Origin of the sequence: Leisingera sp. McT4-56, from assembly GCF_020514995.1 — a bacterium.
Classification (GTDB): domain Bacteria; phylum Pseudomonadota; class Alphaproteobacteria; order Rhodobacterales; family Rhodobacteraceae; genus Leisingera; species Leisingera aquaemixtae_A.
Genome location: NZ_JAJALF010000007.1, coordinates 1 through 112,412 on the forward strand (window position 1 = coordinate 1; position 112,412 = coordinate 112,412).

Here is a 112,412-nt window from a genome sequence, read left to right on the forward strand (position 1 = left end):
GGTGGCGGGATGCGCCCAAAGAGTACGGCCCGCACAAGACCCTGTACAATCGCTGGAAGCGGTGGAGCGATAAAGGGGTCTTTGCGCGGATCATGGCAGCCAGCGCGCTGACCACGGACCGAAGCATGTACCCGAAAGACCTCAACCGAAAGCCGCAGCAAAAAGCAGGAAGGGCTAGAATAGAACCGGCGGAACCGCTTTGGCGGATCAATTTGCCTGCCTAAAACCGCTTGACTGGGACGGCCTCGTTACCGAAGTCCTGACCCTAGGGAAGCGCGATCTGTCCGCTTGGTCGCTAACAGTGTCAATGAGATTGAGAAGGTTGACCTAAGAGGTGCGGGTTTCTTTCCATATGTTTACGCATCAGCGCGTTTCGATCATGTGTTCTCCAAACTCGACGAGATGAATTGCCGGTAGTGCCACCGAGCCTTATAGGCGCGGGCGCGTGGGAAGCGGCTAACTAGAGTCTGAAAAGGGAGCGCTCGCCGACGCATCGCAAGCGCAATGAGGAGCGAGTTTTTCCCACACCTAGTCACCTATTTAATAAGGCACTTGTTCGGTAAAGGCCAAATCCTGCTCCCGCAACCAACGTTTCCGGCCAAGCCCTCGCCACCAGCGGGGGCTTTTTCGATTCAGGCTGGCCGTGGGAGAACGGATACGGCGAAAGCCTCAACGCCCGGTTCCGCCCCTCTCGGATGAACTGCTCAACGGTGAAATCTTCTACAGCCTGCGCGAGGCTCAGATCCTGATCGAACAATGGATGAAGCACTGCAACACAAAGAGATAACGCAGCGCCTTGCGCTATCGCCCGCCAGCTCCGGAAACAGTCGTCCTGATGGACCAGAGGCCGGTCATACTCTGCCAATCAAACCGGACCACTCAGGTGGGGCTGATCACATGGTTTATTGAGAAACAAAGTGGAGTAATGTCCTCAATCATGCTACACTCTTTATAGTGTGATTTTATGAGTGAGGGGACCCATGACAATTGATCGTGAAGGCAGAGCCTCAGAAGTCGAAGAGAGCCTCGATGATGCGGAACGCAGAGAAGTGCTTGCTTCTCTTGCCAAGTACACTGCGACCGTAGCCGGGGCATCCACTGTTGTTCTGTCGGCATCTGCATCGGTTTCTCAAGCCAGTGTGAGCGGCTCAGGCGGCAGGCCAAGACCGCCACGGCCGCCACGGCCGCCAAGACCTCCGAGGCCCCAGAGGCCGCCGAGACCGCCGAGGCCCAGGAGACCATAGAGGTGGCTAAGGTGATGATTGGCAAAGCCCGCCACGCGCAGAGGGCTTAGCAATTTTTTTTCAGAGCATGTGACGCAGTTGATCGATACCCGCGACGTCAAGAGTGTGCAAAATCTTGACCGAGACCTGAAGATGCTGCGAAGTCCGGCGCGCTTGGTTGAGAGCGCCGGATTGGGGTGCAGGTTCGTATTATTCGCACCTGCGTCCGGGGCAATTGTCCTTACAGACCGGTTGGGGATCGAGCTCCTATCCGGGTTGGTGGCTTGCGAGGATGCGAAGACAATAGCATCCCGGCTTTCAAACATGTCTGCGGCGTCAGAGCCATTCGGTAGCCAGGAGGCATCTGAAATCGCATCAGCAATCTTGGCCAGCTGGAGAGATGCCGGGCTGTTTGCGAAAGAACAATTGCCCTTTCCTGACGCCGTGACCGACCATGGCGGCGAGGCGCTCAATAAACGGGGGTATGTCTCGGAATTCGGACGGCTCTTGGTTGAGAGCGACGATCTGAAGCTGGCCGAGCAACTGGATGAAATACTTGGGCAGTACGCATGTGAAGATACCAGTGCCGGGCAGGAATGGGCTAAGGCCGGGCAGGAATGGGTTAAGGCACGGTGCGTGTATTGCGAAGACGGCGGACGCGGTGTTTTTCTGGGAGGCAGGCCACTCTGGGGACGTTCAACGCGGGATGAGGCACGGTATTTTCTGATCCGGGAAGCTGCTGAGACGTTATGCGGAGACGGTCAAGTGGGCGCTGTCCTGCATGGGGCGGCGGTGCTCGGCAGCTCCGGTGCATTGCTCATTGTTGGGGACAGCGGCCGCGGCAAGTCGACACTCGCACAAGGGCTGGTCGAAGCCGGGTGCGGTTTCCTTGCCGACGATCACTTGCCTTTGCATTTGGATGGCCGCCACTTGCTTGCCTTTCCTGCCGGCAGTGCCGTCAAGCATGGCGCGCGCGAGTTGAGCGAGGTCAGAAAGCTGGCCGTCCGCCACGGCAAGCTCGCGAGTTCTCGAAACAGAGTGAACTATCTTACTCTTCCCCCCGCTGCAGCTGTTGGAACACGCGTTCCCATAAAATCGATTGTGCTGCCCGAGTTCAGAGCGGGAAGCGATCTCGCAGTCGAAAAGATAGACCCGGAACAGGCCTTCACTGACTGCGTTGTCACTGGCGCCAGGCCATCGCGGAGAAACACGCAAATCACCCCCTTGGCCGTAATGTGTGATACCTTTCCCGCATACCGGCTCATCTTTGGAGAGTCTCAGCAGTCCGTTTCGGCCTGCTTGGACTTGCTGAGCTCTTGCAACTCTTAGAAGAATGCCCATCGGCGCCGATGCGCGCGCTGCTTGGGCTTGTGGCAACGGCAATCTCTGCAGAGCCCCCGCGTGGGTTGGCGGAAATGCTTGCGGAAACCAGTCCGGAAAACCTCGCTCGGGTGGCCCAGCTGAACCAGGTCCACACTATGATCGCTCCGGTGCTGAAGGCGCACCCGGAAGCTGCCGGCGCCTTGCCGCGGGACCTGTTAATTTTCTTTGAGACGATGCATCGGGCGAATAACGCGCGTCTGGCATCTGGCATCGCCCAATTGACTGAAATTGGCCTTGCGTTAAGAGAAATTGAGGTTCCTGCTGTCGTCCTTAAGGGCGGGGCTGACATGCTGGATGCATTGCACGAAGATCAGTCAATCCGCTTTGTAGGTGATCTGGATATTCTTGTGCCCATCAGCCGCGCCTTGGAGGTCGAAAGGTGCCTTTACGACATTGGGGCGACGGCACCTTTTGAGCGTCTGGGTACGAAACCGGAGCTTAACTGGAGAGGGCGGCGGATCCCGGAGCATCACCTGCCAAAACTCACCCGTTCGGACTGGCACTTTCCGGTCGAGCTGCACACAAGAACCGGTCCCGGCCTGACAGATCGTATGCTGGCCGCCGAGAGCGTGATTTCCCGGCGAGTTCCTGCCAGGGTTCCCGGGCTCTCTTATCCAAACTGGGAGGATCGTGCCTGCCACCTTGTGGTCCATGCAGGCCGTCACTCAGGGCAGGTCTCTTTGCGTGCATGGGTTGATTGGGTGGCTATGCGGAAGCACTGCGCCTTGTCTGAGGTGCGGTCGCGTTTAGAGGCCCATGACCTTCATGAAGCCTATGCCGAGTTTGAACATCTGGCTGACTTCTTGGAGAATGCTTTGGTGATCTCAAATAACTCCTCTGAGAAATATTCCTTCGTAAGCTCTGCGTTGAAAGTCCTGTGCGCAGAAAGCAAACCAAGGTATTTCGATTTGCTGCGGCAAGTTTTCCGCCGTGCAAGAATGCTTGCCGAGTCGAAAGATTACCGCAGATACGTTGCAAGAAATGTGCTCGATCGAAGGTGGTGGGCTCGCGTTTGGTCTTCGCATATTGGGTCAAGATGGCGTTCCCACTAACCGCGCCGGGTTGATGCGCGGCCGGGATCAGAGTTTGATTTTGTTCCAATGGCGTTTGAAAGCGCCCAATTGGCGCCCTAGGTGCCACATCCCTGGCGCTCTGTGCTCCGGTGCCTAGGCCGGATGGAGGAAGATTCTTCCGCAGGCCTCATAACCCGATTTGAAGCAGCCTCCAGCGGCGATCGAGATCACGCTTTTCCTCACCGCTGCGGGGGTTGACGAAAAAGAGACGGCTGCGAAGTTCCTGCGGCATGGCAATCGCGGGGAGATCATACTTGGAACCGCTGATCGTTTGGTGTGATGACGGAACACTGTTTGTGGCGTTGGTGTAGACGGTCGCCTGGGCCATCATGTCAGGCCGCAGCACGTAATCGATAAGCCGGTTCGCAGCGGCGGTATCTCCGGCATCGCTGGGGATGACAAACAGGTCGGCCCAAAGATTGGCGCCTTCTTTGGGGATGACGTAGTGGTACCTGTCGCTATCCTCTTCCAACAGCGGCGCCAGCCCGTCAGTGCTCCAGGTAATTGCAAGGCAGATTTCTTCGTCCAGCAGCGCATCATACTGATCAGAATCGAATGAGCGGACATAGGGTGCGATCGAAGACAGGACGCCGAACGCGGCCTCCAGATCCTGCGCTGAGTGTGATTGCGGGTCCAGCCCAAGGTAGGCAAGCGCTGCCGCCACAACTTCCTCTACCGAATTTACAATCGTGATGCCGCAATCTGCGAGCTCGCGGGCATTGGCGGGATCAAACACCAGCGCCCAGCTGTCAAGCAGTGCATCCGGCAGGCGTTCCAGAACCGCGCTCCGGTCGAACACGATCCCCGTCGTGCCCCAGAGGTAAGGCACGGCGTACCCCTTGGCTTGCGGAGCGGATGCCAGAAACATCTCCATAAGCTCACCGTCAATAGCGGCGGCGTTCGGAATACTGGCCAGGCTGATTTCCTGGAGCGCTCCGGCCTCAACCAAACGGCCGATAGTTTCCGAGGCTGCCACCGCCAGGTCGTAACCGGTGCCGCGGGCAATCAGGCGCGCCTCTGCCTCGTCGGCTTCGCCATAAGTGTCCAGAATGATCCTGGTGCCTGTGGCTTCCTGAAAACTCTCGACGGTCTCAGGGGCGATGTAGCCGCTCCAGTTGTAAAGCCAGACGTCCTCTGGGTCTGCTGCGGCCGGGGCTGTCATTGCGGCGGCGGCCAAAGCCGCGGCAAAGCGAGTCATCAGGCGCATTTTGTGTCCTCTTGATTGGCGGTTCCAGCTGCTTCCGGCCAAAGCCGGGTCAGAGCCGCGGCGAGCGCCGCTTTGTTGACAGGTTTTGCAAGGTAGTCGTTCATGCCCGCGGACAGGCCCTCGGAGCGTTGTTCGCTCATCGCGTTGGCGGACAGGCCAATGACCGGAACCGGCGGCAGGCTTTGCGCCTTCTCCCACTCCCTGATTGCCCGGGTGGCTCCCAAGCCGTCCAATTCAGGCATCCGGACATCCATGAGCACCACATCAGGTGCCCAGTTTTGCGTCAGCTCCACCGCTTCAAATCCGTTGCCTGCGGTGATGACGGTGCACCCCAGCTTTTCCAGCATTTTGCCCGCGACCATCTGGTTCACCCTGTTGTCGTCAACGACCAGCACTTTCTTGTTGAACGAAGCGCTGACAGGAGCCTGCGCTGGAGCCTCCGCGGGAGGCGGGACATCCTCCACTGGAAATTGCAAAGTGAATTCAGCGCCTTCGCCCTCCGCGCTATGCAACGAGATCGTGCCGCCGATCGCCTTGGCGAGGTTCTTCACGATGGCAAGGCCGAGCCCGGTTCCGCCAAACCGCGTGGTGGTGGTGGCATCGGCCTGTGCGAATTGCTCGAATATCCGCTCCTGCGCTTCTGCAGGTATCCCGATTCCACTGTCCTTCACGGCAATCTGGATCAGCCGCGTCCCGTCCGGGCCGGGCGCCAATTCCTGCAGCTTCACATCGACGGACCCGTTCTCGGTGAATTTCAACGCGTTGCTGATCAGGTTGACAACGATCTGACGGATCGCAGTGCTGTATCCCAGCACATGCCAGCTGCCTACCTGCGGGTCCGCAGTCAGTTTCAGGGCGATCCTGGCGCTTTGGGCGCGCGCGGAAAACAGGTCTATGACCTCCAGGCATGTCGCGCGGACGTTGAACGCCTCAGCCTCCATTTCCAGCTTGCCTGCTTCAGCTTTGGACAAGTCCAGCACATCATTGATAATGCTCAGCAGGGAATTTCCGCTCACGATCATCATGCGGATCATGTGCCGCTGCTTTTCATCAAGCTGGGTATCGTTCAGCAGTTCCGCCAGGCCCAGAACACCGTTCAGCGGGGTCCGGATTTCGTGGCTCATCGTCGCCAGGAAAACCGACTTGGCCTCTGATGCGGCCTCGGCTTTGCGTCGGCTTGCTTCAATCTCTGCCTGTGCACTGATGATGAACCGTTCCATCGGCAGATGCACAAACCGGGCGGCGACGTAAACGCCAATAGCGCCGATGGCGACAGCCACCAGCGCATAGATCAGCTGGACTTTTGCTGCGATCCGGGCGGTCTGGGCCTCCGCCTCCTTGACCTTCATGAAGACTGGCAGCAACCGCCTGGACAAGTCCGAGGCCAATGCGGCGGCCTTAGTATCGGAGGCAGCTTCCCGGTCTCCCCCCGGATCAGTGAGAACCCCGGAAAGAAACAGGATGTCTTGCAGTTCGGACACGGGATTGAGCGTTGGCTGGGACAGGATTTCCTGCGCTTGCGGCGAAAACGCTGCGAGCGCATCGGCACCGGAAAGCTCTGCCAGCGAGTCGGCTGCAGGCCTGGCGCTGCGGCGGATGCGCCCCCGCGCAATCAGCGCTCTCTGGCTGCCCGGGTCGTCTTTCAATTCATCAAAGGCCAGCGACAGTTCAGCAAGCGAAACCAGAAGCTGGTCCAGCACCCTGGTGTTTTCCACCCGCCGGGCCACGCTTCTCTGCCCGGACAGGGTGACGCAAAATGCGGCCACTGCGGCGGCCAGCAGGATCGCCAAGGCGATACCGCTGCGCAGCCGGAGGTATCGCCGGGTAATGCGCTGCTGTGTCATTTACACTCCGGTGCGTTAGGGGGCATGGCAGGGAAAGGCAGCCGTATTCCGCAAAGTAGAACCGGGTTTCCATTCTGAAAAGCAAGCGTTGAAAATCAATTAAAATGAAATTGATGGTTTGCCTGTCCCCGCTGCGGCCGTTTGCAGGCCCCTGTCAGAAAGTCGCGATTTGGATTGCAGCAAGCGATCCGAAGCTGAAACAAACAAATTGAAGCGTTGAGCAGATTCCGCTTTCCTGCAAAGCACTGATCCAAAAATCAGGGGATCAAACCCGGATTCTGGTAGCGAAGGTTTTTTGTGCACCGGTATCCTTGCTTCAGGAGGAGCCAAAATGAAGAATTTTCTGCACTCTCTCTCAGCCGGCCTGACAGCGCTATGCATCGCATTTGGCCCTGCGTCCGCCGAGGAATGGCGTTTCAATAACTTTTTGCCGGAAGCCCGGCCGGAAACTGCGGAGCTGGAGCAGTTCGTAGCCGATGTAAACGGTGCACTGGGCGGGAACCCCGAATTTGTTCTCTACAGCGGCGGATCGCTAGGCCTGCCGAACACCGACACGCTCCGATTCCTGCCCAAGGGGGCTGTTGAAATGAGCCTGATGTGGGCCAACTACCTGGGGCGTGATGCTCCGGCGCTGAGTTCTGTTGTGGTTCAGGGGACCATCGGGTCGATCGAAGAGTTTGAGAAAGCGATCCCAGAAGTCCGGAAAATCTATGAAGAGGAGTTCGCGGACTGGGGGGTTGCATCCGTCGGCTATGTCGCAATTCCTATGCTGTCGGTTTCCGTGTTCTGCCGCGACGAACCGGTGAACTCGATCGAAGCGCTCAAATCGAAGAAGCTGCGCGTCTGGGCGCGAGATCAGGTTGAAACTTTCACCCGCCTGGGTGTGGCCGCGCAAATCATTCCGCAGGAAGAAATGTATGTGGCGCTCAAGACAGGTGTGGTCGACTGCGCGCTTTATCCGGCGCTTTATGCCCATACCGTTTCGCTGCAGGAGGTCGCAAAATATGCGTCCTTCCTCTATCCGATGGCCTCCGGCCCCTATGTGATCGGCGTGGCCGCTGACCGATGGGCTGAGACCGGCAGCGACGTCAAAGACGCCGTCGCAAAGGCAGCTGAGGACCTTTGGAACCGCACCAACCAGTACGAGGACGACTTTGAGCGTGAGCTGAAAGCGCGGGAAGATCTGGTGGCTGCGGGTGTGACCTGGGGCGAGGACTTTCCGCAGGAGGACCGCGAACTGTTCGTCTCCTCTGTGACCGAGACCTGGGAAATGCTGGCAGAAGAGGCGGGAGGCAATGCTCCGTCCTACCGCGAGCGGGTTCTGAAAGCGATTGGCCGCTGAGCGGCATCATGGCCTGGCTGTTGAAAAAGCGAATTGCGCGGGGGCTGGAAATCCTGGCCCTTGCCTGTGCCGCTGCCGCAGCGCTGGGCATGACCGCGATTGTGGGCATCATCGTCACCAGCGTTTTGATGCGCAAGTTCGCGAATGCGCCGCTGCATTTCACCGAGGAGGTGGTTGGCCTGCTGCTGAGCGTGTCACTGTTTCTGGGGCTTCCAATGGTTACCCTGAAGGCAAACCATGTCCGTGTCGCTCTGCTGGCCGACTTCCTGAAAGGGAGATGGCACACGGCGATGCAGTTTGCCGCCTTGCTGGTGGGGGCCGCCTTTTTCACATGGCTGATCATTGAAACCGTGCCCTGGTTCGAGTTTGCGTTCAAACGCAACCTCCGAACGGAGACAGCACGTATCCTCCTCTATCCCTGGATGGCGCTCATGCCGCTGTCTCTGGCGCTGACCGGGCTGATCTATCTTGCCCGCCTGACCGGCATTTTCGCCCGGGCTGACGAATCCGATATCGAGACGCCGGAAACACTCAATGGCGGGAAATCCTGATGTCGTTCTGGCTTACTCTGATCGGCGGGTTGGCGGCCACTGCCGGAACAGGCGTGGCCCTTGGGGCGGCGCTGGGCCTGACTGGGCTAATCATCCTGCAATTCTTCTCAAACGGTGCCACCTCGCTTGCCATTGATGCAATCTGGAGTGTTTTCAACTCCTTCACCCTGAGCGCTGTTCCCATGTTCATCCTTCTGGGCGAGGTGCTGCTGCGCAGCGGCATCAGCGAAAAAGCTTATGCTGCTTTTTCACCGCTCTTCCGCAGAATTCCCGGGGGCCTGCTGCACACCAATATCGCCGTTTGCACATTGTTCGGCGCGGTTAGCGGTTCCAGCCTGTCCACTGCGGCCGCGGTGGGATCGGTGGCGTACCCGGAAATGACAAGGCGCGGCTATGACAAGGATACGGTTGTGGGCAGTCTTGCCGGCGGCGGCACGCTGGGCCTGCTGATCCCGCCGAGCCTTTCCTTCCTGATTTACGGCGCTTTGACAGAAACCTCGATTGGGCGCCTGTTTGCGGCGGGCATCATTCCGGGGTTGCTGGTTGGGAGCCTGTTCATGCTCTATCTGCTGGTCAAATGCACCCTCAGCCCGGGTATCGCGCCCCGTGATACGGCGAAGCCGTCTGGGGCGCAAACGCTTGCGGGTTTCAAGCAGATCTGGCCGTTGCTGGCGCTGATCCTTGCGGTCATTGGCAGCATCGTCGCCGGCCTGGCAACCCCAACCGAAGCGGCGGGCGTCGGCGTAGTGCTGGCAGTGCTGGTTTCCTGGGTTTGGGGAGACCTTACCTGGGCACGGCTGATTGACGCGATCTACCGCTCAGCTCTGCTGTTTTCTGCAGTTGGCTTTCTGGTCCTGGGGGCAACAATCCTGGCGCAATCGGTCAGTATCCTTGGGGTGCCGCAAAAGATCCTGGCGGGTGTCGCGCAAAGCGGGCTGGGCACATACAGCGTGCTGCTGATTGTCGTGCTGATCTATCTCATTCTGGGATGTTTTTTCGACGGCTTGTCGCTGATGATCATGACGCTGCCGGTGGTGTTTCCGCTGCTGACCGGGCTGGGCTTCGACCCGGTCTGGATTGGCGTGGTGATCACCATCGTCATCGAAATCGGGCAAGTCACACCGCCGGTTGGGCTCAACCTGTCGGTGCTGACTGCACTGACCGGAAACGAGGTCAGCCTGGGCCGTGTCGCCATTGCGACCGTCCCCTATTGGGTTATTCACCTATTCACAATCCTGATCCTGACCCTGTTCCCCGTACTTGCCCTGTACCTGCCGGATCTGCTTTTCTGAAAGGAACACTGAATGGCACTGAAAGTCCGGCCAAAAGCGTTCGGCCCGGTTTATGCCCTGTTCGATGGCTCGGACGGCATTCGCTATTCCCTGGCCAGTCTGGAACACACGTCGCAGCACCCGCCGTCAGATACCCCGGTTGACACTCTTCTTGCTTCTCTGGCGGCATGTATCATCAAGTCGGTGCAATGGTCCGCAGGGCAGCAAAAGGCGCCTCTCAATCCATTCTCTGTCAAGGTTTCCGCGGTAAAAGCGCCAGAACTGCCAGGGCGGATCGAGAGTATGGAAATTGCCGTTTTGGGGCAGCCCGTTGATGACCCCGTGCTGGTTCCCGCGATTGTGGCACAGGCAAAATCAGCGTGCACAATCAGCAACAGTTTGAATTGCAAAGTGAGTGTCGTCATCTGCGAACCGGATTAAATCTGGGCGGGCTGGCCTGTTGGAAACGCCTCCGAGGAGGGGGCGCAGTTTCTGCAGCCGTGTTTGCTGCCAAGGTTTTTGCGAATTATTAATGCAATCTGAGATTGTTATTTAATAATTTTAACCTGTGAATGGTTTTAAAATTTTAGTCGGGAATTGCATTCTTCGACTCCCGGTCAGGACAATTCTAGTGGAGGCGCGAATGGGAGCGGACACGCCGGGCGGCAGCAGCCTAGCAAAAGAACGCGCAGCTTTGGCGAAAATGTCCCACCTGCACTGGGTACATTGGCTGATTGTTCTGCTTTCGCTGCTTCTGACGGTGACGGCCTGGCACGTCACCCGGACAGAGATCCAGACCCGGACCCAGGAACGTTTTCAGCGCGCAGCGGCCCAACTGACCAGCCTAGTCAGGGAAGGGATGGAGAAATATGAGGATGCGCTGCGAAGCGGTGTCGCCCTGATCCATGCATCAGGCGAAGAAGTCTCGCTGGCGCAATGGGCGCGGTTTTCGAGCAGCCTGGAGATCGAGCGGCGCCATCCGGGCATCAACGGCATCGGTGTTATCTACCCTGTCGCGCAAAGCGGCCTGGATGATTTTGTCGCCCGCCAGCAGGCGGAACGGCCGGGCTTCAATGTCCACCCGCAGCACTCAGCCAGCCTGCGCCTGCCAATCACTTTTATCGAGCCGGCGGATATGAATGCAGCTGCAATCGGCTTGGATATCGCCCATGAAACAAACCGGCTGACCGCAGCTCTGAAGGCGCGGGATACCGGAACGGCGCAGATTACCGGGCCGATCATCTTGGTGCAGGACGAAAACAGATCGCCTGGCTTTCTGTTTTACATGCCCTATTACAGCTCCGAAAACCTGGCCAGCGTGGCGCAGCGGCAGCGGCATTTCAGTGGACTGGTCTATGCTCCGTTTGTGTTCAGCAAGCTGATTGATGGCGTGCTGGAAAAGGAGCACCGGATGGTCCGGTTTTCCGTGCGCGATGGCCAGGAAGCCCTGTATGACGAAGCCGATGGCAACGGTCTGCGCGAAGAGTCAGAGTTCCGCCAGCAGGTCAGCCTTGGCATGTATGGGCGGCGCTGGGAGTTTGAGATCTGGGAAAGCCCGGAATTCAGGGTGCTGAATGGCAGCAGCGAGCCGCTGCTGATCCTGATTGGCGGCCTGACCATCGATTCATTGCTTTTCGGGCTGTTTGTTATGCTGACCCGGTCGAACCGGCGAGCGATTGCTTTTGCCAGCCGGATGTCTGCCGAAGCCAACCGCAAGGCGGAGGCCCTGCAGAAATCAAACGAGGATCTGGAACGCTTTGCCTATGTAGCCTCCCATGATCTCAAGACACCGCTGCGCGGTATCGCTTTTCTGGCCGGTTACCTGCGCGAGGATCTGGAGCCGGTTCTGCAGGCCGCGGGCGGCGCGGCGGAGGTTGAGAACCATTTGGACCGGTTGGAGCGGCAGGTTCAGCGGATGGAGGCGCTGATCTCCGGGATCCTCTCGTATTCGGCCCTGCAGCTGGAGGACCGGCCGGTCAAGCCCGTCGACACCCGTGAACTGGTCATCAAGCTGGTGCAGCAACTGGGATTGCGCGGCGATCAGACCCGGGTGACTGGCAGTTTCCCAAAAATTGAAACCGATGAAACCGGTCTGGAGCAAGTGCTTTCCAACCTGCTTTTCAATGCGGTGAAGTATCATCATCAGCCCGAGATCGCATTGATCACGGTTTCAGCCCAGGTCCAGGACGGCTGGCTGACGATCGATGTGTCGGACAATGGCCCGGGCATTGCGCCCAGGTACCACAGGAAAATCTTTGAGATGTTCCAGACACTGCAAGCCAAGGATGAAAGCGGCAGCACCGGTATCGGATTGGCGATTGTTCAAAAAACGGTCGAACGCTATGGCGGCGTTGTTCGGCTGGCCTCTGAGGAGGGGCTGGGCGCAACCTTCACGATTGTCTGGCCGCTCCGCCACCAGAACCAAGCCGACATCCAAAAGGCTGCTTAGATGACGGTACAAGAGATTTTGCAAATCTTGCATGTCGAGGACCACGACCTGGACGCAGAGGCCGTGCTTCGGACATTCCGCAAGCTTGGCGTGGACATCCCGGTGGCGCGTGCGCCGGACGGCGCCGAAGCACTTGAAATGCTGCGCGGGATGGATTCCGATGCAATCCGCAGAACCGTCATGCTGCTTGATCTTAACCTGCCGAGGATGAGCGGGTTAGAACTGCTTGAACAGATGCGTGGCGACGGTGAACTGGGTGCAATGCGCGTGTTCACCTTCACGACTTCGGAAAGCAAGGAAGACCGGGCAGCGGCGCAGAGCTTCGGGATTGAAGGGTACATTGTGAAACCCGCAATCAGCAGGGAGCTTCCGGCTGCCCTGACCCCTTTCCGCGACTTCCTGCGCTCTGCCTGATCGCCGCTGAACGGACCGTGGCCTGGGTGCAGGCCCCGGCCAAGAGGAGAGCAGTATGCCTGAAGACCGCCAGCCCGACCTGCAAATCCTGCTTGTCGAAGACGACAGTTTCGACGCGCGGCATTTCAAACGCCTGCTGTCCAGGTCCGGTGTGCCTGCACGCTGCGAAGTCTATGCAACCCCTCATGATGCGCTGGCACATCTGGCCGCCGCCCCTCCGCCTCGGGTCGACATCCTGTTCCTTGACATGAATTTGCCAGGAATGAGCGGGATCGAATTTCTGGAAGCCTGTGTGGCACAGTTTGGAGTGCCCTTATCCTGCCGAGTCATTCCAATGCTGTCGGTTCCGCTGATGGCATCAGACGAAGCGCGGCTCAAGACGCTGCTTGGAGATTTCCAGACGCTGGCTAAGCCGTTTGACCAGCAGGAGCTGCTTCAAATCCTGCGATGATGGCTTTGGGCCGATTTCCGTCCTCGTGGCGCTATCGCTCAGCGAAGAGGGGGCTGCGCGCCGCCTGAACCGGGTTTCCGATCAAATTCCAGGACGAGCTTGCCCGGAATTCCGGCATCACCCCGGCTGCGCGCGAAATCCTTGTCGCAGCGGTTCTACAGGGCCAATCTGGCGGCTGGTTGCGGCCGCCGCTAGTGCACTGGAGCGGATCGCGGAATTTAGCGACGCAGATGAGGCCGGCACCCATACTTCGGAATCCTCCGCAAGAGTTGCCGCACGTTCATCAGGGTTGCCGGCTGGTGCCGCAAGCTGACGCTATCATGTTGGCTGTCACCTTGTTTCGGACAACCAAACCTCTAGCAAGGGCACAAGCTGCAACCCCGGCGATCACTTCTTGGCGATCCAGCCGCCTGCAAGATGACTGGGACGCAACTTTGTATCAGCATGGGAGGGCCTGATGCGTCTTTCGATTAGAAAGGAAACAGCATGGCCGACCAAAACGTCAATGTCCTGCTCGTCGAGGACAACCCGCTCCACATGAAGCTTGTCGAACGGCTGATCGCAAGCGAGCCTCAATTGCAGTGTACTGTCGATCTTGCCGCCAATCTTGCCGATGGCCTTGCCCGTCTGGCTGCCGGCGGCATCGACCTGGTGCTGCTGGATCTGGTTCTGCCCGACAGCCAGGAGCTTGAAACACTGTTCCGGGTCCGCGCAGCAGCCCCGGATACGCCGGTGGTTATCCTCACCGCCATGGACGACCTGAAACTCGCCGCAAATGCGGTGGAGGCCGGTGCCAGCGATTTCCTGGTCAAATCCAACCTTAACGCAGTCGCGCTGGGCCGCGCGATCCGCTATTCGCTGGCCCGCGCCCGGGCGCGCACGGCGGAGTGGGACTCTCCTATGTTCCGTCTTGCCCAGCAGCAGTTCCTGAAGGCGGCGCAGATCATGGAGCTGGATGACAACATCCGCCAGCGGCTGCTGTTCCCGCAGCGCACCCAAGTGGTGTCCTTCCCATTTTTCCGCGATGACCGCAGCCAGGTGGAAACCGTGTTCGGCTACCGCGTCCAGCATGTGCTGACGATGGGGCCGACCAAGGGCGGGGTGCGCTACCACGAAGATGTGGACCTGGGCGAGGTTGCGGCACTGGCCACCTGGATGACCTGGAAGTGCGCACTGATGAACCTGCCCTACGGCGGTGCCAAGGGCGGCGTGCGGGTCGATCCTACTGGGCTGTCGCGGCATGAGCTGCAGCGGCTGACCCGCCGCTATACCACCGAGATCATTGATATAATCGGTCCTGACAAGGACATACCAGCCCCTGATATGGGCACCAACGAGCAGGTGATGGCATGGATGATGGACACTTACAGCCAGCAGGTGGGCTACTCTGTGCCGACGGTGGTCACCGGTAAGCCGGTTGTGCTGGGCGGGTCGCTCGGCCGCCGCGAGGCCACAGGGCGCGGGTTGGTTTATATGATCGAAGCTGCTGCACGCCATTCCGGGCTCGACCTGAACGGCGCGCCTGCCGTGGTGCAGGGCTTCGGCAATGTCGGCAGCTTTACGGCGAAATTCCTGGAGGAGGCCGGAGCGAAGATCGTCGCTGTCAGCGATGTTTCGACCGGGCTTTACAATCCCAACGGGCTGCCGGTTCAGGCGCTGATGGATTACGTGGCAGAGCACAGGGTGCTCAAGGATTACCCGGAGGCCGATCACCTCAGCAATGCCGAGCTGCTGGAAACCAAATGCGATGTGCTGGCACTGGCGGCATTGCAAAACCAGGTCACTGCCGAGAACGCGGACAGGATCGACTGCAAGATCCTGGCTGAGGGGGCCAATGGACCGACGACGCTGGAGGCCGATGAGATCCTCAACGAGAAAGGCGTCATGATCGTGCCGGACGTGCTGGGCAACGCAGGCGGCGTCACAGTGTCCTACTTCGAGTGGGTGCAGGGCACCCAGAACCTGACCTGGAAACTGGACGAGATTAACGGCCGGCTCCAGGAAATCATGCTCAACGCTTTTGAACGCACGGTGGCGCGTGCTGCGCGCGATGGGCTCGATATGCGCACGGCGGCGCTGGTTGAGGGGGTGCAGCGGGTGACTGATGCCAAGCTATTGCGTGGATTGTTCCCATAGCCGGGCGGCAAGATAGCGGCGTGATCACTCGAACCGGTTGTTGGAGGCTGGCCAGATGAGCGACAAAGCAACCCACTCCGGTCCCGCAGTTGGCGATCGGGTGTCGCTCGCAAGCCGCATTTTCGTCCGCGGCCGGGCCTGGGTAACCGGCACCGTCGGGGTGCTCAGCCTGGCGCTGACACTGGTTGTCTGGCAGGCGCTGCTGAAGGAGGAGCGCGAAACCGCGGCGGCCGAGTTCGACCGTGCCGCCGCGCGACGGGTGGAGGCCGTCAAACGGCAGATGCTGCAAGGGGCATCGGTGATTGATGCGCTGCACGGGCTCTTTGCCAGTTCACGCTCAGTGGAGCGCCGGGAGTTCCAGATATTCGTGCGGCCTTTCCTGAACGATCAGCCCAACATTGAACTCGTGCTGTTTGCGCCCCGGGTTGAGAATAATCTGCTGCCTTTCTGGGAGAACCTAGGCGCCGCACAGCTGAAAACCCCCTATGGCATCTACCAGAGCGCTCCGGACGGGTCGCGCATACCCCCGCAGCCGCGGGATGTGCATTTCCCGGTGTTCTTCGTCGAGTCGCGCCGCAGTGCGGCTCTTGGCACCCTTGGATATGATCTGGCCTCCGACCCGGTGTTCCTAAAGGTGATCGAGCAGGCCCGTGACGGCGGCGGCGCCGTGGCCAGCCCGCATATCACTATGCCGGGCCTGACCGCCGGGCAGTCTCGCATTGCTATTGCCGCCCCGTATTTCACCCGCTCCGGCCCCGCGCTGCGCCGCGAAGAGCTGCAAGGTGTAGTGGCCGTGATTCTGCGGGTGAGCGATGTCCTGAAGGATGCGCTGGACAGTTTTCCCGGAGACGGAGTTGAGGTCTATCTGGCCGACGGTGCAACTGGTGAGAGCTTCCATTTGCCGGACAGACAGGCAGACGGCAATGCAGAGCAAGGGCGCATTGCTGATCCGGCCGCCTTGGCTGCCGCGGCTGGTCTCAGCCATACAGCCGAATTTGAACTGCGTGGGCGGAGCTGGACATTTCTGGCGGTCCCGGGGGAGGGTTTCCGGCCCAAGGCATGGCCGTCCGATGCGAGCATTGCATTGGCAGGCGGCTTGGCGGTGACAGCCATCCTGGTTGCCTTCCTGATATCCCTCAGCCGCCAGATCGCCGAACGCAGCCGCGCCGAGGCCTCGCTGCGGGAAAGCTCGGCGCTGCTGAAATGCAACCAGACAATCACCCGGGCTGCCAATGAAGCGGAGAGCATCAGCGATGCCTTCCGGGTTGCGCTGGATGAGATCTGCACGCACACCGGCTGGCCGGTCGGGCATGTCTACCTTTACGACGAAGAGGCAGGCGACCTGGCGCCGTCGGATATCTGGCATCTGGCGGATCCCGATGCCTTTCAAACTTTCCGCAAGGTGACCTGTGCAACCCGTTTTGCACCCGGCTCCGGCCTGCCTGGGCGGGTGTTCAGCAGCGGTGAAGTGGCCTGGATTCCGGATGTGAACCGCGATCCCAATTTTCCGCGCGCCAAACTGGCCAAGGAAATCGGGGTGAAAACCGGAGCCGGCTTCCCCGTGACGCATGGCGGGCGTGTCGTTGCGGTGCTGGAGTTTTTCTCGAGCCGCGTGGAAGAGAAGAACCCTGCTTTGCAGGATGTAATGGCGCAGGTGGGAACGCAGCTGGGCATTGTGGTTGCCCGGCAGCGTGCCGAAGCCGAGGTGCAAGAAGCGCGCGCCCGGGCCGAATATGCCAGAACGCAGCTGGAGGATGCGATCGAGTCGGTCGAAGAGGGGTTTGTCCTTTACGATGCCGAGGACAGGCTGGTCCTGTTCAACTCGGTTTTCCGGGAGAAATTCTTTCCGCAGGTGGAAAAGCTGGAACCGGGGATGACGTTCGAGGATGTGCTGCACGCGGTATTCAGAGCGGGGCTGGTTTCGACTGGGGATGTCGGTGAGGAGGAATGGATTGAAAACCGTCTGGCCGTCCACCGAAACCCGGGCAAGCCCATTGCCGTGCATCACACCACCGGGCGCTGGCTCTGGATCAGCGAGCATAAGACCCGCGATGGCGGCACCGTCAGCGCCTACACGGATATCACCGAATTGCAAAAGCACCGCAGCCGGCTGGAAGAGCTGGTTGCCGCCCGCACGGCCGAACTAGAACAGCGCACCGGGGAACTGCGGCGCTCTCATGCTGAGCTGGAAACGGCGCGCGATGCGGCTCTGCAGGCAAGCGTCGCCAAGAGCCAGTTCCTGGCAAACATGAGCCATGAAATCCGCACACCTCTCAATGGGGTGATCGGCATGGCAGAGCTGCTTTGCGGCACCGACCTCACGCCGCAGCAGAGCGAGTATGCCCGGATCATCATGCGGTCAGGCGACACCTTGCTGAATCTCATTAATGACATTCTGGATTTCTCCAAGATCGAAGCAGGCCGGCTGGAGCTGGAAGCCACCCCCTTCCGGCTGCGTGATCTCTTGGGCGATACCCTGCAGACGCTGGCCGTGCGGGCGGGTGAAAAAGGGCTGGAACTGGCCCATCACATCCCGCCAGAGGTTCCCGACCGGCTGGTCGGCGATCCGACACGCCTGCGCCAGATTATCGTCAACCTTGTCGGCAACGCCATCAAGTTCACCGAGGCAGGCGAGGTGGTGGTCGATACCCGGCTGGCAGGCCTCAGTGAAACGGGAGTGACGGTGCAAATCGAAGTGCGCGATACCGGTATCGGCATTCCAAAGGAACAGCAGGAAAAAATCTTCGAAGCTTTCGGCCAGGCCGACACCTCGACCACCCGGCAATATGGCGGAACCGGTCTGGGCCTCGCGATCTCGGCCCAGCTGGCCCGCAAGATGGGCGGGGAAATGACGCTGGAGAGCGTGCCGGGCAAGGGCAGCACGTTTTCGTTTGCCATGAAGATGGGTCTGGCCAGCGAGGACGACCTGCCGCGGGCGGCAGTGCCCAAGGAATTGCATGGCATGCCGGTGCTTGTCACCGATGACAACGCGACCAACCGCAAGATACAGGCGGAGGTTCTGGAGAATTGGGGCATGACGCCGGTGCTGGCAGACTGCGGGGCGGATGCGCTCGCACGTCTGGATGCAATGATCTCCCGCGGCACCCAGCCGCGGCTGGCGCTGCTTGACCTGATGATGCCGGAAATGGACGGCATGGCGCTGGCCGCGAAAATCCGCGAACGCCCGGCGCTGGATGCAATGCGCATTCTGATCATGTCTTCCGCTGGCTACTCAGGCGGCGAAGCGCGCCTGCGAGAGTTGAAAATTCACCGGATGCTGGTCAAGCCAGTGAAGCAGTCCGACCTGCTGAACGCCATCCTTGCGGCAATTGGCACCCAGGTGCGCGAAGCTGCACCTCAGGCCGCCGCAACTGAGGCGGGCGTTACACCGTTGAAAATCCTGCTGGCCGAGGATGGCGCGGTCAATCAGAAGGTCGCAATCGATCTTTTAACCCGGCGCGGGCACAGCGTGGACCTGGCCGAAAACGGTCAAGAGGCGGTCGACGCCACGGCGCGCAAGACATACGATTTGGTGCTGATGGATATGCACATGCCGGTAATGGACGGTGTGGCCGCCGCGAAAGCGATCCGTGCCCGTGAGCAGGCAGAGGGCGGCCGCTTGCCGATTATCGCCTGCACCGCCAGCGTGACGCCCGCGGACCGCGAGCGCTGCGCCAATGCCGGGATGGACGATTTTGTTGGCAAACCGTTCCGCGCTGAGGGCCTGCTGGGGGCCGTTGAACAGGCAACCCGCGGCGCGGTTCCCCGGCAGTCCTCGCCAGCAACGGAGCTGCCGGAGGCAGAACCAGCCGGCGCGGTTCCTGATGCCCCCGCTGATGTGCAACCGGTTGACTGGCAGGACGCCCTTGGGAGGCTGGGCGACGAAGGGCTGCTGCGGGAGATGGCGGAACTGTTCCTGTCGCAAGCCCCGCAGCTGGCAGCCGACATTGAAACCGCTCGCCGGAACGGAAATGCCGAAGACCTGCGGCGTGCGGCGCATACGCTCAAAGGGTCAGCAGCCGTTGTGGGTGCTACCCAGGTTGCCGAAGCCGCGCGGCGGCTGGAAAATGTGGGGCGTGACGGGCAGCTTGACGAAGCGCCGCCGGTGCAGCGTGATCTTGAGGCGGAACTGGAACGCTGCCGGGCCGCACTCAGAGACATCCTTGCCAATAATGGGTAGCTCACGGCGCTTCCCGAGGCAGCCATGGAACGAGAGCCGCGCCGGCGCTGCAGATGAGCAGGTTAGCCCTTGCCTGCCAGTTAATGCGCCCCGGCACGGATGATGCCGGCTATCTCCGCGAAGCCGCGGGCTTCGGCATGCTGGAGCGGGGTGACACCATCAAAGTCGGCAATCCCGGCATCGGCTCCGGCCTCGACCAGCGCTTGCACGGTTGCGATATGATCCGGCCCGCCGTCACCCAGCACCACCGCCTCCATCAGCGCGGTCCAGCCCAGGTTGTTGACGTGATCCAGCGGTGCGCCGCCGGCGATCAGGTGCCGGACCACCTCGTGGTGGCCCAGATGAGCGGCGGCGATCAAGGCGGTGCCGTCATAAATGCTGGTGGTCAGGCCAGGATCATTGCCGAGCTCCAGCGCCAGCGAAACCATTTCGGGATCATCCGCAACCGCGGCAATGGTCAGGACGTCATAGACCCGGCCTTCCAGCGCATTCATGTCGGCTCCGGCTTCGGCCAGGGACCGCAGCGCCGCATCGTTGGACGCGAAGGCGGCAACATGCGCCGGAGTCCGTCCGGCCCGGTCGCGGGCATTGGGATCAGCCCCCGCAGCGGCAAGGTCGCGGATGGCAGCGGCGTTGCCTTCGTGCGCTGCCCGGTGCAGGCCTTCGTAGTCTGCGATATCGGCGGGTGAGGGCGGCGTCTGTGCCTCTGCGGCGGTGCCGGCAGCCAGCAGGAGCAGACCCAGGAGTGTGCGCAGCATTGTCTTGAACCTCCTTGATATGCGGCCGCCCCGAACGGGCCGGCCGCAGGCTTTTGCAAATCCTTTACTCGGCGCCGATGGCGTCCAGGCCTGCGCGGACGCAGGTTGCATCGATGTCACCCGAGGGGGCGCCGCCTGCCCCGATGCCGCCAACCAGTGCACCGCCGATGCGGATCGGCAGGCCGCCGGCCTGGATCACCAGCCGACTGTCCATATCGCGCAGCCCGTCATTTTGCGGGTTGCTGCCAATGAAGCCGGCCAGCCCGGCGGTATCGCGGCCCATGCTGGCCGAGGTGAAGGCCTTGCCGGTGCTGCTGCCGACGGTGTGCGGGCCTGCGTTGTCGGCGCGCAGGATCACCTTGGTCACGCCGCTGCGGGCGACGACGGCGACGCTGACATTGTGGCCTTCGGCGGCGCAGGCTTCAACCGCGGCCTGCGCGGCAGTCTGGGCCATGTCCAGCGGCAGGTAGGGGGCGGTGGGCAGCTCCTGCGCGGCAACGGAAACGGGGGCCAGCAGGGCAGCGGCGAGGGTCAGTTTGCGGATCATTGCGGTCTTCCTTCAGTTCTGATGGAAGAACCCTAGCGGCGCGGGCAATGCCCGGGAATTGGTAGAGCTTGCAGCGGTCTCGGTAGTTCTACGGAGTGCCGCGCCCCTCCAGCCAGAGCCGGGTCAGCTCAGCGGCGGAGGTCGTTCCGGCCTTGGTGCCGATGGCGGCGCGGTGGCTGTCGACGGTGCGGGGCGACAAGTCCAGCACCTCTGCAATCTGCCGTGTGGTCAGCCCCTTGGAGATCATCTCGAGAACTTCTGTTTCACGGCCCGTAAGCCGGGCCAGCAGGCGCTGGGCCTCGCTGGCTTCAGAGGCTTGGCGGCGGCTGCGCTCCAGTTCCGCCTGGCCGCGCTGGATAGCGTCGATCAGGTCCTGCTCGTCCACCGGCTTGCAGAGAAAATCAATGGCGCCGCCACGGAAGGCGCGGCGGCAGGCCTCGATATCGCCATGGCCGCTGATGACAACAGCCGGCCAGTCCACGCCGGTCGCGCGCAGCTGCTCCTGCAGCTTGAGCCCGGAAATCACCGGCATCCGGATGTCGAGGATCAGACATCCCGGCGGCAGCGTGCCCAAAGCGCTGAGAAACGCCTCTGGTGCGGCAAAGCTGCGGACCTCGATGCCGACGGTCAGCAGCAGCAGCGACAGCGCTTCGCGCACCGCGTCGTCGTCATCCACCAGGTACACCGGGCAGCTCATTCCGCGGCCTCCGCTGTCAAGGTCTGCGCGTCCGGCAGGCGCAAACGGAAAACGGTCTCAGCCGTATCCAGTGCGAGCGACAGGTCGCCGCCCATGCGTTCGGACAGCCTTTGGCACAACGCAAGCCCGAGGCCGGTGCCGCCCGGCTTGCCGGTCACGAAGGGTTCGAACAGCCGCGGGCGAATGTCTGCGGGCACGCCCGGCCCGCTGTCTGCCACTTCGATCAGAACGTCGCTGCCGCTGCGCTGAGCTGTGAGAGAGACGCGCTTTTCACCGCCCTGCGAGGCGGCCTCGATGGCGTTGCGCACGAGGTTGAACAGGACCTGCTCCAGTTCGACCGGATCGGCGCGGACCATCAGCGAAGGCGGGACCGGGCCGGCTTTCAGCTGGATTCCCGCGCGCTCGGCCTCCGGGCGCAGCAGCAATTCGACGCCCTTTACCGCCTCTTGCACCTGGACCGGTGCGGCGCGGCCTTGGCGCGGCCGGGTCCAATTGCGCAGCCGGCCGAGAATGGCCGAAGCGCGCTTTGCCTGTCCTGCGATGCCATCGAACACCTGGGCAAGCTGATCGGGGTCGCCGCGCGCTGCCAAATGCCGCCCGGCCTGGGCCTGGCTGAGGATTGCTGTGAGCGGCTGGGTCAGTTCATGCGCCATGCCGCTGGCCATCTCGCCCAGGGTGTTGACCCGCGAGGCATGGGCGAGGCGGGCGTCCTGGGCGCTCAGCCGGGCCTGGGTTTCTGCCTGCCGCGCCCGAAACAGCTGGCGAAGGCCGAGAACGGAGAGCAGGTACAGGACGGTGGCGAGCACTGCTGCGGCCAGCAGGCGGCCCGGTGGCAGCAGGTCGGTCAGACTGGGCGATATTCCAGCCGCAAAGACCAGCGGCTGCGAGGCACTGCCGAGGATTTTTTCGAATTGCACGCCTGCGGCTGTGCCGCCGCCCATCAAGGCGGTTCCATCGGGCAAGTGCAGGTTTCGCGACACCGACGGGCGTGACCAGAAGCTGCTGTCGGAGGCCAGCAGCGCCTGCGCATCGATCTGCAGTGCAAGCCCGAAACGCGCGTTGTCGGTGTTCGGACTCCGCTTCACAAGCAGGTAGCCTCCGGGCGCGCCGGGGGCGGGTGCCAGCATCAGCTGCCCGTTTGTCTCCCGGGCGGACCGCTGGATCAGCGCGATGGTTTCTTCAGGCAGGCCGGTGCGGCCGGTCAGGTAGCTGATGCCGTCCAAGGGCACCAGATCAATAGCGCTGATCCGCGGGTAGAACCGCAAGATGCTGGCGCCGACGTCCAGGAACAGATCCCGCCGCGCGTCCTCTCCGGCGGTGGCCAACGCGGAAAGAGACGTCAGATGCGCATCGTGCTGATCGGCCCGCTGCGAGGCGAGGCGGTGGAGAATATGCGCTTCGGTTTGCAGTTCGGACAGCAGCTTCTGGCGCTCCAGCAGGGCTGAAAGCCCGAACACAACGATCAACAACAGCACCCAGCCGCCCAGCAAGCGCAGGGCGGCGGAGGGCGGAAATGTCGACGGGCGAGGTGCTTTCATGTTCCGGTTCGCGCAGCTTAGCCAGGATAGACCGTATGTGACCGGGTGTTCCGCTGCAAGCGGCGGCGGTTTGCCAGGGCTGAAGGGAAAAAGGCCGGGGCGTCAGGGATGCCTGCCTTGCCGTCGTCTTGACCCAAGGCGGTTGCGGTATCGCATTGCCGGCAGCAGCAGCTGTCCGCCGAAAAAAGAAACCTGATGCGCTGCTCAAAACGCACCAGGTTTACACTGCGCTTGCAGGTGCAAGCGCAGCGGGAGGAGACTTATTTCCTGTTGTGGAAGATGAAGCCGATGAAGTTCAGCAAAAGCTGCGCGGCCAGGATCTGGGTGCTTTCCGCCGGATCATAGGCCGGGGCGACCTCGACCAGGTCGATGCCAACGACATCACCGCGTTTGCTCAGCCCCTGCAGGATTTCCAGCACGTCGTAGTACTGGAAACCTCCGTGGCTCGGGGTGCCGGTGCCAGGCGCGATTGACGGGCAGAAGGCGTCGATGTCGATGGTCACGTAGTAACGCGCGCCTTGGGGGATGCGCTCAAGCACTGCCTCTGTGCCCAGCTTGCGCACCTGGCGCACCGACAGGATATCTGAGCCGCGCTCGCGGGCGTCGATATAGCCTTCCTTGGCGGTCGAGGACACGTTGCGGATGCCCAGCTGGGTCATGCCGCTGACGTAGTCCTTCTCGATCGCGCGGCGCATCGGGTTGCCGTGGCCGTCGGTGACGCCCTTGCGCTCGTCTACGAAGTCCAAATGCGCGTCGATCTGGATCACATGGATCGGGCCGTTCTTGGCGCAGTCCTCGGCATATGCGTTGATACAGGGGATGTTGATCGAATGATCGCCGCCGATGGTGACGGGCAGGGCGCCTGCATCGAGAATCTTCTTCACGCCGTATTCGATATTGGCGTGGCTCTCCTCAGTCTTGGTGTGGATGATGTCGGCATCGCCCAAATCGACGATCCGCACGTCCGCGCCCAGATAGGTGGCGTCATCCTCGTGATCATAGGCGCCGGCATGGCCGAAGCTGAACAGTGTCGAGGCCTCGCGCACCGCCCTTGGGCCGAACCGCGCGCCGGAGCGGAACTGGCAGCCGAAGTCAAACGGGGCGCCCAGGATCGCAACGTCGGCGTCGATACTGTCCCAATCCTCCACATAGGGTTTCTTGCCGAAGGTGGCGATGCCGACAAATGGCAGGTTCAGGCGGCCGGATTCGTAACCGTGTCCAGACATGTTGATTCTCCGTTTTTCTTAACGATAGGCCAGTTCCGGCAGGAACAGGGCGATTTGCGGGAAGGCGACCAGCAGGCCGGTCACGATCAAGAGGATGACGAGAAAGGGCGGCACGCCCCGCACCACCTCGACAAAGGGGCGGCGGAACACCGCGATGGCGGTGAACAGGTTGCAGCCAAACGGCGGGGTTGCGGCACCGATGGCGACCTGCAGGGTGATCAGCACGCCGACAAGAACCGGGTCGAGGCCGGCGGCTTTGATCATCGGCGCAAAGATCGGCACCAGGATCAGGATCACCACAATCGAGTCGACGAACATGCAGCCGAGGAAGAAGGCGAGGTTCACGGCCACCAGCACCATCAGCGGCCCGGCCTCATCCAGTCCCAGCGAGGCGATGATCTGCTGCGGCACCTGGGCAAAGCTCAGCGTCCAGCTGAAGGCCGCGCCCGCCGCAATCAGGATGAACACAACCGAGGTGATCGCGCCGGTTGACAGCGCAATGTCCCAGAGGTCGCGCAAGCGGACCGAGCGGAAGATCAGCACCTCCAGCACCGCCGCGTAAAGCACGCAGATCGCGGCAGCCTCGGTCGGCGAGAACACCCCGCCGTAGATGCCGCCCACGATGATCGCCGGAAAGCCCATCGGCCACAGCGCCCGGCGCATGGCGGTAAAGCGCTGGCCCCAGCCCTCGCGCGGCAGCACGGGAATGTCATGGCGGTAGGCGTAGACCATGCAATAGGCCGAGAACAGCACCACGATCAGCAGTCCCGGCACGATGCCCGCGATGAACAGCTGAGAGATCGAGGTGCCCGAGACCACGCCATAGATGATCATGCCGATCGACGGCGGGATCAGATAGGCTAGGTCAGCGGCATTCACAATCAGTCCGATGGCAAAGCTGTCCTTGTAGCCGGATTTCAGCATCCGGGGCCGCATTGCGCCGCCGATTGCCACCACAGTGGCCTGGGTCGAGCCGCAAACCGCGCCGAACAGCGCGCAGGCCGAGGTGACCGAGATCGCTAGCCCGCCCTTGATATGGCCCATGAAGCTCATCACCACGTCGATCAGCCGGTTGGCGGAATGGCCGCGGGTGATGATATCGGCGGCCAGGATGAACATCGGCACTGCAATCAGCGCTGCGGGCTTCACGCCGCCGATCATCTGCTGGATCAGGATCTGCAGGCTCATGTCCGGGAAGTAGACGAGGAAGCCCAGAACAGCAGCCGAGATCAGCGGCATCTTCATCGGGAACCCTGCAAGCAGCAGCAGGATCATCACGGCAAGCATCAGTTCGGTCATGACTTTTCCCCTTTCCCGGTGTTTGTGGTGCCGGCCTCTTCATAGCGCTGGATGGCCGCGGCGGTTTCCGGGTCTTCGTAGCTGTCCACCTCCAGGTAGGAGACATAGATTTCGGCTTCCGCAAAATTCAGGTTGCGCAGCGCGGTCAGCAGGTACTGCAGCGCGGTCAGCGCCAGCCCGGCCACCACCCAAACGTAGGTGAGGTACAGGGGCAGCTGCAGCGCCGGCGTGATGCGGCCTCGGCTGGCGACCTTCTGCACGTATTCCAACGCGTACCAGGCCAGCAGTCCCATCATCACCGCCGTGGTTGCAGCGATCACCACCATCAGCCCTTTGCGCATCTTCGCTGGCAGCGCGTCATAAATCGCCGACATGCGGATATGGATGCCCTTTCGGGTGGCATAGCCGAGCCCCATGAAGGTGACGATGATGATCAGGAACTCGTTCAGCTCCTCGGAGAAATAGATCGACTGGTTGAACACGTAGCGGCCGAAGACATTGGCGATGGTGTTGCCAGCCATCAGGATGATCCCCCAGCCCAGGATCCAGACTTCGGCACGGCCAATGGCACCGTCAATCTTGCCCAGAAGGCCGAAGGGAGCGGGTTTGGCATGTGGCATGATATCCTCCCTTGGATTGGCCCCGCACAAATCCGCGCGGGGCCGGAAGCGGGATCAGTTGCCCGCCAGCTCAGCCTGCAGCGCGTCCAGCAGCTCTTGGCCGCGGGTGCCTGCGGTCTCGACATAGGCCGCGGCAGTATCGCCCGAGCGGGCACGGAAGGCGTCACGCTCTTCCTCGGTCAGCACCACCAGGCCAATGTCCGGCTTGGCGGCCTTGATCACGTCCAGGCGCTGCTGGTTGAAGTCTGCGACCACGCCGTCGATGTAGCTGGTCATACCCGCCATCGTGTCGCGTACCAGCTGCTGGCGGTCCGGGCTCAGGGTGGCAAACCAGTCGGAGCCTGCGACCACGGTGGTCACCAATTCCTGCTCGCCGGCCCAGATCAGATGGCTGGTGACCTCGTAGAACTTCATCTCCTCGATGGTCGGGATCGGGTTCACCTGGCCGTCCACCGCGCCCAATTGCAGCGCGCCGAACACTTCTCCGAACGGCAGCGGGGTCGGGCTCGCACCCATGTTCTTGTAGGCCTCCAGCAGGATCGGCGACACCATCACACGCATCTTGAAGTTCTCGAAGTCCTCCGGCGTGCGGATCTCGCGGTTGGTGGTCCAGACCTGCGGACCTTCGGAGTACATGGTCATGATCTCCAGGCCGCGCTTCTGGAAGTCCTCATTCAGCGGGCCATAGATGGTCTCAGAACCGCTGAGAACCTTTGACACCGCCTCCGCACCGGACGGCAACAGATAGGGCAGCAGGAACACCTGGCTCTCCGGCACGATGGTGCCCAGGTTGCCGATCGAGACATTGGTCAGCTGGATGATGCCATCCGCTGCCTGTTCAACTGTCTCCGTCGGAGTGCCCAGTGTGCCCATCGGATAGATGGTCACGGTCACATCGCCACCGGTGGCCGTCTCAATGCGCTTTTTGAACTCCTGTGCATAGGCGTCCATGATCGATCCCGGAATCTCCTCGATGGCGAATTTCCAGTCCTCCGCAAAGACGGCGGCGGGCGCCAGGCTCAGCAGCGCGGCGGCGGCGGTGGTTTTCAGGTGCTTCAAGCTAAGGGCCATGCGGGTCTCCTCCCAGTTGGCATGGTTAATGGGGCTGGGAGGCACCACAGCATGAAGCCAAGCGTTGAAAAATATTACATTGATTATCTTTGCATAAGAGAATTTCATGTAATTCCGCACCAACCACATAAGAGCCGTGTCATGAAACTGCTGCGCAACACGCTGTTGGAGACATTTGTCACCGTGGTTGAATGCGGTGGGTTTTCTGATGCGCAATACGCGCTCGGCGTCACTCAATCCGCCATCAGCATCCGTATCCGCGACCTGGAAACCTCGCTTGGTTACCGGATCTGTGAACGCGGGCGCGGCGGCTTCCGTCTGACTGAACGCGGCGAGATCGCCTATCAGAAGGCCCGCGACATTCTGCGAAGCGCCCGGGACTTTGACGCCGAACTGCTGGAGTTGCGGAATACGATAGCCGGGGATCTGCGGATTGGCATCGTGGATGCAATCGACAGTCTCCCTAGCCTGAAACTGGTGAATGCCCTGCAACGGTTCCTGGCCCGCCCGAATGAGGTCAGGATCGAAATCGTGGTTGCTTCCCCCATGGACCTGACACAGCAGCTGATCAGCGGTGAATTGAACGCTGCCGTGGCACCATTCCGCAGCCAGGTGCCCGAGCTGGAATACTCCGAACTGTGCAGTGAGGAGCACAGGCTCTACTGCGCGCAAGGGCACCCGTTGTTCAACGAGCCGGACAGTGAAATCAGCCTCGAAGCTATCGGGCAGTATCAGCTATGCCAGCGGTCCTACGACATGTTGGTGTCGCCTGATCTTGGATCGCCTGAGCCCAAAGCAGTCGTGGCCAACATGGAAGCCATGGCGATGCTCATCGAAACGGGACATTTTCTGGGGCCATTGCCGACGCATTTTGCGCGCAGGCGCGTCGAGGAAGGCAAATTCCGGGAAATCAAGAACAGTCAAATGCGATGGAATTCGGCGTTCTATCTCGCAACCCGCCGTGTTCATGTCCTCCGGCACGCTGTGGAGCTTTTTGCCCAAGATCTGCAGCATGCTTGCGACAGCCAAGACGAACCACAGCCGTGAAGCTCGCATGAGGAAGAAATGCTGAAAAGGAGGCTTCGTTGCGAAGTCTTGATTCATTGCAATTAGAAACCAGGCACATGCTGTCGTCGAAGTGTGGATTTCAGGCCTGAAGCAAGCTGCTGGTTAGCTGCAAGCGAAGCGGGGGTAAGTGAGCTACTGCCCAATGTTTGGACAGGATCTGGCGTAGTTTAAGCTATTTTTTGCTCCTGCTGATTAGTTTGGGGTTCGTTTTTTCAGCCAATAGAACATGGCGGGAGGCTTGCCGCCAAGGGCGGAATGTGGGCGTTTTCGGTTATAGAACTCGATCCATCTGCCGACACCCGACTTGGCTTCCGATCAGGTCTCCCAAGCATGCAAGTAGACGCACTCGTATTTCAGGCTCCGCCACAGACGTTCCACGAAGATGTTGATCCACTGCCCGGCAGGGCATTGCGAAGCAATGTCCCGAAAGGGGAGGAACCGGCCTTTGCCATCCATCGAGATGCGCACACCGGATCGCCGCAGCCTGCCCGTCCAGGCGAAGGACGTGAACTGGCTGCCCTGATCTGCATTCATGATCTCGGGCGGGCCGAACTTGTGGATGGCCTCGTTCAACGCCTCGACACAGAATTCCGCTTCCAGCGTGTTCGAGATTCGCCAGGCCAGCACCTTGGGCGTGTGCCAGTCAATGATCGCCACCAGATACAGGAACCCCTTGCGCATCGGCAGATAGGTGATGTCTGCCGCCCAGACCTAGTTCGGGCGCCCCACCCGCAGACCACGTAGCAAATACGGGTAGGTCTTGTGTTCCTTCGCCGCCTTGCTGGTGTTTGGCTTCTGGTAGATCGGCATGAGCCCCATCACCCTCATCAGCCGCCTGATCCGCTTTTCGTTCACCAAATGACCCTCATTGCGCAGATGCTAAGTCATCTGCCGCACACCGAAGAACGGCGTTTCCAGGAACTGTTCGTCGATCCGACGCATCAAAATCAGGTTCAGAGCTGTCTTGCCTTTGGGTTGAAAATAGAACGACGACCGCGAGATCGACAGCAGCTTGCACTGCTTGCCAATGGGCAGATTGGCTTTGGCAGGCTCGATCATTTTCCGCCTCACCTGCCGATCCACAGTTTGAGCTTTCGTGACAAAAAATCGTTGGAACGGCCAGCTCCCCAATCTTAGCGTGCGGCTCTTTGACCTGTTCTTCGTCAATCTCTTGGGGCTTCCTGCCGCCGCGCTCGAACACGCCAGACGCGCCCTCCAGAAGAGCCCGCTTCCAGCTATGGACCATCGCCGGGTGTACGCCAAACTGGCTTGCCAGCTCTTCGACTGTCCGCTCGCCCTTCAAAGCTTCAAGCGCAACCTTGGCCTTGAATTCAGGCGAATGGTTCTTCTGTTTCGAAATCTCTGATCTCCTCTTCGTCGAAGATCAGCAGACAGCAAATCGTAGCTTACGTCAGTGTCCAAATTTCAGGGGGGTAGCTCAGTATTTCCCTGCCAGGGGTCTCTGAAGCGGATGTAGTAGTAGGGGCTGCGAGGGATCTTGTAGATCGCCAGCCCCTTCCGGAGGTGTTTGATCGTTGTAATTCGATTTTCGGAATCTTTGGCCCAACCGAGCCCATATGAGAAGTGTATACCAACCCAACCCGTTCGAGGAGTAGGCAAAGCGTGATCCGAGACGTTCGGCGTAGTCCTTGGCTTGGCCAATGCCCTCGCGGTGGCTGATGCCCGCCCGCTTGAAGTAGAAAATGCCATCCTTCACGAAGGTGAACGCAGGCGAAATGGTCTCCGACATGGTCTACGGCTCCTTGCACGTGCAAAAAGCTGGAGCAAAACTAATGTGTTATCTGAAGTAATGGTGCCCGGGGGCGGAATCGAACCACCGACACGAGGATTTTCAATCCACTGCTCTACCCCTGAGCTACCCGGGCACGGGAAGGCTGTTTGCCTTGGGTGTGGGCCTTCTATGCTGTGGGCGCGGCGGTGTCCAGAGGGTTTTTGAAAGAAAATAACTAATGTCGGGTTTGGTGAGGTTTCCCGTCCTGAGCGCGGATGCGTTCCGCTTCTTCCAAAGCATTTTCAATGTCTTCCGGCTCCTGGCTCGGCACTGAATATGCACCGTTCAGCCATTTGCCGAGATCGATATCCGCGCAGCGTTTGGAGCAGAACGGCCGGTAGCTCTTTTGCGATTCCGCGCCGCAGATAGGACAGCTCATTTCAGCACCTCCTGCAGCAAGGGCCGGCCGCGTTTGCGTTGCAATTCGTAATGGCCAAGATTGGTCCAGCCGACCAGAACGGTTTCCTCGGAATCCGCCCGGAAGGCAGCCCGCAGGGTGGTTTCAATCCCGCGGCGGTCCTTCTTTGGCATCGGGGCCAGGTCCAGCACGATCTGGCCGCCCAGGCCGCGCACGCGCAACGCGCGGGGGAGGGCTTTGGCAGCCGCCATGTTAGCCTTCACACCCGCCGCGAGCGATGTGTCAGAGCCGGTGTTCACATCCACTGCCACCAGGGCGCGGGTCGGTTCGATAAACAGGAAGCCGCCGCCCGGCAGCGGCTCGCGGATACCCTGTGCAACGTCCAGCGCATCCAGCACGCCCAGGCGTTCAAACCCGCCGGGATCACGCTCCACATCCGCAGGGTCGGCCCAGTCCCGCCAGGCCAGCAGATGCGGGGTGTCGCCTTCGGCCAGAACCTCCGGCTCGGAGCCTTCATCCTGCATCACCTGCGCCGCCAAGGCCGCCATGGCGGCAACGTCTTCGGCGATCTCTTCGCCGTCTGCCCCGGCGCAGGCAGAGCGCAGGATAAGGCCATAGCCTGACTCGCCCATTTCCTCATGGGCAATCTCCAGCAGCCGGTCGCGCTCGTCCTCATCGCGGATACTGCGCGAGATGTTCAGGCCGGGTGCCTCCGGCGTGACAATGGCATAGCGGCTCTTGAACAAAAGCTTCTGGGTCACCGGAATGGCCTTGCCCGGCTCGGCATAGCCGGACACTTGCACCAGGATCATCTGCCCCGGTGCCAGCCCTTTGACCTGGCGCAGGAAGGCTGGGCCGTCCGGGGTTGTCAGGAACATGCCGCCCTGGCCTTTGACCGGCCGGTCGGCGCGGGCGCGGTAGATGGTGCCGGGGGCAGGGGCGTCGCTTTCGACCAGGAAGTCCTCCAGCTTGCCGTCCACCATCAGCGCAGCGGCTTCGCGGTCCTGGATGTGGTCGAGAATGATGGTGCGGCCCTTCATGCGGCGGCCTCCTGATAGAGCGGCAGACCGGCTGCGCGCAACAAGTTTGCGGTCTCGGACAGCGGCAGACCGACGATGCCGGTAAAGGAGCCGCTGATCCAGGGAATGAAAGCGCCTGCGGGTCCCTGGATGGCGTAGGCGCCGGCCTTGCCCTCCCAGTCGCCGGTGGCGAGATAGGCGTTCAGCTCCTCGTCGGAGAGGTTTTTCATCTTCACCTGGCTGACCACGTCTTTCTCCCAGACGCGGTCTCCGCGGCGGACGGCAACGGCGGTGATCACCCGGTGGCGGCGGCCGGAGAGGGCCAGCAGGAACTCTGCCGCCTCGCTTGCATCGCGCGGCTTGCCCAGGATGCGGCGCCCCAGCGCAACGGTTGTGTCAGCGCAGAGAACAACATCGTCCGCCCCCGCAGGGACAGCTTTGGTTTTTTCCCGCGTGACCCGGGCGCAATAGGCCCGCGGCAGTTCGCCTTTCAGCGGCGTTTCGTCAATTTCCGGCGGGCGCACCGCGTCAGGATGCACCCCAAGCTGCGCCAGCAATTGCAGCCGCCGCGGACTGCCAGATCCCAGGATAAATGCCATGCCTTGGCCCTCTTACCGGTTTGCGCCTGTAATACGGCGAAAACTGGCAGCGTGAAAAGAGCGGCCCGCTCTTTCATCTTTCCAGAAATACTCCCGCCGGAGGCAGCGGCCGCCAGGCCGCTTCAAAACAAAAGCCCGGCAAAGTGCCGGGCCTTGATATTTATTCCAGATCAACGGCTTACTTGAAGCGGTAGTTGATCCGTCCCTTGGTCAGGTCATAGGGTGTCATTTCCACCTGGACCTTGTCGCCAGCCAGAACACGGATGCGGTTCTTGCGCATCTTGCCTGCCGTATGTGCGATAATCTCATGGCCGTTCTCAAGCTCGACCCGAAACGTCGCGTTAGGCAGGAGTTCCTTCACGACACCGGGAAATTCGAGCGTATCTTCCTTGGCCATGTTGTCTCCATCATTGGGTTAACCCGCAAACTGCGGGACGTGCGCTTAAATGGGGTCATTTTTCCAATATTTCAAGGGCTCAATCAGCAAAGAGCGGCCTTTGTGACCGATTTTACCCGCGGCATTTGCTCCTCCCAGTGCAGCCGGTTCAGCACCCCGCCGTCGGCCCTCACATGGGCAATCGCTTCCAAGTCGGCCTCGGCATAGGTCCAGCCTGGCTGGTTCAGCGTACCCTCGGCCAGAACACCGGTTCCGGGGAAGCCCTTGTCCGGCGGGCCGAAAATGCCGCCGGTGCCGGTGTTCATGTCCACAGCTTCGGACCATTCATTGGCCCCAACGATAGAAGCCATGGCAGTCACACACTGGTTTTCCAGCGCCCGCGACATGGCGCCGATACGCACCCGCCAATAGCCGGCCAGCGCCTCTGTGCAGGAGGGGACGAGAATCACATCCGCTTCCGCCAGCGCGCGGCCCAGCAATGGGAATTCGCTGTCATAGCAGATCAGCACGCCGATTCTTCCCAAAGAGGTGTCGAAGATCTTGAGAGGCCCGCCGCCCATGATGCCCCAGTCCTCGCGCTCAAACCGGGTCATGATCTGCTTGTCCTGGTGGTTCCGCCTGCCTGCGGGCGTGTAGAGCTTTGCCCGGTTCACCGGCCGGGCCAGCCCGCTGTTGACCGGCGCGGAGGCGCCCAGGATATGAACACTGTATTCAGCGGCCAATTTCAGGTGCAGCGCAGCGGCATCTTCCATTTTCTCGGAGACGGAATGAATGGATTGTTCCAGGTCGCCCGCAACCGCGGCGCCGTCCAGCGTCGACAACTCCATGGCGCCGTATTCCGGAAACACCAGCAGTTCTGCGCCATTGCCGGCGGCTTCCGCCACCCAGGCGGCGAGCTTGTCTTCATACTGCGCCCAGCTGTCGAGCCAGCCGAGCGGGTAGGCGGCGGTAGCGATTTTCATGTTCTGGCTGCCTTTCGAGCGCAAGTTTCAAACAATGGCTAGCGCGGCCTTCGCCCGGGGCCAAGCCCTGCGACGCAATTTCCGGCAGCGTACGCAGGACGGAGGCTGGACGCGCGGCTCCGGCTGCCGCAGGTCAACCGGTGCAAACTCGACAGCAACGGAGGAAAATGCCTAAATCGCCGGAGCGGGCAAAAAGATACAAACAGGAGAACAGGGCGTGTCCACGACATTGAACGACAAGAACATTAGCTCAGTCATTAAAGATATTCCGAAAAAAGGCTTCACCGTGAAATTCTGGCAGGACCACCGCTCTGCGTTTGTTCAGGGCAGCGGTGTGGCCAAATGCTTGAAAGCTCTCAAGGACAGAGGTGTTCCCCCGTCCGGCGACCCGTCCGGTGTGCCGCCGAAAGAGATGGAACACGTCATTGACTGGTTCTACAAGCTGGACAGCGCTTTGGCCAAGGCCAAGAAAAAATGCGGCAAACCGCAGAGCCACACGGAGAAATTCTGCGCTGCCTTCATCAAGGTTGTTCTGAAACGGTTGGAAGAAGCTCAGCGGCTTCTAAAAAATGCGTCCAAAGCTGAAGCGGCACAAGAAAAACAGCGCCAGGACACCGACAAAGAGCTTCAGAAATTCAAGAAGCAGCAGGAAAAACAACAGGAACTGGTGCTGGATGAACTGGCCGATCTGGATAAGCGGGCCAAGAACATGGCCAAGGCCTGCGAAGAGATGACCAAAGACATCAAGCTGGCCACGGCTGATGTGAACAAACTGATCAAAGGTTTGGAGACCCAGCGGAATGGCGACGGGAAGATCGCTCCGGACTTGGGCAAGCGGTTCGAAAACGGGCTGACAGCGATCCAGAAGAAGTACAAGCTTCCTCTGCATGGGCAAAACCTGAAATCCAGCTTGCCCAAGGTGCTGAAAGAATTGACCAGCCTTTTTCAGCAGTATCTCAAACTGGATTATGCAAAGCGGGAACGTATCTCTGCCGGCGCCTCGCTGAAAGAGGCTCAGGACGGGTTAAAGGCCGCCAATGCCAGCTTCAAAATCTATGCCGAGTCCCATAAAAAGCTGGCGCTTGCGTTTAAGGAAACCGCGTAACCACGCGTGCGCGGCAACAGAGGCAAAGCCAAAGAAAGAACAGGCGCCCTGAGTGGCGCCTGATACACTTACAGATCCCGGATCCAGAACTGCAGCGGTTTGCGGGTCTCCTCCGCCTGGTCCACATCCTTCCAGGAGAAATGCGCAATGGCGCCCTCCAGCGGCGCATAACCGCGCTTGCGCCAGAACGGATCCAGCGGCGCGTAATCCGCAGGCCGCAGCGGGTGGTCCGCCGGGCGCTGCACCCCGCAAAACGCGGTCTTGCTGAACCCGTGCTTGCGGGCGTGCGCCTCGCGCGCGTCAAAGAATCCATGGCCGACGCCATGGCCGCGGTACTCCGGCAGAAGCACGGATTCGGCGCAGTAGAAGACATCCTTCAGATCGATGCCGGTGCCTTCGAAGGCCGCCGCGAAATCATCTGCGTGGTCCGCCAGCGGCGCACCGGTGGACGCGCCAACCAGGGTGTCCCCGTCAAAGCCCCCGACCACCACGGCCCGTTCACTGTCGCGGTAGCTTTGCAGGTACTCGCGCTCATACGCCAGATCGCCGTCATAGAGATACGGCCAGGCGCGGAACACCTTGATCCGCAGGCGCGCCACATCGTCCAGCGTGGCCTCCAGCGCCGCGCCGGTCATCGTTTCGACCCGGATCGTCATCCTGCCGAAACCTGGGCGATCCAGTCCGCCAGGTTGTAATAGGTTGTAACGCGGGAGATCTTGCCGTCCTTCAGTTCAAAGAACGATCCGCCCGGCAGGCGGTAGGTCTGGCCGTTGGCCTCCGGCAGGCCCTCGTCGGTCACCAGGTAGGTGCCGTTGACGATGAACTCCGCCGCCGCGCGGGTGCCGTCGTCGTTGGAAAAGACCACCATATCGGTCAGCTCTTCCTTGTAGCAGCGGCTCATATGGGCGCAGAATTCCGCGAATTTCTCCTTGCCGACGCGGATTTTTCCCTCGTTGACGTGGTGGGCGATCTGCTCGTCCAGGCAGTCCAGCATGGTGTCCGTGTCGCCGGCGTTGAAGGCTGCGAAATAGCGCGCGATGGTGTCGGTCATGTTCTCTCCGTCGGTTCACCCCAGCGGTTTTTCAGGTGCTGGATGATTTGATCCCGTGTTTGACGGTAGATATCTAGCTTGGCCTGACGCGTCTCGCCGAGCCCGGTAGGGTCCATAATCGGCCAATATTCGACATCGAGGTGAAAAAAACGGGTGAGCTCCAGCGCCCGGCGCTGGCTGGCGGGCGACAGCGCCACCACCAGGTCAAAAGACGACAGGTCATCGCCCCAGCGCTCCATCTCGTCAAACGAGCGCGACCGGTGCCGCGACAGTTCGACATCGATCTCCTGGCAGACCGCGATGGAGAAGCCGTCGATCTCCATGTCGTTCTTGACACCGGCGGACTGCACGTAGGTGCCGGTGCCGTAAAATTTCTTCATGATGCCCTCCGCCATCGGAGAGCGGACCGAATTGTGGTCGCAACAGAACAGAACGGACTGCGGCAGCTCCTCCACGCGTCAGCCTCCGAAGTGCAGGACGCAGATCAGGGTGAACAGGCGCCGGGCAGTGTCGGTATCAACCTCGGCCTTGCCCTCCAGCCGTTCCTGCAGAACCCGGCTGCCTTCGTTGTGAATGCCGCGCCGCGCCATGTCGATGGTTTCGATCTGGCTCGGCGGCAGGGTTTTTACCGCGGTGAAGTAGCTCTCGCAGATCTGGTAGTAGTCCTTGACCACCTGCCGGAAGGGCGACAGCGACAGGTGGAATTCCGCGGCCTTCTCACCGGATTCGGTGTTGATATCAAAGACCAGCCGCTTGTCGCGGATCGCCAGCCCCAGATGATAGGGGCCGGCCGGAATATCACGGTCTTCCCTCTGCGGCAGCGCAAAGCTGTTGTCCTCGATCAGGTCATAGATCGCCACCTTGCGCTCCTGCTCGATCTCGGGAGTCGGGGGCGGCAGGTTGCGGTCGTCCAGTTCGATATGGCTGATGCGGCTCATGGGTCTTTTGTCTCTGAAATGCGCGGAGGCGTCCGGCCATGAGTATCGCACCGCCGTGCCCGGGGCAATGCAGCAGCGGGCGTCAATATGCTGGCCGTTTGCGGCAGTGCTTGACAGGCCACGCCCCCGCGCCCAGCCTGCCGCCAGCAGGAGGCCGCAAAGATGACAGCGCTTGAACAGTTTTCTATCAAAGGCCGGCGTGCGCTGGTGACAGGCTCCACCGATGGTCTCGGCTTTGCCGCCGCAAGGCTGCTGGCCGAGGCCGGGGCCGAGGTCTGGATCAACGGCCGCAGCACGGACCGGGTAGAGGCCGCGCTTGCCCGGATGCCCGGAGCCGCCCGCCCGCTGGTGCTGGATATCGCCGATGAAAGCGCTGTCACTTTGGCAATGGCAGCGATTGCACATGAAGGCGGCCTGGACATTCTGGTCAACAACGTCGGCCAGCGCGACCGCCGCAACCTGCCGGAGTTCACCCGTGCCGACCTGCAATCGCTATGGGAGGTCGATCTGGTCTCGCCGTTCCGCCTTGCGCAAATGGCCGCCGCACAGATGGCCCCCAAGGGCTGGGGTCGCATCATCAATATCTCCTCGATTGCGGGCCTCATCGCACAACCGGGCGACGCGGCCTATACCACTGCCAAGGCTGGCATCAACGGCATGACAAAGGCGCTGGCAGCTGAACTCGGTCCTCAAGGGATAACTGTAAACGCCGTTGCTCCTGGGTTCTTCAAGACCGCCCCCAACATGGCCGCGGCAGCAGACCCGGCAATTGCAGAGAAGCTCAGAAACGCCACCGCGATAGGCCGGTGGGGGGAGCCGGAAGAGCTGGCGCCCGCCATATTGTTCCTGGCTTCGCCCGCAGCCTCCTACATCACCGGGCAGGTGCTGGCCGTGGACGGCGGCTATACCTCGCATTACTGAGATTTGCGTCATTTTTCCGGGAAAATGACTTGATGCCTCCGGCGGGAAGTGAGCACCGGTCAAGAAACGCTCCAGGGGAGCGTTTCAGGTGCGAACGGGCGGAGCCCCAGGGCCAGATGAAGAAACGGATCATTAACCAAGCTTCGCAACCCTGGTCCAGCGGTACAGGCAGGGACGCCGATGACCGCGCCAGGTGAAGCTCCCCGGCGGGCTCCGGGGCGCGGATCCTTTATCATTTGGCCCCAAATATCCCGGGGTGAATGCGCGGCACGCGCAGAGGGGCAGCGCCCCTCACTCCCTTAGCCGTTCAGAGCGTCCAGACGTGCAGTTACGGACAACCCGTGCGCTTCCAGGCTTTCGCTTTTTGCCAGCACCTCGGCTGCCGGGCCGATGGCGCGCAGCGAGTCCGGGGTCATCTGGCTCAGCGTGGTGCGCTTGAGGAAATCCATCACCGACAGGCCGGAAGAGAACCGGGCAGAGCGTGCCGTCGGCAGCACATGGTTGGGGCCGCCGACGTAGTCGCCGATTGCTTCGGGGGTGTACTGGCCGAGGAAGATGGCGCCGGCATGGAGCGTTTTTTCGCTCAGGGCCGCCGGGTCGGCGACGCACAGCTCCAGGTGTTCCGGCGCGATGCGGTTCGACAGCGCTGCCGCTTCATCCAGGTCCCGCACGGTGATCACAGCACCGAAGTCATTCCAGGACTTACCGGCAATGGCGCGGCGCTCAAGCGTTTCCAGACGCTTTTCCACCGCCTCAGCCACCGCACGGCCAAAGGCTTCGTCATCTGTGATCAGGATCGACTGGGCGCTTTCGTCGTGTTCGGCCTGGCTCATCAGGTCCAGCGCAATCCAGTCCGGATTGTTGTCCTTGTCTGCGATCACTAGGATTTCCGAAGGGCCCGCAATCATGTCGATGCCGACCTTACCGAAAACCCGCCGCTTGGCAGCGGCGACAAAGGCGTTGCCGGGGCCGGTGATCTTGTCCACCGGCGCGATGCTTTCGGTGCCGTAGGCCAGCGCCGCGACCGCCTGCGCACCGCCCACGCGGTAAATCTCGTCTACGCCCGAGACCCTGGCTGCCAGCAGCACCAGCGGGTTGATCTGCCCGTCAGGGGCCGGCACCGTAATGGCCAGCCGCTGCACACCCGCAACCTTGGCGGGGATCGCGTTCATCAGCACCGAGGACGGGTAGGAGGCCAGCCCGCCCGGCACATAAAGACCGGCGGCTGAGACCGCCGACCAGCGCCAGCCCAGCGTTGCGCCGCTCTCATCCGTCCACTGCGCGTCCTCGGGCATCTGGCGCGCATGGTAGGCGCGGATGCGTTCCGCTGCCAGTTCCAGCGCCCTGCGTTCCTCGTCGGAGACGCCCGCGATAGCCGCATCCACTTCCGCCTCGGAAAAGCGCAGCTGCGCCGGTTCCAGTTCCAGCCGGTCGAATTTTGCCGTCAGCTCCACCAGCGCCGCATCGCCGCGGGCGCGGACATCAGCAATGATCCCGGCCACGATGGCGTCCACATCCGGGCTGTCCTCGCGCTTGGCGCCCAGCAGTGCGGTGAAGGACTGTTCAAAACCGGCATCAGCGGTGTTCAAAAACTGCGGCATCGGGATCTCCTTTGGCCCCCGCATATCCGCAAGGGGGCAGAGCCTCAAGATTTATGCACGGGGCCGGTGCAATTGGACGCAAGCAAAAGGTCGGCGCATACAGGTCAAAAGCCGCTGAGACCTTAGCCCAAGGCTTTGCGCATCGGAATACAGGGGGTGCCGCAGCATCCGCCGACCTCGTTCGCCTTCTGCCAGCCGTGCTTTCGGTAGAAGTCCAGCGCGGTGCGGGTAGCGTTAAGCCGGGCCTCAACATGGCCATCGCGCAGCAGTTCCGCCTCCAGATGCGCCAGCAGGGCGCCGCCTGTACCCTGGCCGGCCGCGGCAGGCGCAACATAAAGCAGGGAGATCATACCATCCGGATCCAGCCCGCCCACGGCAGCAGCCTCTCCCCCCCGTTCCGCCAGCCAGTAGCGGCCGGGGCCTCCGATCCATTTGCGGATCTGATCCGGCGTCTTGCCGGCGGTCCATTCGGCGATCCGGGCGGCATCGCCACCGTGGTCGGCCTGGCACAGATCGCGAATTGATGTGATGAGAACCCGGCTCATGGCAAAAACGTCAAAAACCGTGGCGCGGCGGATCTCCAGCGATGCCGCCGGGGCGGCGAAGGCCTGGGAGATGCCGCGCTTGTTCTGCACTGCTCAGGCGCCGTGGTCCGGGGCCTGGCCTGACGGCGCCAGGTAGGGGCGAGTGACATCGCGCAGGGACACTTCCAGCGCCTCCACAGACAGGCGCACGGCACCGTCGCCGGCCAAAGTGAGCAGCACATGGCCCGCGCCGTCTTCGCCTGGTTCAAAGGTGACGGAGAGCAGCGACAGAATCAGATCCTTGTCCTTGCGGTCCACGCCTTGCGAGGAGACGCCCAGCACATTGTCGACCACCAGCAGCGACTGCACCCGCTCGTAGGACCGGCCGCGGCGTTCGGCGGCGTCGCGGTCCTCCCAGCGGAACCGGTTCACCAGCAGCGCAAAGCGGCGTTCAGATGCGCGCCAGCTCATTTCGGTCGCTGGAAACACGGCGTCCTGCAGCAGCGTGGACAGGACTTTGAGGTCCTCCTCCTCCAGCGCGCCAAGGTTCAGCGGCGCTTCGCGGCCGTCCTCAAAGCTCGCGTCGGTCATGACTGTTCCTTGATCCGCTCGATTTTGGCGCCGACACCGGACAGCTTGCGCACCACATGCTCGTAGCCGCGGTCCAGGTGGTAGACCCGGCTGACCCGGGTTTCGCCTTCGGCCGCCATGCCTGCCAGAATCAGCGAGACGGAGGCGCGCAGGTCGGTGGCCATCACCGGGGCGCCCTTCAGCTTCTCGACACCAGTCACCGTGGCATGGCCGCCGTGGACCTCAATCTGCGCGCCCATGCGCACCAGTTCCGGCGCATGCATAAAGCGGTTCTCAAAGATCTTCTCTTCCAGAACAGAGGTCCCTTCGGCCGTGCACATCAGCGCCATCATCTGCGCCTGCAGGTCGGTTGGGAAGCCGGGGAAGGGTTCGGTCACCACATCCACCGCGCGGACCCGGCCGTTCTTGCGGCTGACGGTCAGGCTGTTTTCGTTTTCGGTGATCTCGATGCCAGCCGCTTCCAGCTTGGCGCAGAAGCTCTCCAGAAGGCTGCGGCGGCCGCCCAGCAGTTCCACCTCGCCGCCGCAGATCGCGGGGGCCAGCATGTAGGTGCCCAGCTCGATCCGGTCGGTCACCACTTGATGAGTCGCGCCATGCAGGCGGTCAACGCCATGAATGGTGATCTCTGGCGATCCGTCGCCCTCGATCTGCGCGCCCATCTTGCGCAGGCAGTCGGCCAAGTCGACAATTTCCGGCTCGCGCGCGGCGTTCTTGATGACGGTTGTGCCCTTGGCGAGCGTCGCCGCCATCATGATGTTCTCGGTCGCGCCGACAGAAGCGAAACTCAGCTCCACCACCGCACCTTTCAGGCCGCCCGGCGCCTTGGCGTGCAGATAGCCGTCCTTCAGCTCGATCTCTGCCCCCAGCGCCTCAAGCCCATGAATATGCAGGTCCATCGGCCGGGCGCCGATGGCACAGCCGCCGGGCAGAGACACCACCGCCTGGCCGAGCCGTGCCAGCATCGGGCCCAGCACCAGGTTGGACGCGCGCATCTTGCGGACGATATCATAGTCCGCGACGTGGCTGGTCAGGTCGTGGCTCGACATCGCCAGCACTTGGCCGTCCTGCAGGCTGGACACTTCGGCCCCCAAGGACTGCAGCAGCAGGGTCATGGTCTTGATGTCGCTCAGCCGCGGCGCGTTTGTGAGCGTCAGCGGCTCCTCGCTCAGCAGTGTCGCCGGCATCAGGGTGAGGCAGGCGTTTTTGGCGCCGGCGATCGGGATCTGCCCGTTCAGCGGGCCGTTGCCCGTTACCAGAATCGAATCCATCTGACGTTATTCTCCGCTCTTGCCCGTGTCCTGGTCCTGCTTATCCGCCCGTGCCTTGGCCTGTGCCTTGCGCCGGGCCATGTTTGCCTTGAGCGCCGCCTTCAGCCGGTCTTCGCGCGATGCTGCGGAACCGTCGTTTTTTGGTGATTTCTTCTCTGCCATAAGACTTCTGTAACTTAGTGCGAAAAAACCGTCCAGAATGCTCTTGCGCCCCCCCGCGTTTATGCCTAAAAGCCCCCTCACCGGCGCTGCTGTAGCTCAGAGGTAGAGCACTCCCTTGGTAAGGGAGAGGTCGAGAGTTCAATTCTCTCCAGCAGCACCATTATCCAGAAAATGAAAAATACCGCACCGTTTCAACGGCTTGGTCCTGCGATCTGCGGTTCAAAAAGCGCCGCGCCTGGTGTTCGGCCCATTCCGGGGCCTTTGCAGGCACTTTCTTGCTGCCAGGCCGGGGACAAAGCCGCCGGGCCGGGCAAGAGGTGATCTGCAGCACCCCGTTTCCGCATATCCGAGTGTGATTCGAGCATCGCCGTCAGCGCCGGGGCGTCTCACGTGCCATTGCCGCGGCTGGATCTCGGCAGGTCAGCTGCAGGCGAATCGGCCTGCAGGCTTCAGCTGCGATTCAATCGGCCATCAGATACAGGGTAATCAGGCCGCTAGAACCACTGCCCTGGCTCCATTAGCCCCAAGTCGAGGAGCTGGCGCGAATGCCATTCGAACGGTGCTGAGTTGTGCCAGCGGAAGGTGTCTATATCAAATGTGGAACCGGGATTGCGCTTGAGCGCCTTGGCGGTGCGGAAAGAGCAGACTGCGGCGGTCAGGTTGTGATGCCAGGGGCAGGCATAAGTATTGTATTCCTGATCATTGAAAGTGTGATCCGGCTGCAGTTCCAGCCCCGGCTTGGCGCGGAACAGCGAAATCCGGTCGATCTTGCGGCTGCCTGCGGGAATGTGTTCCTCGAACCGCCAACGCACGCCGCCGAAGAAGTCCAGCTGCCGCTCCCTCGGGTGTCCCGTTGCCGGGTCCTGGCGCGACTGGGCATAATACCCGGATTTGTCGAGATAGGCATCTTCGAGGGACACAGCTTCGGGACAAGCCGTCAGATCGCCTGCGTAAAGGTCAATCACATAGGTGAGCATGGCATCGCGGCGCTCTTCGGTGTGAAAGGCCAGCATCTCGCCGACCCCGCGGGCTTCGCAGAATGGGTAGAACAGGTATTCCGCGTTGTAGCAGTAGTAGAGCCAGCAGCCCGGCTGCGCTGCCGCGGCCACGGCATTGACGGCGCCGGTCACTGCGCCTTGGGGGCCGCAATCGAAAGGCACCCGGTTGACCTTGGCGCGCACATCCTGCGGCAGATCGAACGCATCCGGCATCAGGGCGACGACTGTGTTGAAGCCGCTTTGCAGGTGGTGGCGCAGGGTGGTGGCGATTTCCACTTCGTCTTCGATGAAAACCAGTGCCACCGGCCCTTTGGCCAGCAGCGGTTTCCCGTCCTTCAGAAAATTCTGAAGCGAAGAATACATCATGCCTGCCTGCCTCCGCCTTTCTGGCCTTTGCAGTCAAAATCGGGTAAATCCGGCCTCATTGCAAGCAGCGGCAATTGCCTGTATTGCAGGCCGCTGTTTACCCACCCTGGCTGGAAGGCTGACCCGTATGAGCGCCCCGAAGAAGCTGTTTATCAAGACCTATGGCTGTCAGATGAATGTCTATGACAGCGAACGCATGGCAGAGGCGCTGGGCGGGGAGGGCTATGTCGAGACGAAGTCGCCTGATGATGCTGACATGATCCTGCTCAACACCTGCCACATCCGGGAGAAGGCGGCTGAAAAGGTCTATTCCGAACTGGGCCGCTTCAAGGGGTTGAAGGCAGAGAAGCCGGACCTCAAGATCGGTGTTGCAGGCTGCGTGGCCCAGGCCGAAGGCGAGGAAATCATGCGCCGGCAGCCGCTGGTTGACCTGGTGGTTGGACCGCAGAGCTACCACCGGCTGCCGGAGATGGAAGCCAAGGCGCGCGAAGGGGAGAAGGTGCTGGACACCGATTTCCCGGAAGAAGACAAATTCGAAAAACTGAAAAACCGCCCCAAGGCCAAGCGCGGCCCCACCGCTTTCCTGACGGTCCAGGAAGGGTGCGACAAGTTCTGCGCCTTCTGCGTTGTGCCGTATACCCGCGGAGCGGAGGTGTCGCGCCCGGCGGGCCGCATCCTGCGCGAGGCGCAGGAACTGGTCGAGCGCGGCGTGCGCGAGATCACCCTCCTGGGCCAGAACGTGAATGCCTACCATGGCGCAGGCCCCAACGGCGACCTGACCCTGGCGCAGCTGATCTGGGAGCTGGACAAGATCGACGGACTGGCGCGTATCCGCTTCACCACTTCGCATCCCAATGACATGCAGGACGACCTGATCGAGGCGCACGGCACCTGTGCCAAGCTGATGCCCTATCTGCACCTGCCGGTGCAGGCGGGCTCCGACAAGATCCTCAAGAGGATGAACCGCTCGCATACCGCTGAAAGCTATCTGCGCCTGATCGAGCGCATCCGCGCCGCGCGTCCGGACATCCTGATCTCCGGCGACTTCATTGTCGGTTTCCCGGAAGAGACCGAAGAAGATTTCCAGGCCACGATGGATCTGGTGGAAGAGGTGAAATACGGCACCGCCTATTCCTTTAAATACTCCACTCGTCCCGGCACCCCGGCGGCTGAGCGTCCCCAGGTGGATCCGGCGGCAGCCGATGACCGGCTCCAGCGCCTGCAGGCTCTGCTGACCCGCCAGCAGCGCGAGGTGCAGGACAGCATGGTCGGCCGCGAGGTTGGCGTGCTGTTCGAAAAGACAGGTCGCCTGCCGGGCCAGATGGTCGGCAAGTCTGATTACCTGCACGCAGTGCATGTCGCCGACTGCAACCGCCAGGCGGGCGATCTGGCGCGGGTGCGTATCGTCTCTTCCGGTGCCAACTCCCTAGCGGGCGAGCTGATCGCTTAAGGGGAGGGGGCGCTGCCTCCTCGGTGGCCTGCATCCGGGCCGCCCCTCCGTCGGAGTGCAGGTGAGTCGCTATTGCATCAGTTTTCAGGACAATTTGCCTTAAATGCTGTGAGTGTTTGAGTGAGGCGGTTAATCTCTGCGGAAAATCAATATTTTTGGCGGGTGCACTTTATCTCTTGCAGGTAACTTGGCTTTTATTGCCTGAACGGTTGCCGCTTGCGGGCGGCGTACACCCCGGGGGAACTTAGGTGAAGGATTTCTGGTCGTGCCGATACTCAATTTGAACAAGGCGATTGCGCTGGCTGCCGCTGCCACGGCCGCGCTCGGCATCGCCGCAGCGCCAGCAAGCGCGCAAAGCCAGCAGCGGACCATCAAAGGCGAACGCTATGTGCCCACCATCTGGGTTGACCCTGATGGCTGCGAGCATTGGGTGATGGATGATGGCGCCGAAGGCTACATGACCCCGCATGTCAAGCCGGACGGCAAGCCGGTCTGCCGCCGCGGCAATATCTGCGGAGTAATGCCGACCGACCAGTTCTTTGCCACCGACAAGCATTACATCAACGCAGCCGGCAAACATCGCCTGCGCCAGTTTTTCCAGCAGGCGCAGGGCAACGGCGCGCGCTCTTTCATCGTTGCCGGCCACACCGACAGCAGGGCTTCGGATGAATACAACATCCGGCTGTCCGAGCGCCGGGCAAAGGCCGTGGCCACGGTTGGCCGTTCGGCCGGGGCGAATATCGCTGGCGTCCGCGCCTATGGTGAGCGCGACCCGCGGGTGCCCAACACCAGCGCCGCGAACATGGCGCAGAACCGCCGCGTCGAAATCTACTGCCTGCGCTGAGGGGGAAACATGACACGTTTTTTGCACGCCGTTGCCGGCCTGGCCGCCGCCGCCGCCGTTTCCGCTTGTTCGCCGACTGTCGACAAAACCAGAGACCAGCATATCGCGGACGGGAAGTCGCTCGATCTGTCGAACCTGACGGCAGGCATCTGGATTGACCCGAATGGCTGCGAGCATTGGATTATCGACGACGGCCTGGAGGGTTATGCAGACCTGCGCCGCACGCCGGACGGCAAGCCGGTATGCAACAGCGACCTGCCTCCCACGCTGGCAACCGGCCCGTTCAAGGATGGTTCGACCTTCGGGGATCCGCTCTGATAACTGCGCTCAGCTTGGATTGCAGCCGCCCTCCGGGGCGGCTGTTTTGTTTCAACAAAGTGATTTTATGCAGCGACTGCTTGCGCAAACGGAACCGCGAAGGCAGACTGAAAGGGCAACGCCAGATTGAGGAGATCAGCTTGGCCATCAGCGCCCTGAATGACCCGCAGACCCAGACCGCAACCCACGAAGTGCTGCTGGAATTTCCTGACAACCGATTGCTGATCGACCTTTGCGGCGAATACGACCGTAACCTTGCTGACATCGAACAGAAACTGGGCGTGCAGATCGTCCGCCGCGGCAATCAGCTGTCCGTGATGGGCGAGGATTCGGCGCGCGAACAGGCGGCGGGCGTGCTGGCCGCGCTGTATGACCGGCTGGAAACCGGACGCAGTGTCGAAAGCGGCGACATCGACCGCGAGCTGCGGATGGGGCCGGACACCGATGACGCCGAACCCGACGGTCAGCTGCAAATGTTCCGCGGCGGCCGGGTGGAGATCAAGACCCGCAAGAAGCTGGTGGAACCGCGCACGGAGGCGCAAAAGGCCTATGTGCAGTCCCTGTTCGAGCACGAACTGGCTTTCGGCATAGGCCCGGCAGGCACCGGCAAGACCTATCTTGCCGTCGCCGTGGGGGTTTCCATGTTCATCACCGGCCATGTCGACCGCATCATCCTGTCCCGCCCGGCGGTGGAGGCCGGGGAAAAGCTTGGCTACTTGCCCGGCGACATGAAGGACAAAGTCGACCCCTACATGCAGCCGCTTTATGACGCGTTGAACGACTTCCTGCCTGGCAAGCAGCTGGCCAAGCTGATCGAAGACAAGCGGATTGAGATCGCACCGCTGGCCTTCATGCGCGGCCGCACGCTTTCCAACGCCTTCGTGGTGCTGGACGAGGCGCAGAATGCCACCACCATGCAGATGAAGATGTTTCTGACCCGCCTGGGCGAGGGGTCGCGCATGGTGATCACCGGCGACCGGTCGCAGGTGGACCTGCCGCGCGGGGTGCAATCGGGCTTGGCAGATGCCGAACGGCTGCTGAAAACCATCCCCAAGATCAGCTTCAACTACTTCACTGCCCGCGATGTGGTGCGCCACCCGCTTGTGGCGGCGATCATCGAGGCTTATGACGCGGACACGCCACCCGCCTGACGGAAGGAACCGCCGGGCTTCATCTTTGTGAAAATACTCCGGGGGTGCGGGGGCAGGCCCCCGCATGTGCAGCCGTACCATGACGCTCGACATCACCATCGAAGACAGCCGCTGGCAGGATGCGGGGCTTGAGGCTCTGGCCGAAGAGGCCGCTGCAATTGTTCTTGGGCACTTTGGCCTGGACACCGAGATGTGCGAAATTTCGCTCTTGGCCTGTGATGATCCGCGCATTGCGGATCTCAATGCCGAATTCCGCGAAAAGCCGGTCCCCACCAATGTTCTCAGCTGGCCGGCAGAAGAGCTGGCTGCCGATGAGGATGGCGGCACGCCGCTGCCGCCAGAGGCTGATTTTACTGGGGAAATTCCGCTTGGCGATATCGCCGTCTCCTTCGATACCTGCGCGCGGGAAGCCGCAGAGGCGGGAAAATCCCTAGCCGATCATACCCGCCATCTGGTCATTCACGGAATGTTGCATCTTCTGGGCTATGATCACATTCGTGACGGCGATGCCGCATTGATGGAAGGGATTGAGGTCCTGCTACTTGGCAAACTGGGTATCGCGAACCCATATATAAGTGAGGATGCCCCGTGACCGGGGTTTTTGGAATGGAAAGATGGGCGACATAGAAGGCAGTTCTAACGCGGCGCAAGGCGCGCTGCAGGACATAAACGGCACGGCTGCGGATGCGCCGGCCTCTGAAAGCACCGGATTGTGGACGCGGCTGCGCAGCGTGTTCAGCCCCGATCCGCAGGAGGAACAGGACGCCGGCAGCGAACAGCCTGTACCGGGTTCAGGTCCGCGGGGCATGATCAACCTGCGCCGGATGCGGGTTGAGGATGTTGCCATCCCCTCTGCCGAAATAGCCGCTGTGCCTGTGACTGTCGCCAAGGACGATCTGGTCGGCATCTTCCGGCAAAGCGGCTTTACCCGTATCCCCGTTTACGAGGGCACGCTGGACACGCCGCTGGGCTTTGTCCACCTCAAGGATTTTTCGCTGACACACGGCTTCAATGGCGGCACTTCTGAATTCGACCTGTCCAAGATGCTGCGCCCGCTGCTGTTCGTGCCGCCGTCGATGCCGATCGGCGTGCTGCTGACCAAGATGCAGGCTGAACGCCGCCACATGGCGCTGGTGATCGACGAATACGGCGGAGTCGACGGCCTCGTTACCATCGAGGACCTGATCGAACAGGTGGTGGGCGAGATCGAGGATGAGCACGACGCAGACGAACTGCAGACTTGGTTCGAGGAAAAACCCGGCTGCTATATTGCGCTGGCCCGCACCTCGCTGCCGGAGTTCGAGGCGGAGACCGGCCATTCGCTGACCAGCCACGATGACGTGGATGAAGAGGAGATCGACACGCTTGGCGGGCTGGTCTTTATGCTGTCCGGCCGCGTGCCTGCACGCGGCGAGGTGATCGAACACCCCGAAGGTGCCGAGTTCGAAGTCATGGATGCCGATCCGCGCCGGATCAAGCGTCTGCGGGTACGGCTGCCGGACGCCGCTGCATGATGTCAATTGGCCTGAGGCAGGCCGCGCGACAGCTTCGGCTGGCACCCGCAGGACTGGCCATAGGCAGCGGAGCGCTGTTGTCGCTTTCGCTGGCGCCGTGGCACATGCTGTTCGGACTGCCGGTTGCGCTGGCGGCTGCCGGATGGCTGGTGCTGCAGGCGGCATCCGCCCGTGCTGCCGCGCTTGCGGGCTGGCTGTTCGGGCTGGGCTATTTCTCCTTTGGCCTGTCCTGGATCATTGAGCCGTTTCAGGTCGACCCCGACCGCCACGCCTGGATGGCGCCATTTGCACTGGTGTTCCTGGCCGCGGGTCTTGCCTTGTTCTGGGGGGGCGCTTTCGGCTTCTCCGCCCGTTTCAGCCGGGGAGGGATGCGGATCCTGGTGCTGGCGGCGTTGTGGTCGCTGGCGGAATTCGCCCGCGCTTATTTGCTCACCGGCTTTCCTTGGGCCGCCTTCGGCCAGTTCTGGATCGACACGCCTGCCGCAAATCTGCTGCCTTGGGCCGGCCCGCAGGGGCTCGCGCTGCTGACGCTTGCAGCGTTCCTGCCTCTTGCCTTGCTGCGCACAAACCTAGCCGCCGCATTGGTGCCGCTTGGTCTGACCGCAGCCGCAATCCTGGCCATCCCCGCGCCGTCTGCACCAGAGCTGACGGGCAAGACCGTGCGCATTGTCCAGCCCAACGCGCCGCAAAACCAGAAATGGCATCCGGATCTGCGGTGGGAGTTTGTCCGCCGTGCGCTTGCCTTCTCCGCCGAAGACCCGCGGCCGGACCTGATCGTCTGGCCGGAAACCGCTGTGCCGCAGCTGATGAACTTTGCCGGTGACACGCTGCAGGCCATATCCGAAGGGGCAGGCCGCGTGCCGGTTCTGCTTGGTATTCAGCGCGAGGAGGGAGGCGCCTACTACAATTCCGCGGTGCTTCTGGACGCGGACGGCCTGCCCACTGCCACCTATGACAAGGCGCATTTGGTGCCTTTCGGGGAGTATGTGCCGTTTGGGGATTTTTTGGCCCGCTTCGGCATCTATGGCTTCGCCTCTCAGGCGGGGGCAGGGTACGCCGCCGGCCCAGGTGCCCAGGTTATGGATCTGCCGGTTGGCAGCGCCTTGCCGCTGATCTGTTATGAGGCCGTTTTCCCGCAGGATGTGAACGCTGCCGCCAGCCGCCCGGATATGCTGGTACAGATCACCAACGACGCCTGGTTCGGCACCCGTTCCGGCCCCTATCAGCATCTGGTGCAGGCCCGGATGCGGGCGCTGGAGCAAGGGCTGCCAATGATCCGTGCAGCCAATACCGGCGTCTCCGCGATGATCGGCCCGGACGGGCAATTGCTCGACAGCCTGCCGCTGGGGGAGGCTGGCTTTATCGATGCAGCCTTGCCGGCACCGTTCGCGCCGACCCTCTACAGCCGGACCGGAGACTGGCCGGTTCTGTTGCTGTGTTTCTGCGTCGCAGGTGCGGCAATGTTTCTGCCCCGCGCTCTTGCGCCGCGGTCATAGCTGCTTAACTGTACCTGAATATACGTTGACCCGCGCGGATGAGCCGCGTACTGCGGCTTGATACCTGCCACAACGGCTTCCTGACGTGGCAAGGATAAACCAATGGAGCACTTTTCATGACCCGTATGAACTACACCTTCACTTCGGAATCGGTTTCTGAGGGCCACCCGGATAAGGTCTGCGACCGCATTTCCGACGCGGTTCTGGACGCTTTCCTGGCGGAGGAACCCGAAGCACGTGTGGCAGCCGAGACTTTTGCCACCACGAACCGTGTTGTCATCGGGGGTGAAGTCGGCCTGTCCGATCAGGACAAGCTGCACGATTACATGGGGAAGATCGACGAGATCGCCCGTGCCTGCATCAAGGACATCGGCTATGAGCAGGACAAGTTCCACCACGAAACCGTGGAAGTGACCAACCTGCTGCACGAGCAGTCCGCCCATATCGCTCAGGGCGTCAATGCCTCGGCTGACAAGGACGAAGGCGCCGGCGACCAAGGCATCATGTTCGGTTTTGCCACCAATGAGACCGACGCGCTAATGCCGGCACCGATCCAATTCAGCCATGCGATCCTGCGCCGTCTTGCCGAGGTCCGCAAAAACGGGACTGAGCCGGCGCTGGGCCCGGACGCAAAATCCCAGTTGTCGGTGGTCTATGAGAATGGCAAGCCTGTCGGCGTCAGCTCGCTGGTGCTGTCGACCCAGCATCTGGATGAAAGCCTGACCTCTAGCGACATTCGCGCCATTGTCGAACCCTACATCCGCGAGACTCTCCCCGAAGGCTGGCTGACCGAGGCCACCCAGTGGCATGTCAACCCGACCGGTAAATTCGTGATTGGCGGTCCGGATGGCGACGCGGGCCTTACTGGCCGCAAGATCATCGTCGACACCTATGGCGGCGCAGCGCCGCACGGCGGCGGCGCGTTTTCCGGCAAGGATCCGACCAAGGTGGACCGGTCGGCCGCCTATGCGGCACGGTATCTGGCCAAGAACGTGGTGGCCGCGGGCATGGCAGAGAAATGCACCATCCAGCTGTCTTATGCCATCGGTGTCTCCAAACCGCTGTCGATTTATGCGGAAACCCACGGCACCGGCGAGGTCGATCCTGCGGCGATCGAGCGCGCAATTGATCAGGTCATGGACCTGACGCCGCGCGGCATCCGCTCGCATCTGGGCCTGAACAAACCGATCTACCAGCGCACCGCAGCCTATGGCCACTTCGGCCGCGAGCCGGAGGCTGACGGCGGTTTCAGCTGGGAGCGCACGGATTTGGCCGAGGCGCTGAAGAAAGCTGTCTGAGACCAGAGCCATTTGATCAGGGAGCGGGCTGCAAAGCCCGCTCTTTTCCGTTTGCGGAGCGCTTCCCGCATGTTTCTGCGCATTCGGAGAATGCACCTTTTCCGTTGGGGCTGGAGTGACGCTGCAGCCTGCGCCATAGTGCAGGCAGGGTTTACTCAGTTGCCGGGACCGTGATGCTGCGCGTATTTTCTGTACTATTTGGCCTGCTTCTGGCGTCCGGCGCCATGGCCAAGGACCCCTTGCCGCAGAAATTCAACCTGCAAGGCCAGACGCTGGTTTATGACACGGAGACGGATGTTGAAGGTGAGCCTGCGGAGATTACCGATGAGGACGCCGCAAGGCTGCGGGACATTCTGAAGAAAAGCCCGGAGATCACGGAACTGCAGCTCAACAGCGTGGGCGGCAGTGTCTATGCCGGGCAGGAAATTGCCGGACTGGTGCTGGAATACGGACTCGACACTCTGGTCGATGGCACCTGTATCAGCGCCTGCGTGGATGTGTTCCTGGCGGGCGGGCGCAGGCGGATGACAATCGGTTCCAGCATTGGGTTTCACCAGCGCAACTGGCCTTCCAAGGCGGTGCACCAGTACTACCGCAGCGAGCGCAAGAGCCGCCGCTGGGCGACACCGTTCGAGTTTGGCTCCTGGATTTACGTGGACACCCAGCGGGAGGTTTACGACCACCTCAGCTATATGGTGGCGCGCGGGGTCGATCCGGGCTTTGCCATCGAGACGCTGCGAACCGATCCCGGAGGGGAATGGTTTCCCGGCCGTCTGCGCCTGATTGCGGCGGGTGTCCTGCGGGAGATCAGGCCGGGGCAAAAGCCCTAACCGGATACCGCCGGGTTGACCCGGCGGCCTGCATGCGGCAGAGGAGCGGCCAGCCTTTCAAAAGACGCCTGAACAGGAGCCCAGACGCATGTCCGGCGACCAAAAGCCCCGTGACGCACAGTCCAAGGATGCCCAGCCCGCAGCAACCAATGCTGCTGAAAAACACGCCAGCGGCGCGCCCTGGCGCAACTTCTATGGCCGCTTCAAGGGCAAGACGCTGAAGGACAGCCAGAAGCGATACCTGGACGAGGATCTGGCAAGCCTCAGCCCCGGCGCTGTTGGCTGGGACGAGAACCCGGATCGCACACCGCTCGACCTCGACGGGTTGTTCGGCGGCAAGGATGTCTGGCTGGAAGTTGGCTTCGGCGGCGGCGAGCACCTGGTGCACCAGGCCGTCAGCAACCCGGGAATTGGCATCATCGGCGCCGAACCCTTCATCAACGGCGTGGCGATGCTCTTGGGCAAGATCCGCAACGCGGACGCGGATAACATCGCCGTCCATCCGGGTGATGCGCGCGACCTTATGGACGTGCTGCCTGAGGCGTCCATTTCACGTGCCTTCCTGCTCTATCCCGACCCCTGGCCCAAGGCCCGCCACCACCGCCGCCGCTTTGTGACGCAAGAGCATCTGGAGCCGCTGGCCCGCTGCCTGAAGCCGGGCGCGATCTTCCGCGTGGCGACCGATATCCCCGACTATGTGCGCCAGACCCTTGAGGAAGTGCCGAAAGCGGGTTTCGAATGGCTGGCAGAAGGCCCCGAAGACTGGCGCCAGCCCTGGGAGGACTGGATTTCCACCCGCTACGAGCAAAAGGCCCTGCGCGAGGGGCGCACCCCGCATTACCTGACCTTCCGCCGCCTGGGATAAGGCCGATAGCGCTGGACCGGCCAGAACCAATCCGTTACCGATAGCGCAAACGAACAGACGAACGACCGACAGACGAAGGAAGCCCCATGTCCGGACACGGCACGCCCATCCCGATGACCTCCCACCGTGCTGACCCGCTCAAGGGCGTGGCAGAGGTGCCCGGCGACAAGTCGATCTCGCACCGCTCGCTGATCCTGGGCGCGCTGTCGGTTGGGGAGACGAAGATCTCCGGCCTGCTGGAGGGCGAGGATGTGCTGGACACCGCCAAGGCGATGCAGGCATTCGGCGCCGAGGTGGTGAACCATGGCGGCGGCAACTGGTCGGTATTCGGCGTTGGTGTCGGCGGCTTTGCAGAGCCTGACAATGTGATCGACTGCGGCAACTCCGGCACCGGGGTGCGGCTGATCATGGGGGTGATGGCCACCTCTCCGATCACCGCGACCTTCACCGGCGATGCCTCTCTGAACAAGCGCCCGATGGCGCGCGTGACCGATCCGCTGGCGCTGTTCGGCACCCAGTCGGTCGGCCGTTCCGGCGGCCGCCTGCCGATGACCATCGTCGGCGCCGCGGACCCGGTGCCGGTCCGCTATGAGGTGCCGGTGCCGTCGGCGCAGGTGAAATCCGCGGTGCTGTTTGCCGGCCTTAATGCCCCGGGCAAGACTGTGGTGATCGAGAAGGAAGCCACCCGCGACCACACCGAGCGGATGCTGGCAGGCTTTGGCGCAGAGATCACCACCGAACAAACCGAGGAGGGCCGCGTTATCACCCTGACGGGCCGCCCGGAGCTGAAACCGCAGGTAATCGCCGTGCCGCGCGATCCGTCCTCCGCCGCCTTCCCGGTCTGTGCGGCGCTGATCACCCCCGGCTCCGACGTGCTGGTGCCCAACATCGGCCTGAACCCGACCCGCGCGGGCCTCTACTACACCCTGCAGGACATGGGCGCCGATCTGACGTTCGAGAACATGCGCGAGGAGGGCGGCGAGCCGGTTGCCGATCTGCGCGCCAAGTTTTCGCCCAATATGAAAGGCATCGAAGTGCCGCCGGAGCGCGCGGCCTCGATGATTGACGAATACCCGGTGCTGTCGGTGGTAGCTTCTTTTGCCGAAGGCAAGACCATGATGGCGGGCGTCAAGGAACTGCGCGTCAAGGAAAGCGACCGCATTGATGCGATGGCCAAGGGCCTGCGCGCCAATGGTGTCACTGTCGACGAGGGCGAGGACTGGTGGGAAGTCACCGGTCTCGGCATTGATGGCGTGCCGGGCGGCGGCACCTGCGAAAGCTTCCTCGACCACCGGATTGCCATGTCCTTCATGGTCATGGGCATGGGCGCGCAGAACCCGGTTTCTGTCGACGACGGCAGCCCGATCGCGACTTCGTTCCCGATCTTCGAAAGCCTGATGGGGGACCTCGGCGCCAAGCTGGAGCGCACATGAGCGAGAGCTTCACCATCGCTGTCGACGGCCCCGCTGCCGCGGGCAAGGGCACATTGTCCAAGGCGCTCGCGGCTCACTATGGCTTCGGCCATCTGGATACCGGCCTCTTGTACCGTGCTGTCGGGGCGAAAATGCTGGACGGCGCGGCGCCGGTTGAGGCTGCGCAAAACCTGACGCCTGAAGATCTGGCACGCGAAGACCTGCGCGGGCCGGAAGTGGCACAGGCCGCCTCCAAGGTGGCAGTGATTGCCGAAGTACGCGCGGCGCTGGTGGATTTCCAGCGTGCCTTTGCCCGCCGTGCAGGCGGCGCGGTCCTGGACGGACGCGATATCGGCACCGTGATCTGCCCCTACGCGCAGGTGAAATTCTTTGTCACCGCCAGCGCCGAAGTGCGCGCCCGCCGCCGTTTCCTGGAACTGGCCGCTGCGGGCAAGGTGACGACCCTCGAGGAAGTGCTGGGCGACGTCAAGGCCCGGGACGACCGCGACATGAACCGGGCCGAGGCCCCGCTGCGCCCGGCGGCCGATGCCATTCTGATCGACACCAGCGATCTGAGCATCGAGGAAGCCCTGGCCAAGGCGATGGCCGTGATTGAGGCGCGCCGCGAGGCAGGCGAGAAGCTGCCCTGAGCACCACATGATCAGCAAAACCCGCAGCTGACGCATCAACTGCGGGCCAAAGGCTGGCAAAACGGGACGAGCGTCTGCCTGCCCTCTGTTCGCCGGGATCAGAGCGCGCCAACGGCGGTGTGCTTGATCTCGGCCCACTGGCTATCGGCGGTCTTGGCGGTTCCGGCCACGTCTTCCAGGAACGCAGAACGGGTGGCAGCGTTCAAAAACAGGAACAGCTTGCCGTCATGCACCAGGTACTGGTCCGGGTCGCCGTCAAATTTCTTGCCCACCGACACCCCGTAAGAGCAGAAGCCGCCGTGCTGGGGCAGGTACTTCGACGGATTGGCCTCGAACGCCGTCTTGTTTTCCTCAGACGCGAAATAATAGGAGGCGCCGTCGACGGTTGCGGAATGGGTGGCGACGCCCTCAACCGGGTTGCGGCTGTCCAGCAGTGCCACCAGATCGACGCCATGGGCTGCCAGCGGCGCGCCGCCAGCCGAAATGCCATTGGAGACATTGACCTCATCGGCGGCAAAGGCCGGGGCAGCCAGCGCAGCAGAAAGCGAAATCAGGGCGGTTGTCAAAAGTGTCTTCATGATTTTCCTCATTAGGTTCAGGTGTGCAATCAGGCTCTGCAGCCCGGTGCGCTGAGGCTAGATCCGATGGGTTGGACGATTAATCTCCAGTCGTTCGGTTGGTTGTGCAGATCGTTCCATTTTGCTCCCGGTTTCCCACTTCTGCGGTTCACTCATCTGTGCATGGAGACTTGCGCGGGAGCGGATTAGCCTGAGGGAGCATGTCAGAGGGGAGGTGCTTTCATGGCCTGGCTGCGGATTATTATGACTGCCTGTGTTCTTGCCGCGCCGGCCTGGGCGCAGGACGCGCCCGAGGCTGCAGAACCGCCGATGACCTATGAGCGGCTGGGCCGGATCCTCTTTGCCCTGGACGGCAACACGCAGCCGGTCGGCCGCGGTTTCCAGCTGAGTATTTCCGGCGTGCCGATGCTGGTGGTCACCGACCCGGCTGCGGACCGGATGCGGGCGATGGTGCCGCTGCGCCCGTCCGAGGGGCTGACGGCGGAAGAGCTGATGCGGATGATGCAGGCGAATTTCGACACCGCGCTGGATGCGCGCTACGCGGTGGCTAAGGGGCAGCTGTGGGCGGTGTTCATCCACCCGCTGTCGCCGCTGAAGAAGGACCAGCTGATTTCCTCGCTGGGGCAGACGGTCAATATCGCCCGCACCTACGGCACGCTTTACACAGGCGGCGCCTTGCAATTCGGCGGCGGCGACAGCCCTGGCATTCAGCGTCAGCTGATTGAGGAGTTGCTGGAAAAGGGAGAGGAAATCTAACGGCAGCTGGCTCAGGCGCGGTACGAGTTTCAGCCTGAAGAAGCGAAACAAGGATGAATTTCGTCACCTGCCGACGCGATTACTATGCGCCAAGTCGCAGTTCGCAGCCTAATGTTGCTGCAAACGGCTTGGAGAGCGCCCATGACCACATTTCTGGACCGCCTGACCGCGCTGCGCCGGGATTTTCACCGGCATCCGGAGCTTGGCTTTCAGGAGGAACGGACTAAGGCCAAAGTGGCGGAGCATCTGCGCGGCTTGGGGCTGGAGGTGCATGAAGGCGTCGGCGTCATAGGGCTGCTGCGCGCCGGCAGCGGAAATCGTGCCATCGGCTTGCGGGCGGACATGGATGCCCTTCCAATCACCGAAACCTCCACCCACGGCTATGTCTCGGAAACGCCGGGCAAGATGCACGCCTGCGGCCATGACGGTCATATGGCCATGCTCTTGGGCGCTGCTGAACGGCTGGTGCAGGAGCAGGGGTTTGACGGCACCGTCATGTTCATCTTCCAGCCGAACGAGGAGCATGGGCTGGGAGCCCAGGCAATGATTGCCGAGGGGGTGCTGGAGCGGTTCCCGATCGAAGAGGTCTATGCCATCCACAACCTGCCCGGTGCACCGGTGGGGCAGGTCTCGACCCGGCCGGGACAGATCTGCAGCAGCGAGAGCCTGTTTGAAATTTCGATCCGGGGGCAGGGCGGTCATGCCTCGATGCCGCAGGCGGGGGTGGATGCCATCACCGTTGGGGCGGAGCTGGTGCTGGCGCTGCAGACCATCGTGTCACGCAAGCTGGCTCCGGGCTCCGGCGCGGTGGTCTCGGTCACCGAATTCCTGACCGACGGCCAGCGCAATGTGCTGCCGGGCCACGCGGTGCTGAAAGGCGACGTGCGCGCCCGGGTGCCTGAAGACCGCGAGGCGGTAGAGCGCTTCATGCGCCAGATCGCTGCCGGTGTTGCCGCGGCACATTCGGTCGAGGCCAAGGTGAGCTTCAACACCGAGTTCGTCGAGACGATCAACGCCGGTGGCCCGGTTGAGGCCGCCTGCCGCGCGGGCGAGGCTGCAGGCCGCGAAGTGGTCCGCAACCGCCCGCCAATGAGCTTCTCCGAGGATTTTGCCCATTTCGCCGCTGCCGTTCCGGGCTGTTTCCTGCTGTTGGGCAATGGCGAAGACGGGCCAAACGGCCAGCCGCTGCATTCGGCGGATTATGACTTCAACGACGCTCTGCTGCCGATTGGCGCGGAGTTCTGGGTGCAGCTGGTGCGTGACCGGCTGCCCGTGGGAAAGGACTGACCATGCTTGAGAAATTTAACGCTGCCATCCGCCATACTGCAGGAAACCCGAAAGCCGGAGAGGCGGCCTATTCGGTCCTGTCCGAACAGGATTTTGCGAATGCGCAGACGGAAATCACCGCCTGGGACGGCTATAAGGCGACGCCGCTGGTGTCTCTGGCGGGTCTGGCCGGCCAGATCGGCGTCGGGCGGATCGACTACAAGCACGAAGGCCCGCGGTTCGGCCTGGGCAGCTTCAAGGCGCTGGGCGGGTCTTATGCGGCGCTGCGGGTGCTGCAGCGCGAGTTGACCAAACAGCTGGGCCGGGACGTCAGCCTGGAGGAAATCCGCAACGGTGCCCACAAGGACGCCTGCGCCGGGATCACCCTGGTTTCCGCTACCGACGGCAACCATGGCCGCTCTCTGGCCTGGGGCTGCCAGCGGTTCGGCGCGCCTTGCCGCATCTACATCCACGCCGAGGTCAGCGAGGGCCGCGCCGTGGCGATGCGCGAACTGGGCGCCGAAGTGATCCGCATTACAGGCGACTATGACGAATCCGTCCTTCTGGCCAAGAAAGAGGCGGAGGAAAACGGCTGGTTCGTGGTCTCGGACACCTCCTGGGAAGGCTACACCGAGCCGCCGCGCGACGTGATGGCGGGCTACAGCGTGATGACCCGAGAGGCCTGCGAGGCGCTGGAGCAGGCGCCGACCCATGTGTTCCTGCAGGGCGGCGTCGGCGGGCTGGCGGCCTCGGTCGCGGCGGCGCTGCGGCAGTACTACGGCGAGGCTTCGCCGCGGGTAGTGATTGTCGAGCCGGAACTGGCAGCCTGCCTGTTCGACAGCGCCAAGGCCGGCAAGGCGACCAATTTCGCCATTCAGGAAGAAACCATCATGGCAGGCCTCTCCTGCGGCGAACCGTCGGAAATGGCCTGGGAAATCCTGGCGGAGGAAGCCTCAGACTTTGTGACCATCCCCGACAGAATCGTGGCCCCTGCGGTGCGCTTGCTGGCCAATGGTGAAACCGGTGATCCGGTGGTGGAGGCAGGCGAAAGCGCAGTGGCGGGCCTGTCTGCCCTGATCGCCGCCTGCCAGTCGCCGGAGATGAAGGCCACCCTTGGGTTGGATGAAACCTCCCGCGTGCTGCTGATCGGCTCCGAAGGTGTCACCGACCCGGCGATCTTTGCCGCGATCATGGAAGGCAAGGACCATGTCTGAAGCCCCCGCGCGCGGCTTCCCCGAAGCGGAATTCGCGGCCCGCACCGAGAAGGCTCAGGCGCTGATGGCAGCGCAGGGGCTTGACGGTCTGCTGCTGCTGACAGAGCCGGAGGTGCGCTATTTCAGCGGGTTCCACACGCTGTTCTGGCAAAGCCCGACCCGGCCCTGGTTCCTGTTCGTGCCGCCGGCGGGCAAGCCCATCGCCATCATACCGGAGATTGGCGCCGACCTGATGCGCCGGACCTGGATTGAGGACATCCGCACCTGGAGCGCGCCGGCGCCGCAGGACGACGGCATCAGCCTGCTGACAGAACTGCTGTCGCCGATTGCCGGGCGCGGCGGCTCCATCGGATTGATGAAGGGGCACGAAACCTCGCTCAGAATGCCGCTGGGCGACTACGAACGCCTGATGGCGGGATTGCCGGGGCTGAAGGTGGCGGATGCCACGCCGCTGGTGCGCGGCCTGCGGATGGTGAAATCTGCCGCGGAGATCGAAAAGCTGCGCCACATCTGCGGTATCGGCTCCCGCACTTTTGCCCAGGTGCCGCAGATCGCACATGCAGGCCAGCCGTTCGAGGATCTGTTCCGCGCCTTCCGGCGCGAGGCGCTGGCGCAGGGCGCCGACGATGTGCCCTATCTGGTCGGCGGTGCTGATCATGGCGGCTACAGCGACGTGATTTCGCCGCCGACGGCTCGGCCGCTGCAGGCGGGCGATATCATGATGCTGGACACCGGCGCCACCTGGGACGGATATTTCTGCGACTTCGACCGGAACTTTGCCATTGGCCGCGCCGACGATCTGTCGCGCCGCGCCTATGATGTGCTGTGGCGTGCCACAGAGGAGGGGATCGCTGCAGCCAAACCCGGCGCCACCTGCCGGGATCTGTTCCAGGCGATGCAGTCCGTGATTGCCGAAATGGACGATCAGGGCGGTGACGTGGGGCGGCTCGGCCATGGGCTGGGGATGCAGCTGACCGAATGGCCCTCGCACGCCGCCTTTGACGGGACGGTGATCGAAGAGAACATGGTGCTGACGCTGGAACCCTCGCTCGGCTATGGCGATGGCCGTATCATGGTGCATGAAGAAAACATCGTGGTGCGTGCGGATGGTGCTGAACTGCTGACCGTCCGTGCCGCGCCGGAACTGCCGGTGATCTGAAGGAGGCCCCGGGCCATGAAGCTCCCCTATGACACGGACGCAGGTATCGGCACCCGCGCCACCCTGGGTGTGATCGTGCTGGAGACCGACGAAACGCTGGAGCCGGAATTCTCCCGGATGATGGCGCAGGAGGGCGTGGCGCTCTATCACAGCCGCATCCCGATGGTGCCGGAGGTGCGCCCGGAGACGCTGGCGCAGATGCAGGCGGACCTGCCTGCCTCGGCCCGGCTGTTTCCCTCCACGCCGGACTTCGGCGTGATCGGCTATGGCTGCACCTCGGCCTCGACCGTGATCGGCTCCGCCAAGGTGGCTGAGGCCGTGCAGACCGTTCTGCCGAACGCCAAGGTGACCGACCCGCTGGCCGCCATCATCGCGGCAGGCAAGGCGCTGGGCGCTGCCAGGTTTGGATTCGTGACGCCATACCTGCCGGAGGTTTCGGCGCAGATGCGCGCCAAGCTGGAAGCGGCAGGTTTTGAGATTGCAGGCTTCGGATCGTTTGAGCAGATGGACGACCGTGTCGTGGCCCGGATAACCGAGGCGGCCATTACGGAAGCAGCTAGGCAGGTCGCCAGTCAGGGAGACTGCGATGCGATCGTGATCTCCTGCACCAACCTGCGCTGCCTGCGGATCATTCCGGAGATCGAGACGCAAACCGGGGTGCCGGTCATCTCCAGTAACCAGGCGCTGGGCTGGCACATGCTGCGGCTGGCAGGCGTGACAGATCCGCAACCGCAGTTCGGTAAGCTGTTCACTCTGCCGCTTGCGGACTGACCGCTAAAATTGTTCGGGAATTGCCAGCTGGCAACCTGCGGCAGGCTGCCCCACGGGAGCGGCACAGTCTGCGCTTGTAATCCGCGCGCAGGCTGCCACAGATTGTCTCCGGAAACCTGAATTGCTCCAGCGAGGAAGACCGGATGCCTGCCGCACGCCCCGAAAACCGGAATGTCCTGTTCATCATCATTGACCAGCTGCGCGCGGACTGCCTGTCGGGCGTGCTAGCGGAACATGTGGACCTGCCGAACATCCGCGCCTTCATGCAAGAGGCGGTATCGTTCAACCGGCATTTCTCTGTGACCAACCCCTGCGGGCCGTCGCGCGCGTCGATCCTGACCGGGCAATACGCGATGAACCACCGCTCGGTCCGCAATGGCACGCCCCTGCGCCACGACACGCCGAACATCGCCACCGAGATGCGCAAGGCAGGGTATCTGCCGATGCTGTTCGGCTATACCGACACTTCTCAGGATCCGCGCGCTTTTGACGCCAACGATCCCGCGCTTCGGACTTATGAATACCCGATGAACGGCTTCCATGAAGTGACTGAGATGCGGCTGGAAATGTCCTATCCCTGGCAATCGCATCTGATGAGCCGCGGCTGTGAATTCGAGAACTACTGGGACGTCTACAAGCCGGTTTCACCGGATGGCGGCGCACCCCGGCTGAATGATCCGGCGCTGTACGCGGCGGAGGACAGCGATACCGCATTTCTCACCAACTCATTCCTCAACACAATGCCGGCCCACGGCAAGGACAGCTGGTTTGCGCATCTGACCTACATCCGCCCGCACCCGCCGCTGGTGGCGCCGGCGCCCTACAACAGCATGTATGACCCGGCCAGCCTGCCGCTGCCGCAGCGGCTGGCAAAGCCGGAAGAGGAAAGCGCACAGCACCCCTTCTTTGGCCCGCTGCTGCGCAAGAGCGCCGCCGCCAGCTTTGTCGAGGGCTTCCCGGACCTGGAGCCGTCGGATGAGAACATTCAAACCCTGCGTGCGGTCTACCTGGGGCTGGCAACGGAAGTGGATCATCATGTCGGGCGGGTGATCCGGTTCCTGAAGGACAGCGGGCAGTATGACAACACGATGGTGGTGATCACCGCCGACCATGGCGAAATGCTGGGCGACCGGCATTCCTGGGGCAAGATGACGGTCTATGACGCCGCCTATCACACGCCGCTGATCATCCGGATGCCGGGCAACGAGCAGAACGCGGGCGCCTGCCTGTCTCAGATCACTGAATCCATTGATGTGACGCCGACCATTCTTGAGTGGGCGGGGCAGGAGGTCCCGAATTCCATGGACGGGCGGTCGCTGCTGCCGCTCCTGAGGGGGGAGACGCCGCCGGACTGGCGGCAGTATTCCTTCTCGGAGCTGGATTTCTCGGAGCCGCTTGAGCCGACACTGTGGCAGCAGGAGCTTGGCACCACCGCCAGCGATTCCTGCCTTGGCATCCTGCGGGATGAGCGGTTCACGCTGGTCGAGTTCGCCGCCGATCTGCCGCCGATGCTGTTTGACAGCCAGGGACAGGGAGAACTGGAGAACGTGGCCGGGCAGGCGGCATATGCAGGCGATCTGAACCGGCTGACCCGGCTCATGCTCCGCCACCGGATGAAGAACATGGACCATACGCTGTCGCTGACGGCAATCACAGGTGATGGCCCCCGCAGCAAGCCCCGGTATCCGCAATAACATTTGCAGCCGTTTCCGCCGTCACCCGCGCCGCTGCGGGCAACAGGTCCGGTCTCAATGTTCAGGGTCGGGTCGTCCAGCGGCGCACGGCAGAAGATTGCTGCTGTTGCAAATCATTCGCAATTTCGTTGACAGTTGAGAATGATTTGCAATAACAGTGCCTCAGACACGCCTTCAAAGGGAGAATCGGATGTTTCCGAAGTTGCTCAAGACTGTATCCGCAGCTGCCATCGCAGCGGTTGCTGCCAGCGCTGCCATGGCAGAAGACAAGATGAAGGTTGTTACCACCTTCACCGTTCTGGCCGATATGGCGGCCAATGTGGCGGGTGACGCGGCTGAGGTCGTCTCGGTCACCAAACCCGGCGCGGAGATCCACGGCTATGAGCCGACCCCGCGCGACATCGTCCGGGCGTCCGATGCCGACCTGATCCTGTGGAACGGCATGAACCTTGAGCTGTGGTTCGAGCAGTTCCTGTCTAACCTCGACGATGTGCCTTCCGTCACCCTGACCGACGGCATCGACCCGATCCCGATCGCGGCCGGCTCCTATGAGGGCAAGCCGAACCCGCACGCCTGGATGGGCCTGGATAACGCACTGATCTACATCGACAACATCGTCGAGGCCTTTGCTGAGCATGACCCGGAAAACGCCGCGGTCTATGTCAAGAACGCAGGTGAATACAAAGACAAGCTGCGCGCCACCATCGAGCCGCTGCGCCGTTCCATCTCGGAAATTCCTGAGGACAAGCGCTGGCTGGTGACCTGCGAAGGCGCCTTCAGCTACCTAGCCCGCGATTTCGGCATGAAAGAGCTGTACCTGTGGCCGATGAACGCCGACCAGGTCGGCACCCCGCAGCAGGTGCGTGCAGTCATCGACGGCGTCCGTGCCAATGACATCCCGGTGGTGTTCTGCGAAAGCACCGTGAACACTGCCCCGGCTGAACAGGTCGCCCGCGAAACCGGCGTGGCTTATGGCGGTGAGCTCTATGTCGACTCGCTCAGCGAGGCGGACGGCCCGGTGCCGACCTATCTGGATCTGCTCAAGGTCACTTCGCAGACGGTGGCCCGCGGGCTGACTGAAGTCACCAACTAAACCTGCCCTTGTTTCATATCCCGATGCCCCGCAGCAGATGTTGCGGGGCGTTTCATTTCACAAAGCACAATTTCTGTGTGTAACTCTGCAGGACAGCCCATGCTTGATGCCAGCGAGACCCACATCATGAATACAAGCACCGCGCCTGTGGATGGCGGGATTGCCGCAAAGAACGTCACGGTGACCTATCGCAACGGCCATACCGCGCTGTGGGATGCCAGCTTTGGCATTCCCCGCGGCACGGTGACGGCACTGGTCGGGGTGAACGGCGCCGGCAAATCGACCCTGTTCAAGGCGATCATGGGCTTTGTACCCGCGGCACAGGGCGAAATCCGCATTCTTGGAATGACAGTCAAAGACGCGCTGCGCAAGAATCTCGTCGCCTACGTTCCGCAGTCGGAGGAGGTCGACTGGGCCTTCCCGGTGCTGGTCGAGGACGTGGTGATGATGGGCCGCTACGGCCATATGGGCTTCCTGCGCCGGCCCAAGGCGGCCGATCACGAGGCGGTCGATCAGGCGCTGCGCCGGGTCAACATGCAGGACTTCCGCCACCGCCAGATCGGCGAGCTGTCCGGCGGCCAGCGCAAGCGGGTGTTCCTGGCCCGGGCGCTGGCGCAGGACGGGCAGGTGATCCTGCTGGACGAACCCTTCACCGGCGTTGATGTGAAGACAGAGGAACAGATCATCGCCCTCTTGCGCGAGCTGCGCGACGAGGGCCGGGTGATGCTGGTTTCCACCCACAATCTCGGCAGCGTGCCGGAGTTCTGCGACCGAACCGTGCTGGTGAAAGGGACTGTGCTTGGGTATGGCCCGACCGAGACCACCTTTACCCGCGAAAACCTGGAACACGCCTTCGGCGGCGTGCTGCGCCACTTCACCCTGGGCGGCGATGCCCTGCATGACGACGGCGATACCCGCGAAGTTACCATCCTGACCGACGACGAGCGCCCGTTTGTCCAATACGGCGAAAAGACCCAGACAAGCGACAGCAAGGGCGAGGGCGGGGGCCAGCAATGATGGAATACCTGCTGGAACCGTTCACTTACGGCTACATGACAAACGCGATGTGGGTCTCGGCCCTGGTGGGCGGCGTCTGCGCCTTCCTGTCGGCTTATCTGATGCTCAAGGGCTGGTCGCTCATTGGCGATGCGCTCTCGCATTCGGTCGTACCCGGAGTGGCCGGCGCCTACATCCTTGGCCTGCCCTTTGCGCTGGGCGCCTTCATCGCGGGCGGGCTGGCCGCCGGGGCGATGCTGTTCCTTTCGGAACGCTCCGGCCTCAAAGTCGATGTGATCATCGGTCTGATCTTCACCTCCTTCTTCGGGCTTGGCCTGTTCATCGTCTCGGTCAGTCCGATGTCCGTCTCGGTGCAGACCATCACCATGGGCAACATCCTGGCAATCACGCCGGAAGACACACTGCAGCTGGCCATCATCGGTTTTGTCTCGCTGGCGGTGCTGCTGGCGAAATGGAAAGACCTGATGGTCACCTTCTTTGACGAAAACCATGCCCGCACCATCGGGCTGCGGCCCGGCCTGCTGAAGGCCGTGTTCTTCGTGCTGCTGTCGGCCTCTGTGGTGGCGGCGATGCAAACCGTCGGCGCCTTTCTGGTGATTGCCATGGTGGTGACGCCGGGGGCGACCGCCTATCTGCTCTGCGACCGCTTCCCGCGGCTGATCATGGTCTCGGTGCTGATTGGCGCCCTCACCAGTTTCTTTGGCGCCTATGCCAGCTATTTTCTGGACGGAGCTACCGGCGGCATCATTGTGACGCTGCAGACTCTGATCTTCCTTTTGGTCTTTGTCTTTGCCCCGAAACACGGGCTGCTGGCCGCCAAGCGCAAGGCCCGCGAAGCGCTGAAGCGCGGCCCCGTTGCACAAGGAAGGGCTGCGTGATGGATATCGATACGCTGCTGATGCCGTTCCAGTTTGCGTTCATGCAGAACGCTTTCCTGATCTCCTTGATCGTTTCTGTGCCAACGGCGCTCTTGTCCTGCTTCCTGGTGATGAAAGGCTGGGCGCTGATGGGGGATGCGGTCAGCCATGCGGTGCTGCCGGGCATTGTGCTGGCCTATATCGTGGGGTTGCCGCTGATCATCGGGGCCTTTGCCGCCGGTATGCTCTGCGCCGTTGCCACTGGCTTCCTGTCCGGCAATAGCCGGGTCAAGCAGGACACCGTAATGGGGGTGGTGTTCTCTGGCATGTTCGGACTCGGCATCGTGCTCTATGTTTCGGTGGAGACCAACGCCCACCTGGATCACATCCTGTTCGGCAACATGCTGGGGGTGGAGCCGGATGAGCTGTGGACCGCGGGCATCATCTCACTGGCGGTCGGGGCAGCCCTGGTGCTGAAATGGAAGGACCTGCTGCTGCACAGCTTCGATCCTGCGCAGGCGCAGGCCTCGGGCCTGCCGGTCACGGCGCTGCACTACGGTCTGCTGGCGGCCTTGTCGCTGACCATCGTGGCAACCCTGTCGGCTGCTGGGCTGATCCTCGCCATCGGGTTGCTGATTGCGCCAGGGGCGATTGCCTTCCTGGTGGTGCGCAAGTTCAGCACCATGCTGTGGGTCTCGGTTCTGGTCTGTATGTTCTCGATGCTGGCGGGCACATATGCCAGCTTCTTCCTCGACAGCGCCCCGGCGCCGACCATCGTGCTGATCCTGACCGCGCTGTTCATCATCGCTTTCGTGCGCCGGCTGTACCTGACCCGCAAGACCTCGATGCAGCGGGCTCGCGGCACAACCGGCGCCGTGTGAATCACACGGTTCCGGGCTTCGCCATCTCCAGCAGCCACTGCCGCACCAGTTCCGCGTTGGGAACCAGATCCTGAGTCTTTGACCACACCAGATAGAACCCCGATCCGGTGGTCCAGGACCACTCCTTGCGCGCCGCCAGCAGCCCCTGTTTGATCAGTGGCTCCGTCACATGCTGCCAGCCGAATGCAAAGCCTTCACCCGCAATCGCCGCCTGCAGCACCAGCGCATAATCGTTTAGGCGCATGCCCGCGGCGGGCGGGCGGCCGGTGACCCCAAAGTGCTCGAACCACTGCTGCCACCTGGGGCGCTCCCGGATCGGTTCCTCCAGATGGATCAGCCGCTCGTGCAGCAGGTTCGGCACCGTCGCCAGATTGACTGCCGAGGCCATCACCCGCGGGCTGGCCACCGGAAAGATCACCTCCGGTGCAATCAGCACCGAATGGCAGTCCGGCCAGTTGCCGTCGCCGCGGCGCACCGCCAGCGAAATGCCTTCGGTATTGATGTCCGGCTCCCGGTCGGAGCTTTGCAGCCGCAGGTCGATATCGGGGTGCGCCTCATGCAATTGGGCCAGTCTTGGCATCACCCAGTAGTATGCAAAAGCAGAGGAGCAGTTGAGCGTCACATGGTCATTGCGCCCGAACTGCCGCACGGCCTTGGCAGAGGACAGGATGTCCCCAAGCGCCTTGGAGACATCGGTGTATAGCCGCATTCCAGCCCCGGTCAGTTCCACCTTGCGGTGGCCGCGGCGGAATAAAATAACGCCCAAAGACGCTTCCATCTGCTTGATCGCCGCACTGACGGCAGGCTGCTGAACGTTCAGTTCTTCTGATGCACGGGTGAAAGAGCCGTGCCTGGCGGCGGCTTCAAACACGATCAGGTGGCGGGGGCTGGTGAGGAGTTTCCAGAGCTCTTGCATAACTGTGAATTATCCAAATCATCAGAATTTTCAACCGTCACAACGTCCACGCCGGGTCTTATTGTTCCGCAACGCCTGAAGATGGAGAGCCCCATGGCCCGACGCGCCCGCGCATCCCGCGACAGAAACACTGCCCCCGCCGGCGCTCCGGCTTCGCCCTGGATCCAGCGTTCGCTGCCGTTCTTTGACGTGCTGGACGAGGAAAAGCTGGTTCGGCTGGAGGCCCAGGTTGATTGGATTTTCGAGGAGATTGGCATTGCCTTCCGCGACGATCCGGAGGCGCTGCGCATCTGGAAAGAGGCCGGGGCAAAGATTGATGGTGACACGATCCGCGCCGATGCGCAGTGGATCCGCGCCCTGTGCGCCAAGGCGCCGCGCGAGTTCACCCAGCTGGCCCGCAACCCGGCGCGGTCGGTCACCATCGGCGGCAACAACCAGGTGTTCGCTCCTATCTACGGCGCGCCGTTTGTGCGCGACCTGGAAGGCGGACGGCGCTATGGCGACATGGAGAGCTTCGAGAAGCTGGTGAAGCTCACCTACATGCATCCGAACCTGCATCACGGCGGGTTCGTGATCTGCGAGCCCTGCGATGTGCCGGTCTCCAAGCGCCATTTCGACATGCTCTATGCCCATATGACACTGAGCGACAAACCGCATTTGGGCGCCATCACCGAGATGAGCCGGGCGCAGGACAGTGTCGACATGGCTGAGATCGTCTTTGGCAAGGACGTCATGGACAGCAACTGCGTCATCATGGGCAATGTGAACACCAATTCGCCGCTCTTGGTCGACAAGGTGGTGACCGAGGCGATCCGCACCTACTCCGCCCGCGGGCAGGGAATTATCGTTGTGCCGTTTATCCTTACAGGTGCGATGGGGCCGGTTTCCACCGCGGCATCAGTGGCACAGGCGATGGCGGAGGCGATGATGGTCTGCGCCTTTACCCAGATCGTCCGGCCCGGCGCGCCCTTTGTTCTGGGCAACTTCCTGTCGTCCATGTCGCTGAAGTCCGGCGCACCGACATTCGGGATGCCGGAGCCGGTGATTTCCAACTACGCCATCGGCCAGTTGGCCCGCCGGGCCGGGTTGCCCTTGCGCTGCGGAGGATCGCTGACCGCGTCCAAGATCGAGGATGCGCAGGCGGCTTATGAAAGCGCGGATTCGATGCATTCCACCATGCTGGCCGGCGCCAACTATGTGCTGCACTCGGCGGGCTGGCTGGAGGGCGGGCTGTGCACCGGGTTTGAGAAGCTGATCATGGATGCGGACCGGCTGGGCTCCTACCAGAAAGTGCTGAGCCAAGGGCTGGATACCAGCGACGAGGCCTTTGCCCGCGATGCCTATGGTGAGGTGGAGCCGGGTGGGCATTTCCTGGGCTCTGCCCACACCATGCGCAATTACCAGACCGCGTTTTATGAGCCGAAGCTGAGCGACAGCGAAAACGTCGAAAGCTGGGAGGAAGGCGGCTCCAAGGACATGCGCCAGCGCGCTTATGAACGCTGGAACCAGATGCTGAACGAGTATGTGGCGCCGCCGATGGATGAGGCGGTGAAGGAGGAACTGGCCGCCTATGTTGCCCGCCGCAAGGAGGAGATCCCGGATGCGTGGTACTGAGTTAACCGTTTCTTCACGCATAAGTTCAGCTGATGCAGGGAGGGGCGGTCTGACCCGGCACCGCCTGTGCACCCCCCGTACACCACTTGTGCACCCCCTGGGTGCCGTTTGCCGCAATTTCCGCCTTTTGCCCCAGATCTGAGGACAAACCCATGTCAGACAATTTTGCCCAATCGACGCTCAACATCCACAAGGAGGAGAGCACCGGAGACAAGAAGCTGCCGAGCCACGCCAAGGCGGTGATCATCGGCGGCGGTGTGGTTGGCTGCTCGATCCTGTTCCACCTGGCCAAGTTCGGTTGGAAGGATGTGGTTCTGCTGGAACGCGACGAGCTGACCTCCGGCTCCTCCTGGCACGCGGCGGGGCAGATCCATACCATCAGCTCGGACCCGAACATCTCGCGCCTGCAGAGCTATACCATCGACCTCTATAAGGAGATCGAGGAGACCTCTGGCCATTCGGTCGGCCTGCACATCACCGGCGGGTTCTATCTGGCGTCGAACAAGACCTGGTATGACTACCTGAAGCGGGAACGCTCCAAGGCGCGCTACATGGGGCTGAACCAGGAGTTCATCAGCCCCAAGGAAGTGGCCGAGCGCCACCCGCTGATCGATCCGAAACACTACCACGCGGCGCTGTGGGATGATCAGGACGGCGATCTGGACCCGTCGGGCGCGACCTACGCATTCGCCAAGTCGGCCAAGGTGCACGGGGCGCAGTATTTCACCCATACGCCCGTGACCGCGACCAACCAGCGCCCGGACGGCAGCTGGGATGTGACCACCCCGCGCGGTGTGATCAATGCCGAGCATATCGTGAACTGCGGCGGCCTGTGGGCGCGGGAAGTCGGCCACATGCAGGGCATCAACCTGCCGGTGCAGCCGATGGAGCACCACTATCTGATCACCGACAGGATCGACGCGGTCGCCAACCACCCGACCCGTCTGCCGGCCGGCATCGACTATGAGGCCAACATCTATTTCCGGCAGGAACGGCAGGGGATGCTGCTGGGCACCTATGAGCCGAAGGGCACCCCGTGGAAGGTGGGCGGCACGCCTTGGGATTTCGGGCATGAGCTGCTGCAGCCTGATCTGGACCGGATTGCCGACCGTTTGGAGATGTCGTTTGAGCGTATCCCGGCCATCGGCGAGGCGGGCATCAAGGACATGATCAACGGGCCCTTTACCTTCGGCCCCGACGGCAACCCGATGATCGGCCCGGTGCCGGGCATGAAGAACTACTGGTGCGCGGTGGGCGTGATGGCGGGCTTCTGCCAGGGCGGCGGCGTGGGCCTGACCATGGCGGAGTGGATGATCGACGGCGAGCCGTCCATCGACGTCTGGGCGATGGATGTGGCGCGCTTTGGCGAGTTTGCGACCCCCGACTGGGGCACTGTGAAGTCGACCGAGAACTATGAGCGCCGGTTTGTGATGACCTTTCCGAACGAGACCTTGCCGAAGGGGCGGATGCAGAAAACCACCGCGCTTTATGACCGGCTGGTCGCCAAGGGCGCGCGCATGGGCCAGGGCTTTGGCCTGGAGAACGCGCTGTGGTTTGCTGATGGTCCGGAGGACGCGCATGAAGAGCCGACCTTCGAGCGCAACCGTTCGCACGATTACGTGGCGCGCGAGGTCAAGGCGGTGCGCGAAGCCGTGGGCGGCATCGAAGTTGCCAACTTTGCCAAGCATGAGTTCAAGGGCGCGGGCGCGCGGGCCTATCTGGACTGGGTTCTGGCAGGTTATGTGCCGAAACCGGGGCGTCTGACGCTGACGCCGATGCTGACGCCCAAGGGCAAGCTGTACGGCGACCTGACCGTGGCCTGCCTGGGTGAGGATCACTTTATGCTGTTCGGCTCCGGCGCGATGCAGGAGGCGCACCGCCGCTGGTTCGAAAAGGACCTGCCCGCGGGTGTGACCTATCAGAACGTTTCCGACGACTGGCACGGGATTGCCCTGTCGGGCCCGAAATCGCGGGAGCTGCTGCAGCGGATCACCCGCGAGGATGTATCGGGCGAGGCGTTCAAGTTCCGCGACCTGCGCCAGACATTCGTGGGCGGCGTGCCGGTGATCCTGAATCGGATCAGCTTCTCGGGTGAGCTGGGATACGAGATCTACTGCAAGCCGCAGTACCTGCTGCGCCTGGCGGAGGCGATCGAGGAGGCGGGCGCCGATCTGGGCTACCGCTGGTACGGGGCACGGGCGCTGATGTCGATGCGGCTGGAAAAGGGCTGGGGTGTCTGGACGCTGGACTTCCGCCCCGATTTCGACGCGGCGGAAAGCGGCATGGATGTCTTCATCAACTGGAAGAAGGATTTCGTCGGCAAGGAAGCGGCGCTGCAGGCCCGCGAGGCCGGCCCGAGCCGCAAGCTGGTCACCATGACCATCGACGTGGACGGCATTGATGTCTCCAACGACGAGGCGATCCTGAAGGACGGCGAGGCCGTTGGCTACATCTCCTCCGGCGGCTATGCGCATCACGCACAGGCGTCGATGGCGATGGGCTATGTCTCGGCAGAGCACGCCGCGGCCGGCACCAGGCTTCAGGTCGAGATCCTGGGCGAGATGTATGATGCGGAAGTGCTGGGCGCGCCGATCTATGACGCCAACGGCGCCAACATGCGCGCCTGATCCAAGCCGGGGGAGCTGACATCATGACTAAACCCATGCGGACGCTCCCTGACGCGGTGCAGGCCGGACCGGCTTGCCGCTGCATCTTCCTGCTGCTGCCGACCTTCTCGCCGCTGGATCTGTCCAGTGCGGTGGCAGCGCTGGAGGCTGCGAACAAACACGATGGGACCGCGCGCTATGACTGGCGCGTGGTCAGCGAGGACGGGCTGGCGGTTACCGCCCCCAACGGGCTGAGCGTGGCGGTGGACGGCGGCCTGCCGGAGCTGCCCCGCGGCAGCATGATCTTTGTCTGCGGCGGCTGCGGCCCGGAGCCGGGGATCTCGCTAAAGGTGCTGGGGTGGCTGCGCAAGGCGCAGCGCTCCGGGCTGGTGGTGGCCGCGCTGGGCGGCGGCATCATGGCGCTGGCTAGGGCGGGCCTCTTGTCCGGGCGCCGGGCCTCGGCCCATTGGGCGCAGCGCGCCACGCTGGCTGAGATGCACCCGGATGTGGAGGTGAAAAGCTCGCTTTTCACTATGGACGGGACGCTGATCACCTGCGCCGGCGGCACCGCCACGGTGGACATGATGCTGAACCTGATATCGGACCAGCACGGCGGGGATGTGGCGACAGCGGCGGCGGATCTGATGGTCTGCTCTACGGCGCGCAAGGGCAGCCAGGACCAGACAGTGTCCGAGTTCGGGCGCACCGGTGTGCGGCACGAAAAACTGGCTGCGGCGCTCAGCCTGATGCGGAGCAATCTGGAGGAGCCGCTGACGCCGGGCCGCATCGCCGATCTGGTCGGCCTGTCGGTGCGGCAGCTGGAGCGGCTGTTCTCGAAATACCTGCAGACTACCCCCAAGGTCTATTACACCCGGTTGCGGCTGGACTATGCCCGCAGCCTGCTCTTGCAGACCAACATGCGCATCATCGATGTGGCGCTGGCGGCGGGCTTCAACAGCCAAACCCATTTCGCCAAGGTCTACCGCCGCTATTTCGGCAAGTCCCCGCATCAGGAGCGGCCGTTCTGAAAGGGGAGCCGCCCTTGCGCCTTTCGGGTGCGTGAGGGGCGCGTTGAGGCGCATCAAGCTACAGAACTAACCGCAACACAAACGGCGTCTGCATCAGCGCAAGCTGTGCTGCCGTTCAACCTGTCATCTCGGGAAGGGTGGTAGCGGAGGAGGGACTTGAACCCCCGACACGCGGATTATGATTCCGCTGCTCTAACCAACTGAGCTACTCCGCCGCTCTGGTGGGGGCGATTTACGGAATGCCGCCAGCCGGGTCAAGCGGAAAAGCGGAAGAATCGCCGTTTCTGTTGAAATTTTTCTGAACCCCTTAGGGAGTGAAGTAAAATCAATGACTTGCAGGGTGGCTCTGGTTGGGGCAGCCGGGCAGAGCCCGCCTCGCCGGTGCGGGTGCGCGGGCTCCGGCAGCGCCTAGTCCGGCAGGGTATCAAGGGCCGCCAGGCCGGGGCGCGGCAGCTGGTCCAGCAGGGCAAACACCAGTGCGCGGCAGGTCTCGCCGGACCAGTCGCCGGGGTGGAAGCCAGGCGGCAGATCCGGGTGGCGCAGCACCACGCGGCGCCAGCGGTGCACGATCAGGGTTCGCAGTGTCCCCGTTTGTGCGGCTGTCAGGCCCGCGGGCGGGGCGGAAATCTGTTCCAGATCCTTCTGCAAAGCCGCGCAGGCCTCGCGCAGGTGGTCCGGGAACAGCCGCGCCTTCAGCCAGTCCGGCACCGCAATTGAGCTGACTTCCGCTGCCATCAGGTCGTCCAGGCTGCGGGGCACCGGCCCGTGGCCAAGGGCGGTGGTGCGGTTCACCGCAACGTAGCTTGGCAGCAGCAGAACCTCGTCCAGGGTCGCCTGGCCGGCGCCGTCTTCGGCAATCAGCAGGTGCCAGTTGCTTGGGGCTGCGGGGCAGCGCCCGTAGATTCGCGGCGTGACAGCGGCGGACTGGCTACGGCCGTATTCGGTCAGGTAATGCACCGAGGCGCGGCCCGCGCGGGTGCTTTCGATCCAGCCGTCCTTGCGCAGCCGGTGCAGCGCCACACGGATTGCTTCTGGCTTGATTCCCATCGGGGTGATGATGCGGGTCAGGGCGCTGCCGCTGATCCGGGCGCCCTTGTCCTGGGCCAGATCGCCGAACAGGGAAACGATCACTGACCAGACCCGCTGGTTCTGCGGGTCGTTCAGCTGCTGGACAGTGGCGTCAAACCAGAGGTTATGCTGTTCGTTCATAGGGATAAACATAGTTCGCCCGGACCGGTAAAGCCAGTCCGGGCGCGGCGCAGCGGAGCCGCTGCCACCAATTTTGCGCAGCCTCAGAAGGCGTTCATTGTCAGCAGTTCATATTCTGCTGCGACCTCGCCGTCCTGGTTGGTCAGGGTGACATGCCAGCGGACCTCCCCGTATTCCTCATTGCGGGGAGTCTTCTTCTTGACCGTCAGGCGGACCTTGATGCTTTCGCCTGCGGAAATGGGCTTCATGAAGCGCAGATTGTCGAGGCCGGTGTTGGCCAGAACCGGGCCTTCGTCCGGCTGCACGAACATGCCCGCGGCAAAGGACAGGAGCAGGTAGCCATGGGCGACGCGGCCCGGGAAGAACGGGTTCCGTTTGGCGGCTTCGTCGTCCATGTGGGCATAGAAGGTGTCGCCGGTGAAATGGGCAAAGGTCTCGATGTCCTCCAACGTGACGGTGCGCGGGGCGGTGTGCAGGGTCTCGCCGATCGCCAGGTCGCCGAATTTGCGGGTGAAGGGGTGTGCGGGGCCTTCGATCTCGGTTCCACCCGCGACCCATTTGTCGCCGATTGCCGACAGGATGTCGGGCGAGCCCTGGATGGCGGTGCGCTGCATGTAGTGTTTGACGCCGCGCACGCCGCCCATCTCCTCGCCGCCGCCGGCGCGGCCCGGACCGCCATGCACCATGTGGGGCAGGGGGGAGCCGTGGCCGGTCGATTCTTTCATCGAGTCGCGGTTGTTGAAGTAGAGGCGGCCGTGATAGGCGCCAGCGCCGATGGCGACCTCGCGGGCTACAGCCGGATCGTGGGTGATGACAGAGGCCACCAGCGAGCCCTGGCCGCGGTTGGCCAGATCGATCGCGTGGTCCAGATCGCGGTAGCCCATGATGGTGGAGACGGGGCCGAAGGCCTCGGTGTCGTGCACGCGCTGTGCCTTGTCCGGGTCGGCGCAGTGGAACAGCATCGGCGGCACAAAGGCGCCTTTTTCTGCGTCGGCGCCATCAACGGAGAAGCTGTCCGGGTTGCCGAAGACGCGCTCGGCCTCTTGGCCGATGATTGCTGCCTTCTCCAGCACGTCGCGTTTCTGGCTGCCCGAGACCAGCGCGCCCATGCGGGTGGTTTCCAGGCGGGGGTCGCCGATCCGGGTTTTTGCCAGCCGGGCAGAGAGCGCCTCGATCACCGCGTCCACCTGCGCTTGCGGTGCAATGATGCGGCGGATGGCGGTGCATTTCTGACCCGCCTTGGTGGTCATCTCGCGGCTGACTTCTTTGACGAAGAGGTCGAACTCCGGCGTGCCGGGCTGCGCGTCAGGGCCCAGGATCGAGGCGTTGAGGCTGTCCTGTTCGGCCACGAAGCGAACCGAATTTTCCAGGATCACCGGGTTGGCGCGCAGTTTCAGCGCGGTGCTGGCGGAGCCGGTGAAGCTAACCACGTCCTGCATGGTCAGATGGTCCAGCATGTCGCCGAGGCCGCCGGAGACCAGCTGCAGCGCGCCCTCGGGCAGGATGCCGCTGTCGAGCATCAGTTTTACCGCCAGCTCCGTCACGTAGCAGCTGTTGGTGGCCGGTTTCACGATGGCGGGGACACCAGCGAGCAGGGTGGGGGCCAGTTTTTCCAGCATGCCCCAGACCGGGAAGTTGAAGGCGTTGATATGCACTGCGACGCCGCGCAGCGGGGTGCAGATGTGCTGGCCCAGGAAGGTGCCGTTGCGGCTGAGCTGCTCCACGTCGCCGTCGAGGTAGACATGGGCGTCCGGCATCTCGCGGCGGCCCTTGGAGGCGAAGACGAACATGGTGCCAATGCCGCCGTCGATGTCGATCATGTGGTCGGACTGGGTAGCGCCGGTGTTGAACGACAGATCATAGAGCGCCTGCTTGTGCTGGTTCAGGTGGCCTGCCAGCGCCTTCAGCATCCGGGCGCGGTCGTGGAAGGTCAGCTTGCGCAGGTTGGCGCCGCCCACCGTGCGGGCGTAGTCGAGCATTGCTTGCACGTCGAGCGCGTCGTTGCCGGCGCTGGCGATCACCTCGCCGGTGATGGCGCTGGCGATGTTGCGGGCGCCTGCGCCCGGTGCGACCCATTGACCCGCTGCAAAGCTGGAAATCTCTAGAAGGCTCATCATGTCGTCCTTTTCATCAGGCCGGCGCGGGGCCGGCTGGCTGGAATCCGATGCTGAGATATATTGACCGTCCGGTCGGTTTATGCAAGAAGTTTGTCAAATGCGCCGCTGACAGGGTGAGGGAGCGATGAGCGATACGATTCTGGTTGAGGACCACGGGACCTGGGTGGAGATCACCCTGAACCGCCCGGACCGGCTGAACAGTTTCAACGAGGACATGCACAACGCCTTGCGCGCCGCGCTGGAAGGCGCACGCGACGGCGGCGCCCGCGCGGTGCTGCTGACCGGCGCCGGGCGCGGCTTTTGCGCCGGCCAGGATCTGGGCGACCGCGACCCGCGCAAGATGGACGGGCCGCCGGACCTGAGCCAGACCGTGCGCACCTTCTATGCGCCGCTGGTGCGGCTGATCCGTGAATTGAACTTCCCGGTGATCTGCGCGGTGAACGGCGTGGCGGCCGGGGCGGGCGCCAATCTGGCGCTGGCCTGCGACATGGTGCTGGCGGCGGAAAGCGCCAAGTTCATCCAGTCGTTTTCCAAGGTTGGCCTGATCCCGGACACCGGCGGCAGCTGGCATCTGCCGCGGCTGCTGGGCGAGGCCCGCGCGAAAGGGCTGGCGCTGACCGCTGAGCCGCTGCCTGCGAAGAAGGCCGAGGACTGGGGCCTGATCTGGAAGGCGCTGCCGGATGACGCGCTGATGGCAGAGGCCCGCGCGATGGCAGAGAAATTCGCCAACGGCCCGACGCTGGGTCTGGGGCTGACCAAACAGTGCATCCAGGCCGCGGCGGTCAACACGCTGTCCGACCAGCTGGAGATCGAGGCGGACGCGATGAAGACCTGCGGCGAAAGCGCGGATTACGCCGAGGGCGTGGCCAGCTTCCTGGAAAAGCGCGCGCCCGCATTCAAGGGCAAATGACCATGACCCCGAAAGAACGCGCCCAGAAATCCGCCGCCGCTATGTGGGCGGACGACCACGCGTCCAAATGGGCGGGGATGGAGATCACCCATGTGGACGAGGGCGAGGCCACGCTGGAGCTGACCATTGCCCAGCACCACTGCAACGGCCACGGCATCTGCCACGGCGGCGTGACCTTCATGCTGGCCGACAGCGCCTTTGCCTTTGCCTGCAACAGCCGCAACCAGTCGACAGTAGCGCAGCACAACGTGATCAGCTTCACCGCGCCGGGACGGCTGGGCGACAAGCTGATTGCCACGGCCCGCGAGATTTCCCTGACCGGGCGCAGCGGCATTTACGACGTGACAGTGACCAACCAGGACGGCCAGCAGATCGCCGAGTTCCGGGGCTTCTCCCGGGCGGTCAAAGGCCAGTTGTTTGACGAATAAGGTGTGGAGGACGCCATGGAAGACCTGAGCCCCAAGAAGGGTGAACTGGACCCGATCGAGATCGCCTCGATCGACGAAATCCGCAGCTTACAGCTGGAGCGGCTGAAGTGGTCGGTGCGCCACGCCTATGACAACGTGCCGATGTACAAGCAGCGGTTCGACGAGGCCGGCGTGCATCCGGACGACCTGCAGGAGCTGAAGGACCTGGCCAAGTTCCCCTTCACCTACAAGAACGACCTGCGGGACAATTATCCGTTCGGCCTGTTTGCTGTGCCGCGCAGTGAAATCATCCGCCTGCATGCGTCCTCCGGCACCACCGGCAAGCCGACGGTTGTGGGCTATACCGCCAATGACATTTCGAACTGGGCGGATCTGGTGGCGCGGTCCCTGCGTGCCTCGGGCCTGCGCAAGGGCGACATGGTGCATAACGCCTACGGCTACGGCCTGTTCACCGGCGGCCTTGGCGCGCATTACGGGATCGAGCGCCTGGGCGCGACCGTGGTGCCGATGTCAGGCGGCCAGACCGAGAAGCAGGTTGGCTTGATCACCGACTTCAAACCTGACGGCATCATGGTGACGCCCTCCTACATGCTCAACATCCTGGAGCAGTACCACAAGGTCGGCATGGACCCGCGTGAGTGCTCGCTGAAGGTAGGTGTCTTTGGCGCTGAGCCCTGGACCGATGCGATGCGCAAAGAGGTCGAGGAGGCCTTTGACATGCATGCGGTCGATATCTACGGCCTCAGCGAGATCATGGGGCCGGGCGTGGCCAATGAATGCGTCGAGACCAAGGACGGCCCGGTGATCTGGGAGGACCACTTCCTGCCGGAGATCATCGACCCGCAGACCGGCGAAGTGCTGCCGGATGGCGAGCTGGGCGAGCTGGTGTTCACCACGCTGACCAAGGAAGGCCTGCCGATGATCCGCTACCGCACCCGCGATCTGACCCGCCTGCTGCCGGGCACCGCACGCTCGATGCGGCGGATGGAGAAGATCACCGGCCGCAGCGACGACATGATCATCCTGCGCGGCGTCAACGTGTTCCCCAGCCAGGTGGAGGAGCAGCTGCTGGCGACCGGCGGCCTCGCGCCCTACTACCAGATCGAGCTCTACAAATCCGGCCGCATGGACGCGATGCGGGTGTTTGTGGAGGCCAATCCGGATGCCACCGACGAGCTGAGCAAGACCGCCGCGGCGCGGATGCTGACCAAGCGGATCAAGGATATGGTTGGCGTTTCGACCGAGATCATTGTAGGCGACCCGGGGTCCGTCGAGCGCAGCCAGGGCAAGGCCAAGCGCGTCGTCGACAACCGCAGCAAGTCCTGACCCGGGAGAGTGAGCCTTGGCCCGTACGATCGCAAAAGACCACGATGAGAAACGCGCGCAGATCCTGAAATCGGCAGCCAAGGTGTTTGCCGACTCCGGCTACGACCGTGCGTCGATGACCCAGCTGGCGCGGGAGTGCGGGATCTCCAAGGCAAATATCTACCACTACTACGACAGCAAGGATGCCGTGCTCTACGGCCTCCTTGATACCTACCTGAGCGAGCTGCGCGACCGGGTCTGCGGAGTGGACCTGGAGGGCCTTGGCACGGAGGACCGGCTGCGCCGCATCGTGTCCGAGATCATGCTGGCCTATCAGGGCGCGGATCATGAGCATCAGGTGCAGCTGGGCGCGATGGGGGCGCTGCCGGAGGAGCAGCAGAAGCATCTGCGCGGCTACCAGCGCGAGATGGTCCAGTTCATGAGCGATGCGCTGAAGGACGTGGCGCCGGAGATTTTCAACGGTGACGCAGCCAAGCTGCGCGGCGCCACGATGTCGGTCTTTGGCATGCTGAACTGGTATTACATGTGGAACTCCGGCGCCGGCTCAAAGGCGCGCGAGGATTACGCCGGGCTGGTGGCGGACCTGACGCTGAGCGGGGTCAAGGGGCTCTGACAGCGGCGCGGTTTTGCGTATCCGCCTTTCCGGGCTATCCTGCCTTGGGATCGGAGGATGCCATGCGGAAACCTGAGAGCTTCGAAAACTTCTATTACAGGAAGGTTGGACTGGGCGAGGCTTGCGGCTGTGCCGAGCGGGCCATTGACATGTATGAGTTCGACCGCACGGCGGGCAAGCCGAAGGCGGCGGCCGGCCGGAGGCGGTTTTCCTGGAAGCGGTTTGCGTTGAAGTACGGTCTTCTGTCACGCAAGAGGACTCCGGCAGAGTAACAGCGAAACACCCGGCGGAATGTCCCGCCGGGTGCTGTTTCTTCTCAGATCTGGCCGGTTTCAGGCCGGTCAGCCCGGGTTGCCCAGCAGCTGGGTGATGCGGCGCACCGCGACGCGGCGGTTGGCGCGTTCGGCTGCCAGGGTGCTGACGGCCAGGTCGCTTTCGCCATAGCCCTGCACCACCATGTTTTCCGGCGCCACGCCGAAATACTCCGTCAGCGCCAGCGCCACGGTTTCGGCGCGCCGGTCCGACAGGGCCAGATTGTAGGTCGCGGCACCCACGGCATCGGTATGGCCTTCGATCAGGAACACTTCGCCCGGGTTGCGGTCGATCAGGTCGCGCAGCGCGTTGCCGAGGGTTGCCAGTTCTTCTGCCTCTTGCGGGCGGATCACCGAAGAGCCGGTGTCGAAATTGACCGAATCCACGTTGATCACCGGGGTCAGGCGGCGCACCGCGTCGATGTTGCGGATCTGCGCCAGCGAGAAGCGGCGGTCCACGGTCTTGGCTTCCTGTGCGGCCAGCGCCGCGGCCAGGTCCTCAGCCGAGACCGCGCCGGTGCTGGAAAAGGCGCGGCGGTTGTCCTGCCCCTGCGGCAGCTCGTTGACCACTACACGCTCGGCCTTTTGAGTGTCGTCGAACAGCACCACGCTGCGGCCGTCCGGCATCAGTTTGGTGCGGCGCAGCACCCGGCCCTCGGCGGAGCGGATGGTTTCCACCTCAACGCCGTTCTCGCGCACCACCACGGTGCGGGTAGAGCCGTCCTGGAACCGGTAGGTGGTCACGTTGGAGCCCGGCTGGCGCAGCAGCGCATCATCGTCCTTCAGGACGCGGTACTGGCCGTCCTGCTCGACGATGGCGCGGTCGCCGGAGTTGGAAACCACCTTGCCGCCGTTGTTGAGCAGTGTTCCGATCGCCAGGGCGCCAAGGCCAAGCAGGGCGTTGCGCTGGCGGGTGGACAGGCCGCTGTCATCCTCTTCGCTGGCGGAATCGGACTGCTGGCCGGACGCCTGAGATTCAGCCTGGGCGTTTGCGCCGGCCGCGGTTTCGAATTCCTCGTCGGAGCTGCGTGCGGTCTCTTCGGTGACCACTTCCTCGGTCACTTCCGCTTCGCCCTCAGCAACCCCGCTGTCCGCGGCCGCTGCAGCAGCTGCTGCGGATTCGCTGCTTTCCTCGGCCAGGGCATCAGCCTGGGCCTGGCTGTCCTGTTCGACCAGCTCGGGATTGTCGGTTTCTTCGCCGGCCGCGCCTTGTGACTGGGCGAGGTCCGCTGCGATTTCCTCGGCGCTGGTGCCACCGGCCGCTGCAGTGCCGTTTTCAGCCTGCTGACCGGCTTGCGGGTCTGCCTGAGCCTCAGACTGCGCTTCCGCCGCAGCCTGTGCCTCGGCCTCTGCTTGCGCTTCTGCTGCTGCCTGAGCCTCGGCCTGTGCTGCTGCTGCAGCTTGGGCTTCAGCCTCAGCTTGCGCTTGTTGCTCAGCTGCGGCCTGAGCTTCAGTTTCTTCTTGGGCCAGGGCCTCAGCCAGTGCCTGCGCTTCGGCTGCAGAAGTTTGTTCCTGAACTTCCTGCTGCCCGGTTTGCGGGTCTGCCAGCGCCCCGGCCTGTGCTTCCGCTGCCTGATCGACGGCAACTGCGGTTTCTGCTTCGGCTTCCCTAGCACCAATGCCTGCCAGAACCCTGGCGGACTGGAAGTCTGCGGGCAGGGCGGCGTCAAATGCGCCTTCGCCATAGGCCTGGCAGAACTTGGCAACCTTGCCGGTCTTCTCCTCGATCTCCTGGCCGGCCTCCAGCTTCTTCTGCCGCCGCTCGGCGCGCTTTCGGCAGCGCTCCACTAGATCGCCGATTTCAGCCGCGGACATCTGCGCGAGGTCAATCTGCTTGCCACCCTGGTTCTGCGACAGGGCGGGCAGCGGGGCCGCCAGCGAGATCATCACTGCCAGCGCCGTGGATGATTTGAAAATTCCCGGTTTCATTTCGGTTCCTTTCTTGTTCCGGCACGTGGCCGCACAAGGATAACGGATAAACACCGGGTTAGTTGCGCATCGCGCGGCAAAAAGAAAAGCCGCCCCGGGCTGGGGCGGCTTGGGTCAGGCTGATTTCCGCTGGCCGGGCCAGGGCGCTAGGCGTCAGAGCGCCGGCGGCGGCACCATGCCGATGATGTCGTAGGTCTGGCGCAGGATCGGCGCGGTGATCGCGCGGGCGCGCTCGGCGCCGCGGGCCAGGATCTTGTCGATCTCGTCCTGCTGCTGCATCAGCCGCGCCATCTCGGTGGAGATCGGCGCCAGCTTGGAGACCGCCAGATCCGCCAGCATCGGCTTGAACTCTGAGAACTGGCGGCCGCCGACGTCGGCCAGCACCTGCTCCACGGTCTGCTCGTTCAGGGCCGCGTAGATATTGATCAGGTTGCGCGCTTCCGGGCGGTCCTCCAGGCCGTCCGCCTCGGAGGGCAGCGCCTCGGGGTCGGTCTTGGCCTTGCGGATTTTCTTGGCGATGGCGTCGGCGTCATCGGTCAGGTTGATGCGGCTGGCATCCGAGGGGTCCGATTTCGACATTTTCTTGGAGCCGTCGCGCAGGGACATCACCCGGGTGGCCGCGCCTTCGATCACCGGCTCGGTCTCCGGGAAGAAGTCCACGCCATAGTCGTGGTTGAACTTGATCGCGATGTCGCGGGTCAGCTCCAGATGCTGCTTCTGGTCCTCGCCCACCGGCACATGGGTGGCGTGGTAGACGAGAATGTCGGCCGCCATCAGCGCCGGGTAGGCAAACAGGCCCAGCGAAGCGTTCTGCTGGTTCTTGCCCGCCTTGTCCTTCCACTGGGTCATCCGCTGCATCCAGCCCATGCGGGCGACGCAGTTGAACACCCAGGCCAGCTGCGCGTGTTCCGGCACCTGGGACTGGTTGATCAGGATGGATTTCTCCGGGTCGATGCCGGCGGCAATGAAGCCGGCGCAGAGCTCGCGGGTGGATTTCTTCAGATCCGCGGGGTCCTGCCAGACGGTGATCGCATGCAGGTCGACCATGCAGTAGATGGTCTCGATATCCTTGGCCTGCCAGTCCACGAAGCGCTTCAGCGCACCGAGGTAATTCCCCAAGTGCAGGTTGCCCGAAGGCTGGATCCCCGAAAACACGCGCGGGGTGAAGCTGGTTTCGCTCATCGCGGAAACTCCCGTCTGGAATTATGCACCATCGTCGCTTACCCATGGGGCCAGGATAGGTCAACAGGCGCGGGGGATTCCGTGCCGCAAGGAGTCCGGATGAGCACCCAGCCCCATAATGCCCCCATCAACCCGCTGCCCGCCGCCGTGGTGGCGCTGGTGCTGGTCATCATCGGCATCGAGGCGGTGTTCTCGCTGGGCGCGCGCGGCATCCTGGGCGGTCCGGAGGCGATCGGCTGGCGGCTGGAAGCGGTGCAATCCTATGCGTTTTCCAGCGATATTTTCTGGTGGATGCAGGAAAGCGGGCGCTGGCTGCCGGAGCATCTGATCCGGTTTGTCAGTTATATCTTCGTGCATGGCGCCTTTACCCACGCGCTGTTTGTCTGCGTGTTTGTGCTGGCGATGGGCAAGATGGTGGGCGAGGTGATGGGAGACCTGGCAATGGTCCTCATCTTCCTGCTGTCCGGGGCCGGCGGGGCGCTGGGCTATGCGCTGCTGGTCAATTCGCCGGTGCCGCTGGTGGGCGGCTTTCCGGCCGTATACGGGCTGATCGGCGCGTTCACCTTCCTGCTGTGGCGCTCGCTGGCCTCTGTCGGGGCGCAGCAAGGACGGGCGTTCACGCTGATTGCCTTCCTGATGGGGGCGCAGCTGCTGTTCGGGCTGCTGTTTGGCGGCCAGAAGGACTGGGTGGCGGATCTGACGGGCTTTGCCACCGGGTTCGGCCTGTCGTTTTTCCTGGCGCCGGGCGGCTGGGCACGGATCAGGAACCGTATCCGCCACGATTGAGGCAAGGATCTCCCGCCCGCTGTTCAGGCCCCTGGCGGGGCATGTCCAGCCGTTGGGCCAGGCAGCGCGCGTTGCGCGCTGCGGAGGATTTGCCGAGAGGCGCTTCAGGGGCAGGTCTGCCCTGAAGGCGCCTTACTCAGTGTATTTCCGGCCAATCCCGTCTCAAGGGTGAACCGCGCGTGCCGCGCGGCGGCTATGCCGCCATTGACCCGGGATTTGCCGGGAGGTTTCAGCCCTGCTTCTTCAGCGGGCAGGTGCTGAGGCCAAGGATCTGATAGAGCGGGCAGTAGCCGATCAGGCCGGTCAGCAGCGGCACCAGGCCGATCAGCCCCCACAGGGTTTGCGGGCCGGTGAAGACCAGCGACAGCAGGATCAGGCCGAGGATGATGCGCAGGGCGCGGTCGAGAGTGCCTTCGTTGCGGGGCATTGTTCTGTCCTTTCGAACTCACTTGCGGAATTGCGAGTTCTTTCTAGGCCAGGCGCGGGGCGCTGTCGGTGACAGTGTCACCAAAGCTCAAGCTTAATCTTCCGCAATCTGCTCCAGCCCGCGGCGGTCAAGGATGCGCAGCTGGCCGCGGCCGGTTTCCACCAGCCCCATCCGGGCGAATTCCCGCAGCCGCCGGGTGACAAAGGCGCGGCCGGAAGCGGTTTCGGCGGCCAGCGCGTCATGGGTGATGCGGAGGCTGCCGCCTTCCCCTGCAAGCCGCAGCAGCACCCGGGCAAGGCGGGCATCAAAGCCGGTGAGGGCGACATCCTCCACCAGCTGTTCGTAATCGGCAAAGCGGCGGGCAACGGCGGTCAGCACTTCGCTGCGGAATGCGCCGTCCTCCGACATCGACTGGCGGAAGGCGGGATGCGGGATGATCTCGCCCTCCAGCGCGGTTTCTGCCACGCCCTCGGCCGCATAGCTGCGCCCGTCCGTCAGGCAGGCAAAGGTCTGCAGGCAGACGTCGCCGGGGCTGACGCGGTACAGCACGACTTCGCGGCCGTTGGCGGCGGTCAGGGTGACCTTGATGCTGCCGGAGGTGAGCCGGACAAAGCCGGGGCACTCCTGCCCGGGGCGGAACAGCACGGTGCCGGCGGGGCAGGAAAGGCGGCTCATGCCTGTTTCCGGCGGCTGAGGGCGCTGCGGAACTCCGACAGGCGGAAGGCGCCGAGGGCCTGACCGGCCGTGAAGTAGACCGTGCCGCCCAGCACCACCAGGCCAAGCAGCGACAGGTAGCGCCAGTAGTCCAGCGTGAACAGCCAGCCCGCGGCGGCGGCCACCGTGTAGAGCACCGCCCCCATGACGGCGGAGGCCGCCAGGATGCGCCAGGCGCGGCGGCGGAAGCGGGCGTCGAACCGGGCCCCCTCCCCCATGCCGCGGGCGCCGAGGGCCAGCAGCGCCACCATTGCCCAGCCTGCGGCAGAGGCGGCAATGGCGGGGGCGATCCAGCCCAGCGCCGGTTTCAGGCCAAAGGCCAGGCCTGCGTTCACCACCATGGCCACCAGCGCATAGCGGAACGGGGTCCTGGTGTCCTCGCGCGCAAAATACAGGGGCTGCAGCACCTTTTGCAGCATGAAGGCAGGCAGCCCTGCGCCGTAGATGGCAACGGCAATGGCGATGGCGGCCACATCCTCCGGGCCGGTGGCACCGCGTTCATAGAGAACCGAGACCAGCGGCACCGGAACCGTCATGAAGGCCACGGCCGAGGGCACCGCCAGCAGCAGCGAAAACTCCCCCGCGCGCGACAGGGCGTCCTGGGAGCCGGTGCTGTCGCCTGCGCGCAGGCGGCGGGACAGCGCGGGCAGCAGCACGATGCCGACGGCAATACCCACCACGCCCAGCGGCAGCTGGTAGAGGCGGTCGGCAATGAACAGCCAGCTGGCCGCCTTTTCGATGTCGGATGCCACATACTGGCCGACAACAAGGTTGATCTGGGTGACCCCCATGGCCAGGGCGGCGGGCACCGCCACCCGCACCAGATCGCGCATCTCGGCATTCCAGCGCGGCAGGCCGGGGCGAAGGACAAAGCCTGCGCGGGCCGCCGCGGCCCAGACCAGCGCCAGCTGGGCCACGCCGGCCACCGGAATGGTCCAGACCAGCCAGACGATCACGTCACCGCCCAGCACTGCGCCGGCCGTCATGGCCGCGCAGGTGAAGATGTTGAGCAGCACCGGCGCCGCCGCGGCGGCGGCAAACCGCCCGGTGGCGTTCAGCACCCCGGAGAAGAGGGCTGCCAGCGACATGAACAGGATGTAGGGAAAGACGATGTGGCCGTACCCCACAGCCATGTCGAAGCGCGCATCGCCGACGAATCCGCCCGCCGTCAGCCAGACCAGCCCGGGCATGAACACCATGGCCAGCCCGACCAGCGCCAGCACTGCCGCCGCCAGCAGGTTGAAGGCCTGCTGGGCATAGTGTGCGGGGTCCTCGCCTGCCTCATAGCGTTTGGAGAAGGCCGGGACGAAGGCTGCGTTGAAGGCGCCTTCGGCAAAGAAGCGGCGGAACATGTTGGGCAGGCGGAAGGCCACGATGAAGGCGTCCAGAACCGGTCCGGGCCCGATGAAGGCGGCAATCAGGATCTCGCGGGCAAAGCCCAGAAGGCGGCTGGCCAGCGTCCAGAACCCGACGGTCAGGAAGCCCGACAGCAATTTGATCGGTTTCATGTATCCGCCCGTTTTGCGCCTTCGGCAATGGCTGCGCGCAGCTTCTTCTCCAGCGTCCGCTGCTTGGACTCCGAGTAGTATTTCAAACCGAACATGTCCTTGACATAGAAGGCATCCACCACCTGCTCGCCATAGGTCGCGATCACCGCATTGGCAATATAGACATTGGCAGCCGCCAGGGTGCGGGCCAGATCGTACAGCAAGCCGGGCCGGTCGCGGGTATCGACCTCGATGATGGTGTAGATCTCCGAACCCTCGTTATCGAAGGTGATATGGGTCGGCACCTTGAAGGCGCGTTCCCGCTTCTTGATCTTGTCGCGGGATTTCAGAGCGTCGCGGGTGATGACCTCGCCCTTGAGGGTCTTTTCGATCATCTGCTTGAGCCGGTGCAGGCGGATCGGATCGAAGGGGTGGCCTTCGCTGTCCTGAATCCAGAAGGCATCGGTCACATAGCCGTCCTTGGTGGTGTAGGAACGCGCGTCCACCACATTGGCGCCGACCAGAGCCAGGGCGCCCACGATGCGGGCAAAGATGCCCGGGTGGTCCTCCATCACGAAACAGGCGCGGGTCGCGTCGCGGTCCACATCCGGATAGAGCCGGATCATCACCTCGCCAGGATCCCCCTTGGCGGTGAAGTCGCGCAGCATTTCGGCAAAGTCCACATGCGCGGTCACATGCAGCCCGTGCCAGTAGGGCGGGTAGTGGCGGGCGGTCTCGGTCTTGAGGTCGGCCTTGGACCAGTCCGGCAGCGCCTCGCGCAGGGCCTTCTTGGCCGACGCGCCGCGGTGTTCGCGGTTCAGCGCCTCCATGCCGCCCTCCAGCGCAGCGCGGGTCTGGGCGTAGAGCGCCCGCAGCAGCGCGGCCTTCCAGTTGTTCCAGGTGTCCGGGCCGACGCCGCGGATATCGCAGACGGTCAGCAGCAGCAGAAGGTCCAGCCGTTTGACAGTCTGCACAGCCTTGGCGAAGTCGCGCACCGTGCGCGGGTCGGCGATGTCGCGCTTCTGCGCCATGTCCGACATCAGCAGGTGATAGCGCACCAGCCATTCCACGGTTTCGCATTCCGAAGGCTTCAGCCCCAGCCTGGGCGCCACCTTGCGGGCGATCTGGGCGCCCAGGATCGAATGGTCCTGCTCGCGGCCCTTGCCGATGTCATGCAGCAGCATCGCCACCATCAGCACCTTGCGGTTCAAGCCCTTGCGCAGGATTTCAGAGGAGAGCGGCAGTTCGTCCTCCAGCTCGCCGCGCTCGATGGCGGCATAATTGGCGATGACCTGAATGGTGTGCTCATCCACCGTGTAGGAATGATACATGTTGAACTGCATCATCGCCACGATGGGTTCGAACTCCGGCAGGAAGGCCGACAGCACACCGAGTTCGTTCATCCGCCGCAGGGCGCGTTCGGAATTGCCGTGTTTCAGCAGAAGGTCGAGGAAAAGCTTCCGCGCCTCCTTGTCGTTGCGCATGTCCTCGTCGATCAGGTGCAGGTTGGCCGTCACCAGCCGCATCGCGTCCGGGTGGATCAGCATGCCGGTGCGCAGCGCTTCCTCGAACAGCCGCAGCAGGTTGACCCGGTCTTCCAGGAAGGCCTTGGGGTCGACCACATCCAGCCGGTTGTGCACCACTTTGTAGCCGGGCTTGATCCGCGGGCGGCGGCGGAAGATCCGCTCTAGGAGCGGCGCGTTCTTCTGCTGGCTGGCCTCCAGCTTGGTCAGGAAGATGCGGGTGAGGTCGCCGACCCGGGTGGCGTGGCGGAAATACTCCTGCATGAACACTTCCACGCCGCGGCGGCCGGCCTTGTCCTCGTAGCCCATGCGGCTGGCCACCTCGACCTGCAGGTCGAAAGTCAGCTGCTCGGTGGCGCGCCCGGTTGCCAGATGCAGATGCGCGCGCACCGCCCACAGGAACGTGGCGGCCTTGGCAAACAGCTCCATCTCCTCGGCGCGGAACAGCCCCAGCGGCACCAGTTCCTCGGCATCTTTCACCTGGTAGAGATACTTGGCGATCCAGAACAGCGACTGCAGGTCGCGCAGGCCGCCCTTGCCCTCCTTCACGTTGGGCTCGACCATATAGCGCTGGCCCTGCTTCAGGTGGCGGGCATCCCGTTCAGCCAGCTTGGCTTCGACAAATTCCTGCGCGTCCTGGGAAAACAGCTCCTTCTTGAGGCGCTTGTCCAGCTCCTTGGCCAAGGGGGCGTGGCCTGCCAGGAACCGGTGCTCCAGCATTGCCGTGCGGATGGTGTAGTCTTCGCTGCCCAGCCGGATGCAGTCCTTGATGGTGCGGCTGGCATGGCCCACCTTCAGCCGCAGGTCCCACAGGATGTAAAGCATGGATTCAATCACGCTCTCCGCCCAGGCGGTGATCTTGTAGGGGGTCAGGAACAGCAGGTCGACGTCCGAGGCCGGCGCCATTTCCCCCCGGCCGTAACCGCCCACCGCCAGTACCGCGATGCGCTCGCCCTGGGTCGGGGTGGCCAGCGGGTGCAGCAGCTCGCCGGCGACATAAAGCGCGGTGGTCACCAGCCCGTCGGTCAGGAAGGTGTAGGAGCGGGCCATCTCCCGCGCGGCAAAGGGCTGCGCAGCAAAGGCCTCGGCAATTGCTGCGCGGCCGGCCTTGTTGGCGGCCTTCAGGATTTTCACCGTCTCGCTGCGCAGGGCCGCGGCGGGCGTGTCCTCTGCCAGCGCCTTGATCTGCGCCCGGATGCTGCCGGCGTCAAAGATGTCCGGCGGGCTGCAGATCAGCGGTCCCAGCGGTTGCGGCAGGCCATTGGCAGAGGCTTTTGCAGGGCGGGCGGCAGGGTCAGAAACCGGCGCCTGCGAAGCTGCTTGGGGCTGGGTCAATGATCACGACTTTCTGTTCTTGGATGGAGGCAACCGCCAGACCGCGCTCATTGGTGCCGTCGGGCCGCAGACGGAAGATGCCGCCTGCGCCTTGGAAGCCTGCGCCCTGGGTCAGGGCGCCCGCGGTCAGGGCGTCGGACTTGCCGGCCGCAACCAGCGCGCCGATGGCGGCGATGCCGTCATAGGCCAGGCTGCCGATGGAATGCGGAGCGGCGCCATAGCTTGCCTGGTAGCGGGCGCTGAACTGCTGCACCTTGCTTTGATCCGGCAGGGCGAACCAGCCGCCCTGCACGCCGGGCAGGGACAGGGTCTGCGGCGGGATATCCCAGCGGGTCAGGCCGATGTACTGCTTTTCTGCCGGATCGACACCGGCTTCCGGCATCAGCTGCGCCAGCAGCGGCAGCGCACCGGCGGTTGTCGACGTCAGGAACACGGCGTCTGCGCCGGCGGCTTCGCTGCGGATGGCGGGGATGGCGTTGATCACGCCTTGCTGGGACAGCTCATAGCCGACGCTGCCCGCGACGCTGGCGCCGGTTTCGCTGGCCGCGCGCTGGATCGCGTTGCGGCCTGCCACGCCCGCGGCATCATTGCCGCCGACGATCAGGATGTTGCGCTTGCCGTTGCGGGCGGCAAAGCTGGTCAGCCGCCGCGCGGTGTTGTCGAAGGTCGGCCCGAGGATAAAGACGTTGCCGCCGGCAATGGCCGGGTTGTTGGAAAAGGCCAGCACGTTCACGCCGCGCTGGCGGGCCGTGATGCCGGCCGCATTGGCGGCTTCGGCATAAACCGGGCCTAGAATGACCCGGGCGCCGTCGCTCAGCGCCTGCTGCGCGGCGCTGGAGGCCACCTCGGGGCTGCCTGCGGTGTCATAGACCCGCAGGTCGATCTGCACGCCGTCCAGATCGGCAATTGCCATGCGGGCGGCGTTTTCCAGGCTCTTTGCCAGCACGCTGTCGCCCTGCTGCGCAGAGCCGCGCGGCACCAGCAGCGCCACCGGAACGGGTTTGGAGGTGTTAATGGTCGGGCCGGTGCCAACGGCAATCGGGTCACAGGCGGTAAGGGCAATGGCGGAAACTGCCGCGGCGGCTGTCAGAGCCGCCTTGCGGGCGCGTTTGAAAACAGCAAACATAATGGCTTGAAACTCCGTTCTCCCGGCGCGGCAGCGCCGTGTGGGTTTTAGGGCGGATCATAAACGACCAAAAAGGCGGGTCCAGCGTTGAATCACCAGAATGTCATATTGTCCCCCGGGCTGTACTTTGTTGCCACGCCGATCGGCACCGCCCGCGACATTACCCTGCGGGCGCTGGATGTGCTGGCTTCGGCCGATGTGCTTGCGGCTGAGGATACACGCTCGCTGCGCAAGCTGATGGAGATTCACGGGGTGCCGCTGGGCGGGCGGCGGATCATCGCCTACCACGACCACAGCGGCACCGGCGCGCGGGCCAAACTGCTGGAAGCGATTGGCGAGGGGAAATCGGTTGCCTACGCGTCTGAGGCCGGGATGCCGCTGATTGCGGACCCCGGCTTTGACCTCAGCCGTGCGGCGGCGGAGGCGGGCCATACCGTCACGTGCGCCCCCGGGGCCTCTGCCGCGGCCACCGCGCTGACGCTGGCAGGGCTGCCGACAGATGCGTTCTTCTTTGCAGGCTTCCTGCCCAATGCCTCGGGTGCCCGGCGCAAGCGGCTGGAAGAACTGCGGGAAATTCCCGGCACGCTGATTTTTTATGAATCGCCGAAACGGGTGGCCGCCTCGGTTGCCGACATGGCGGCGGTGCTGGGCAACCGCCCTGCCGCGCTGTGCCGCGAACTGACCAAGAAATTCGAGGAGGTGCGCCGGGCGCCGCTGACCGATCTGGCAGCGGGTTTGGAGGAAAGCCCGGTCAAGGGCGAGATCGTGCTGCTGGTCGACCGCGCGCAGGAGGCGGAAGTCAGCGAGGGTGATCTGGAAAGCGACCTGCAGGCCGCGCTGCAGGGCAATTCGGTCAAGGATGCCGCCGGGATCGTTGCCGAGATGCACGGGCTGCCCCGGCGCAAGGTCTACCAGATGGCTTTGCAGCTGGCGAAGGGCGGCTGAGGCATGACACGCGCCCGCCAGCACCGCGGCGCCCGCGCGCATCTGGCCGGCGAGGCGGCGGAGGAAATCGTGGCGCGCCACTATGAAAACCGCGGCTACTCCGTGGCCGAGCGGCGCTGGCGCGGGCCGGGCGGCGAGATCGACCTGATCCTGCGCGGCCCCGGGGAACTGGTGTTTGTCGAGGTGAAGCACAGCGCCACCAGCGCAAGCGCGGCCCGGCGCATCACACCGCGGCAGGCGGAGCGGATCTATGCCAGTGCCGGGCAGTATCTGGAGTACGAGCCGCAGGGCCAGCTGACGCCGGTGCGGTTCGACGCGGCGCTGGTGGACGGCTCAGGCGCGGTGGAGATCATTGAAAACGCCTTCGGGATGGACTGAACTGCGCCTGACCCATTGAACCCGGGACAGCGCTGGGCCATGTATTTGGCCAGTTTACAAGGGATACTGCCATGAAGATCGCCTTTCAGATGGACCCGGTCATGGGCGTGGACATCAATGCGGACAGCAGCTTCCGCCTGGCCGAAGAAGCCCAGGCGCGCGGCCATGAGCTGTTTTTCTACACCCCGGACCACCTGGCCTATCAGGAGGGCCATGTCACCGCCCGCGGCCATGACATGACCGTTCAGCGGGTCGAGGGCGTTCCGGCGGTGCTGGGGGCGGAGCGGGAGGTGGACCTCGGCACTTTCGATGTGGTCTGGCTGCGCCAGGACCCGCCCTTTGATATGCATTACATTACCTCGACGCACCTCCTGGACCGGCTCAAGGGGCAGACGCTGGTGGTGAATGATCCTTTCTGGGTACGCAACTATCCGGAAAAGCTGCTGGTGCTGGACTTCCCGGATCTGACCCCGCCCACGGCGATTGCCCGCGACCTGCAAACCATCAAGGCGTTCAAGGAAAAGCACGGCGACATCATCCTGAAGCCGCTTTACGGAAACGGCGGGGCAGGGGTGTTCCGGCTCGACCACGGCGACCGCAACCTGACCGCATTGCACGAGTTGTTCACAGGCTTCAGCCGCGAGCCGCTGATCGTGCAGAAATTCCTGCCTGACGTCAGCAACGGTGACAAGCGGGTGATCCTGGTCGACGGCGAGCCAGTGGGAGCGATCAACCGGGTGCCTGCGGCAGGTGAAACCCGCTCGAACATGCATGCCGGCGGGCGCCCGGAAAAGACCGGCCTTACTGAGCGCGACCTGGAAATCTGCGCCGCCATCGGCCCGCTGCTGCGCGAAAAGGGCCAGATCTTTGTCGGCATCGACGTGATCGGCGACTACCTGACCGAGATCAACGTGACCTCACCCACCGGCATTCAGGAGCTGGAGCGTTTTGACGGGGTGAACATCGCCGGGAAGGTCTGGCAGGCGATCGAAGCCAAGATCAGCTGATGAGCTGGCAGCGCCGCGCCATCAACACATGGATGCGCTATGGCATGAAACCGGTGCTGCAACTGACCAGCAACCCGGAGCTGGCGCGCAGGGTATTTGAAGCCTTTGCGCCCCGGCTTTATCCGGCGTTGCCGTTTACCAGGCTGCAGCGGCGGCCTGCGCCTGTGCCGCTGAAGCTGGTGTCCTGCGGGCAAGTGCGGCGCGGGCAGATCATTCTTTTCCTGCATGGCGGCGCCTATCTGGCAGGCAGCGCGCGTGCCTATCAGGGGATGCTGTCCCGCCTGTCACGGGCGTCCGGGCTGGAGATTGCAGTGCCGGATTACCGGCTGTTGCAGCAGGCCCCCTTTCCGGCGGCTTACGAGGATGCCCGGGCAGCTTGGGTATATCTGCGCCAAAGGGGGTATGCAGCCAGGGATATACTGCTGGCCGGTGACAGTGCCGGCGGCGGGCTGGCGCTGGCGCTTCTTGCGGGTCTTCTGGAGGAGGGAGAACGCCCCGCGGGCCTTGCCGCCTTCTCCCCGTGGTGCGACCTGACCCTGAGCGGGGCCAGCATTCAATCCAATCGGAACAGGGATGTGATCATTCCGGCCGGCCGGATGAAAGAGGTTGTGGATCAATACCTTGCGGGTGCGGACCCGGCAGATGTGCGGGCGTCGCCGCTGTTCGCCCGCTTCCCCGACCCGCCGCCGGTGCTGATTCAGGCTGGCGACAGCGAAGTGCTGCTGTCAGATGCGCAGCGCATGGCGCAGCTGCTGGAAGCCTCGGGCGGCGAGGTGCGCTTCAGCCTGTGGCAGGATGTTCCCCATGTCTGGCAGTTCATGGCGGGCCACTTGCCCGAAGGCCAGGCCGCATTGGAGGAGGCCGCAGCCTTTGCCGCGGATGTGCTCGGCAGCGCATCAGCGTGACGGCGGCAGCCGGAAGCTCAGCGCCTCGGCAAAATGCGGCCGCTGCACCTGTGCCTCGCAGGCCAGATCCGCAATCGTGCGCGCAACCCGCAGCACCCGGTGGTAGCCGCGTGCGCTGAGGCCGAAGCGTTCGGCGGCCCGGACCAGCAGGGCGCGGCTTTCGGCGTCCGGGGCGGCGATGTCCTCCAGCAGCGCGCCTTCGGCATCGGCGTTCTGGCGCAGGCCGGGGTGGGTGCGGAACCGGGCCGCCTGCATTTCGCGGGCATCTGCCACCCGCTGCGCGACTTCAGCCGAGCCCTCGGCGCTGGGCGGCAGCTCCAGATCGGCCACATCCACGGGCGGCACGTCCAGATGCAGGTCGAAGCGGTCCAGCAGCGGGCCGGAAATCCGGCCCAGATAGTTTACTCCGCAAATGGGGGCCTGGGAACAGGCGCGGTTGGCATCGGCCAGATAGCCGCATTTGCAGGGATTGGCGGCCGCCACCAGCATGAAGCGGCTGGGGTATTTCACGTGGGCGTTGGCGCGCGCCACCATCACCTCGCCGGTTTCCAGCGGCTGGCGCAGGGTTTCCAGCACCGGGCGGCCGAACTCCGGCAGCTCGTCCAGGAACAGCACGCCGTTGTGGGCCAGGCTGATCTCGCCCGGCTGCGCCCGCCGCCCGCCGCCGGCGATTGCGGCCATGGAGGCAGTGTGGTGCGGCTCGCGGAAGGGGCGGGCGCGGCTGATGCCGCCTTCGTCGATCAGCCCGCACAGGGAATGGATCATCGAGGTTTCCAGCGCCTCAGCCGGGGACAGCGGCGGCAGGATCGAGGGCAGCCGCGCTGCCAGCATCGACTTGCCCGACCCCGGCGGGCCGACCATCAGCATGTGATGGCGCCCGGCGGCAGCGATTTCCAGCGCGCGTTTGGCGGTCTCCTGGCCTTTGACGTCGCGCAGATCCTTGCCGCCCAGACCGAGGACAGCTTCGCCCGGCATGGCAGGTTCAATGCGCCGCTGGCCTGTGAAATGCTGCACCGCCTCCGTCAGGGTGGCAGCGCCGATCACCTGCGCGGCGTCGACCCAAGCCGCCTCCGGTCCTGAGGGTTTCGGGCAAAGCAGCATCCGGCCTTCCTCAGCCGCCGTTACCGCTGCGGGCAGGGCGCCGGCCACGGGCATCAGCTGGCCGTCCAGCGAGAGTTCTCCAAGAGCAATGGTCTCCTCGGCTTTCTCCGCCGGGATAATGCCAATGGCGGCCAGCAAGGCGAGTGCAATCGGCAGGTCGAAATGGCTGCCCTCCTTGGGCAGGTCCGCGGGGGACAGATTTATGGTGATCCGGCGCGATGGCAGGGCGATGGACATTGCCGCGAAGGCGGCACGCACCCGCTCGCGTGCCTCTTGCACCGCCTTGTCCGGCAAGCCGACCACCGAGAAGGCGGGCAAGCCAGGGGCAACCGCGCATTGCACCTCAACCTGGCGGGCTTCGACGCCCTGAAATGCCACCGTGTAAGAACGTGCCGTCATCTCTCCCCGCCTTCTGAAAGGTCAGGGAGAGATGCTTGGCAATCGTGGTTTCCGATTGGTTAACGTGCGTGGCGGCGAGCCGCGAATTCACGCAGAATTCGCGCAGGCCGCCGGTTCAGTCCAGGGACCAGGGCCGCTTCGGCAGGTCCATCGCATAGGGTTCCGGGTCATAGCTGACCTCATGCGCCTTCTCCTGCCATTGCAGGAAAACCGGGTCCGACAGCAGCAGTTTGCAATAGGAGCGGGTTTCAGAGGAAACCGGCAGGCCGTACCCCACGATCCGGGCCGCAACCGGGGTGTAGAACACATCCGCCAGCGAATACGCCCCGAACAGGTAACCGCTGTCTTGGCCGGATACCTTGCGGGCGTGGGCAAACAGCGCCTCGATCCGGTCCAGGTCGGCCTTCACGCCGCGCGACACCTCGAAGCCGTCATAGACATGGGCCAGCTGCATCGGGCATTCACCGCGCAAGGCTGAAAATCCTCCAACCATTTCCGCCGCCAGCCAGCGTGCTGTGGCGCGTTCTGCCGGATCTGCGGGCCAGAGGCCGGCGTCCGGGTGGCGTTCGGCCAGGGTCTCGGCAATGGCCAGGCTTTCGCCGACAACCATGCCTTCCGGCGTGCGCAGTGCGGGTACCAGCCGTGCCGGGGCCAGATGCGCCATTTCCTGCGCCATGGTTCCGGAATAGAGCCCCACCATACGCACCGTATGGGGCAAAGAGAATTTTTCGAGCATGAGCCAGCCGCGCAATGACCAGCTGGAATACATGCGGTCGCCAATATAGATTTCATAAGCCATGGCAGGAGGCTAGCGCCGGGCGGCGCATTTCAAAATGGAATGTTTGTGATGCCAACCGTCACGGCAGGTGATTGATCACACCCGCCCGCCAGCCATCGGGGCCATAGGAGACCTCGCTGACCGACAGGTTGTCGATCCGGTGGGCAAAGGCCTCTTCCGCCGTGAGCATTTCCGCCCGCTGGATCTGGGTCAGGATCTGGCCGAAATGGCCGACCACGACCAGGTCGCGGCCCCGGTGCGCTGCGATCAGACCGTCAATTTCCGCATTCACACGGTTGCAGACCTGGTGCCAGCTTTCACCGCCCGGCGGGGTGACATCGCCCGGCGTTTCCCAATAGGCGCGGATGCGCTCCGGGTCTTCGGCGTCCACCTCGGCCCAGGTGCGCAGCTCCCAGGCGCCGAAATGAATTTCTCTCAGGGCCCCGGTGTGGGGCAGGCGCTCCCGGCTGCCCTGTATGGCCGTGGCGGTTTCCACCGCCCGGGACAGGTCGGAGGACACCACCAGCGCCCCGGCGGGCAGGTATTCCGACAGGCGGTTGAGGGCGGCGGTATCTGACAGGTCCGCAGGCAGGTCGGACCAGCCGACCATGCATTTCGCATGGGTTGGGCCGTGCCGCACCAAGAACAGCCGGGTGATCACAGCGCCCCCTTCAGAACCAGGGGCAGGCCGGCAGTCACCTGAACCACCGTATCCGCCCGCGCGGCCAATGCGATGTTGAGCCGCCCCTGGGCTTCGCGGAACCGGCGTGCCAGCTTGTTTTCCGGGACAATGCCAAGCCCGGTTTCATTGGAGACAATCACCAGGTCCGCCTTGCAATGATCGATCGCGGACAGCAGCTCAGCCTGAGCGGCCTCCAGATCATGCTCTGCCAGCAGGTGATTGGTCAGCCACATCGTGGCGCAATCCATCAGGCAGACCTGACCCGGCGACAGCGGCGCCAAGACGTGCGCAGCTGTTTCCGGTTCTTCGATAGTGGCCCATCCAGCCCCTCTTTGTTCGAGGTGCCGGGACACTTTTTCGCGCATTTCACTGTCGAATATTTGTGCAGTCGCCCAGTAAACTTTATCTTTTCCGGTGTTTACGCACAGCTGCTCGGCAAATGCCGACTTGCCTGAGGCGGCGCCCCCCAGAATAAAAGTTACATTTGACGGCATTTTTTGCTAACCTATGAGTCCGAAGCCGTTCCTGTGGGTAACTGCAGGGCCCGGTGAAGACAAGAGACCGCAGCATCCCGGGGTTCCGCTTTTTATGGCCGGGAAAGCCTGCGCAGGGGCCAAGATACTATTTAACTTTTCCGTTTTGGCCTTTGGATGAGCCGAGAGACGCATCCCGCGCTGTTGCTGCCGGACTATTAAAAACCGGGCCCCCGATTGTTCCAAACACGCCCCCAGGCGGCAGTTTGTTAATTAGTTTCCGGGGGGAAATCACATGGCACTTGATCAAACAGTGGAAAATCCATTGCCGAGACAGGCAATGAAGGCGGAACTGCTGGACGCAGAGACCGAGCGGCGCCTGGCCTATGCCTGGCGCGACGACCGCGACGTGCAATCGCTGCACCGGCTCATCAACGCCTATATGCGCCTGGCCATTTCGATGGCGGCCAAGTTCAAGCGGTACGGGGCGCCGATGAACGATCTGATCCAGGAGGCCGGGCTGGGCCTGATGAAAGCGGCGGACAAGTTCGATCCGGACCGCGGCGTGCGCTTCTCGACCTATGCGGTCTGGTGGATCAAGGCGTCGATCCAGGACTATGTGATGCGCAACTGGTCGATGGTCCGCACCGGGTCCACCTCGTCGCAGAAATCGCTGTTCTTCAACATGCGCCGGGTTCAGGCGCAGTTCGAGCGCGAGGCGCGCGCATCCGGGTTAAAGCTCGACCGGCACCAGCTGCACCAGAAGATTGCCAGCGAAATCGGTGTGCCGCTGCGCGATGTCGAGATGATGGAGGGGCGCTTGTCCGGCGCTGACTTCTCGCTCAATGCGATCCAGTCCGCGGACGAGGAAGGCCGCGAATGGATCGATGCGCTGGAAGATGAATCTTCTCAGGCTGAAGAACTGGTGCAGGAGCGGCATGACCGCCGCCAGCTGCGCAAATGGCTGGTGTCGGCGCTGCAGGCGCTGAACGACCGCGAGCGTTTCATCATCACAGAGCGCAAACTGCGGGAGCGCCCGCGCACGCTGGAAAGCCTGGGCACCGAGCTGGGCCTGTCAAAGGAGCGGGTGCGCCAGCTGGAGGCCGGAGCCTTCCAGAAAATGCGCAAATGCCTTGAAGGCCAGTCCCGCGAGGTGCACAGATTGCTTTCATGAGAAAGCGGATCAATATCTTGAAAATGATTGCAAGCGCCGCCGGATTGGCGGCGCTTTGCGTGTCTGGCGCCCGCGCGGATACGCTGTCCGGCGCCTTGGATGCCTTGCGCGGAGCCGATGTGGTGATTCTCGGCGAGGTGCATGACAACCCCATGCATCACCAGCGGCAGGCGCAGCTTCTGTTGGAACTGCAGCCCAAGGCCGTGGTCTGGGAAATGATCACAGCAGAACAGGCGGGCGGGCTGGATCCGGACACGCTTGCCGATGCAGAGCAAACAGCAAAACAGCTCGGCTGGGATGCAAGCGGCTGGCCGGAGTTCCGCCTGTACGCACCGGTTTTTGCTGCGGCGAAAGGCGCGAGGCAGTACGGCGCGCTGGTGCCGCGGGAGGAAGCGTCTGAAGCTTTGGAGCAAGGGGTCGCTGCCTATTTCGGAGTGGAAGCCTCTGCGCGCTTTGGCCTGGACCAGCCGCTGCCGGACGCGGAACAGGCCGCTCGGGAAGCGGACCAGCAGGCCAACCACTGCAATGCTATGCCGCTGGAGATGCTGCCGGTGCTGGTGGATTTCCAGCGTTTGCGGGATGCCAGCCTGGCCGCTGCCGCAGACAAGGCGCTGGCAGACACCGGCGGTCCGGTTGCCGTTATCACCGGCAATGGCCATGCCCGCACCGACCGGGGGCTGGCCGTCTATCTGGCGAAGGCCCGTCCCGATGCAGAGATCCGCAGCCTGGGGCAGTCGGAGGACGGGCTGATCAGCGGGCAATTTGATCTGGTGCTGGATGCTCCATCGGTCGAGCGGCCTGATCCCTGCCTCGCATTCCGCAAGGACGGCTGACTGCTTCACTCTTGTGCCGCGCCGCAGTAAGGTCGCGGGAAACCGGGCGAGGACGCGCAAATGCTGGCTGGCAAACATATTCTACTGATCATCGGCGGCGGTATTGCAGCCTATAAGTCGCTGGAACTGATCCGCCGTCTGCAGGATCAGGGCGCCCGGGTGACGCCGGTGCTGACCAGGGCCGGCGCGGAGTTCGTGACGCCCCTGTCGGTTTCGGCCCTGGCCGGGACAGCGGTGCATCAGGAGCTGTTCGACCTGACGGCAGAGGCCGAGATGGGCCACATCCAGCTGTCGCGCAGCGCTGATTTGCTGGTGGTGGCGCCGGCCACTGCCGATCTGATGGCGAAAATGGCGCAAGGCTTTGCAAATGACCTCGCCTCGACCCTGTTGCTGGCGACCGACACGCCGGTGCTGCTGGCGCCTGCGATGAACGTCCGCATGTGGGAGCACCCGGCAACGCAGCGCAACCTTGAAACCCTGAAAGAGGACGGTGTGTCTTTCATCGGCCCCAACGACGGCAGCATGGCCTGCGGCGAGTTCGGTCCCGGCCGGATGGCGGAGCCGGAGGAAATCCTGGCGGCGATTGCGGCCAAACTCGCGGATGGTCCGCTGAAGGGCAAGCGCATCCTGGTGACCTCCGGCCCCACGCATGAGCCGATCGACCCGGTGCGCTACATTGCCAACCGTTCCTCCGGGGCGCAGGGGGCAGCGGTGGCCCGTGCTCTGCGCGATCTGGGAGCGGAAGTGGTGTTCATCACGGGCCCGGCAGCGGTCCGGCCCCCCGAGGGCGTGCAGGTTGTACCGGTGGAAAGCGCCCGCGAGATGGAGGCGGCGGTGCAGGCGGCTTTGCCTGCGGATGCCGGCGTTTTTGCGGCCGCAGTGGCGGACTGGCGGGTGGCCAGCGCCTCCGACCGGAAGCTGAAAAAATCCAAGGACGGGCTGCCGGTGCTGGAGTTTGCGGAAAACCCCGACATCCTGAAGACCGTCTCGCAGATGAAGAACGGCCGCCCCGGGCTGGTGGTCGGCTTTGCGGCCGAGACCAACGACGTGGTGGAAAACGCCACTGCCAAGCGCAAGCGCAAGGGCTGCGACTGGATCGTGGCCAATGACGTCTCCCCCGCGACCGGCATCATGGGGGGCAGCGAAAACGCGGTGATCCTGATCTCTGACGAAGGCGCCGAGGAGTGGCCGCGGATGGGAAAGGACGAAGTCGCCCGCAAGCTGGCGGAACGGATCGCGGCGGCGCTGGCCGGGTGAGTTTGAGTATTTGAGCAAAGAAGAAGCAGGGGCGCTGTGATGGTGACTATCCGTGTGATCCACGATGAGGGGGCAGACCGGGATGTGCCGCTGCCGTCGTATGAAACTGCCGGTGCCGCCGGTGCTGACCTGCGCGCCAACCTGCCGGACCGCGGCTGCCTGGTGCTGCAGCCGGGGGCGCGCAATCTGGTGCCGACCGGGCTGCGGATCGAGATCCCGGCAGGCTATGAGGTGCAGATCCGCCCCCGCTCCGGGCTGGCGCTGAAGCATGGCATCACCCTGCCCAATACGCCGGGCACCATCGACGCCGATTACCGCGGCCCGCTGGGGGTGATCCTGATGAATGCCGGGCAGGAGCCATTTCAGATCGCGCACGGCGACCGCATTGCGCAGATGGTGGTGGCGCCGGTTCTGCAGGCGCGGTTTGAAGTTGCAGATGCGCTTTCCGGAACTGAGCGGGGCGACGGCGGGTTCGGCTCCACCGGGCAGGCCTGATGCTGCGGATCCTGGTCCTGGCAGCGCTGATCTGGTGGGGCGGGCGCTTCCTTGGCCTGCCCCGCAATCTGCGCATAACGCTGCTGGCGGTGCTGTTCATCGCTGTGCTGGCAGTGCAGCTGACCCTGCCGGACGGGCACCCCTTGCGCGAAGGCACAGGCGGCTCTGCGGCGCCCTGGCTGTTGCTGGGCGGCTTTGCCCTTGTGGCCGGTTTCTATGCGCGTATCGTGACGGCTTTGAAAAACCGCGCCCAGCCACAGGAAGCAGAGATGAGCCAGCCTGCCAGCACCTTTACCGAAAGCGAGCTTGACCGCTATGCCCGCCACATCGTCCTGCGGGAACTGGGCGGGCCGGGGCAGAAGAAACTGAAGAAAGCCAAGGTGCTGGTGATCGGCGCGGGTGGGCTGGGGGCGCCTGCGCTGCAATACCTCGCGGCGGCCGGCGTCGGCACCATCGGGGTGATCGACGACGATGTGGTCGACAATGCCAACCTGCAGCGCCAGGTGATCCACCGGGACGAGGACATCGGCAAGCCCAAGGTGTTCTCGGCCCAGGCCGCGATGCAGGCGCAGAACCCCTATGCGGAGGTGCGCCCGTACAACCGCCGCCTGACCGAAGAGATCGCGGCAGAGCTGTTTGCCGATTATGATCTGATCCTCGACGGCACCGACAATTTTGAAACCCGCTATCTGGCCAACCGTACCGCGGTGGCGCTGGGCAAACCGCTGATCTCCGGCGCGCTGTCGCAGTGGGAGGGGCAGCTGAGCGTGTTCCATCCTGCCAACGACGGTCCCTGTTACCAGTGCATCTTCCCGGAGGCGCCCGCTGCCGGTCTTGCGCCCAGCTGTTCCGAGGCGGGTGTGATCGGTCCGCTGCCCGGGGTGGTCGGGTCGATGATGGCGGTGGAGGCGGTCAAGCAAATCACCGGTGCCGGAGCGGTGCTGCGGGGCGAGATGCTGATCTATGACGGGCTTTACGGTGAAACCCGCAAAATCCGCCTGTCCCGCCGGGCGGATTGCCCGGCCTGCGGCGGCAAGGCGGAAAGCTGATTCCTGCCAGTGAACGAAGCCTATTTCATCGCGCTCCTGTGCAGTGCCCTGTTCGGCGGCCAGCCGGAACGGGTGCATGATTTCACCTATCCCGGCGGCGCCGCCTCGATCCGCACCGATTGCGAGAACGAAAACCGGGTCATCGAGTTCGGGCTGGACAAGCGCAGCAGCCTCGACAGCCTCCAGCAGGCGCTGTTTGCAGCAGAGATCACCGGCAAGGAGCCGGTGGTCGTGCTGATCGACACCGATGGCAAAATGGGCCGGTTCGAATGGCGCATCGCCCGTGCGGCCAATATCGCTGACGTGCCCATCCGCATCATTCCGGCAGAGCTGACGGAGGGTGATGGGGCGGGCGGCTGAGGTGCCGGTGCCGCGCAAGGAAAGGTCAATTGCAGCTCCCTGTCTTTGCCGCTAGCGTCGCCTGCAAAGGAGACCTCTCATATGTCCAACCCGCTTCTGTCCCGCTGGGACACGCCGTTTGAAATTGCCCCGTTCAACAGCATTTCCGACGATGACTTTGCCCCAGCGCTGGAGCAGGCGCTGGAGGCGCACAAGGCGCAGATCGATACCATCGCGAACAGTTCCGAGCCGCCCGGCTTTGCCAATGTGATCGAGGCGCTGGAGACACCCTGCCGCGAGCTGGAGCAGGTGCTGGGCGTGTTCTTCACCGTGGCCGGCGCCGACAGCAACCCCAGGCGGGAAGAGCTGCAGAGGGCGTTCTCTCCGAAACTTGCCGCGCATTTCTCCGCCATCACCGCCAACAAGGCGCTTTATGCGCGCATCAAGGCGGTGTGGGACCAGCGCGAGCAACTGGACCTGACGGCGGAGCAGCAGCGGGTGCTGATGCTGACACACCGCGGCTTTGTCCGCGGCGGCGCGGCGCTGGAAGGTGACGCCGACACGCGGATGCAGGAGATCAAGGGGCGGCTGGCCACCCTGGGCACCCAGTTCACCCAGAACCTGCTGGCGGATGAGCGCAAGTGGTTCATGGAGCTCAGCGAGGAGGATCTGGAAGGCCTGCCGGATTTCGTGGTCAAGGCGGCCCGCGCGGCTGGCGAGGAAAAGGGCGCAGGCGGCGCGGTGGTCACCCTGTCGCGGTCGCTGATCACGCCGTTCCTGCAATTTTCGCCCCGCCGTGACCTGCGCGAGAAAGCCTTCAACGCCTGGGCCGCCCGCGGCGCCAATGGCGGCGAGACCGACAACCGCGCCATCGCAGCGGAGATCTTGCAGCTGCGTGAAGAACGCGCGCAGCTGCTGGGCTACGAAAACTTCGCAGCCTACAAGCTGGAAACCGAAATGGCCAAGACGCCGGAGGCCGTGCGCGGGCTCTTGATGGAGGTCTGGGGGGCTGCCAAGTCGCGCGCTGATCAGGATGCGAAGATCCTGACTGAAATGATGCAGGCGGACGGAGTCAACGGCGATCTGGAACCCTGGGACTGGCGCTACTACGCGGAGAAACGCCGCAAGGCCGAGCATGACCTGGATGAGGCTGCGCTGAAGCCCTACCTGCAGCTGGACCGGCTGATCGAGGCATGTTTTGCCTGCGCCAACCGCCTGTTCGGGCTGGAGTTCAAATCGCTGGAGGTGCCGCTTTACCACCCCGACTGCCGCGCCTGGGAAGTGACCCGGGACGGTAGCCATGTGGCGGTCTTCATCGGCGACTATTTCGCACGCGGCTCCAAGCGCTCTGGCGCCTGGTGCTCGGCCATGCGGCAGCAGGCCAAGTTCCCGCACGTGCAGGCGCCGGTGGTGATCAACGTCTGCAATTTCGCCAAGGGCGATCCGGCGCTGCTGTCCTGGGACGACGCCCGCACCCTGTTCCATGAGTTCGGCCACGCACTGCACCAGATGCTGTCGGATGTGACTTACGAGAGCATCTCGGGCACCTCGGTGGCGCGCGACTTCGTGGAGCTGCCTAGCCAATTGTATGAACACTGGCTGGAAGTGCCGGAGGTGCTGCAGGAGTTTGCCACCCACGCGGAAACCGGTGAGCCGATGCCGCAGGAGATGCTGGAGAAGGTGCTGGGGGCGGCCAATTTCGACATGGGCTTCCAGACGGTGGAATATGTTGCCTCCGCCCTGGTCGACCTCGCCTTCCACGACGGGGCGGCACCCTCCGACCCGATGGCCAGGCAGGCCGAGGTGCTGGAGGAAATCGGCATGCCGCGGGCGATCATCATGCGCCACGCCACGCCGCATTTCGCGCATGTGTTTGCAGGCGACGGCTATTCCTCCGGCTACTACAGCTACATGTGGTCGGAGGTGATGGACGCCGACGCCTTTGCCGCTTTTGAGGAAGCGGGCGGGGCCTTTGACGCGGAACGCGCCAAGGCGCTGGAGGAACACATTCTGTCCACAGGCGGCTCCGCTGATCCGGCAGAGCTGTACAAAGCTTTCCGCGGGCGGCTGCCCGGTGTGGATGCGCTGTTGAAAGGCCGCGGCCTGGCCGCGGAATAAGGAAAGCGCCCTGACGGGCGCTGCCTCTGGTCTGAGTATTTTCAGGAAAGATGAAAGAGCGGGCGCGCCAGTCCGCTCTTTTGCGCTCAGTAGCCGAGGCTGCGGTCGACCAGATGCAGCAGCGGCTCGCCTGCCTCGGCGCGGCGGATGTTTTCGGCAATCACCTCCGCCGCGGTGCTTTCGCGGGTTTCCGAGGCGATATGCGGGGTCACCGTCACATTGGGATGCGCCCAATAGGGGTGTTCCGGCGGCAGCGGCTCGATGCGGAACACGTCCAGCGTGGCATGGCCGACCCGGCCGCTGTCCAGTGCCGCCAGCAGTGCCGCGTCATCAATCAGCGGCCCGCGGCCCGGGTTGATGATCCTGGCCCCCTTGGGCAGCAGCGCCAGGGTATCCGCATCCAGGGTGTTTTCGGTGGCGGGCGTATCAGGCAGCAGCAGAATGACGATCTCCGCCTGCGCCAGTGCCGCCTTCAGCCCGTCGGCGCCGGAGTGGCAAATCACACCAGCAATCTCTTTCTGTGTCCGGCTCCAGCCCGAAACCTGAAACCCGAGCGCAGCCAATGCCTGGGCCGAAGCGGTGCCGAGGGCGCCAAGGCCCAGCACAGTCACGCGGCGGTCCTTGGCCAGCGGCGGGGCCTTGGGTTCCCAGTGCCCGTTCTGGCCGAGGATATGCGCGTCCATGCCCAGGTGGTAGCGCAGCGAGTGGCCCACCACCCATTCGGTCATGCCCCGCTCCAGCCCGCTGTCCACCATCCGGGTGAGCGGCAGTTCGGCGGGCACAACAGGCACGATTTTCTCGACACCTGCCCACAGGCTCAGAACCGCTTTCAGGCGGGTGAAGGGGGTGAAATCGCTGACCGGACCGCTGGGGGCGTAGACAATGTAATCCACCTCCTCCGGCGCAAATTCATTGCGCAGATCGGCATCCACGCCAAGCCGGGCAAGCTCTGCCTTCAAAAGCGTTTCATAGGCTGGCCAGGCGTCGGGGCGGCCTGCAAACAGGACATTGGCGGTCATGGAAACTCCCTGAATATCTAACGTGACGCTTGGCGCGGGCGGTGGATATGGGCGCTTTGCACAATGCCGAAGGCGCCCAGCAGCACCAGCATCGCCGAGCCGCCGTAAGAGACCATCGGCAGCGGCACCCCAACCACCGGTGCCAGCCCCATCACCATCGACATGTTCACCGCAAAGAAAAGGAAGAAGGTGATGGCGATGCCCATGATCACCAGTGAGGAGAACCGGTCCTTGGCGGCAATGGCCGAGGCGATGCAGAACACGATGATCAGCATGTAGATCGACAGCAGGGTGACGCCGCCGATGAAGCCGAATTCCTCCGCCAGGGTGGTGAAGATGAAGTCGGTGTGTTTTTCCGGCAGGAAGTTCAGCCGCGATTGGGTGCCTTGCATGAACCCCCGGCCAGACCAGCCGCCGGATCCCAATGCGATCTTGGACTGGGTGATGTGATAGCCCGCGCCCAAGGGGTCTTGCGAGGGATCCAGGAAGGTGTCGATGCGGCGGAACTGGTAGTCCTTCAGCAGCTGCCAGTCGGTGCCGCGGCTTTGGAACACCGCGCTGACCAGCCCGACGCCAGCGGCAATCACCGCCACGAAATAGGCCCAATGCACCCCGGCCAGGAACATTACCCCGCCGCCTGCCGCCATCAGCAGGATCGAGGTGCCAAGGTCCGGCTGCTTCAGAACCAGCGCCGTCGGAATGAGGATCAGCGCCACCGGCAGCAGCACCCACAAGGGGCGCGAGGTTTTCTCGGCCGGCAGCCAATCGTAATAGGCGGCCAGCAGCATCACGAGGGCGATCTTGGTCACCTCCGACGGCTGCAGCCGCATGAAGCCGATGTCGATCCAGCGCTGCGCGCCCATGCCGACGGTGCCGAACAGCTCCACCGCAACCAGCAGCGCCAGCGATCCCAGATAGGCCACCACCGAGATATTGCGCCAGAACCAGATCGGGATCATCGCCACCACGAACATCACGCCCAGCCCCAGGGCAAAGCGCTTGACCTGCGGTTCCACCCAGGGGCTGAACGACCCGCCAGCCACCGAATAGAGCATCAGGAAGCCGACGCTGGACACGGTGATCAAGAGAAGCGTCAGCCCCCAGTTCAGATGCAGGATCTTGCGCAGGCCGGTGGGGGTCGATTTGGCGTGGTACTCAAGATAGCTCATGCCCGGCTGCTCCTGCTGCCCAGCGGGCGCTTGACGCGATCGCGCTCCAGCCTCTCCTGCTGCGCCTTGATGCGGCTGCGGTCGGCCTTGGGATAGGCCTCCAGCGGCGGAGTGCCGTCATAAAGCGCTTGCAGCAGCACGTCGCGTGCCACCGGCGCCGCCGCCTTGGAGCCGCCGCCGCCATGTTCGACCACTACGGCAACCGCGTATTTCGGTTTGTCATAAGGCGCAAAGCAGACAAACAGCGCATGGTCGCGCCGTTCCCACGGCAGGTCCTCGTTGCGGATCACACCCGCTGCGCGTTCGGCGGCGGTGATGTTGCGGACCTGGCTGGTGCCGGTCTTGCCGGCCATCTGCAGGCCATCGCCGATGATGCGGGAGCGGTAGGCGGTGCCGCGGCGGTCATTGCTGACCGAATGCATGCCGCGCCGCACCATGCGCAGGCTGTTCTCGCTGATCCCCAGCGGCTCGCCGGCGCCGCTCGGCTGCTCCACGCCGTCCAGCGATTTCAGCAGCCGCGGCGTCACGCTGCGCCCGGTTGCAATCCGCGCGGTCATGACCGCCAGCTGCAAGGGCGACGCCAGCATGTAGCCCTGGCCGATCGAGGCGTTTGCAGTGTCACCGATCAGCCAGTCCTTGCCATAGGAGCTTGCCTTCCACTCCTTGGTGGGGGTGATCCCTTGCGCGACCGCCGACATCGGCAGGTCGTGCTTGATGCCCAGGCCGAATTTGTTGGCAATTTCGGAAATCTTGTCGATGCCGGTCTTGATTGCCACGTCATAGTAATAGACGTCGCAGGAGCGCTTCAGTGAGGTGTTCAGATCCACATGCCCGTGGCCCGCGCGTTTCCAGCAGTGGAAGCGGCGGCCGGCGACCTTCAGGTGGCCGGGGCACCAGACGGTTTCCTCCGGTCCGACAACGCCGTTTTCCAGCGCCGCCAGCGCCGTGATCATCTTGAAGGTGGAGCCGGGCGGGTAGGTGCCCTGCACCGTCTTGTTTGACAAGGGCCGGTACTTGTCCTCTGTCAGCATCCGGTAGTCGGCGACCGAGATGCCGCGCACGAACAGGTTGGGGTCGAAACTGGGCGAGGAGCAGATCGCGCGGATGTCGCCATCCTCGCAGTCGATCACCACCGCGGCGGCGCTTTCCCGGCCCAGCCGCGCCTGCACATAGTTCTGCAAGCCGGCGTCGATGGTCAGCTGCATGTCGGCGCCGGAAATCCCCTCGCGCCGGTCCAGCTCGCGCATCACCCGGCCGGTGGCGTTGACCTCGACACGCTTGGCGCCGGCCTTGCCGCGCAGCACGTCCTCGCGCTTGGCCTCGAAGCCGACCTTGCCGATCTGAAAGCGCGGGATCATCAGCACCGGCTCCGGGTCTTCCATCTTGCTCAGGTCATAGTCGGAAACCGGTCCGACATACCCCACCACATGGGCGAAATCGCCCAGCTGCGGATAGACCCGTGTCAGGCCCACTTCCGGGGTGACACCGGGCAGGGCGGGGGCATTCACCGCCACCTTGGAGATGTCCTCCCAGCCGATCTGGTCCGCCAGAGTGATCGGCAGGAAGGGCGGCGAGCGGCGCATCTCGGTGCGGGCACGCTCCAGGTCCTCCGGGTCTAGCGGCACCAGGCTGGAGAGCTTGGCGATCACCTCCTCCACGTCGCCCGCATCCTCCGGCACCACGGTGATCCGGTAAGAGGGCGAGTTCTGCGCGATGATCAGCCCGTTGCGGTCAAAGATCTGCCCGCGGGCCGGCGGCAGCAGGCGGATGTTGATCCGGTTTTCCTCGGCCAGCAGGCGGAATTCATCGGCCTGATCCACCTGCAGATAGCGCATCCGGGCCGCCAGCCCGCCGGCAAAGGCCAACTGCAGCCCGCCCAGAAACAGCGCCCGCCGGGTCATCTTGCCGTGGGCGGCATCCAGATCCTTGGTATTGCGTTTCATCGGCGGCTCACCAGGGTTTCGGCCTCGGCTGGGGACAGTTTGCGCACGTTCAGAATAGACTGGCTGGCCCAGACTGCCAGCGGATAGGCGGCGATGGTCATCACAACCTGGATCACCGTCAGGCTCAGCTGCGCCTGCGCAACCCCGAACAGGCTCAGGGTCAGCCGGTTCAGCGTGGCAATCCCGGTCAGCACCAGGGCAACGGCCAGCCATTCGCTGGCAAAGGTGCTCTCGCGGTGCGGTGCGGCACGGGCTTTCAGGAAGCCGCAGCCCAGCACCGTCAGCAGCGCCAGCAGCCCCGGCGGGCGGTGGAACAGCAGATCCGCCAGCAGCATCACCAGGCCGATGGACAGCGCAGGCACGTAATCCGGGCGGCGCAAGCTCCAGGCCATGGCCAGCGCCATCAGCAGATCCGGCGGCGCCCAGAACCGCGGCTCGGTCTCCAGCGGCAGCAGGTGGAAGAACATGATCAAGAGCGCCACTGCGGGAAATGCCGCGCGCATGGTCCAGATCCGGGCGGGAGAGGTGTTAGCCATTGCCGGCCTCAGCCGTGCTTTCGGCGCTGTCCTCCCCCAGGGTTTCGGGCCGCGGCTGCGGCAGCGGGTCGCCGGGGGCGGCGCCAACCAGCCCGCCGGGGCCTTCGATCACCTGTGTGCCGTGATGGCGCAGCACCCGCAGGAATTCCAGCCGTCCATAGTCAGCGGACAGGCGCACCCGCATCCGCCCCGAGCGGTCCTTGGCCACCTGGCCGATCAGCAGCCCCGCCGGAAAGACGGCGCCGTCGCCGGAGGAAATCACCCGGTCGCCGGGGCGCACCAGGTCGGGGTTTTCGAGAAAGCTCAGCACCGGCGCGGCGCTGTTGTCGCCGGTGACCAGCGCGGTCTGGCCGGAGGGCTGGATGGTGGCTGGGACGGCACTGGCGGCATCGGTCAGCAGGATCACCCGCGCGGTGTTGCGCCCGGTGCCCGAGATCCGGCCCACCAGCCCGATTCCGTCCATGGCAGCCCAGCCGTCATGCACCCCGTCGCGGCTGCCGACGTTCAGCAGCACTGACTGGCGGAAGGGCGAGCCGCTGTCGGCCATCACCACCCCGGTGATATAGGTGAGCTGCGGATCCAGCCGCACGTTGTTGAGGTCCAGAAGCCGGGCGTTCTCCTGCTCCAGCTGCAGTGCGGCCTCTTTCCAGGCCCGCATCTGCCGCAGCTCGCTGCGCAGCTCGCGGTTCTGCTCGGCCAGCCGCTGGTAGCTTTGGAAATCGCGGACCAGGTTGATGGCCGCTGTCACAGGCACCATCGCCCAGTCCATATTGGGCACAACCGTGTCCACCACCTGCGCGCGGAACCGTTCCACCCGCGGGCTGTCGATCCGCCAGACAACAAAGATCGCGGCCAGGCACAGGCACAGCACCGCTGTCAGCAGACGCCGCAGCGGGGTTGCGTAATCGTCGCGCTGTGACTTGTCCTTTGCCACGTCTCTCCTTCCAGCCGCCACTCCAGCCTGAAATCAGCTGGCGCCGTTTCGGCGGGCAGGGGCTGTTAGCTGTCGTAGTCGATGGCGTGGGCCAGCTGCTTTTCGTATTCCAGCGCCTTGCCGGTGCCCAGGGCCACGCAGTTGAGGCTCTCGTCCGCAATTGACACGGCCAGGCCGGTCTGCTCGCGCAGGGCAAGGTCCAGATCGCCCAAGAGCGCGCCGCCGCCGGTCAGCATCACGCCGCGGTCGACGATGTCGGCCGCCAGATCCGGCGGGGTGGTCTCCAGCGCGGTCATCACCGCCTCGCAGATCTGCTGCACCGGCTCGGCCAGCGCTTCGGCCACCTGGGCCTGGGAAATCTCGATTTCCTTCGGCACGCCGTTCAACAGGTCGCGGCCTCGGATCTGCATCGACTGGCCGCGGCCGTCGTCGGGCATCCGGGCGGTGCCGATGGAGGTCTTGATGCGCTCGGCGGTGGATTCGCCGACCAGCAGGTTCTGCTGCCGGCGCAGGTAGCTGATGATCGCCTCATCCATCCGGTCGCCGCCGACGCGGACAGAGCGGGCATAGACGATGTCGCCCAGCGACAGCACCGCCACCTCGGTGGTGCCGCCGCCGATGTCGACAACCATGTTGCCGGTCGGGTCGGTGATCGGCATGCCGGCGCCAATGGCGGCTGCAATCGGCTCGGCGATCAGGCCGGCGCGGCGGGCGCCTGCGGACAGCACCGACTGGCGGATCGCGCGTTTTTCAACCGGGGTGGCGCCATGCGGCACGCAGACGATGATCTTGGGCTTGGAGAAGGTCGAGCGCTTGTGCACCTTGCGGATGAAGTGCTTGATCATTTCCTCGGCGGTGTCGAAGTCGGCAATCACGCCTTCGCGCATCGGCCGGATCGCTTCAATCGAGCCGGGGGTGCGGCCCAGCATCAGCTTGGCGTCCTCGCCGACGGCCAGCACCTTCTTGACGCCGTCCTTGACGTGGTAGGCAACCACGGAAGGTTCGGACAGGATCACCCCGCGGCCCTTGACATAGACCAGAGTGTTGGCTGTGCCGAGGTCGATGGCCATGTCCGAGGAGAACAGACCGCCCAAGTTTCCGAAAAGCGCCATATAGAAGGGATCCTGTGAGTGCTGCCATTATTCCTTAGGCGACTCCCGGTGGGGCCGCCTTCCCCAACCTTATAAGCGGCACGGGAGTGCCGCGAAAGGGCGTATTATGGTGAAACAGCGCGTTTCCGCCCAGTCCGCCGGGTCACCGGCGGCGGCGTTCACATGCTGTTCCGGCCCGTGCACCGGGAGCAGGCCCGCACCGAACGGGCTGGTGCGGAAGATCCGGCCGTCAGCTCGGGAAAATGCGCTGCATCTCCGACTTGAAATGCGCCCAGGTCAGGCTGGCGCTGTTGCCCGCGTAGCCCTCGTAATAGGACTTGCCGGTGGAGACAGGCAGGCCGGCCCAGATCTTGGCCAGGTTCAGCATGAAGGTCTTGCGCGGCATCTCTGACGCCAGGAAGGCGCTGTAGCCGGCCTCCTCGATCAGCTGATGCGCCAGCTGGTCCTGCAGCTCCGGCGAGAAGCGGGCCTGCGGCTTCACCCCTTGGTGTTTGACCAGCCGCCGCAGCGTCGCGGGGATCATCTGATAGCGCCCGATGGCATGGGGCTGGCCTGGGGTGGCGTCGATCCAGGCGTTGATCTCTGCAATTGTCATGCTTGTCGGCTTCTTCGGCGGTTTGCGGGTGGCGCCATACTGCACCGCGTCATATTGCGCCTTGCCGGCCTCGGCGCTGGCGATCAGGTCCAGCAGCCGTTTGACGCTGGGCGGCGCCTTCAGGACCGGGGCGAACAGCCCCCCGCCGCTGCGGCCGCGGAACAGGCTGGCCGCGCCGGGGTTGAGCGACACCGCCCCGCGGCCTTGGTCCGCACCGGGCAGGGTGTCGGGCAGCAGGCTGGCAATTGCCTGCGGGGCCGGCGCTGCGGATGGCGCGGGGCCTGGCATCGGGGCAGAGGCCTTTTGCAGGAAGAAATTATTGCTAACCAGAGAATATCCTTGCGCGCTGACGGCGGCTGCGGTGCACAGCAGCAAAGCCAGAAACGTCATTATCAGGGCAAGGGCGCTCATTCTGAGGGGCATGGGAACCTGCATTCTGCGGTATCTCGTCAGCCGGCAGCCTGCCGCAGCGAAGTTGAGATTCCGTTTATCCCCCGTACGCCGCCTCTTCCGCCCTTTGGAAATAGCGGCTAGAGGAGGCCTATGCTCTCTTATCAGCACATCTATCACGCCGGAAACCTGGCCGACGTTCAGAAGCACGCGCTGCTTGCCTGGATGCTGGCGTATCTCACCCGCAAGGACAAACCGGTCAGCTATATAGAGACCCACGCGGGCCGGGGTCTCTATCAGCTGGACGCGCCCGAAGCGGTCAAGACAGGCGAGGCGGAGCAGGGCATCACCAAGGTTCTGGCAGAGCAGGGGCTGGCGGCGGACCATCCGCTGCACCGCGCGCTGTCGGAGACCCGCAAGGCGCATGGCGCGGCCGCCTATCCCGGATCGCCGCTGATCGCGGCCTCGCTGCTGCGTGCTGATGATTCGCTGCATTTTGCCGAGCTGCACCCGCAGGAAAACACCGCCCTGCGCGCTGCGCTGAGGCCCTGGAAGGCCAAGGTGCACCAGCAGGACGGGTTTGAACTCGCCATGTCCTTGGCGCCGCCAACACCGCGCCGCGGCCTCTTGCTGATCGACCCGAGTTACGAGATCAAATCCGACTATGCCCGCATCCCCGGCATCATCGGCCAGCTGCACAAGAAGTGGAACGTCGGCGTCATCGCCCTGTGGTATCCGATCCTGAGGGACGGCAGCCACAAGCAGATGCTGAAGGCGCTGGAAAGCCAAGGGCTGCCTGATGCGCTGCGCCACGAGGTGTCCTTTCCGCCGGTGCGCGAAGGCCACCGGATGGTGGGCAGCGGCATGTTCGTGGTCAACGCGCCCTACGGCGCGGCAGAGGAAGCCGCGCGGATTTCGGCGCTGTTCGACGCGGTTTCGCGCAAGTAACCCCGGATCGCGCGTTCCACCCGCTGGACCAGCGCGGCACTGCCAGCCTCTCCGGCAAAGGCGGCGGCATTGATCATCCCCTTGGCAATGGCCACCACGTCGCGCGCCTCCTGCGGTCCGGCATCGGGGGCG

Annotated in this window: 106 protein-coding genes, 3 tRNA genes, 3 pseudogenes and 1 riboswitch (1 of these 113 running past the window's edge); of the genes and pseudogenes, 60 read left to right on the forward strand and 52 right to left on the reverse strand. The window is 63.4% G+C overall.

Annotated features, from left to right (window positions below; genetic code table 11):
• From LHL23_RS09940 to LHL23_RS09955, 4 genes and pseudogenes are all read left to right on the forward strand, one after another.
• Positions 1-107 (forward strand): annotated as a pseudogene (locus LHL23_RS09940) (transposase); the annotation flags it as partial.
• A gap of 528 nt (positions 108-635) precedes the next feature.
• A pseudogene (locus tag LHL23_RS09945) lies at positions 636-955 on the forward strand (integrase core domain-containing protein); the annotation flags it as partial.
• A 358-nt stretch (positions 956-1,313) separates the two neighbouring features.
• Positions 1,314-2,552 (forward strand): hypothetical protein, encoded by a 1,239-nt coding sequence (locus tag LHL23_RS09950; RefSeq protein ID WP_226429735.1) that lies wholly within the window; start codon positions 1,314-1,316, stop codon positions 2,550-2,552.
• A gap of 20 nt (positions 2,553-2,572) precedes the next feature.
• Positions 2,573-3,658, forward strand: a complete 1,086-nt coding sequence (locus tag LHL23_RS09955; RefSeq protein ID WP_226429736.1) for a nucleotidyltransferase family protein — start codon at positions 2,573-2,575, stop codon at positions 3,656-3,658.
• Between the two features lie 148 nt (positions 3,659-3,806).
• Here the strand turns inward: LHL23_RS09955 and LHL23_RS09960 are convergent, their stop codons facing one another.
• Together LHL23_RS09960 and LHL23_RS09965 are read right to left on the reverse strand one after the other, a co-directional pair.
• Positions 3,807-4,886, reverse strand: a complete 1,080-nt coding sequence (locus LHL23_RS09960) for an extracellular solute-binding protein (protein ID WP_226429737.1) — start codon at positions 4,884-4,886, stop codon at positions 3,807-3,809.
• Complete coding sequence (locus LHL23_RS09965; RefSeq protein WP_226429738.1) at positions 4,877-6,730, reverse strand: ATP-binding protein; 1,854 nt, start codon at positions 6,728-6,730, stop codon at positions 4,877-4,879. The genes LHL23_RS09960 and LHL23_RS09965 overlap by 10 nt, the downstream gene beginning before the upstream one ends.
• A gap of 331 nt (positions 6,731-7,061) precedes the next feature.
• On the opposite strand from LHL23_RS09965, the gene dctP reads away from it, so the two are divergent.
• The 9 genes from dctP (at position 7,062) to LHL23_RS10010 (ending at position 19,524) form a co-directional block, all read left to right on the forward strand.
• Positions 7,062-8,072 (forward strand): TRAP transporter substrate-binding protein DctP, encoded by a 1,011-nt coding sequence (gene dctP / locus LHL23_RS09970; protein ID WP_222481674.1) that lies wholly within the window; start codon positions 7,062-7,064, stop codon positions 8,070-8,072.
• An 89-nt stretch (positions 8,073-8,161) separates the two neighbouring features.
• Positions 8,162-8,623, forward strand: coding sequence for a TRAP transporter small permease (locus tag LHL23_RS09975; RefSeq protein ID WP_226429739.1), 462 nt, complete (start codon positions 8,162-8,164; stop codon positions 8,621-8,623).
• Positions 8,623-9,915, forward strand: coding sequence for a TRAP transporter large permease (locus tag LHL23_RS09980; protein WP_222481678.1), 1,293 nt, complete (start codon positions 8,623-8,625; stop codon positions 9,913-9,915). Before LHL23_RS09975 ends, LHL23_RS09980 begins: the two co-directional genes overlap by 1 nt.
• Before the next feature lie 12 nt (positions 9,916-9,927).
• Complete coding sequence (locus LHL23_RS09985; protein WP_226429740.1) at positions 9,928-10,335, forward strand: OsmC family protein; 408 nt, start codon at positions 9,928-9,930, stop codon at positions 10,333-10,335.
• A 262-nt stretch (positions 10,336-10,597) separates the two neighbouring features.
• Positions 10,598-12,343 carry a CHASE domain-containing protein gene (locus tag LHL23_RS09990; protein WP_226429741.1) on the forward strand — a complete coding sequence of 582 codons (1,746 nt, stop codon included), beginning with the start codon at positions 10,598-10,600 and terminating at the stop codon, positions 12,341-12,343.
• The gene (locus LHL23_RS09995; RefSeq protein WP_222481684.1) at positions 12,344-12,757 is read left to right on the forward strand and encodes a response regulator; all 414 of its coding nucleotides are present in this window, start codon (positions 12,344-12,346) and stop codon (positions 12,755-12,757) included.
• A 55-nt stretch (positions 12,758-12,812) separates the two neighbouring features.
• Positions 12,813-13,208: a response regulator gene (locus LHL23_RS10000; RefSeq protein WP_226429742.1), complete on the forward strand. Its 396-nt coding sequence runs from the start codon at positions 12,813-12,815 to the stop codon at positions 13,206-13,208.
• Positions 13,209-13,694: 486 nt separating this feature from the next.
• A complete protein-coding gene (locus tag LHL23_RS10005; RefSeq protein WP_226429743.1) occupies positions 13,695-15,344 on the forward strand; it encodes a Glu/Leu/Phe/Val dehydrogenase dimerization domain-containing protein in 1,650 nt (549 codons plus the stop codon).
• Positions 15,345-15,399: 55 nt separating this feature from the next.
• A complete protein-coding gene (locus LHL23_RS10010; protein ID WP_226429744.1) occupies positions 15,400-19,524 on the forward strand; it encodes a response regulator in 4,125 nt (1,374 codons plus the stop codon).
• Between the two features lie 80 nt (positions 19,525-19,604).
• On the opposite strand, the gene LHL23_RS10015 is transcribed toward LHL23_RS10010, so the two are convergent.
• From LHL23_RS10015 to LHL23_RS10050, 8 genes are all read right to left on the reverse strand, one after another.
• Positions 19,605-20,282 (reverse strand): ankyrin repeat domain-containing protein, encoded by a 678-nt coding sequence (locus LHL23_RS10015; protein ID WP_226429745.1) that lies wholly within the window; start codon positions 20,280-20,282, stop codon positions 19,605-19,607.
• Positions 20,283-20,346: 64 nt separating this feature from the next.
• Entirely contained in the window at positions 20,347-20,829 is a 483-nt protein-coding gene (locus LHL23_RS10020) for a GlcG/HbpS family heme-binding protein (RefSeq protein ID WP_226429746.1), read from the reverse strand.
• Between the two features lie 88 nt (positions 20,830-20,917).
• Entirely contained in the window at positions 20,918-21,526 is a 609-nt protein-coding gene (locus LHL23_RS10025; RefSeq protein ID WP_226429747.1) for a response regulator transcription factor, read from the reverse strand.
• Complete coding sequence (locus tag LHL23_RS10030) at positions 21,523-23,064, reverse strand: sensor histidine kinase (protein ID WP_226429748.1); 1,542 nt, start codon at positions 23,062-23,064, stop codon at positions 21,523-21,525. The genes LHL23_RS10025 and LHL23_RS10030 overlap by 4 nt, the downstream gene beginning before the upstream one ends.
• A 260-nt stretch (positions 23,065-23,324) precedes the next feature.
• Positions 23,325-24,290, reverse strand: a complete 966-nt coding sequence (gene speB / locus LHL23_RS10035) for an agmatinase (protein WP_222481702.1) — start codon at positions 24,288-24,290, stop codon at positions 23,325-23,327.
• Between the two features lie 18 nt (positions 24,291-24,308).
• Complete coding sequence (locus LHL23_RS10040) at positions 24,309-25,589, reverse strand: TRAP transporter large permease (RefSeq protein ID WP_226429749.1); 1,281 nt, start codon at positions 25,587-25,589, stop codon at positions 24,309-24,311.
• Positions 25,586-26,209 (reverse strand): TRAP transporter small permease, encoded by a 624-nt coding sequence (locus tag LHL23_RS10045; RefSeq protein WP_226429750.1) that lies wholly within the window; start codon positions 26,207-26,209, stop codon positions 25,586-25,588. The genes LHL23_RS10040 and LHL23_RS10045 overlap by 4 nt, the downstream gene beginning before the upstream one ends.
• Before the next feature lie 54 nt (positions 26,210-26,263).
• Positions 26,264-27,280: a TRAP transporter substrate-binding protein gene (locus LHL23_RS10050; protein ID WP_226429751.1), complete on the reverse strand. Its 1,017-nt coding sequence runs from the start codon at positions 27,278-27,280 to the stop codon at positions 26,264-26,266.
• A gap of 141 nt (positions 27,281-27,421) precedes the next feature.
• On the opposite strand from LHL23_RS10050, the gene LHL23_RS10055 reads away from it, so the two are divergent.
• Positions 27,422-28,327: a LysR family transcriptional regulator gene (locus LHL23_RS10055; protein ID WP_226429752.1), complete on the forward strand. Its 906-nt coding sequence runs from the start codon at positions 27,422-27,424 to the stop codon at positions 28,325-28,327.
• 213 nt (positions 28,328-28,540) lie between these two features.
• Here LHL23_RS10055 and LHL23_RS10060 read toward each other — a convergent pair.
• From LHL23_RS10060 to LHL23_RS10095, 8 genes and pseudogenes are all read right to left on the reverse strand, one after another.
• Positions 28,541-29,708, reverse strand: a pseudogene (locus tag LHL23_RS10060) (IS3 family transposase).
• A 78-nt stretch (positions 29,709-29,786) separates the two neighbouring features.
• On the reverse strand, positions 29,787-30,098 hold the full coding sequence (locus LHL23_RS10065; RefSeq protein ID WP_226429753.1) for a hypothetical protein: 312 nt from the start codon (positions 30,096-30,098) through the stop codon (positions 29,787-29,789).
• A 61-nt stretch (positions 30,099-30,159) separates the two neighbouring features.
• Positions 30,160-30,234, reverse strand: a tRNA-Phe gene (locus LHL23_RS10070).
• A gap of 81 nt (positions 30,235-30,315) precedes the next feature.
• Entirely contained in the window at positions 30,316-30,519 is a 204-nt protein-coding gene (locus tag LHL23_RS10075) for a DNA gyrase inhibitor YacG (protein ID WP_226429754.1), read from the reverse strand.
• Positions 30,516-31,538 carry a ribonuclease E/G gene (locus tag LHL23_RS10080; RefSeq protein ID WP_226429755.1) on the reverse strand — a complete coding sequence of 341 codons (1,023 nt, stop codon included), beginning with the start codon at positions 31,536-31,538 and terminating at the stop codon, positions 30,516-30,518. Before LHL23_RS10080 ends, LHL23_RS10075 begins: the two co-directional genes overlap by 4 nt.
• The gene (locus LHL23_RS10085) at positions 31,535-32,116 is read right to left on the reverse strand and encodes a Maf family protein (protein ID WP_226429756.1); all 582 of its coding nucleotides are present in this window, start codon (positions 32,114-32,116) and stop codon (positions 31,535-31,537) included. Before LHL23_RS10085 ends, LHL23_RS10080 begins: the two co-directional genes overlap by 4 nt.
• Before the next feature lie 178 nt (positions 32,117-32,294).
• Entirely contained in the window at positions 32,295-32,513 is a 219-nt protein-coding gene (infA, locus tag LHL23_RS10090) for a translation initiation factor IF-1 (protein WP_005978431.1), read from the reverse strand.
• A gap of 83 nt (positions 32,514-32,596) precedes the next feature.
• Positions 32,597-33,475 (reverse strand): carbon-nitrogen hydrolase family protein, encoded by an 879-nt coding sequence (locus tag LHL23_RS10095; protein WP_226429757.1) that lies wholly within the window; start codon positions 33,473-33,475, stop codon positions 32,597-32,599.
• A 217-nt stretch (positions 33,476-33,692) separates the two neighbouring features.
• Between LHL23_RS10095 and LHL23_RS10100 the strand changes: the two genes are divergently transcribed.
• Positions 33,693-34,580, forward strand: coding sequence for a hypothetical protein (locus LHL23_RS10100; protein ID WP_226429758.1), 888 nt, complete (start codon positions 33,693-33,695; stop codon positions 34,578-34,580).
• A gap of 68 nt (positions 34,581-34,648) precedes the next feature.
• Here the strand turns inward: LHL23_RS10100 and LHL23_RS10105 are convergent, their stop codons facing one another.
• Genes LHL23_RS10105 through LHL23_RS10120 form a run of 4 tightly spaced genes read right to left on the reverse strand, consistent with a single transcriptional unit; the run spans position 34,649 to position 36,569 of the window.
• On the reverse strand, positions 34,649-35,236 hold the full coding sequence (locus LHL23_RS10105) for a GNAT family N-acetyltransferase (protein WP_226429759.1): 588 nt from the start codon (positions 35,234-35,236) through the stop codon (positions 34,649-34,651).
• Entirely contained in the window at positions 35,233-35,631 is a 399-nt protein-coding gene (locus LHL23_RS10110) for a ketosteroid isomerase-related protein (RefSeq protein WP_226429760.1), read from the reverse strand. Before LHL23_RS10110 ends, LHL23_RS10105 begins: the two co-directional genes overlap by 4 nt.
• Entirely contained in the window at positions 35,628-36,086 is a 459-nt protein-coding gene (locus tag LHL23_RS10115; RefSeq protein WP_019295067.1) for an arsenate-mycothiol transferase ArsC, read from the reverse strand. The genes LHL23_RS10110 and LHL23_RS10115 overlap by 4 nt, the downstream gene beginning before the upstream one ends.
• 3 nt (positions 36,087-36,089) lie before the next feature.
• Positions 36,090-36,569 (reverse strand): UPF0262 family protein, encoded by a 480-nt coding sequence (locus LHL23_RS10120; protein ID WP_222481719.1) that lies wholly within the window; start codon positions 36,567-36,569, stop codon positions 36,090-36,092.
• Between the two features lie 162 nt (positions 36,570-36,731).
• Here LHL23_RS10120 and LHL23_RS10125 point away from each other — a divergent pair, with 162 nt between their 5' ends.
• A complete protein-coding gene (locus tag LHL23_RS10125; protein ID WP_226429761.1) occupies positions 36,732-37,490 on the forward strand; it encodes an SDR family oxidoreductase in 759 nt (252 codons plus the stop codon).
• Positions 37,491-37,789: 299 nt separating this feature from the next.
• On the opposite strand, the gene hisD is transcribed toward LHL23_RS10125, so the two are convergent.
• The 5 genes from hisD to LHL23_RS10150 form a co-directional block, all read right to left on the reverse strand.
• Positions 37,790-39,091 (reverse strand): histidinol dehydrogenase, encoded by a 1,302-nt coding sequence (gene hisD / locus LHL23_RS10130; protein WP_226429762.1) that lies wholly within the window; start codon positions 39,089-39,091, stop codon positions 37,790-37,792.
• 122 nt (positions 39,092-39,213) lie between these two features.
• Positions 39,214-39,726, reverse strand: a complete 513-nt coding sequence (locus LHL23_RS10135; RefSeq protein ID WP_226429763.1) for a GNAT family N-acetyltransferase — start codon at positions 39,724-39,726, stop codon at positions 39,214-39,216.
• Between the two features lie 3 nt (positions 39,727-39,729).
• The gene (locus LHL23_RS10140; protein WP_226429764.1) at positions 39,730-40,206 is read right to left on the reverse strand and encodes a DUF2948 family protein; all 477 of its coding nucleotides are present in this window, start codon (positions 40,204-40,206) and stop codon (positions 39,730-39,732) included.
• Positions 40,203-41,474, reverse strand: a complete 1,272-nt coding sequence (murA, locus tag LHL23_RS10145; RefSeq protein WP_226429765.1) for a UDP-N-acetylglucosamine 1-carboxyvinyltransferase — start codon at positions 41,472-41,474, stop codon at positions 40,203-40,205. The genes LHL23_RS10140 and murA overlap by 4 nt, the downstream gene beginning before the upstream one ends.
• A gap of 6 nt (positions 41,475-41,480) precedes the next feature.
• Positions 41,481-41,636, reverse strand: a complete 156-nt coding sequence (locus LHL23_RS10150) for a hypothetical protein (protein WP_019295060.1) — start codon at positions 41,634-41,636, stop codon at positions 41,481-41,483.
• Positions 41,637-41,721: 85 nt separating this feature from the next.
• Here LHL23_RS10150 and LHL23_RS10155 point away from each other — a divergent pair.
• Positions 41,722-41,796: transfer RNA gene (locus tag LHL23_RS10155), tRNA-Thr, on the forward strand.
• Between the two features lie 334 nt (positions 41,797-42,130).
• On the opposite strand, the gene LHL23_RS10160 is transcribed toward LHL23_RS10155, so the two are convergent.
• Positions 42,131-43,000, reverse strand: coding sequence for a hypothetical protein (locus LHL23_RS10160; protein WP_226429766.1), 870 nt, complete (start codon positions 42,998-43,000; stop codon positions 42,131-42,133).
• 127 nt (positions 43,001-43,127) lie between these two features.
• On the opposite strand from LHL23_RS10160, the gene miaB reads away from it, so the two are divergent.
• The 12 genes from miaB to LHL23_RS10220 all read left to right on the forward strand — a co-directional run bounded on the left by miaB (position 43,128) and on the right by LHL23_RS10220 (position 54,828).
• A complete protein-coding gene (gene miaB, locus LHL23_RS10165; RefSeq protein WP_226429767.1) occupies positions 43,128-44,450 on the forward strand; it encodes a tRNA (N6-isopentenyl adenosine(37)-C2)-methylthiotransferase MiaB in 1,323 nt (440 codons plus the stop codon).
• A 259-nt stretch (positions 44,451-44,709) separates the two neighbouring features.
• Positions 44,710-45,294, forward strand: a complete 585-nt coding sequence (locus LHL23_RS10170; RefSeq protein WP_226429871.1) for an OmpA family protein — start codon at positions 44,710-44,712, stop codon at positions 45,292-45,294.
• A gap of 9 nt (positions 45,295-45,303) precedes the next feature.
• On the forward strand, positions 45,304-45,612 hold the full coding sequence (locus LHL23_RS10175) for a hypothetical protein (RefSeq protein WP_222481727.1): 309 nt from the start codon (positions 45,304-45,306) through the stop codon (positions 45,610-45,612).
• 140 nt (positions 45,613-45,752) lie between these two features.
• Positions 45,753-46,763 carry a PhoH family protein gene (locus tag LHL23_RS10180; RefSeq protein ID WP_222481728.1) on the forward strand — a complete coding sequence of 337 codons (1,011 nt, stop codon included), beginning with the start codon at positions 45,753-45,755 and terminating at the stop codon, positions 46,761-46,763.
• A gap of 79 nt (positions 46,764-46,842) precedes the next feature.
• Positions 46,843-47,355, forward strand: coding sequence for an rRNA maturation RNase YbeY (gene ybeY / locus LHL23_RS10185; protein ID WP_226429768.1), 513 nt, complete (start codon positions 46,843-46,845; stop codon positions 47,353-47,355).
• Between the two features lie 22 nt (positions 47,356-47,377).
• Positions 47,378-48,277, forward strand: coding sequence for a hemolysin family protein (locus LHL23_RS10190; protein ID WP_226429769.1), 900 nt, complete (start codon positions 47,378-47,380; stop codon positions 48,275-48,277).
• A complete protein-coding gene (gene lnt, locus LHL23_RS10195) occupies positions 48,274-49,773 on the forward strand; it encodes an apolipoprotein N-acyltransferase (protein ID WP_226429770.1) in 1,500 nt (499 codons plus the stop codon). Before LHL23_RS10190 ends, lnt begins: the two co-directional genes overlap by 4 nt.
• Before the next feature lie 61 nt (positions 49,774-49,834).
• A riboswitch (SAM-SAH riboswitch) is annotated at positions 49,835-49,883 on the forward strand.
• Between the two features lie 6 nt (positions 49,884-49,889).
• Positions 49,890-51,071: a methionine adenosyltransferase gene (gene metK, locus LHL23_RS10200; RefSeq protein ID WP_222481732.1), complete on the forward strand. Its 1,182-nt coding sequence runs from the start codon at positions 49,890-49,892 to the stop codon at positions 51,069-51,071.
• Between the two features lie 173 nt (positions 51,072-51,244).
• Positions 51,245-51,901, forward strand: coding sequence for a hypothetical protein (locus tag LHL23_RS10205; protein ID WP_226429771.1), 657 nt, complete (start codon positions 51,245-51,247; stop codon positions 51,899-51,901).
• An 88-nt stretch (positions 51,902-51,989) separates the two neighbouring features.
• Positions 51,990-52,766 (forward strand): tRNA (guanine(46)-N(7))-methyltransferase TrmB, encoded by a 777-nt coding sequence (gene trmB, locus LHL23_RS10210; protein WP_226429772.1) that lies wholly within the window; start codon positions 51,990-51,992, stop codon positions 52,764-52,766.
• Between the two features lie 86 nt (positions 52,767-52,852).
• Positions 52,853-54,199 carry a 3-phosphoshikimate 1-carboxyvinyltransferase gene (aroA, locus tag LHL23_RS10215; RefSeq protein ID WP_226429773.1) on the forward strand — a complete coding sequence of 449 codons (1,347 nt, stop codon included), beginning with the start codon at positions 52,853-52,855 and terminating at the stop codon, positions 54,197-54,199.
• Positions 54,196-54,828, forward strand: a complete 633-nt coding sequence (locus tag LHL23_RS10220; protein WP_226429774.1) for a (d)CMP kinase — start codon at positions 54,196-54,198, stop codon at positions 54,826-54,828. The genes aroA and LHL23_RS10220 overlap by 4 nt, the downstream gene beginning before the upstream one ends.
• Before the next feature lie 98 nt (positions 54,829-54,926).
• Here LHL23_RS10220 and LHL23_RS10225 read toward each other — a convergent pair whose 3' ends face one another.
• Positions 54,927-55,406: a YHS domain-containing (seleno)protein gene (locus tag LHL23_RS10225; protein ID WP_226429775.1), complete on the reverse strand. Its 480-nt coding sequence runs from the start codon at positions 55,404-55,406 to the stop codon at positions 54,927-54,929.
• A gap of 243 nt (positions 55,407-55,649) precedes the next feature.
• Between LHL23_RS10225 and LHL23_RS10230 the strand changes: the two genes are divergently transcribed.
• From LHL23_RS10230 to LHL23_RS10275, 10 genes are all read left to right on the forward strand, one after another.
• Positions 55,650-56,162 carry a hypothetical protein gene (locus tag LHL23_RS10230; RefSeq protein WP_319005203.1) on the forward strand — a complete coding sequence of 171 codons (513 nt, stop codon included), beginning with the start codon at positions 55,650-55,652 and terminating at the stop codon, positions 56,160-56,162.
• Positions 56,163-56,303: 141 nt separating this feature from the next.
• Complete coding sequence (locus LHL23_RS10235) at positions 56,304-57,449, forward strand: amidohydrolase (RefSeq protein ID WP_226429777.1); 1,146 nt, start codon at positions 56,304-56,306, stop codon at positions 57,447-57,449.
• Between the two features lie 2 nt (positions 57,450-57,451).
• A complete protein-coding gene (locus LHL23_RS10240) occupies positions 57,452-58,642 on the forward strand; it encodes a diaminopropionate ammonia-lyase (RefSeq protein ID WP_226429778.1) in 1,191 nt (396 codons plus the stop codon).
• Positions 58,635-59,801 carry a M24 family metallopeptidase gene (locus LHL23_RS10245; protein ID WP_226429779.1) on the forward strand — a complete coding sequence of 389 codons (1,167 nt, stop codon included), beginning with the start codon at positions 58,635-58,637 and terminating at the stop codon, positions 59,799-59,801. Before LHL23_RS10240 ends, LHL23_RS10245 begins: the two co-directional genes overlap by 8 nt.
• 15 nt (positions 59,802-59,816) lie before the next feature.
• Complete coding sequence (locus LHL23_RS10250) at positions 59,817-60,572, forward strand: maleate cis-trans isomerase family protein (protein ID WP_226429780.1); 756 nt, start codon at positions 59,817-59,819, stop codon at positions 60,570-60,572.
• 143 nt (positions 60,573-60,715) lie between these two features.
• Complete coding sequence (locus LHL23_RS10255) at positions 60,716-62,266, forward strand: alkaline phosphatase family protein (protein WP_226429781.1); 1,551 nt, start codon at positions 60,716-60,718, stop codon at positions 62,264-62,266.
• Positions 62,267-62,456: 190 nt separating this feature from the next.
• Entirely contained in the window at positions 62,457-63,359 is a 903-nt protein-coding gene (locus LHL23_RS10260) for a metal ABC transporter substrate-binding protein (RefSeq protein WP_319005204.1), read from the forward strand.
• Between the two features lie 99 nt (positions 63,360-63,458).
• On the forward strand, positions 63,459-64,376 hold the full coding sequence (locus tag LHL23_RS10265; protein WP_315899409.1) for a manganese/iron ABC transporter ATP-binding protein: 918 nt from the start codon (positions 63,459-63,461) through the stop codon (positions 64,374-64,376).
• Positions 64,376-65,254: a metal ABC transporter permease gene (locus LHL23_RS10270; RefSeq protein ID WP_222481874.1), complete on the forward strand. Its 879-nt coding sequence runs from the start codon at positions 64,376-64,378 to the stop codon at positions 65,252-65,254. The genes LHL23_RS10265 and LHL23_RS10270 overlap by 1 nt, the downstream gene beginning before the upstream one ends.
• Entirely contained in the window at positions 65,254-66,114 is an 861-nt protein-coding gene (locus tag LHL23_RS10275; protein WP_222481875.1) for a metal ABC transporter permease, read from the forward strand. Before LHL23_RS10270 ends, LHL23_RS10275 begins: the two co-directional genes overlap by 1 nt.
• A 1-nt stretch (position 66,115) precedes the next feature.
• On the opposite strand, the gene LHL23_RS10280 is transcribed toward LHL23_RS10275, so the two are convergent.
• The gene (locus tag LHL23_RS10280; protein ID WP_226429782.1) at positions 66,116-67,030 is read right to left on the reverse strand and encodes a LysR substrate-binding domain-containing protein; all 915 of its coding nucleotides are present in this window, start codon (positions 67,028-67,030) and stop codon (positions 66,116-66,118) included.
• A 93-nt stretch (positions 67,031-67,123) separates the two neighbouring features.
• Here LHL23_RS10280 and LHL23_RS10285 point away from each other — a divergent pair, with 93 nt between their 5' ends.
• From LHL23_RS10285 to LHL23_RS10295, 3 genes are all read left to right on the forward strand, one after another.
• On the forward strand, positions 67,124-68,644 hold the full coding sequence (locus LHL23_RS10285) for a trimethylamine methyltransferase family protein (protein WP_226429783.1): 1,521 nt from the start codon (positions 67,124-67,126) through the stop codon (positions 68,642-68,644).
• Positions 68,645-68,796: 152 nt separating this feature from the next.
• Positions 68,797-71,271, forward strand: coding sequence for a GcvT family protein (locus LHL23_RS10290; protein WP_226429784.1), 2,475 nt, complete (start codon positions 68,797-68,799; stop codon positions 71,269-71,271).
• 23 nt (positions 71,272-71,294) lie between these two features.
• Positions 71,295-72,278 (forward strand): GlxA family transcriptional regulator, encoded by a 984-nt coding sequence (locus LHL23_RS10295; RefSeq protein WP_226429785.1) that lies wholly within the window; start codon positions 71,295-71,297, stop codon positions 72,276-72,278.
• Positions 72,279-72,416: 138 nt separating this feature from the next.
• Here LHL23_RS10295 and LHL23_RS10300 read toward each other — a convergent pair.
• The 3 genes from LHL23_RS10300 to paaZ form a co-directional block, all read right to left on the reverse strand.
• A tRNA-Met gene (locus LHL23_RS10300) sits at positions 72,417-72,493 on the reverse strand.
• 193 nt (positions 72,494-72,686) lie between these two features.
• Complete coding sequence (locus LHL23_RS10305) at positions 72,687-73,487, reverse strand: PaaX family transcriptional regulator C-terminal domain-containing protein (RefSeq protein ID WP_226429786.1); 801 nt, start codon at positions 73,485-73,487, stop codon at positions 72,687-72,689.
• Positions 73,488-73,570: 83 nt separating this feature from the next.
• On the reverse strand, positions 73,571-75,601 hold the full coding sequence (gene paaZ / locus LHL23_RS10310; protein ID WP_226429787.1) for a phenylacetic acid degradation bifunctional protein PaaZ: 2,031 nt from the start codon (positions 75,599-75,601) through the stop codon (positions 73,571-73,573).
• 127 nt (positions 75,602-75,728) lie between these two features.
• Here paaZ and paaG point away from each other — a divergent pair, with 127 nt between their 5' ends.
• The 5 genes from paaG (at position 75,729) to LHL23_RS10335 (ending at position 79,153) form a co-directional block, all read left to right on the forward strand.
• The gene (gene paaG / locus LHL23_RS10315; protein WP_226429788.1) at positions 75,729-76,514 is read left to right on the forward strand and encodes a 2-(1,2-epoxy-1,2-dihydrophenyl)acetyl-CoA isomerase PaaG; all 786 of its coding nucleotides are present in this window, start codon (positions 75,729-75,731) and stop codon (positions 76,512-76,514) included.
• Positions 76,515-76,516: 2 nt separating this feature from the next.
• Complete coding sequence (paaI, locus tag LHL23_RS10320) at positions 76,517-76,942, forward strand: hydroxyphenylacetyl-CoA thioesterase PaaI (protein ID WP_226429789.1); 426 nt, start codon at positions 76,517-76,519, stop codon at positions 76,940-76,942.
• 15 nt (positions 76,943-76,957) lie between these two features.
• Complete coding sequence (paaK, locus tag LHL23_RS10325) at positions 76,958-78,268, forward strand: phenylacetate--CoA ligase PaaK (protein WP_222481752.1); 1,311 nt, start codon at positions 76,958-76,960, stop codon at positions 78,266-78,268.
• A 16-nt stretch (positions 78,269-78,284) separates the two neighbouring features.
• On the forward strand, positions 78,285-78,881 hold the full coding sequence (locus tag LHL23_RS10330; RefSeq protein ID WP_226429790.1) for a TetR/AcrR family transcriptional regulator: 597 nt from the start codon (positions 78,285-78,287) through the stop codon (positions 78,879-78,881).
• Between the two features lie 62 nt (positions 78,882-78,943).
• Positions 78,944-79,153, forward strand: a complete 210-nt coding sequence (locus LHL23_RS10335) for a hypothetical protein (protein ID WP_222481754.1) — start codon at positions 78,944-78,946, stop codon at positions 79,151-79,153.
• A 69-nt stretch (positions 79,154-79,222) separates the two neighbouring features.
• Here the strand turns inward: LHL23_RS10335 and LHL23_RS10340 are convergent, their stop codons facing one another.
• Positions 79,223-81,121, reverse strand: coding sequence for an OmpA family protein (locus tag LHL23_RS10340; RefSeq protein ID WP_226429791.1), 1,899 nt, complete (start codon positions 81,119-81,121; stop codon positions 79,223-79,225).
• A 153-nt stretch (positions 81,122-81,274) separates the two neighbouring features.
• A complete protein-coding gene (gene trpS, locus LHL23_RS10345; protein WP_222481756.1) occupies positions 81,275-82,303 on the reverse strand; it encodes a tryptophan--tRNA ligase in 1,029 nt (342 codons plus the stop codon).
• Positions 82,304-82,402: 99 nt separating this feature from the next.
• On the opposite strand from trpS, the gene LHL23_RS10350 reads away from it, so the two are divergent.
• Positions 82,403-83,089, forward strand: a complete 687-nt coding sequence (locus LHL23_RS10350) for a rhomboid family intramembrane serine protease (RefSeq protein WP_222481757.1) — start codon at positions 82,403-82,405, stop codon at positions 83,087-83,089.
• Between the two features lie 229 nt (positions 83,090-83,318).
• Here the strand turns inward: LHL23_RS10350 and LHL23_RS10355 are convergent, their stop codons facing one another.
• The 5 genes from LHL23_RS10355 to LHL23_RS10375 form a co-directional block, all read right to left on the reverse strand.
• Positions 83,319-83,516, reverse strand: coding sequence for a YgaP family membrane protein (locus tag LHL23_RS10355; RefSeq protein WP_222481758.1), 198 nt, complete (start codon positions 83,514-83,516; stop codon positions 83,319-83,321).
• 93 nt (positions 83,517-83,609) lie between these two features.
• On the reverse strand, positions 83,610-84,191 hold the full coding sequence (locus LHL23_RS10360) for a Crp/Fnr family transcriptional regulator (protein ID WP_226429792.1): 582 nt from the start codon (positions 84,189-84,191) through the stop codon (positions 83,610-83,612).
• Positions 84,188-85,738: a murein biosynthesis integral membrane protein MurJ gene (murJ, locus tag LHL23_RS10365; protein WP_226429793.1), complete on the reverse strand. Its 1,551-nt coding sequence runs from the start codon at positions 85,736-85,738 to the stop codon at positions 84,188-84,190. The genes LHL23_RS10360 and murJ overlap by 4 nt, the downstream gene beginning before the upstream one ends.
• On the reverse strand, positions 85,735-88,575 hold the full coding sequence (locus LHL23_RS10370) for a [protein-PII] uridylyltransferase (protein ID WP_226429794.1): 2,841 nt from the start codon (positions 88,573-88,575) through the stop codon (positions 85,735-85,737). Before LHL23_RS10370 ends, murJ begins: the two co-directional genes overlap by 4 nt.
• Positions 88,535-89,701 carry a penicillin-binding protein activator gene (locus LHL23_RS10375; protein ID WP_226429795.1) on the reverse strand — a complete coding sequence of 389 codons (1,167 nt, stop codon included), beginning with the start codon at positions 89,699-89,701 and terminating at the stop codon, positions 88,535-88,537. Before LHL23_RS10375 ends, LHL23_RS10370 begins: the two co-directional genes overlap by 41 nt.
• Before the next feature lie 87 nt (positions 89,702-89,788).
• Here LHL23_RS10375 and rsmI point away from each other — a divergent pair, with 87 nt between their 5' ends.
• From rsmI to LHL23_RS10395, 4 genes are all read left to right on the forward strand, one after another.
• Positions 89,789-90,646, forward strand: coding sequence for a 16S rRNA (cytidine(1402)-2'-O)-methyltransferase (rsmI, locus tag LHL23_RS10380; protein ID WP_222481763.1), 858 nt, complete (start codon positions 89,789-89,791; stop codon positions 90,644-90,646).
• A gap of 3 nt (positions 90,647-90,649) precedes the next feature.
• Positions 90,650-91,024 carry a YraN family protein gene (locus tag LHL23_RS10385; RefSeq protein WP_226429796.1) on the forward strand — a complete coding sequence of 125 codons (375 nt, stop codon included), beginning with the start codon at positions 90,650-90,652 and terminating at the stop codon, positions 91,022-91,024.
• A gap of 71 nt (positions 91,025-91,095) precedes the next feature.
• The gene (gshB, locus tag LHL23_RS10390; protein WP_226429797.1) at positions 91,096-92,031 is read left to right on the forward strand and encodes a glutathione synthase; all 936 of its coding nucleotides are present in this window, start codon (positions 91,096-91,098) and stop codon (positions 92,029-92,031) included.
• Positions 92,031-92,936, forward strand: coding sequence for an alpha/beta hydrolase fold domain-containing protein (locus LHL23_RS10395; RefSeq protein WP_226429798.1), 906 nt, complete (start codon positions 92,031-92,033; stop codon positions 92,934-92,936). Before gshB ends, LHL23_RS10395 begins: the two co-directional genes overlap by 1 nt.
• Here the strand turns inward: LHL23_RS10395 and LHL23_RS10400 are convergent.
• The 4 genes from LHL23_RS10400 to cobU all read right to left on the reverse strand — a co-directional run bounded on the left by LHL23_RS10400 (position 92,928) and on the right by cobU (position 96,390).
• Positions 92,928-94,436, reverse strand: a complete 1,509-nt coding sequence (locus LHL23_RS10400; protein ID WP_226429799.1) for a YifB family Mg chelatase-like AAA ATPase — start codon at positions 94,434-94,436, stop codon at positions 92,928-92,930. The genes LHL23_RS10395 and LHL23_RS10400 overlap by 9 nt on opposite strands.
• Positions 94,437-94,551: 115 nt before the next feature.
• The gene (locus tag LHL23_RS10405) at positions 94,552-95,235 is read right to left on the reverse strand and encodes a glutathione S-transferase (protein WP_226429800.1); all 684 of its coding nucleotides are present in this window, start codon (positions 95,233-95,235) and stop codon (positions 94,552-94,554) included.
• A gap of 58 nt (positions 95,236-95,293) precedes the next feature.
• A complete protein-coding gene (locus LHL23_RS10410; RefSeq protein ID WP_226429801.1) occupies positions 95,294-95,875 on the reverse strand; it encodes a histidine phosphatase family protein in 582 nt (193 codons plus the stop codon).
• On the reverse strand, positions 95,872-96,390 hold the full coding sequence (cobU, locus tag LHL23_RS10415; protein ID WP_226429802.1) for a bifunctional adenosylcobinamide kinase/adenosylcobinamide-phosphate guanylyltransferase: 519 nt from the start codon (positions 96,388-96,390) through the stop codon (positions 95,872-95,874). The genes LHL23_RS10410 and cobU overlap by 4 nt, the downstream gene beginning before the upstream one ends.
• Positions 96,391-96,664: 274 nt before the next feature.
• On the opposite strand from cobU, the gene LHL23_RS10420 reads away from it, so the two are divergent.
• From LHL23_RS10420 to LHL23_RS10450, 7 genes are all read left to right on the forward strand, one after another.
• On the forward strand, positions 96,665-97,543 hold the full coding sequence (locus LHL23_RS10420) for an RNA polymerase factor sigma-32 (protein ID WP_222481771.1): 879 nt from the start codon (positions 96,665-96,667) through the stop codon (positions 97,541-97,543).
• 23 nt (positions 97,544-97,566) lie between these two features.
• A complete protein-coding gene (locus LHL23_RS10425; protein ID WP_226429803.1) occupies positions 97,567-98,376 on the forward strand; it encodes a ChaN family lipoprotein in 810 nt (269 codons plus the stop codon).
• 60 nt (positions 98,377-98,436) lie between these two features.
• Positions 98,437-99,633 (forward strand): bifunctional phosphopantothenoylcysteine decarboxylase/phosphopantothenate--cysteine ligase CoaBC, encoded by a 1,197-nt coding sequence (gene coaBC, locus LHL23_RS10430; protein ID WP_226429804.1) that lies wholly within the window; start codon positions 98,437-98,439, stop codon positions 99,631-99,633.
• 39 nt (positions 99,634-99,672) lie between these two features.
• The gene (gene dut, locus LHL23_RS10435; protein ID WP_226429805.1) at positions 99,673-100,128 is read left to right on the forward strand and encodes a dUTP diphosphatase; all 456 of its coding nucleotides are present in this window, start codon (positions 99,673-99,675) and stop codon (positions 100,126-100,128) included.
• Positions 100,128-101,177 (forward strand): HesA/MoeB/ThiF family protein, encoded by a 1,050-nt coding sequence (locus LHL23_RS10440; protein WP_226429806.1) that lies wholly within the window; start codon positions 100,128-100,130, stop codon positions 101,175-101,177. The genes dut and LHL23_RS10440 overlap by 1 nt, the downstream gene beginning before the upstream one ends.
• A 9-nt stretch (positions 101,178-101,186) precedes the next feature.
• Positions 101,187-101,537 carry a hypothetical protein gene (locus LHL23_RS10445; protein WP_226429807.1) on the forward strand — a complete coding sequence of 117 codons (351 nt, stop codon included), beginning with the start codon at positions 101,187-101,189 and terminating at the stop codon, positions 101,535-101,537.
• 81 nt (positions 101,538-101,618) lie between these two features.
• Entirely contained in the window at positions 101,619-103,634 is a 2,016-nt protein-coding gene (locus LHL23_RS10450) for a M3 family metallopeptidase (protein WP_226429808.1), read from the forward strand.
• An 86-nt stretch (positions 103,635-103,720) separates the two neighbouring features.
• Here LHL23_RS10450 and LHL23_RS10455 read toward each other — a convergent pair whose 3' ends face one another.
• The 7 genes from LHL23_RS10455 to LHL23_RS10485 all read right to left on the reverse strand — a co-directional run bounded on the left by LHL23_RS10455 (position 103,721) and on the right by LHL23_RS10485 (position 111,353).
• On the reverse strand, positions 103,721-104,653 hold the full coding sequence (locus LHL23_RS10455; protein ID WP_226429809.1) for a 2-hydroxyacid dehydrogenase: 933 nt from the start codon (positions 104,651-104,653) through the stop codon (positions 103,721-103,723).
• A gap of 17 nt (positions 104,654-104,670) precedes the next feature.
• Entirely contained in the window at positions 104,671-105,822 is a 1,152-nt protein-coding gene (rodA, locus tag LHL23_RS10460; protein WP_226429810.1) for a rod shape-determining protein RodA, read from the reverse strand.
• Complete coding sequence (gene mrdA, locus LHL23_RS10465; protein ID WP_226429811.1) at positions 105,819-107,765, reverse strand: penicillin-binding protein 2; 1,947 nt, start codon at positions 107,763-107,765, stop codon at positions 105,819-105,821. The genes rodA and mrdA overlap by 4 nt, the downstream gene beginning before the upstream one ends.
• Positions 107,762-108,301 carry a rod shape-determining protein MreD gene (locus tag LHL23_RS10470; protein ID WP_226429812.1) on the reverse strand — a complete coding sequence of 180 codons (540 nt, stop codon included), beginning with the start codon at positions 108,299-108,301 and terminating at the stop codon, positions 107,762-107,764. Before LHL23_RS10470 ends, mrdA begins: the two co-directional genes overlap by 4 nt.
• Positions 108,294-109,235: a rod shape-determining protein MreC gene (mreC, locus tag LHL23_RS10475; protein ID WP_226429813.1), complete on the reverse strand. Its 942-nt coding sequence runs from the start codon at positions 109,233-109,235 to the stop codon at positions 108,294-108,296. Before mreC ends, LHL23_RS10470 begins: the two co-directional genes overlap by 8 nt.
• Before the next feature lie 65 nt (positions 109,236-109,300).
• Complete coding sequence (locus LHL23_RS10480) at positions 109,301-110,347, reverse strand: rod shape-determining protein (RefSeq protein ID WP_008554722.1); 1,047 nt, start codon at positions 110,345-110,347, stop codon at positions 109,301-109,303.
• Between the two features lie 229 nt (positions 110,348-110,576).
• The gene (locus LHL23_RS10485) at positions 110,577-111,353 is read right to left on the reverse strand and encodes a hypothetical protein (RefSeq protein WP_226429814.1); all 777 of its coding nucleotides are present in this window, start codon (positions 111,351-111,353) and stop codon (positions 110,577-110,579) included.
• Positions 111,354-111,485: 132 nt separating this feature from the next.
• Between LHL23_RS10485 and LHL23_RS10490 the strand changes: the two genes are divergently transcribed.
• The gene (locus LHL23_RS10490; RefSeq protein WP_226429815.1) at positions 111,486-112,280 is read left to right on the forward strand and encodes a 23S rRNA (adenine(2030)-N(6))-methyltransferase RlmJ; all 795 of its coding nucleotides are present in this window, start codon (positions 111,486-111,488) and stop codon (positions 112,278-112,280) included.
• On the opposite strand, the gene LHL23_RS10495 is transcribed toward LHL23_RS10490, so the two are convergent.
• Positions 112,217-112,412: the 3' portion of a TetR/AcrR family transcriptional regulator gene (locus LHL23_RS10495; RefSeq protein WP_226429816.1), read on the reverse strand. Its footprint extends 437 nt past the window's final position; the window shows 196 of its 633 coding nt (coding positions 438-633); its start codon lies off the right edge, out of view — the gene reads right to left on this strand; it ends in the stop codon at positions 112,217-112,219. The genes LHL23_RS10490 and LHL23_RS10495 overlap by 64 nt on opposite strands.

Excerpts from the sequence above, each read along its gene's own strand:
- LHL23_RS10290 (WP_226429784.1), top strand. The coding sequence starts at position 68,797 with ATGTCAGACAATTTTGCCCAATCGACGCTCAACATCCACAAGGAGGAG.
- rodA (WP_226429810.1), bottom strand. The coding sequence starts at position 105,822 with ATGAGCTATCTTGAGTACCACGCCAAATCGACCCCCACCGGCCTGCGC.
- LHL23_RS10440 (WP_226429806.1), top strand. The coding sequence starts at position 100,128 with ATGCTGCGGATCCTGGTCCTGGCAGCGCTGATCTGGTGGGGCGGGCGC.
- LHL23_RS10305 (WP_226429786.1), bottom strand. The coding sequence starts at position 73,487 with ATGAACGAACAGCATAACCTCTGGTTTGACGCCACTGTCCAGCAGCTG.
- LHL23_RS10425 (WP_226429803.1), top strand. The coding sequence starts at position 97,567 with ATGATTGCAAGCGCCGCCGGATTGGCGGCGCTTTGCGTGTCTGGCGCC.
- trpS (WP_222481756.1), bottom strand. The coding sequence starts at position 82,303 with ATGAGCGAAACCAGCTTCACCCCGCGCGTGTTTTCGGGGATCCAGCCT.
- LHL23_RS10140 (WP_226429764.1), bottom strand. The coding sequence starts at position 40,206 with ATGACCGACGCGAGCTTTGAGGACGGCCGCGAAGCGCCGCTGAACCTT.
- LHL23_RS10355 (WP_222481758.1), bottom strand. The coding sequence starts at position 83,516 with ATGCCCCGCAACGAAGGCACTCTCGACCGCGCCCTGCGCATCATCCTC.
- LHL23_RS10050 (WP_226429751.1), bottom strand. The coding sequence starts at position 27,280 with ATGGCCCTTAGCTTGAAGCACCTGAAAACCACCGCCGCCGCCGCGCTG.
- LHL23_RS09960 (WP_226429737.1), bottom strand. The coding sequence starts at position 4,886 with ATGCGCCTGATGACTCGCTTTGCCGCGGCTTTGGCCGCCGCCGCAATG.
- LHL23_RS10295 (WP_226429785.1), top strand. The coding sequence starts at position 71,295 with ATGACTAAACCCATGCGGACGCTCCCTGACGCGGTGCAGGCCGGACCG.
- LHL23_RS10490 (WP_226429815.1), top strand. The coding sequence starts at position 111,486 with ATGCTCTCTTATCAGCACATCTATCACGCCGGAAACCTGGCCGACGTT.
- LHL23_RS09985 (WP_226429740.1), top strand. The coding sequence starts at position 9,928 with ATGGCACTGAAAGTCCGGCCAAAAGCGTTCGGCCCGGTTTATGCCCTG.
- LHL23_RS10040 (WP_226429749.1), bottom strand. The coding sequence starts at position 25,589 with ATGACCGAACTGATGCTTGCCGTGATGATCCTGCTGCTGCTTGCAGGG.
- LHL23_RS10110 (WP_226429760.1), bottom strand. The coding sequence starts at position 35,631 with ATGACCGACACCATCGCGCGCTATTTCGCAGCCTTCAACGCCGGCGAC.
- LHL23_RS10010 (WP_226429744.1), top strand. The coding sequence starts at position 15,400 with ATGAGCGACAAAGCAACCCACTCCGGTCCCGCAGTTGGCGATCGGGTG.
- LHL23_RS10480 (WP_008554722.1), bottom strand. The coding sequence starts at position 110,347 with ATGGCGCTTTTCGGAAACTTGGGCGGTCTGTTCTCCTCGGACATGGCC.
- LHL23_RS10085 (WP_226429756.1), bottom strand. The coding sequence starts at position 32,116 with ATGGCATTTATCCTGGGATCTGGCAGTCCGCGGCGGCTGCAATTGCTG.
- LHL23_RS10105 (WP_226429759.1), bottom strand. The coding sequence starts at position 35,236 with ATGACGATCCGGGTCGAAACGATGACCGGCGCGGCGCTGGAGGCCACG.
- LHL23_RS10240 (WP_226429778.1), top strand. The coding sequence starts at position 57,452 with ATGCTTGAGAAATTTAACGCTGCCATCCGCCATACTGCAGGAAACCCG.
- LHL23_RS10260 (WP_319005204.1), top strand. The coding sequence starts at position 62,457 with ATGTTTCCGAAGTTGCTCAAGACTGTATCCGCAGCTGCCATCGCAGCG.
- LHL23_RS10470 (WP_226429812.1), bottom strand. The coding sequence starts at position 108,301 with ATGGCTAACACCTCTCCCGCCCGGATCTGGACCATGCGCGCGGCATTT.
- LHL23_RS09990 (WP_226429741.1), top strand. The coding sequence starts at position 10,598 with ATGTCCCACCTGCACTGGGTACATTGGCTGATTGTTCTGCTTTCGCTG.
- cobU (WP_226429802.1), bottom strand. The coding sequence starts at position 96,390 with ATGCCGTCAAATGTAACTTTTATTCTGGGGGGCGCCGCCTCAGGCAAG.
- LHL23_RS10420 (WP_222481771.1), top strand. The coding sequence starts at position 96,665 with ATGGCACTTGATCAAACAGTGGAAAATCCATTGCCGAGACAGGCAATG.
- speB (WP_222481702.1), bottom strand. The coding sequence starts at position 24,290 with ATGTCTGGACACGGTTACGAATCCGGCCGCCTGAACCTGCCATTTGTC.
- LHL23_RS10400 (WP_226429799.1), bottom strand. The coding sequence starts at position 94,436 with ATGACGGCACGTTCTTACACGGTGGCATTTCAGGGCGTCGAAGCCCGC.
- LHL23_RS10335 (WP_222481754.1), top strand. The coding sequence starts at position 78,944 with ATGCGGAAACCTGAGAGCTTCGAAAACTTCTATTACAGGAAGGTTGGA.
- LHL23_RS10340 (WP_226429791.1), bottom strand. The coding sequence starts at position 81,121 with ATGAAACCGGGAATTTTCAAATCATCCACGGCGCTGGCAGTGATGATC.
- LHL23_RS10160 (WP_226429766.1), bottom strand. The coding sequence starts at position 43,000 with ATGATGTATTCTTCGCTTCAGAATTTTCTGAAGGACGGGAAACCGCTG.
- LHL23_RS09975 (WP_226429739.1), top strand. The coding sequence starts at position 8,162 with ATGACCGCGATTGTGGGCATCATCGTCACCAGCGTTTTGATGCGCAAG.
- gshB (WP_226429797.1), top strand. The coding sequence starts at position 91,096 with ATGAAGATCGCCTTTCAGATGGACCCGGTCATGGGCGTGGACATCAAT.
- LHL23_RS10455 (WP_226429809.1), bottom strand. The coding sequence starts at position 104,653 with ATGACCGCCAATGTCCTGTTTGCAGGCCGCCCCGACGCCTGGCCAGCC.
- LHL23_RS10245 (WP_226429779.1), top strand. The coding sequence starts at position 58,635 with ATGTCTGAAGCCCCCGCGCGCGGCTTCCCCGAAGCGGAATTCGCGGCC.
- LHL23_RS10385 (WP_226429796.1), top strand. The coding sequence starts at position 90,650 with ATGACACGCGCCCGCCAGCACCGCGGCGCCCGCGCGCATCTGGCCGGC.
- LHL23_RS10095 (WP_226429757.1), bottom strand. The coding sequence starts at position 33,475 with ATGAAAATCGCTACCGCCGCCTACCCGCTCGGCTGGCTCGACAGCTGG.
- LHL23_RS10055 (WP_226429752.1), top strand. The coding sequence starts at position 27,422 with ATGAAACTGCTGCGCAACACGCTGTTGGAGACATTTGTCACCGTGGTT.
- LHL23_RS10065 (WP_226429753.1), bottom strand. The coding sequence starts at position 30,098 with ATGTCGGAGACCATTTCGCCTGCGTTCACCTTCGTGAAGGATGGCATT.
- LHL23_RS10150 (WP_019295060.1), bottom strand. The coding sequence starts at position 41,636 with ATGGCAGAGAAGAAATCACCAAAAAACGACGGTTCCGCAGCATCGCGC.
- LHL23_RS10270 (WP_222481874.1), top strand. The coding sequence starts at position 64,376 with ATGGAATACCTGCTGGAACCGTTCACTTACGGCTACATGACAAACGCG.
- LHL23_RS10360 (WP_226429792.1), bottom strand. The coding sequence starts at position 84,191 with ATGAGCCGCCTTTCCTGCCCCGCCGGCACCGTGCTGTTCCGCCCCGGG.
- LHL23_RS10075 (WP_226429754.1), bottom strand. The coding sequence starts at position 30,519 with ATGAGCTGTCCTATCTGCGGCGCGGAATCGCAAAAGAGCTACCGGCCG.
- LHL23_RS10120 (WP_222481719.1), bottom strand. The coding sequence starts at position 36,569 with ATGAGCCGCATCAGCCATATCGAACTGGACGACCGCAACCTGCCGCCC.
- LHL23_RS09965 (WP_226429738.1), bottom strand. The coding sequence starts at position 6,730 with ATGACACAGCAGCGCATTACCCGGCGATACCTCCGGCTGCGCAGCGGT.
- LHL23_RS10395 (WP_226429798.1), top strand. The coding sequence starts at position 92,031 with ATGAGCTGGCAGCGCCGCGCCATCAACACATGGATGCGCTATGGCATG.
- paaZ (WP_226429787.1), bottom strand. The coding sequence starts at position 75,601 with ATGAGCCTTCTAGAGATTTCCAGCTTTGCAGCGGGTCAATGGGTCGCA.
- LHL23_RS10175 (WP_222481727.1), top strand. The coding sequence starts at position 45,304 with ATGACACGTTTTTTGCACGCCGTTGCCGGCCTGGCCGCCGCCGCCGCC.
- LHL23_RS10280 (WP_226429782.1), bottom strand. The coding sequence starts at position 67,030 with ATGCAAGAGCTCTGGAAACTCCTCACCAGCCCCCGCCACCTGATCGTG.
- LHL23_RS10015 (WP_226429745.1), bottom strand. The coding sequence starts at position 20,282 with ATGCTGCGCACACTCCTGGGTCTGCTCCTGCTGGCTGCCGGCACCGCC.
- LHL23_RS10450 (WP_226429808.1), top strand. The coding sequence starts at position 101,619 with ATGTCCAACCCGCTTCTGTCCCGCTGGGACACGCCGTTTGAAATTGCC.
- metK (WP_222481732.1), top strand. The coding sequence starts at position 49,890 with ATGACCCGTATGAACTACACCTTCACTTCGGAATCGGTTTCTGAGGGC.
- LHL23_RS10350 (WP_222481757.1), top strand. The coding sequence starts at position 82,403 with ATGAGCACCCAGCCCCATAATGCCCCCATCAACCCGCTGCCCGCCGCC.
- lnt (WP_226429770.1), top strand. The coding sequence starts at position 48,274 with ATGATGTCAATTGGCCTGAGGCAGGCCGCGCGACAGCTTCGGCTGGCA.
- LHL23_RS09980 (WP_222481678.1), top strand. The coding sequence starts at position 8,623 with ATGTCGTTCTGGCTTACTCTGATCGGCGGGTTGGCGGCCACTGCCGGA.
- LHL23_RS10030 (WP_226429748.1), bottom strand. The coding sequence starts at position 23,064 with ATGAAAGCACCTCGCCCGTCGACATTTCCGCCCTCCGCCGCCCTGCGC.
- LHL23_RS10025 (WP_226429747.1), bottom strand. The coding sequence starts at position 21,526 with ATGAGCTGCCCGGTGTACCTGGTGGATGACGACGACGCGGTGCGCGAA.
- LHL23_RS10125 (WP_226429761.1), top strand. The coding sequence starts at position 36,732 with ATGACAGCGCTTGAACAGTTTTCTATCAAAGGCCGGCGTGCGCTGGTG.
- LHL23_RS10250 (WP_226429780.1), top strand. The coding sequence starts at position 59,817 with ATGAAGCTCCCCTATGACACGGACGCAGGTATCGGCACCCGCGCCACC.
- LHL23_RS10405 (WP_226429800.1), bottom strand. The coding sequence starts at position 95,235 with ATGGCTTATGAAATCTATATTGGCGACCGCATGTATTCCAGCTGGTCA.
- LHL23_RS10220 (WP_226429774.1), top strand. The coding sequence starts at position 54,196 with ATGAGCGAGAGCTTCACCATCGCTGTCGACGGCCCCGCTGCCGCGGGC.
- LHL23_RS10225 (WP_226429775.1), bottom strand. The coding sequence starts at position 55,406 with ATGAAGACACTTTTGACAACCGCCCTGATTTCGCTTTCTGCTGCGCTG.
- dctP (WP_222481674.1), top strand. The coding sequence starts at position 7,062 with ATGAAGAATTTTCTGCACTCTCTCTCAGCCGGCCTGACAGCGCTATGC.
- LHL23_RS09955 (WP_226429736.1), top strand. The coding sequence starts at position 2,573 with ATGCGCGCGCTGCTTGGGCTTGTGGCAACGGCAATCTCTGCAGAGCCC.
- trmB (WP_226429772.1), top strand. The coding sequence starts at position 51,990 with ATGTCCGGCGACCAAAAGCCCCGTGACGCACAGTCCAAGGATGCCCAG.
- murJ (WP_226429793.1), bottom strand. The coding sequence starts at position 85,738 with ATGAAACCGATCAAATTGCTGTCGGGCTTCCTGACCGTCGGGTTCTGG.
- LHL23_RS10285 (WP_226429783.1), top strand. The coding sequence starts at position 67,124 with ATGGCCCGACGCGCCCGCGCATCCCGCGACAGAAACACTGCCCCCGCC.
- LHL23_RS10265 (WP_315899409.1), top strand. The coding sequence starts at position 63,459 with ATGCTTGATGCCAGCGAGACCCACATCATGAATACAAGCACCGCGCCT.
- LHL23_RS10275 (WP_222481875.1), top strand. The coding sequence starts at position 65,254 with ATGGATATCGATACGCTGCTGATGCCGTTCCAGTTTGCGTTCATGCAG.
- LHL23_RS10255 (WP_226429781.1), top strand. The coding sequence starts at position 60,716 with ATGCCTGCCGCACGCCCCGAAAACCGGAATGTCCTGTTCATCATCATT.
- LHL23_RS09995 (WP_222481684.1), top strand. The coding sequence starts at position 12,344 with ATGACGGTACAAGAGATTTTGCAAATCTTGCATGTCGAGGACCACGAC.
- murA (WP_226429765.1), bottom strand. The coding sequence starts at position 41,474 with ATGGATTCGATTCTGGTAACGGGCAACGGCCCGCTGAACGGGCAGATC.
- dut (WP_226429805.1), top strand. The coding sequence starts at position 99,673 with ATGGTGACTATCCGTGTGATCCACGATGAGGGGGCAGACCGGGATGTG.
- LHL23_RS10230 (WP_319005203.1), top strand. The coding sequence starts at position 55,650 with ATGACTGCCTGTGTTCTTGCCGCGCCGGCCTGGGCGCAGGACGCGCCC.
- paaI (WP_226429789.1), top strand. The coding sequence starts at position 76,517 with ATGACCCCGAAAGAACGCGCCCAGAAATCCGCCGCCGCTATGTGGGCG.
- LHL23_RS10375 (WP_226429795.1), bottom strand. The coding sequence starts at position 89,701 with ATGTTTGCTGTTTTCAAACGCGCCCGCAAGGCGGCTCTGACAGCCGCC.
- LHL23_RS10485 (WP_226429814.1), bottom strand. The coding sequence starts at position 111,353 with ATGAGCGCCCTTGCCCTGATAATGACGTTTCTGGCTTTGCTGCTGTGC.
- LHL23_RS10045 (WP_226429750.1), bottom strand. The coding sequence starts at position 26,209 with ATGCCACATGCCAAACCCGCTCCCTTCGGCCTTCTGGGCAAGATTGAC.
- LHL23_RS10205 (WP_226429771.1), top strand. The coding sequence starts at position 51,245 with ATGCTGCGCGTATTTTCTGTACTATTTGGCCTGCTTCTGGCGTCCGGC.
- LHL23_RS10020 (WP_226429746.1), bottom strand. The coding sequence starts at position 20,829 with ATGATCCGCAAACTGACCCTCGCCGCTGCCCTGCTGGCCCCCGTTTCC.
- LHL23_RS10235 (WP_226429777.1), top strand. The coding sequence starts at position 56,304 with ATGACCACATTTCTGGACCGCCTGACCGCGCTGCGCCGGGATTTTCAC.
- LHL23_RS10005 (WP_226429743.1), top strand. The coding sequence starts at position 13,695 with ATGGCCGACCAAAACGTCAATGTCCTGCTCGTCGAGGACAACCCGCTC.
- paaG (WP_226429788.1), top strand. The coding sequence starts at position 75,729 with ATGAGCGATACGATTCTGGTTGAGGACCACGGGACCTGGGTGGAGATC.
- LHL23_RS10000 (WP_226429742.1), top strand. The coding sequence starts at position 12,813 with ATGCCTGAAGACCGCCAGCCCGACCTGCAAATCCTGCTTGTCGAAGAC.
- ybeY (WP_226429768.1), top strand. The coding sequence starts at position 46,843 with ATGACGCTCGACATCACCATCGAAGACAGCCGCTGGCAGGATGCGGGG.
- mrdA (WP_226429811.1), bottom strand. The coding sequence starts at position 107,765 with ATGAAACGCAATACCAAGGATCTGGATGCCGCCCACGGCAAGATGACC.
- coaBC (WP_226429804.1), top strand. The coding sequence starts at position 98,437 with ATGCTGGCTGGCAAACATATTCTACTGATCATCGGCGGCGGTATTGCA.
- aroA (WP_226429773.1), top strand. The coding sequence starts at position 52,853 with ATGTCCGGACACGGCACGCCCATCCCGATGACCTCCCACCGTGCTGAC.
- LHL23_RS10190 (WP_226429769.1), top strand. The coding sequence starts at position 47,378 with ATGGGCGACATAGAAGGCAGTTCTAACGCGGCGCAAGGCGCGCTGCAG.
- LHL23_RS10080 (WP_226429755.1), bottom strand. The coding sequence starts at position 31,538 with ATGAAGGGCCGCACCATCATTCTCGACCACATCCAGGACCGCGAAGCC.
- miaB (WP_226429767.1), top strand. The coding sequence starts at position 43,128 with ATGAGCGCCCCGAAGAAGCTGTTTATCAAGACCTATGGCTGTCAGATG.
- hisD (WP_226429762.1), bottom strand. The coding sequence starts at position 39,091 with ATGCCGCAGTTTTTGAACACCGCTGATGCCGGTTTTGAACAGTCCTTC.
- infA (WP_005978431.1), bottom strand. The coding sequence starts at position 32,513 with ATGGCCAAGGAAGATACGCTCGAATTTCCCGGTGTCGTGAAGGAACTC.
- paaK (WP_222481752.1), top strand. The coding sequence starts at position 76,958 with ATGGAAGACCTGAGCCCCAAGAAGGGTGAACTGGACCCGATCGAGATC.